The sequence below is a fragment of the Geodermatophilus normandii genome (assembly GCF_003182485.1).
GTDB lineage: Bacteria > Actinomycetota > Actinomycetes > Mycobacteriales > Geodermatophilaceae > Geodermatophilus > Geodermatophilus normandii.
Map to the genome: position 1 here is coordinate 3,705,190 of NZ_QGTX01000001.1, position 115,077 is coordinate 3,820,266.

General features: G+C 75.9%; 104 protein-coding genes, 3 rRNA genes and 2 pseudogenes (1 of these 109 only partly in view). 35 read left to right on the plus strand and 74 right to left on the minus strand.

Going from position 1 to position 115,077, the window contains the following annotated elements; genetic code table 11:
* Positions 1 to 133: 133 nt before the first annotated feature.
* Both JD79_RS17910 and ald read right to left on the minus strand, forming a co-directional pair.
* Positions 134 to 1,126: a site-specific tyrosine recombinase XerD gene (locus JD79_RS17910; protein ID WP_245900187.1), complete on the minus strand. Its 993-nt coding sequence runs from the start codon at positions 1,124 to 1,126 to the stop codon at positions 134 to 136.
* Between the two features lie 2 nt (positions 1,127 to 1,128).
* A complete protein-coding gene (gene ald / locus JD79_RS17915; protein ID WP_110007827.1) occupies positions 1,129 to 2,253 on the minus strand; it encodes an alanine dehydrogenase in 1,125 nt (374 codons plus the stop codon).
* A gap of 164 nt (positions 2,254 to 2,417) precedes the next feature.
* Between ald and JD79_RS17920 the strand changes: the two genes are divergently transcribed.
* Together JD79_RS17920 and JD79_RS17925 are read left to right on the plus strand one after the other, a co-directional pair.
* On the plus strand, positions 2,418 to 3,071 hold the full coding sequence (locus tag JD79_RS17920; RefSeq protein WP_110006634.1) for a hypothetical protein: 654 nt from the start codon (positions 2,418 to 2,420) through the stop codon (positions 3,069 to 3,071).
* Positions 3,072 to 3,173: 102 nt separating this feature from the next.
* The gene (locus JD79_RS17925) at positions 3,174 to 3,812 is read left to right on the plus strand and encodes a hypothetical protein (protein WP_110006635.1); all 639 of its coding nucleotides are present in this window, start codon (positions 3,174 to 3,176) and stop codon (positions 3,810 to 3,812) included.
* A 79-nt stretch (positions 3,813 to 3,891) separates the two neighbouring features.
* Here JD79_RS17925 and JD79_RS17930 read toward each other — a convergent pair whose 3' ends face one another.
* From JD79_RS17930 to steA, 8 genes are all read right to left on the minus strand, one after another.
* Positions 3,892 to 4,491 (minus strand): NUDIX domain-containing protein, encoded by a 600-nt coding sequence (locus tag JD79_RS17930; protein WP_110006636.1) that lies wholly within the window; start codon positions 4,489 to 4,491, stop codon positions 3,892 to 3,894.
* On the minus strand, positions 4,491 to 6,791 hold the full coding sequence (locus JD79_RS17935; RefSeq protein ID WP_425454193.1) for a CTP synthase: 2,301 nt from the start codon (positions 6,789 to 6,791) through the stop codon (positions 4,491 to 4,493). Before JD79_RS17935 ends, JD79_RS17930 begins: the two co-directional genes overlap by 1 nt.
* Positions 6,792 to 7,816: 1,025 nt before the next feature.
* Entirely contained in the window at positions 7,817 to 8,590 is a 774-nt protein-coding gene (locus tag JD79_RS23945) for a hypothetical protein (RefSeq protein WP_245900188.1), read from the minus strand.
* Positions 8,587 to 9,705 (minus strand): glycosyltransferase family 4 protein, encoded by a 1,119-nt coding sequence (locus JD79_RS17945; RefSeq protein WP_110006638.1) that lies wholly within the window; start codon positions 9,703 to 9,705, stop codon positions 8,587 to 8,589. The genes JD79_RS23945 and JD79_RS17945 overlap by 4 nt, the downstream gene beginning before the upstream one ends.
* Positions 9,698 to 11,305, minus strand: coding sequence for a murein biosynthesis integral membrane protein MurJ (gene murJ, locus JD79_RS17950; protein ID WP_245900189.1), 1,608 nt, complete (start codon positions 11,303 to 11,305; stop codon positions 9,698 to 9,700). The genes JD79_RS17945 and murJ overlap by 8 nt, the downstream gene beginning before the upstream one ends.
* A gap of 32 nt (positions 11,306 to 11,337) precedes the next feature.
* Positions 11,338 to 12,222, minus strand: a complete 885-nt coding sequence (locus JD79_RS17955; RefSeq protein WP_110006639.1) for a hypothetical protein — start codon at positions 12,220 to 12,222, stop codon at positions 11,338 to 11,340.
* A complete protein-coding gene (locus JD79_RS17960; protein WP_110006640.1) occupies positions 12,219 to 13,172 on the minus strand; it encodes a copper transporter in 954 nt (317 codons plus the stop codon). The genes JD79_RS17955 and JD79_RS17960 overlap by 4 nt, the downstream gene beginning before the upstream one ends.
* Positions 13,169 to 14,305 (minus strand): putative cytokinetic ring protein SteA, encoded by a 1,137-nt coding sequence (gene steA, locus JD79_RS17965; protein WP_245900190.1) that lies wholly within the window; start codon positions 14,303 to 14,305, stop codon positions 13,169 to 13,171. Before steA ends, JD79_RS17960 begins: the two co-directional genes overlap by 4 nt.
* A 342-nt stretch (positions 14,306 to 14,647) precedes the next feature.
* Between steA and JD79_RS17970 the strand changes: the two genes are divergently transcribed.
* Positions 14,648 to 15,364 carry a TetR/AcrR family transcriptional regulator gene (locus tag JD79_RS17970; protein ID WP_245900191.1) on the plus strand — a complete coding sequence of 239 codons (717 nt, stop codon included), beginning with the start codon at positions 14,648 to 14,650 and terminating at the stop codon, positions 15,362 to 15,364.
* Between the two features lie 31 nt (positions 15,365 to 15,395).
* Here JD79_RS17970 and JD79_RS17975 read toward each other — a convergent pair whose 3' ends face one another.
* The 7 genes from JD79_RS17975 to JD79_RS23155 form a co-directional block, all read right to left on the minus strand.
* Positions 15,396 to 16,112: a class I SAM-dependent methyltransferase gene (locus tag JD79_RS17975; RefSeq protein WP_110006643.1), complete on the minus strand. Its 717-nt coding sequence runs from the start codon at positions 16,110 to 16,112 to the stop codon at positions 15,396 to 15,398.
* Positions 16,113 to 16,273: 161 nt separating this feature from the next.
* Positions 16,274 to 18,175: a DNA repair protein RecN gene (recN, locus tag JD79_RS17980; RefSeq protein ID WP_211308041.1), complete on the minus strand. Its 1,902-nt coding sequence runs from the start codon at positions 18,173 to 18,175 to the stop codon at positions 16,274 to 16,276.
* Positions 18,150 to 19,199 carry an NAD kinase gene (locus tag JD79_RS17985; protein WP_110006644.1) on the minus strand — a complete coding sequence of 350 codons (1,050 nt, stop codon included), beginning with the start codon at positions 19,197 to 19,199 and terminating at the stop codon, positions 18,150 to 18,152. Before JD79_RS17985 ends, recN begins: the two co-directional genes overlap by 26 nt.
* Positions 19,200 to 19,293: 94 nt before the next feature.
* On the minus strand, positions 19,294 to 20,091 hold the full coding sequence (locus JD79_RS17990; RefSeq protein WP_110006645.1) for a TlyA family RNA methyltransferase: 798 nt from the start codon (positions 20,089 to 20,091) through the stop codon (positions 19,294 to 19,296).
* Positions 20,091 to 20,372 carry a hypothetical protein gene (locus tag JD79_RS17995; protein WP_110006646.1) on the minus strand — a complete coding sequence of 94 codons (282 nt, stop codon included), beginning with the start codon at positions 20,370 to 20,372 and terminating at the stop codon, positions 20,091 to 20,093. Before JD79_RS17995 ends, JD79_RS17990 begins: the two co-directional genes overlap by 1 nt.
* A gap of 172 nt (positions 20,373 to 20,544) precedes the next feature.
* A complete protein-coding gene (locus tag JD79_RS18000) occupies positions 20,545 to 21,648 on the minus strand; it encodes an HAD-IIA family hydrolase (RefSeq protein WP_110006647.1) in 1,104 nt (367 codons plus the stop codon).
* On the minus strand, positions 21,645 to 22,076 hold the full coding sequence (locus JD79_RS23155) for a tetratricopeptide repeat protein (protein ID WP_245900192.1): 432 nt from the start codon (positions 22,074 to 22,076) through the stop codon (positions 21,645 to 21,647). Before JD79_RS23155 ends, JD79_RS18000 begins: the two co-directional genes overlap by 4 nt.
* Positions 22,077 to 22,178: 102 nt before the next feature.
* Between JD79_RS23155 and JD79_RS23160 the strand changes: the two genes are divergently transcribed.
* Positions 22,179 to 23,522: a DUF1015 domain-containing protein gene (locus tag JD79_RS23160; protein WP_211308042.1), complete on the plus strand. Its 1,344-nt coding sequence runs from the start codon at positions 22,179 to 22,181 to the stop codon at positions 23,520 to 23,522.
* Positions 23,523 to 23,527: 5 nt separating this feature from the next.
* Here the strand turns inward: JD79_RS23160 and JD79_RS18015 are convergent, their stop codons facing one another.
* The 14 genes and pseudogenes from JD79_RS18015 to argC form a co-directional block, all read right to left on the minus strand.
* Positions 23,528 to 23,884: a single-stranded DNA-binding protein gene (locus JD79_RS18015; RefSeq protein WP_110007831.1), complete on the minus strand. Its 357-nt coding sequence runs from the start codon at positions 23,882 to 23,884 to the stop codon at positions 23,528 to 23,530.
* A gap of 99 nt (positions 23,885 to 23,983) precedes the next feature.
* Positions 23,984 to 25,045, minus strand: a complete 1,062-nt coding sequence (locus tag JD79_RS18020; protein ID WP_110006649.1) for a hypothetical protein — start codon at positions 25,043 to 25,045, stop codon at positions 23,984 to 23,986.
* Positions 25,046 to 25,979: 934 nt separating this feature from the next.
* Positions 25,980 to 26,096: ribosomal RNA gene (rrf, locus tag JD79_RS18025) — 5S ribosomal RNA — on the minus strand.
* A 142-nt stretch (positions 26,097 to 26,238) separates the two neighbouring features.
* Positions 26,239 to 29,384: ribosomal RNA gene (locus JD79_RS18030) — 23S ribosomal RNA — on the minus strand.
* 475 nt (positions 29,385 to 29,859) lie between these two features.
* Positions 29,860 to 31,379 (minus strand): 16S ribosomal RNA (locus JD79_RS18035).
* The 16S, 23S and 5S rRNA genes sit together here, the layout of an rRNA operon.
* A 372-nt stretch (positions 31,380 to 31,751) precedes the next feature.
* Positions 31,752 to 33,131 carry a tyrosine--tRNA ligase gene (gene tyrS, locus JD79_RS18040; protein WP_281270356.1) on the minus strand — a complete coding sequence of 460 codons (1,380 nt, stop codon included), beginning with the start codon at positions 33,129 to 33,131 and terminating at the stop codon, positions 31,752 to 31,754.
* On the minus strand, positions 33,035 to 33,715 hold the full coding sequence (locus JD79_RS18045) for a DNA-3-methyladenine glycosylase (RefSeq protein ID WP_342767680.1): 681 nt from the start codon (positions 33,713 to 33,715) through the stop codon (positions 33,035 to 33,037). The genes tyrS and JD79_RS18045 overlap by 97 nt, the downstream gene beginning before the upstream one ends.
* A gap of 118 nt (positions 33,716 to 33,833) precedes the next feature.
* Positions 33,834 to 35,048 (minus strand): annotated as a pseudogene (argH, locus tag JD79_RS18050) (argininosuccinate lyase); the annotation flags it as partial.
* A 71-nt stretch (positions 35,049 to 35,119) separates the two neighbouring features.
* A complete protein-coding gene (locus JD79_RS18055) occupies positions 35,120 to 35,671 on the minus strand; it encodes an arginine repressor (RefSeq protein WP_110006651.1) in 552 nt (183 codons plus the stop codon).
* The gene (gene argF, locus JD79_RS18060) at positions 35,668 to 36,615 is read right to left on the minus strand and encodes an ornithine carbamoyltransferase (protein WP_110006652.1); all 948 of its coding nucleotides are present in this window, start codon (positions 36,613 to 36,615) and stop codon (positions 35,668 to 35,670) included. Before argF ends, JD79_RS18055 begins: the two co-directional genes overlap by 4 nt.
* A complete protein-coding gene (locus JD79_RS18065) occupies positions 36,612 to 37,799 on the minus strand; it encodes an acetylornithine transaminase (RefSeq protein WP_110006653.1) in 1,188 nt (395 codons plus the stop codon). Before JD79_RS18065 ends, argF begins: the two co-directional genes overlap by 4 nt.
* Positions 37,796 to 38,806 (minus strand): acetylglutamate kinase, encoded by a 1,011-nt coding sequence (gene argB, locus JD79_RS18070; RefSeq protein WP_211308043.1) that lies wholly within the window; start codon positions 38,804 to 38,806, stop codon positions 37,796 to 37,798. The genes JD79_RS18065 and argB overlap by 4 nt, the downstream gene beginning before the upstream one ends.
* The gene (gene argJ / locus JD79_RS18075; protein WP_110006654.1) at positions 38,803 to 39,954 is read right to left on the minus strand and encodes a bifunctional glutamate N-acetyltransferase/amino-acid acetyltransferase ArgJ; all 1,152 of its coding nucleotides are present in this window, start codon (positions 39,952 to 39,954) and stop codon (positions 38,803 to 38,805) included. The genes argB and argJ overlap by 4 nt, the downstream gene beginning before the upstream one ends.
* A complete protein-coding gene (argC, locus tag JD79_RS18080; RefSeq protein ID WP_245900193.1) occupies positions 39,951 to 41,006 on the minus strand; it encodes an N-acetyl-gamma-glutamyl-phosphate reductase in 1,056 nt (351 codons plus the stop codon). Before argC ends, argJ begins: the two co-directional genes overlap by 4 nt.
* 191 nt (positions 41,007 to 41,197) lie before the next feature.
* On the opposite strand from argC, the gene JD79_RS18085 reads away from it, so the two are divergent.
* Complete coding sequence (locus JD79_RS18085) at positions 41,198 to 41,941, plus strand: 3-keto-5-aminohexanoate cleavage protein (protein WP_110006656.1); 744 nt, start codon at positions 41,198 to 41,200, stop codon at positions 41,939 to 41,941.
* Here JD79_RS18085 and JD79_RS18090 read toward each other — a convergent pair.
* From JD79_RS18090 to pheS, 4 genes and pseudogenes are all read right to left on the minus strand, one after another.
* Positions 41,914 to 42,720, minus strand: coding sequence for an SDR family NAD(P)-dependent oxidoreductase (locus JD79_RS18090; RefSeq protein WP_110006657.1), 807 nt, complete (start codon positions 42,718 to 42,720; stop codon positions 41,914 to 41,916). The two genes, JD79_RS18085 and JD79_RS18090, sit on opposite strands and share 28 nt — an antisense overlap.
* Positions 42,720 to 43,067 (minus strand): phenylalanine--tRNA ligase subunit beta-related protein, encoded by a 348-nt coding sequence (locus JD79_RS24570; RefSeq protein WP_425454194.1) that lies wholly within the window; start codon positions 43,065 to 43,067, stop codon positions 42,720 to 42,722. The genes JD79_RS18090 and JD79_RS24570 overlap by 1 nt, the downstream gene beginning before the upstream one ends.
* Positions 43,068 to 43,112: 45 nt before the next feature.
* Positions 43,113 to 45,193, minus strand: a pseudogene (gene pheT / locus JD79_RS18095) (phenylalanine--tRNA ligase subunit beta); the annotation flags it as partial.
* Entirely contained in the window at positions 45,194 to 46,261 is a 1,068-nt protein-coding gene (gene pheS / locus JD79_RS18100; protein WP_110006658.1) for a phenylalanine--tRNA ligase subunit alpha, read from the minus strand.
* A gap of 116 nt (positions 46,262 to 46,377) precedes the next feature.
* On the opposite strand from pheS, the gene JD79_RS18105 reads away from it, so the two are divergent.
* Positions 46,378 to 47,220: an EamA family transporter gene (locus JD79_RS18105; protein ID WP_110006659.1), complete on the plus strand. Its 843-nt coding sequence runs from the start codon at positions 46,378 to 46,380 to the stop codon at positions 47,218 to 47,220.
* A 73-nt stretch (positions 47,221 to 47,293) separates the two neighbouring features.
* A complete protein-coding gene (locus JD79_RS18110; protein WP_245900195.1) occupies positions 47,294 to 49,645 on the plus strand; it encodes a diguanylate cyclase domain-containing protein in 2,352 nt (783 codons plus the stop codon).
* 48 nt (positions 49,646 to 49,693) lie between these two features.
* Here JD79_RS18110 and JD79_RS18115 read toward each other — a convergent pair whose 3' ends face one another.
* The 6 genes from JD79_RS18115 to JD79_RS18140 form a co-directional block, all read right to left on the minus strand.
* A complete protein-coding gene (locus tag JD79_RS18115) occupies positions 49,694 to 50,278 on the minus strand; it encodes a DinB family protein (protein WP_110007834.1) in 585 nt (194 codons plus the stop codon).
* 13 nt (positions 50,279 to 50,291) lie between these two features.
* Positions 50,292 to 51,083, minus strand: coding sequence for a TrmH family RNA methyltransferase (locus tag JD79_RS18120; protein ID WP_110006661.1), 792 nt, complete (start codon positions 51,081 to 51,083; stop codon positions 50,292 to 50,294).
* 230 nt (positions 51,084 to 51,313) lie between these two features.
* Positions 51,314 to 51,700: a 50S ribosomal protein L20 gene (gene rplT, locus JD79_RS18125; RefSeq protein WP_093579784.1), complete on the minus strand. Its 387-nt coding sequence runs from the start codon at positions 51,698 to 51,700 to the stop codon at positions 51,314 to 51,316.
* A 34-nt stretch (positions 51,701 to 51,734) separates the two neighbouring features.
* Entirely contained in the window at positions 51,735 to 51,929 is a 195-nt protein-coding gene (gene rpmI / locus JD79_RS18130; RefSeq protein WP_110007835.1) for a 50S ribosomal protein L35, read from the minus strand.
* A 110-nt stretch (positions 51,930 to 52,039) separates the two neighbouring features.
* Positions 52,040 to 52,570, minus strand: a complete 531-nt coding sequence (gene infC, locus JD79_RS18135) for a translation initiation factor IF-3 (protein WP_245900196.1) — start codon at positions 52,568 to 52,570, stop codon at positions 52,040 to 52,042.
* Positions 52,571 to 53,019: 449 nt separating this feature from the next.
* The gene (locus tag JD79_RS18140; protein WP_245900197.1) at positions 53,020 to 53,511 is read right to left on the minus strand and encodes a PH domain-containing protein; all 492 of its coding nucleotides are present in this window, start codon (positions 53,509 to 53,511) and stop codon (positions 53,020 to 53,022) included.
* Between the two features lie 88 nt (positions 53,512 to 53,599).
* Here JD79_RS18140 and JD79_RS18145 point away from each other — a divergent pair, with 88 nt between their 5' ends.
* The 4 genes from JD79_RS18145 to JD79_RS18160 all read left to right on the plus strand — a co-directional run bounded on the left by JD79_RS18145 (position 53,600) and on the right by JD79_RS18160 (position 58,164).
* Positions 53,600 to 54,664, plus strand: coding sequence for an MBL fold metallo-hydrolase (locus JD79_RS18145; protein ID WP_211308044.1), 1,065 nt, complete (start codon positions 53,600 to 53,602; stop codon positions 54,662 to 54,664).
* 83 nt (positions 54,665 to 54,747) lie between these two features.
* The gene (locus JD79_RS18150; protein ID WP_110006664.1) at positions 54,748 to 55,479 is read left to right on the plus strand and encodes a GAF and ANTAR domain-containing protein; all 732 of its coding nucleotides are present in this window, start codon (positions 54,748 to 54,750) and stop codon (positions 55,477 to 55,479) included.
* Positions 55,479 to 56,930 (plus strand): PP2C family protein-serine/threonine phosphatase, encoded by a 1,452-nt coding sequence (locus tag JD79_RS18155; protein ID WP_110006665.1) that lies wholly within the window; start codon positions 55,479 to 55,481, stop codon positions 56,928 to 56,930. The genes JD79_RS18150 and JD79_RS18155 overlap by 1 nt, the downstream gene beginning before the upstream one ends.
* Before the next feature lie 103 nt (positions 56,931 to 57,033).
* Positions 57,034 to 58,164 (plus strand): uroporphyrinogen-III synthase, encoded by a 1,131-nt coding sequence (locus JD79_RS18160; RefSeq protein ID WP_110006666.1) that lies wholly within the window; start codon positions 57,034 to 57,036, stop codon positions 58,162 to 58,164.
* 68 nt (positions 58,165 to 58,232) lie between these two features.
* Here JD79_RS18160 and JD79_RS18165 read toward each other — a convergent pair whose 3' ends face one another.
* On the minus strand, positions 58,233 to 59,621 hold the full coding sequence (locus JD79_RS18165) for an MFS transporter (protein ID WP_110006667.1): 1,389 nt from the start codon (positions 59,619 to 59,621) through the stop codon (positions 58,233 to 58,235).
* A gap of 148 nt (positions 59,622 to 59,769) precedes the next feature.
* On the opposite strand from JD79_RS18165, the gene JD79_RS18170 reads away from it, so the two are divergent.
* Both JD79_RS18170 and JD79_RS18175 read left to right on the plus strand, forming a co-directional pair.
* The gene (locus tag JD79_RS18170) at positions 59,770 to 60,561 is read left to right on the plus strand and encodes a hypothetical protein (protein ID WP_245900198.1); all 792 of its coding nucleotides are present in this window, start codon (positions 59,770 to 59,772) and stop codon (positions 60,559 to 60,561) included.
* A gap of 84 nt (positions 60,562 to 60,645) precedes the next feature.
* The gene (locus JD79_RS18175; RefSeq protein WP_110006669.1) at positions 60,646 to 61,068 is read left to right on the plus strand and encodes a hypothetical protein; all 423 of its coding nucleotides are present in this window, start codon (positions 60,646 to 60,648) and stop codon (positions 61,066 to 61,068) included.
* 4 nt (positions 61,069 to 61,072) lie between these two features.
* On the opposite strand, the gene JD79_RS18180 is transcribed toward JD79_RS18175, so the two are convergent.
* Positions 61,073 to 61,861, minus strand: coding sequence for an AraC family transcriptional regulator (locus JD79_RS18180; protein WP_110006670.1), 789 nt, complete (start codon positions 61,859 to 61,861; stop codon positions 61,073 to 61,075).
* A 50-nt stretch (positions 61,862 to 61,911) separates the two neighbouring features.
* Between JD79_RS18180 and JD79_RS18185 the strand changes: the two genes are divergently transcribed.
* Entirely contained in the window at positions 61,912 to 62,361 is a 450-nt protein-coding gene (locus JD79_RS18185) for a DUF2000 domain-containing protein (protein ID WP_110006671.1), read from the plus strand.
* Positions 62,362 to 62,531: 170 nt separating this feature from the next.
* Here the strand turns inward: JD79_RS18185 and JD79_RS18190 are convergent, their stop codons facing one another.
* From JD79_RS18190 to JD79_RS18200, 3 genes are read right to left on the minus strand one after another with little or no spacing between them, the layout of a single operon-like run.
* Positions 62,532 to 62,942, minus strand: a complete 411-nt coding sequence (locus tag JD79_RS18190; RefSeq protein ID WP_211308045.1) for a Rieske (2Fe-2S) protein — start codon at positions 62,940 to 62,942, stop codon at positions 62,532 to 62,534.
* The gene (gene nirB, locus JD79_RS18195; protein WP_245900199.1) at positions 62,939 to 65,488 is read right to left on the minus strand and encodes a nitrite reductase large subunit NirB; all 2,550 of its coding nucleotides are present in this window, start codon (positions 65,486 to 65,488) and stop codon (positions 62,939 to 62,941) included. Before nirB ends, JD79_RS18190 begins: the two co-directional genes overlap by 4 nt.
* Positions 65,488 to 68,088: a molybdopterin oxidoreductase family protein gene (locus JD79_RS18200; RefSeq protein WP_245900200.1), complete on the minus strand. Its 2,601-nt coding sequence runs from the start codon at positions 68,086 to 68,088 to the stop codon at positions 65,488 to 65,490. The genes nirB and JD79_RS18200 overlap by 1 nt, the downstream gene beginning before the upstream one ends.
* 135 nt (positions 68,089 to 68,223) lie before the next feature.
* Here JD79_RS18200 and JD79_RS18205 point away from each other — a divergent pair, with 135 nt between their 5' ends.
* The 3 genes from JD79_RS18205 to JD79_RS23955 all read left to right on the plus strand — a co-directional run bounded on the left by JD79_RS18205 (position 68,224) and on the right by JD79_RS23955 (position 70,808).
* Positions 68,224 to 69,012 carry a TetR/AcrR family transcriptional regulator C-terminal domain-containing protein gene (locus JD79_RS18205; protein WP_245900201.1) on the plus strand — a complete coding sequence of 263 codons (789 nt, stop codon included), beginning with the start codon at positions 68,224 to 68,226 and terminating at the stop codon, positions 69,010 to 69,012.
* Between the two features lie 117 nt (positions 69,013 to 69,129).
* Positions 69,130 to 69,978, plus strand: coding sequence for a DUF2382 domain-containing protein (locus tag JD79_RS18210; RefSeq protein WP_110006672.1), 849 nt, complete (start codon positions 69,130 to 69,132; stop codon positions 69,976 to 69,978).
* Positions 69,979 to 70,406: 428 nt separating this feature from the next.
* Positions 70,407 to 70,808, plus strand: a complete 402-nt coding sequence (locus tag JD79_RS23955) for an N-acetyltransferase (protein WP_245900202.1) — start codon at positions 70,407 to 70,409, stop codon at positions 70,806 to 70,808.
* Here the strand turns inward: JD79_RS23955 and arfB are convergent.
* Positions 70,805 to 71,245 (minus strand): alternative ribosome rescue aminoacyl-tRNA hydrolase ArfB, encoded by a 441-nt coding sequence (gene arfB, locus JD79_RS18220; protein ID WP_110007841.1) that lies wholly within the window; start codon positions 71,243 to 71,245, stop codon positions 70,805 to 70,807. The two genes, JD79_RS23955 and arfB, sit on opposite strands and share 4 nt — an antisense overlap.
* 301 nt (positions 71,246 to 71,546) lie before the next feature.
* Between arfB and JD79_RS18225 the strand changes: the two genes are divergently transcribed.
* A complete protein-coding gene (locus JD79_RS18225; protein ID WP_245900203.1) occupies positions 71,547 to 73,817 on the plus strand; it encodes an immune inhibitor A domain-containing protein in 2,271 nt (756 codons plus the stop codon).
* A 65-nt stretch (positions 73,818 to 73,882) separates the two neighbouring features.
* Here the strand turns inward: JD79_RS18225 and JD79_RS18230 are convergent, their stop codons facing one another.
* The gene (locus tag JD79_RS18230) at positions 73,883 to 74,548 is read right to left on the minus strand and encodes a winged helix-turn-helix transcriptional regulator (protein ID WP_110007843.1); all 666 of its coding nucleotides are present in this window, start codon (positions 74,546 to 74,548) and stop codon (positions 73,883 to 73,885) included.
* A 78-nt stretch (positions 74,549 to 74,626) separates the two neighbouring features.
* On the opposite strand from JD79_RS18230, the gene JD79_RS18235 reads away from it, so the two are divergent.
* A complete protein-coding gene (locus JD79_RS18235; protein ID WP_110006673.1) occupies positions 74,627 to 75,208 on the plus strand; it encodes a dihydrofolate reductase family protein in 582 nt (193 codons plus the stop codon).
* 39 nt (positions 75,209 to 75,247) lie between these two features.
* Positions 75,248 to 75,709 (plus strand): group II truncated hemoglobin, encoded by a 462-nt coding sequence (locus tag JD79_RS18240; RefSeq protein WP_110006674.1) that lies wholly within the window; start codon positions 75,248 to 75,250, stop codon positions 75,707 to 75,709.
* Between the two features lie 4 nt (positions 75,710 to 75,713).
* Here the strand turns inward: JD79_RS18240 and yidD are convergent, their stop codons facing one another.
* Entirely contained in the window at positions 75,714 to 76,229 is a 516-nt protein-coding gene (yidD, locus tag JD79_RS23960) for a membrane protein insertion efficiency factor YidD (RefSeq protein ID WP_245900204.1), read from the minus strand.
* Between the two features lie 52 nt (positions 76,230 to 76,281).
* Here yidD and mmuM point away from each other — a divergent pair, with 52 nt between their 5' ends.
* Positions 76,282 to 77,181, plus strand: a complete 900-nt coding sequence (gene mmuM / locus JD79_RS18250; RefSeq protein WP_110006675.1) for a homocysteine S-methyltransferase — start codon at positions 76,282 to 76,284, stop codon at positions 77,179 to 77,181.
* Between the two features lie 82 nt (positions 77,182 to 77,263).
* Here mmuM and JD79_RS18255 read toward each other — a convergent pair whose 3' ends face one another.
* Positions 77,264 to 78,121 (minus strand): SDR family oxidoreductase, encoded by an 858-nt coding sequence (locus JD79_RS18255; RefSeq protein ID WP_245900205.1) that lies wholly within the window; start codon positions 78,119 to 78,121, stop codon positions 77,264 to 77,266.
* Between the two features lie 120 nt (positions 78,122 to 78,241).
* Complete coding sequence (locus JD79_RS24320; RefSeq protein ID WP_281270326.1) at positions 78,242 to 78,367, minus strand: hypothetical protein; 126 nt, start codon at positions 78,365 to 78,367, stop codon at positions 78,242 to 78,244.
* 145 nt (positions 78,368 to 78,512) lie between these two features.
* On the opposite strand from JD79_RS24320, the gene JD79_RS18260 reads away from it, so the two are divergent.
* From JD79_RS18260 to JD79_RS18275, 4 genes are all read left to right on the plus strand, one after another.
* Positions 78,513 to 81,098, plus strand: coding sequence for a DEAD/DEAH box helicase (locus JD79_RS18260; RefSeq protein ID WP_110007846.1), 2,586 nt, complete (start codon positions 78,513 to 78,515; stop codon positions 81,096 to 81,098).
* 13 nt (positions 81,099 to 81,111) lie between these two features.
* Complete coding sequence (locus JD79_RS18265) at positions 81,112 to 81,885, plus strand: sulfite exporter TauE/SafE family protein (protein WP_110006676.1); 774 nt, start codon at positions 81,112 to 81,114, stop codon at positions 81,883 to 81,885.
* Positions 81,882 to 82,646, plus strand: a complete 765-nt coding sequence (locus tag JD79_RS18270; protein ID WP_110006677.1) for a sulfite exporter TauE/SafE family protein — start codon at positions 81,882 to 81,884, stop codon at positions 82,644 to 82,646. Before JD79_RS18265 ends, JD79_RS18270 begins: the two co-directional genes overlap by 4 nt.
* Before the next feature lie 82 nt (positions 82,647 to 82,728).
* The gene (locus JD79_RS18275; RefSeq protein ID WP_110006678.1) at positions 82,729 to 83,469 is read left to right on the plus strand and encodes a hypothetical protein; all 741 of its coding nucleotides are present in this window, start codon (positions 82,729 to 82,731) and stop codon (positions 83,467 to 83,469) included.
* 90 nt (positions 83,470 to 83,559) lie between these two features.
* On the opposite strand, the gene JD79_RS18280 is transcribed toward JD79_RS18275, so the two are convergent.
* The 4 genes from JD79_RS18280 to JD79_RS18295 all read right to left on the minus strand — a co-directional run bounded on the left by JD79_RS18280 (position 83,560) and on the right by JD79_RS18295 (position 87,880).
* Positions 83,560 to 83,865: a hypothetical protein gene (locus JD79_RS18280; RefSeq protein ID WP_211308046.1), complete on the minus strand. Its 306-nt coding sequence runs from the start codon at positions 83,863 to 83,865 to the stop codon at positions 83,560 to 83,562.
* A 432-nt stretch (positions 83,866 to 84,297) separates the two neighbouring features.
* On the minus strand, positions 84,298 to 85,971 hold the full coding sequence (locus tag JD79_RS18285; RefSeq protein ID WP_110006679.1) for an alpha-amylase family protein: 1,674 nt from the start codon (positions 85,969 to 85,971) through the stop codon (positions 84,298 to 84,300).
* 153 nt (positions 85,972 to 86,124) lie between these two features.
* The gene (locus JD79_RS18290) at positions 86,125 to 87,156 is read right to left on the minus strand and encodes a TIGR03885 family FMN-dependent LLM class oxidoreductase (RefSeq protein WP_110006680.1); all 1,032 of its coding nucleotides are present in this window, start codon (positions 87,154 to 87,156) and stop codon (positions 86,125 to 86,127) included.
* Positions 87,157 to 87,217: 61 nt separating this feature from the next.
* Entirely contained in the window at positions 87,218 to 87,880 is a 663-nt protein-coding gene (locus tag JD79_RS18295) for a hypothetical protein (RefSeq protein ID WP_146220487.1), read from the minus strand.
* A 172-nt stretch (positions 87,881 to 88,052) separates the two neighbouring features.
* On the opposite strand from JD79_RS18295, the gene malQ reads away from it, so the two are divergent.
* Positions 88,053 to 89,942, plus strand: coding sequence for a 4-alpha-glucanotransferase (gene malQ, locus JD79_RS18300; RefSeq protein ID WP_110006682.1), 1,890 nt, complete (start codon positions 88,053 to 88,055; stop codon positions 89,940 to 89,942).
* A gap of 70 nt (positions 89,943 to 90,012) precedes the next feature.
* Here the strand turns inward: malQ and JD79_RS24325 are convergent, their stop codons facing one another.
* A complete protein-coding gene (locus tag JD79_RS24325; protein WP_281270327.1) occupies positions 90,013 to 92,637 on the minus strand; it encodes an ExeM/NucH family extracellular endonuclease in 2,625 nt (874 codons plus the stop codon).
* 231 nt (positions 92,638 to 92,868) lie between these two features.
* Between JD79_RS24325 and JD79_RS18310 the strand changes: the two genes are divergently transcribed.
* On the plus strand, positions 92,869 to 93,159 hold the full coding sequence (locus tag JD79_RS18310; protein ID WP_110007848.1) for a hypothetical protein: 291 nt from the start codon (positions 92,869 to 92,871) through the stop codon (positions 93,157 to 93,159).
* Between the two features lie 75 nt (positions 93,160 to 93,234).
* Positions 93,235 to 93,438 (plus strand): hypothetical protein, encoded by a 204-nt coding sequence (locus tag JD79_RS18315; RefSeq protein ID WP_110006683.1) that lies wholly within the window; start codon positions 93,235 to 93,237, stop codon positions 93,436 to 93,438.
* Positions 93,439 to 93,471: 33 nt separating this feature from the next.
* Here the strand turns inward: JD79_RS18315 and JD79_RS18320 are convergent, their stop codons facing one another.
* A complete protein-coding gene (locus tag JD79_RS18320) occupies positions 93,472 to 94,707 on the minus strand; it encodes an MFS transporter (RefSeq protein WP_245900206.1) in 1,236 nt (411 codons plus the stop codon).
* A gap of 33 nt (positions 94,708 to 94,740) precedes the next feature.
* On the opposite strand from JD79_RS18320, the gene JD79_RS18325 reads away from it, so the two are divergent.
* Both JD79_RS18325 and JD79_RS18330 read left to right on the plus strand, forming a co-directional pair.
* On the plus strand, positions 94,741 to 95,154 hold the full coding sequence (locus JD79_RS18325; RefSeq protein ID WP_110006684.1) for a hypothetical protein: 414 nt from the start codon (positions 94,741 to 94,743) through the stop codon (positions 95,152 to 95,154).
* A 12-nt stretch (positions 95,155 to 95,166) separates the two neighbouring features.
* On the plus strand, positions 95,167 to 96,030 hold the full coding sequence (locus JD79_RS18330; RefSeq protein WP_110006685.1) for a DUF998 domain-containing protein: 864 nt from the start codon (positions 95,167 to 95,169) through the stop codon (positions 96,028 to 96,030).
* Between the two features lie 43 nt (positions 96,031 to 96,073).
* Here the strand turns inward: JD79_RS18330 and JD79_RS18335 are convergent, their stop codons facing one another.
* Positions 96,074 to 96,979, minus strand: coding sequence for a DMT family transporter (locus tag JD79_RS18335; RefSeq protein ID WP_245900208.1), 906 nt, complete (start codon positions 96,977 to 96,979; stop codon positions 96,074 to 96,076).
* Positions 96,980 to 97,067: 88 nt separating this feature from the next.
* Positions 97,068 to 97,817, minus strand: coding sequence for an SDR family oxidoreductase (locus JD79_RS18340; protein ID WP_110006687.1), 750 nt, complete (start codon positions 97,815 to 97,817; stop codon positions 97,068 to 97,070).
* A gap of 86 nt (positions 97,818 to 97,903) precedes the next feature.
* Here JD79_RS18340 and JD79_RS18345 point away from each other — a divergent pair, with 86 nt between their 5' ends.
* Positions 97,904 to 99,475 (plus strand): helix-turn-helix domain-containing protein, encoded by a 1,572-nt coding sequence (locus JD79_RS18345; RefSeq protein WP_245900209.1) that lies wholly within the window; start codon positions 97,904 to 97,906, stop codon positions 99,473 to 99,475.
* Between the two features lie 88 nt (positions 99,476 to 99,563).
* Here the strand turns inward: JD79_RS18345 and JD79_RS18350 are convergent, their stop codons facing one another.
* The 3 genes from JD79_RS18350 to JD79_RS18360 form a co-directional block, all read right to left on the minus strand.
* On the minus strand, positions 99,564 to 100,322 hold the full coding sequence (locus tag JD79_RS18350) for an SDR family NAD(P)-dependent oxidoreductase (protein WP_110007851.1): 759 nt from the start codon (positions 100,320 to 100,322) through the stop codon (positions 99,564 to 99,566).
* Between the two features lie 128 nt (positions 100,323 to 100,450).
* Positions 100,451 to 101,194 (minus strand): DUF5995 family protein, encoded by a 744-nt coding sequence (locus tag JD79_RS18355; RefSeq protein WP_110006688.1) that lies wholly within the window; start codon positions 101,192 to 101,194, stop codon positions 100,451 to 100,453.
* Positions 101,195 to 101,297: 103 nt separating this feature from the next.
* On the minus strand, positions 101,298 to 101,876 hold the full coding sequence (locus JD79_RS18360; RefSeq protein ID WP_170149265.1) for a TetR/AcrR family transcriptional regulator: 579 nt from the start codon (positions 101,874 to 101,876) through the stop codon (positions 101,298 to 101,300).
* A gap of 93 nt (positions 101,877 to 101,969) precedes the next feature.
* Between JD79_RS18360 and JD79_RS18365 the strand changes: the two genes are divergently transcribed.
* Entirely contained in the window at positions 101,970 to 102,833 is an 864-nt protein-coding gene (locus JD79_RS18365; RefSeq protein WP_110006690.1) for an SDR family NAD(P)-dependent oxidoreductase, read from the plus strand.
* Here the strand turns inward: JD79_RS18365 and JD79_RS18370 are convergent.
* Positions 102,830 to 104,437, minus strand: a complete 1,608-nt coding sequence (locus JD79_RS18370; protein ID WP_245900210.1) for a helix-turn-helix domain-containing protein — start codon at positions 104,435 to 104,437, stop codon at positions 102,830 to 102,832. The genes JD79_RS18365 and JD79_RS18370 overlap by 4 nt on opposite strands.
* 592 nt (positions 104,438 to 105,029) lie before the next feature.
* Between JD79_RS18370 and JD79_RS18375 the strand changes: the two genes are divergently transcribed.
* Both JD79_RS18375 and JD79_RS23975 read left to right on the plus strand, forming a co-directional pair.
* Positions 105,030 to 105,677, plus strand: a complete 648-nt coding sequence (locus JD79_RS18375) for a hypothetical protein (protein WP_245900211.1) — start codon at positions 105,030 to 105,032, stop codon at positions 105,675 to 105,677.
* 41 nt (positions 105,678 to 105,718) lie between these two features.
* On the plus strand, positions 105,719 to 106,018 hold the full coding sequence (locus tag JD79_RS23975) for an oxamate carbamoyltransferase subunit AllH family protein (protein ID WP_245900212.1): 300 nt from the start codon (positions 105,719 to 105,721) through the stop codon (positions 106,016 to 106,018).
* Positions 106,019 to 106,129: 111 nt separating this feature from the next.
* Here the strand turns inward: JD79_RS23975 and hisG are convergent, their stop codons facing one another.
* The 7 genes from hisG to rpe all read right to left on the minus strand — a co-directional run bounded on the left by hisG (position 106,130) and on the right by rpe (position 111,526).
* Entirely contained in the window at positions 106,130 to 106,996 is an 867-nt protein-coding gene (hisG, locus tag JD79_RS18380; RefSeq protein ID WP_110006691.1) for an ATP phosphoribosyltransferase, read from the minus strand.
* 90 nt (positions 106,997 to 107,086) lie between these two features.
* Entirely contained in the window at positions 107,087 to 107,350 is a 264-nt protein-coding gene (locus JD79_RS18385) for a phosphoribosyl-ATP diphosphatase (RefSeq protein ID WP_110006692.1), read from the minus strand.
* Positions 107,347 to 107,874 carry a 6,7-dimethyl-8-ribityllumazine synthase gene (gene ribH, locus JD79_RS18390; protein WP_110006693.1) on the minus strand — a complete coding sequence of 176 codons (528 nt, stop codon included), beginning with the start codon at positions 107,872 to 107,874 and terminating at the stop codon, positions 107,347 to 107,349. Before ribH ends, JD79_RS18385 begins: the two co-directional genes overlap by 4 nt.
* Positions 107,871 to 109,193, minus strand: a complete 1,323-nt coding sequence (locus JD79_RS18395; RefSeq protein ID WP_110006694.1) for a bifunctional 3,4-dihydroxy-2-butanone-4-phosphate synthase/GTP cyclohydrolase II — start codon at positions 109,191 to 109,193, stop codon at positions 107,871 to 107,873. Before JD79_RS18395 ends, ribH begins: the two co-directional genes overlap by 4 nt.
* Positions 109,190 to 109,813: a riboflavin synthase gene (locus JD79_RS18400; RefSeq protein ID WP_110006695.1), complete on the minus strand. Its 624-nt coding sequence runs from the start codon at positions 109,811 to 109,813 to the stop codon at positions 109,190 to 109,192. Before JD79_RS18400 ends, JD79_RS18395 begins: the two co-directional genes overlap by 4 nt.
* A gap of 1 nt (position 109,814) precedes the next feature.
* On the minus strand, positions 109,815 to 110,876 hold the full coding sequence (ribD, locus tag JD79_RS18405) for a bifunctional diaminohydroxyphosphoribosylaminopyrimidine deaminase/5-amino-6-(5-phosphoribosylamino)uracil reductase RibD (RefSeq protein ID WP_110006696.1): 1,062 nt from the start codon (positions 110,874 to 110,876) through the stop codon (positions 109,815 to 109,817).
* The gene (gene rpe, locus JD79_RS18410) at positions 110,873 to 111,526 is read right to left on the minus strand and encodes a ribulose-phosphate 3-epimerase (protein ID WP_110007852.1); all 654 of its coding nucleotides are present in this window, start codon (positions 111,524 to 111,526) and stop codon (positions 110,873 to 110,875) included. Before rpe ends, ribD begins: the two co-directional genes overlap by 4 nt.
* A 75-nt stretch (positions 111,527 to 111,601) precedes the next feature.
* On the opposite strand from rpe, the gene JD79_RS18415 reads away from it, so the two are divergent.
* On the plus strand, positions 111,602 to 112,111 hold the full coding sequence (locus JD79_RS18415) for an SRPBCC family protein (RefSeq protein ID WP_281270328.1): 510 nt from the start codon (positions 111,602 to 111,604) through the stop codon (positions 112,109 to 112,111).
* 4 nt (positions 112,112 to 112,115) lie between these two features.
* Here the strand turns inward: JD79_RS18415 and JD79_RS18420 are convergent, their stop codons facing one another.
* The 4 genes from JD79_RS18420 to def all read right to left on the minus strand — a co-directional run.
* Positions 112,116 to 112,613 (minus strand): GNAT family N-acetyltransferase, encoded by a 498-nt coding sequence (locus tag JD79_RS18420; RefSeq protein WP_110006697.1) that lies wholly within the window; start codon positions 112,611 to 112,613, stop codon positions 112,116 to 112,118.
* A gap of 80 nt (positions 112,614 to 112,693) precedes the next feature.
* Positions 112,694 to 114,085: an RsmB/NOP family class I SAM-dependent RNA methyltransferase gene (locus JD79_RS18425; protein ID WP_110006698.1), complete on the minus strand. Its 1,392-nt coding sequence runs from the start codon at positions 114,083 to 114,085 to the stop codon at positions 112,694 to 112,696.
* Positions 114,082 to 115,041 carry a methionyl-tRNA formyltransferase gene (fmt, locus tag JD79_RS18430; protein WP_110006699.1) on the minus strand — a complete coding sequence of 320 codons (960 nt, stop codon included), beginning with the start codon at positions 115,039 to 115,041 and terminating at the stop codon, positions 114,082 to 114,084. The genes JD79_RS18425 and fmt overlap by 4 nt, the downstream gene beginning before the upstream one ends.
* Positions 115,008 to 115,077 carry the final stretch of a peptide deformylase gene (gene def / locus JD79_RS18435; protein ID WP_110006700.1) on the minus strand. 464 nt of this gene lie beyond the right edge of the window, so the window shows 70 of its 534 coding nt (coding positions 465–534); its start codon lies off the right edge, out of view — the gene reads right to left on this strand; it ends in the stop codon at positions 115,008 to 115,010. The genes fmt and def overlap by 34 nt, the downstream gene beginning before the upstream one ends.

The window sequence follows — 115,077 nt, forward strand, 5'->3', positions numbered from 1 at the left end:
TCCCCTGGAACGGTAGGGAGATCACCAGCGACGATCCACGGGACACGCCGTCGCTGGCGGATGTTGCCGTGGCGCCGCGGCTACCCGTCGGTACCCATGGGCAAGAGGTGCCAGCCGAGTGGCCGGCCGGTCGTCAGGACAGCGCCCGGGGGTGGCTGCTGGCGTACACCTCGCGCAGCTTGTCCACGGTCACCAGCGTGTAGACCTGCGTGGTCGTCACCGACGCGTGCCCGAGCAGCTCCTGCACCACGCGGACGTCGGCCCCGCCGTCGAGCAGGTGGGTGGCGAAGGAGTGCCGCAGCGTGTGCGGGGAGACGTGCTCCACCGACGGGCCCGCGCGCTCGGCCGCCGCCTGCAGGATCGCCCAGGCGCTCTGCCGCGACAGCGGCCCGCCCCGGGCGTTGAGGAACAGCCGCCCCCCGCGCACGCCGTCTCGCCCGGCCCTCGTCCCCGCCGTGGCCAGCGCGGGGCGGGCACGCACCAGGTAGTCCTCGACGGCGCGCAGCGCGTAGCTGCCCACCGGGACGATCCGCTCCTTGCCGCCCTTGCCGGCCAGCCGCACGACCGCCTGCCCGCGGTCGAGGTCGTCGACGGCGAGGCCGACGGCCTCGGAGATGCGGGCGCCGGTGCCGTAGAGCACCTCGAGCAGCGCGCGGTCGCGCAGCCCGCGCGGGCCCTCGAGCGAGCCCGCGGCCTCGATGAGCGCGACGACGGACTCGACCGGGATCGCCTTGGGCAGCCGCCGGGCCGGTGCGGGCGGGCGGACCTCGGCGGCGACGTCGCCGGGGACCAGGCCGTCGAGCAGCGCGAAGCGGTGCAGCCCGCGGACGGCGACCACCGCGCGCGCCGCTGACGTCGCCGACAGCGGCGGGTGCCCGTCACCCCCCTGCCGGAGCGCGGCGAGGAAGCCGGAGACGTCGCTCTCGGCCACCTCGCCCAGCCCGCGGACGCCGGCAGCGGCGAGGAACTCCACGTACCGGCGCAGGTCGCGCCGGTAGGAGGCGATGGTGTTGGCGGCCAGGCCCCGCTCGACGGCGAGGTGGTCGAGGTAGCCGCCCACCACCCGCTCGACGTCGGGACCGGCGGTCGCGGGCAGGGCCCCGCTCAGCGCCCCGCTCAGGGTCACGGTCAGGGCAGGTCTCCCTCCACCTTCTCCAGGCCGACGGCGCTCATCCCGTGCGCCTCGGCCACCTCCGGCAGCACGACCTGCCCGGCGACGACGTTGACGCCGTGCGCCAGCGCCGGGTCAGCGGCGACCGCGGCGCGCGTCCCCTTCTCGGCCAGGGCCATGACGTAGGGCAGCGTCACGTTGGTCAGCGCGTGCGTGGAGGTGTTCGGGACCGCGCCGGGCATGTTCGCCACGCAGTAGAACACCGACTCGTGCACGCGGAAGGTCGGCTCGTCGTGTGTCGTGGGCCGGCTGTCCTCGAAGCACCCGCCCTGGTCGACGGCGATGTCGACGAGCACCGAGCCCGGCTTCATCCGCGACACCAGCTCGTTGCTCACCAGCGTGGGCGCCTTCGCGCCGGGCACCAGCACCGCACCGATGACCAGGTCGGCGTCGAGGACGGCCCGCTCGACCTCGTAGGCGTTGGAGGCGACCGTCTGCAGGTGCCCGCGGTAGACGTTGTCCGCGGCGCGCAGCTTGTCGACGTCGCGGTCGAGGACGACGACCTCGGCCTGCATGCCCAGGGCGATGGTGGCGGCGTTCATCCCCGACACCCCGGCCCCGATGACGACGACCTTGGCCGCGTAGACGCCCGACACCCCGCCGAGCAGCACGCCGCGGCCGCCGTGCGCGCGCTCGAGGCTGTGCGCCCCGACCTGCGGCGCCATCCGGCCGGCGACCTCGCTCATCGGCGCCAGCAGCGGCAGCGCGCCGTTCGCCGTCTGCACGGTCTCGTAGGCGATCGCGGTGGTGCCGGAGGCGACCAGGGCCTCGGTGCAGGCCCGCGAGGCGGCCAGGTGCAGGTAGGTGAACAGCGTCTGCCCCGCGCGCAGCCGGCCGTACTCCTCCTCGATCGGCTCCTTGACCTTGAGCAGCAGGTCGGCGTCGGCCCAGACGTCGTCGGCGGACCCGACGATCCGGGCGCCGGCGGCGGTGAAGTCGGCGTCGGGGATCGAGCTGCCCTCCCCCGCGCCCCGCTCGACGAGGACGGTGTGCCCCGCCCGGGTCAGCTCCGTGACCCCGGCCGGGGTCAGCGCGACCCGGTACTCCCTGTTCTTGACCTCACGCGGCACCCCGACGTGCATGACCACTCCCGCTCCCGGCCGGGCCGAGGTCGTCGGCCCGCACCTGATCTCGTCGCTCCCGGGTGAGGGAGCCCACACCCGCCGACCCTAACGACCGCCCGCGCTGCCGCACCCGGGCCCAGCGCCCACGATGGCCCGGTCGTCCCCCTGGAGGAGGAACCCCGATGCGCCTCTACGCCACCCGGCCCGACCGCCGCCTGGGTCAGGTGCTCGCCGACGTCGGCCTGCTGGCGTGGATCGTGCTGTGGGTCGTCGTGGCGCGGGTCGTGCACGGCGCGGTGCTCGTGCTGGCCGAGCCGGGGCAGGCGGTGGAGGACCTCGGCTCGTCGGTGGCCGACAGCATGGGCTCGGCGGCGTCGGCGGCCGACGACGTGCCGGTGGTCGGCGACGAGCTGTCCGCGCCGTTCGACGCGCTGGGCGACGCCGCGGGGTCGGTGACCGGGGCCGGGCAGGCCGCGCAGGACGCCGTCGGCACGCTGGCCACGGTGCTCGCCGTCGTCCTGGTCGTGCTGCCGGTGGGCTGGCTGCTCGCGCGCTGGCTGCCGTGGCGCGTGGCGTGGGTGCGCGAGGCGAGCGCGGTGTCCCGGCTGGCCGGCCGCGCCGAGCCGGACCTGGACCTGCTGGCCGCGCGCGCCGTCGCCACCGCCCCGCTGCCCCGGCTGGCCGACCTGCCGCCCGGGACCGGCGCGGCCTGGCGGGCCGGGGACCCCGCCGCCGTGCGGGCGCTCGCGGCGCTGGAGGCGGGCCGGCTCGGGCTGCGGCTGCCCGCGCCCGACGCCGCGGGCTCCGGGGCCACCGCGCCGCCGCGCTCGGGTTGAGTCGGCCCCCGCCGGTGCCGATGTCCCCTCCTGATCCGGGAGGTGGGCGTGGGACGGACGGGACGCACGCGGTCGCGTCGGCGGGGCCGTCGCGGGCCGTCGGTGGGCGGGGTCGCCACGCGCGTCGCGGCGGCGGCCGCGGTCGGGCTGGTGGCCCTGTCGGCACCGGCCACGGACCTCGCCGCGCAGGTGACCGCCTCGTGGGCACCGTTCGGCGACGCCGGCACCGCCGACCGCCCCGGGCCCGCCCGCGTCGCCGACGCCCCGCGGCCGGTCACCGCCGTCCCCGACCCGGTCGTGGAGACGCCGGTCCTCGCGCTGCCCGTGCCGCGGCGGCTGCAGGTCGAGGTCCCGACGCCGATGGTCCCGTACGGCGTGCCGCTGGAGACCACGCCGCCGCCCGCGCAGTGCGGTGGCTACGGCGGCCTGCGGCAGGTCCCGCCGGGGGTCGTGCCCGGCCCGGGCTCGGCGACGGTGAGCTGGCAGGCCGACGGCCGCGACGCCGTCCAGGGGTACCGGGTGACCGCGGTCAGCCAGCAGCTCGTGGCCGGCGTGCAGCCCGCGCCGCCGCAGGTGACCGTCGGCCAGCGCGCGGACTGCGGCGAGGTGACCGCGAGCATCGGCGGGCTCACCAGCGGCGTCGCCTACGTCTTCTGGCTCGAGGAGCTCGTCCTCGACGCCGACACCCGGGTGACCGAGTACGAGCAGGTCGGCTCGTCGCCCGCGGTCGTCATCGGGTGACCCGCCGAGATCCCGTGATCCCGCACGCGACACGCCGGTCCGACCGCCGAGGTCACGCGATCTCGACGGGAGTGGGGCGCTACGTGGCGTCGACGGGGCGCAGCGTCGTCCCCGCGGCGCGGTGCTGGGCGGCGGCGAGCAGGCCGATGACGGCGGCGGAGTTGCGGATCGCCCCGTCGAAGACGCGCTGCACCGCCTCGTCCAGCGGCACCAGCTCGACGGTCATGTCCAGCTCCTCGTGCTCCACCGTGAAGCCCTCGGGCCGGTCGACGTCGGACAGTCCCTCGGCCAGGTAGACCAGCACCAGCTCGTCGCAGAAGCCGGGGGTGCTGAACGTGGTGGTGAGCAGCGACCACCGCTCGGCGGCCATCCGCACCTCCTCGGCCAGCTCCCGCTTCGCCGTCTCCAGCGGCGGCTCGCCGTCGGCGTCGCGCAGGCCGGCGGGCAGCTCCCACAGGTAGCCGCCGACCGGGTGCCGGTACTGCCGCAGCAGCACGGCCTCACCGGCGTCGGTGAGCGCCACGACGGCCACCGCGCCGGGGTGGCGGACCACCTCGCGGACGCTGTCGCCGCCGCCGGGCATCGCCACGGTGTCCTTGACCAGCGTGATGACCCGGCCGTCGTAGACCGTCTCGGTGCCGAGGACGCGGTAGTCGCCCTCGGCGGCCGGCTCGGTCACTAGATGCCCACCTTCTCGGCTTCCTCGAACGGCACCGGCAGCCGGGCGGACTCGGCCCGGTCGATGGCGGCGGCGACGAACGCGGCGAACAGGGGGTGCGGGCGGGTGGGCCGGCTCTTGAGCTCCGGGTGCGCCTGCGTGCCGACGAAGAACGGGTGCACCTCGCGCGGCAGCTCGGCGAACTCGACGAGCAGCCCGTCGGGCGAGGTGCCGCTGAACACCAGGCCGGCCTCGGACAGCCGGTCGCGGTAGGCGTTGGCCACCTCGTAGCGGTGGCGGTGCCGCTCGGTGACCTCCGTCGAGCCGTACGCCGCGGCGGCCTGCGAGCCCTTCTGCAGGTGCGCGGGGTAGCTGCCCAGCCGCATCGTCCCGCCGAGGCCGCGCTCGCCGGCGAGGACGTCGACCTGGCTGGCCATGGTGGCGATCACCGCGTCGGGGGTGTCGGGGTCGAACTCGGCGGAGTTGGCCTGCTCGATCCCGGCGACGTCGCGGGCGTACTCGATGACCATGCACTGCAGGCCGAGGCACAGCCCGAGGGTCGGGATGCCGTTGGTGCGGCTGTAGCGGATGGCGCCGAGCTTGCCCTCGATGCCGCGCACGCCGAACCCGCCGGGGATGCACACGCCGTCGACGTCGCCGAGCGCGGCCGCCGCCCCCTCGGGGGTCTGGCAGTCGTCGGAGGGCACCCAGCGGATCTGCACGCGGCTGCGGTGGGCGAACCCGCCGGCGCGCAGCGCCTCGGTGACCGACAGGTAGGCGTCGGGCAGGTCGACGTACTTGCCGACCAGCGCGATCGTCACCGTCTGCTTGGGCCGGTGCACCCGCTCGAGCAGGTCGCCCCACACGGTCCAGTCGACGTCGCGGAAGGGCAGGCCGAGCCGGCGGACGACGTAGGCGTCGAGGCCCTCGCGGTGCAGCACCTTCGGGATGTCGTAGATCGACGGCGCGTCGGGGCAGGAGATGACGCCCTCGGCGTCGACGTCGCACATCAGGCTGATCTTGCGCTTGAGGCCCGTGCCGATCTCGCGGTCGGCGCGGCAGACCAGCGCGTCGGGCTGGATGCCGATGTTGCGCAGCGCGGCCACCGAGTGCTGCGTCGGCTTGGTCTTCAGCTCCCCCGACGGCGCGATGTAGGGCACCAGGGAGATGTGCAGGAAGAAGCAGTTGTCACGGCCGATCTCGTGGCGCACCTGCCGGGCGGCCTCGAGGAAGGGCAGCGACTCGATGTCGCCGACGGTGCCGCCGATCTCGGTGATGACGACGTCCACCCCGGAGTCGACGCCGTCCTCGTCGACGACCGGCGACTCGGCCGCCGCCAGGATCCGCGACTTGATCTCGTTGGTGATGTGCGGGATGACCTGCACGGTGTCGCCCAGGTACTCCCCGCGCCGCTCCTTGGCGATGACGTCGGAGTAGACCTGCCCGGTGGTGACGTTCGAGCGGGCGCCCAGGTCGGTGTCGAGGAAGCGCTCGTAGTGCCCGACGTCGAGGTCGGTCTCGGCGCCGTCCTCCGTCACGAACACCTCGCCGTGCTGGAACGGGTTCATCGTCCCCGGGTCGACGTTGAGGTACGGGTCCAGCTTCTGCATGGTGACCCGCAGCCCGCGGGCGGACAGCAGCGCGCCGAGCGAGCTGGCCGTCAGGCCCTTGCCGAGAGAGGACACGACCCCGCCGGTGACGAAGACGAACTTCGTCGGCTGGGAGTTGGAGAAGAGGCGACGCGATGCGGACTGCTCAGGAGTTCCAGGTCGACCCACGGGAACCCACCGTAACACGGTCGTCCCCCTCGCCCCGGTCGCCGCCGGGGGCTCCGCGCGCCCGCCGCGGGCGGTGGCGGCGAGGTCGACCAGGAGGGGCACCAGCAGCGCCGCGGCGGTCGCCGGGAGCGCCACCCCGGAGTCGTTGACCGCGGCGCCCAGGGCCAGGCTGAGGGCCGCGGCGACCAGGCCGGCGCGCAGCACGGCGGCGTCGGCGAGCCGCAGTCCCGAGCCGCCCTCGCGCAGCAGCCCCGGCCCGCGCGGCCGGCGCCGCCGCACCAGCCAGATCGCGGCGACCAGCGCCACGGGCAGCATCCAGGCCAGCGCGGAGCCGAGCAGGATGCCGAGGTTGGCCGAGGCCTTGCGGCTGACCACCGTCCACGCCTCGCCGGTGAGCAGCTGCTCGACGAAGCGGCCCAGGTGGCTGCGCTCGGCGGCCGGGCGCAGCCAGTCGAGGAAGGCCAGCGTGCCGACGGCGACCACCCCGGCGCCCAGCACCGCGGTCAGCCGCACGACGGTCAGGCGCACGCCGGTGAGCAGCATCGCCAGCAGCAGGAAGCCGGGCAGCACCGCCAGCACGCCGCCGAAGTCCCGGCCCAGCCCGGGCGCCCCGACGATGGCCACGGTGACCAGCCCGGCGCCCAGCACGACGGCGCCGGTGACCCGCCGCGCCCGCCGCCCGCCGTCGTCACGCCCGGCGCCGGCCCACCGGCCGGCGAGCGCGGCCACCACGGCGGTGCTCACCAGGGCGGCCGACGACAGCAGGCCGGAGCTGAGGTTGCCGTAGCCGGTGAACCGCCCGGCGACGATCGCGTCGTAGCCGAGCAGTGCGTCCAGCTCCAGCGTCGAGCCGGTGAGCACGTCGCCGACCAGCGTGGCCACGGTGATGGCGAGCACGGTCAGCGGCGGCCCGAGCCGGCGGCGTCGCCGGGGGCCGAGCGCGGCGAGGGCCACCACGACCGCGTCGGCCAGCAGCAGCGCCCCCGCCAGCGCCCACCGCGGCGAGCCGGCCCGCTCCCAGGGCACCAGCCCGGCGAGGTAGGTGGCCACCGGCAGGGCCGCGGCCGCCAGCGCCGCGAGGCGCAGCGCCGGCCGCCAGCGGGCCCGGGAGGGCCGCACGCCGGCGTCGCGGGTCAGGCCCAGCACGAGCACCCCCAGCACGACGACGGCGGCCTGCACCGCGACCAGCCCGAGGAAGAACGTGCCGGTGCTGCGGTGGTGGGTCACCGCGGCGGTGTTCGCCCGCGTCAGCTCCGTGACCGCCTGCGCGGTGCCGGGGCGGCCCTCGGTGACGGTGAGCGGCTGACCGTTGACCGAGGCCGGCTGCTCGAGGTCCAGGGCGCGCAGCACGGTCGGGGCGACGTCGATGAGCTGGGTGAACGGCGCCCGCCCCGTGCTCGCCGACGACAGCCAGCCGGGGTCGGTGAACCCGGGGCCCGACGCGATCCCCACGTGCAGCTGCGGGCGCCCGTCGTTGACCTCCGAGACGCCCTGCACCAGCAGCAGCGTCTCCCCCGGCAGGGCGGCGACGGCGGCGCGCAGCTGCGCGACCTGCGCGTCGATGGCGGTCAGCGCCGCCTCGCGGCTGACGGGGTCGGTGCCGGTCTCGCTGCCCTCGGGCGCCGGGACGCCGGCGTCGACCAGGCCGTCGAGGGAGACGAGGGTGAGCGGGCAGGGCTCGAGCAGCGCGGCGAGCGCGGCGCCGTCGGCCGGCAGGCCGTCCTCGCGGGTGAGCCCGACGCCCGGTGCGGCGACGGCCAGCGCCGCCGCCCGGCCGACGACCGTCGCGCACCCCACGGCGGCCCCAGCGCCCCCGGCTCGGCGCCGAAGCGGGCGGTGGCGCCGTCCTCGGCCACGGCGCGCACGGCGCTGAGCGGATCGGCCAGCCCGGCCTGCGCCAGCCGCTCCTGCAGCCCGCAGTGCGACAGCTCGGGGCTGGCCGGCGGCCCGGCCGGGGTCGGCGCCTCCGACGGGCCCGCCTCCCCCGCGGTGCCCGGGGTGCCGCCGGGCAGCGGCACGGTGGGCAGCGGGACCATCGGCAGCAGCTCGTCGGGCGCCGGGAAGCGGGCACGGTTGCCCGCGCCGAGGGTGGCCCAGCCGTCGAGCAGGCAGGTGGTGGAGCGGGCGGCGCGCACCGAGACCGCGCCGACCGGCGAGGTGTCGGCCAGCTCCCACAGCGCCGGGGTGCGGCCGGGGTCGACGTCGTCCCACACCAGGCCGGGCACGCCGACGACGAGCACCCGGTCGGCCGACCAGCCGTCCTCCGCCGCACCCGCCACCCCGGGCGCCCCGGCGAGGAGCACGGCGAGCAGCGCGAGGACCAGGACGGCGGCGCGCCTCACCGCGGTGGCCCCAGCAGCTCGCGGTAGACGGCGGCCAGCGTGCGGGCGGTGGCGGCCTCGTCGGGCCAGCCCGCCGCCTGCTCCCGCCCCGCCTCGGCCAGCGCCGCGGCGCGGGCGGGGTCGGCGAGCAGGTCCCGGACGGCGCCGGCGAGGGCGGCGGCGTCGCCGGGCGGGACCAGCAGCGCGCCGTCGCCGAGCAGCTCGGGCAGCCCGCCGGTGCGCGTGGCCACCAGCGGCGTGCCCGCCCGCAGCGCCTCCTGCGCGGTCAGCGAGCGCGCCTCCCAGCGCGAGGGCAGCACGACGAGGTCGGCGGCGGCCAGCAGGTCGGCGACGTCGTCGCGGCGGCCCAGCAGGCGCACCGGCAGCCGCTGTGCCGCGATCCGCGCGGCGAGCCCGGCCTGCAGCGGCCCGTCCCCGGCGACGGCGACCAGGGGCTGCGGGTCCCCGGTCCACGCCGCGGCGGCGTCGAGCAGGACGTCGTAGCCCTTCTGCGGGTGCAGCCGCCCGACGGCGAGCACGAGCGGGCGCCCGTCGGCCAGCCCGAGGTCGGCGCGGACCTCCTCGCGGGACCGGCGCGCCGGGAGCAGCGCGGGGGCCGACACCGGAGCCACCCGCACGTCGCGGGCGCCGAGGCGGCGGGCGTTGGCGGCGAGGTCACCGGAGGCGGCCAGGACGACGTCGGCGGCGCGGACGGTGGCGCGCTCGGCCGAGGCCAGCACCCGGCCCAGCGGCCCGCCGCGCTCGGGCAGCGCGTTGTGCAGGGTCACCACCAGCGGCCGGCGGGCCCCGCTGCGCACCGCCGCGGCCGCGACCAGGCCGGCCCGCAGGCCGTGGGCGTGCACGAGGTCGCTCCCGGCCGCGGCGCGGCGCAGGGCGAGGACCGCGCGGGTGTCGGCGACCGGGTCGAGCCCGGCGGAGATCTCCACGGGGCGGAAGGCGGCGGCTGCGGAGAAGCCGAACAGCGCGTCGGTGGCCGCGGGCCCGCACACGGTGACGTCGGCGCCGGCGTCGGCGAGCGCGGGCAGCACCGAGCGCAGGTGGGTGCCGACGCCACCGGTGCTGGTGGCCAGCACCTCGGCGACCCGGCGGCCGTCGAGCGGTCGCGAGTCAGCCACCGTGCACCTCCGTCCCGCCGGGCGTCCGCAGTGCGCGCACCGCCGCGAGCAGGGGCCGGCGCGCCGTGCCCATCATGACCGCCGCGGCCACCACGGTCACCGCCGCCGCCATGAGCACCCCGGCACCGACGGCGCCGGCCGGCGACGTCCCCGGCACCGGGTCGGCACCGAGCGCGCCGGCCAGCGCGAGGCCGGCGGCCGCGCCCGCGCCGCCGGCGAGCAGGGCGGGCAGCCCGCAGCGTCCCAGCCCGGCGAGCCCGCCGGGCCCGGCCGTCCGCGCGGTCGCGAGCAGCAGGGCGGCGCCGGCGGCGGTGACGCCGATGCTGTGCCCGGCGGCCAGCGCCAGCGCGCGGTCGGCGTCCGGCAGGGCGGCGGAGAGGACCACGTCGGCGGCCACCGCGAGCAACCAGCCGCCGAGCACGCAGGCGGTGGGCGCGCGCCACAGCCCGCGGGCGTACAGCGCCCGGGTGAGCACCGCGACCAGGCCGTAGCCGACCAGGCCGGGGGCGAAGGCCACGACGGTGTCGCGCAGCGCGGCCACCCGGTCGGGGCCGCCGTCGAGGAGGAACACCCGCGCCATCGGGCCGGACACGGCGGCGAGCACCGCCGCGGCGACCGCGCTGGCCACCACGACGAGGGCGGTCACCGGGGCCAGCGCGCGTCGGTAGCCCGCCAGGTCCCCGGCGGCGGCCCGCTCGGCCATCAGCGGATAGGCCGACGTGGCCAGCGGCACCGCGACCGCGGCCCACGGCACGAGGAAGAGCGTGAGCCCGGCGGTGTAGGCGACCTGCGTGCCGTCGGGGCCGTCGCCGGCCAGCCGGATCGCGACCGCGGCCACCAGCTGCTGCCCGGCGAGGGTGAGCACGCCGGCGACCGCGAGCCGGCGCACCTGCGGCGCGGCGCCCACCGGGAAGCGCAGCGAGGGCCGCAGCCCCAGCCGCAGCCGCCGCACCGGTACGAGGACGGCGAGGGCGAGCGCGACCACGCCGAGCGTCGTCCCGACGCCGAGGACCAGCTCGGCCGGCGTCGTCAGGTCCCCGACGTCCCGGGCACCGCCCAGCCAGGCGAAGGCGGCGTAGGCCGCCGCGACGACGACGCTGGACAGCAGCGGCGCGATCGCCGGGCCGGCGAAGCGGCGGTGCGCCTGCAGCACGCCGGTCCCCACGACGGCCAGGCCGTAGAGCACGACCTGCGGCGCGAAGACCAGCAGGAAGCGGGCGGCCAGGTCGACCTCGGCCGCCGTGCCGCCGCCGAGCAGCAGCGCGGCGATCGGGTGCGCCAGGACGGCGAGCAGGGCGGCCAGCGGCACGAGGACCAGCAGCGTCCAGCCCAGCAGCGCCGAGGCGGTCCGGCGCACCTGCTCGCGGTCGCCGGCGGCGATGCCCCCCGCCAGCATCGGCACGACGAGGGAGGCCAGCGCCCCGCCGGCGACCACCTCGAAGACGATGTTCGGGACGGTGTTGGCCGCGGTGTAGGTGTCGCCGGTGCTGTCGGCGCCGACGGCGTTGGTGAACACCAGCGTGCGCCCGAACCCGGCGAGCCGGGCCAGCACGGTGAGGACCGCGATCAGCGCGGCGGCGCCGGCGACGCCCTGCGCCACGCGCCGCCCCGACACCGTCGGCCCCGCGGACGTCACGCCGGGCGGCGGCCGAGCCGGTCGAGCTCGCGCAGGCCCGGCGTGGCCTCGATGACCCGGGTGAAGCTGACCCGCTCGCTGGCGAGGGTGAGCGCGGTGACCGCGGCCAGCAGCGCCGCCCGCGCCGGGCGCGAGGGGACCGCGGCCAGCCGCAGGCCGAGGAGCGCGCCGACGGCGTTGGCGCCGGCGTCGCCGAGCATCACCTGCTCGCCGAGGTCGGCGGGCAGCACGGCCAGCGCCGCACCGAGCGGCGCCGCCACCAGGTCGCCCGCGGGCCCGCGCAGCGTGGCAGCGGCGGCGAGGGTCGCGGCCTTCGCCGCGCGGCCGGGGCGGAGGTCCAGGAGGTTCACCAGGTTGGCGGTGCCGGCCACGAGGCCGGTGGTGAGGACGACGTCCGCCGCGCCGGTGAGGTGACGGAGCGGCCCCGCCGCGGGGGCCCGGGCCGAGCGGAGCGGGGTCCGGGGGGCAGCGGGGTCCTCGTGGAGCACCGCGGCGACCGCGGCGGCCGCGCCGATGCCGGCGACCTTCACCGCACCGGCCGACACCCGCCCGGCCCGCAGCGCCGCGAGGTGCCCGGCCAGGCCCTTGTCACGGGCCTGCTCCGGGCGGGCGCCGGCGAGGTCGTCGTAGCCGCCGACCAGCCCGGACACCGCGCCGGCCACCGCGGCCGCACCGCGCGTGCCGGCCGGCGCGCCGAGGACGGCGCCGGCGGTGGCGGCCGCGGCCAGCGCCGGCCCGCCGAGCAGGGTCACCGGGCGGCCGGCGTAGTTGGTGCGCCGCCACGGGGCCCCGGCCGGGCGGGCGTCGAGCGCGCGCGCCGCGGCCAGGCCGGCCCGGGCGGCCGCCGCCCCGGCGAGGACGAGGAGCGGGCGCGCGGTCACGGGGTGGCGGCGGGCACCGGCGGGACCGGCTGGGCGTCCTCCCCGGTGCCGTACTTGCCGGAGGTGCCCTCGCGCTCGCGGCCCAGCGCCAGCACGGTGCTGATCTGGCCCGACGGGCTGGTCACGTTGTCCACGGTGGAGACCGCCGCGGAGACCTCCGGGTCGGCCCGGACCACGCCGACCAGGCCGGCCTCGCCCGCCGAGGCGGCGTCGCCGGCCACCACGGCGCCGGAGCCCGCGGCGTCGAGGGCGGTGGCCAGGTCCAGCAGGACGTCGTTGCGGTCCGCGGCGTCCTTGCCGTCCAGCGCGCCGCCGGTGAGGACGACGGCGAAGTCGGCGGGCGTGACGGTCGTGGAGTCCTGGGACAGGACGTCGAGGGCGGACAGGCCCGCGAGCACGGTGGAGACCGCCGCGGTGTCGGGGGCGGGCGCGCCCTCGGTGGCCGGGACCATGAGCACCTGGGCGAGCAGCGCGCCGACGAGCTGGCCGGTGTCGTCGGTCTCGGGCAGCTCCACGCCGGCCGGGCGGCCGGGGCCCGTCACGTAGCTCTGCAGGCCCGGCTCGCTGGCCGGGTCGCTGTACTCCGGCGCCAGGGAGACCTGCCCGGCGACCGTGCCGCCGGCCTCGGTCACCAGCGCGGTGACCTCCTCGACGGTGTCGGTCGTGACGTCCTCGGACGCGAGCACCAGCAGCACGCTGCGGCCGGTCAGGGCGCCGCGCACCAGGGCCGGGGCGACGGCGGACTCGAAGGCCTGGCTGCTGTCGACCTGCGTCTGCAGCCCCTGGGTGGTGTCCTCCAGCTCGCGCTTGTCCTCCTGCAGCGAGGTGACCTGCCCCTGCAGGTTGTCCAGCAGCGGTCCCGACAGCTGGGTCGCGCCGATCACCAGCCCCAGGGCGATCGCGAGGAACACCGCGATCAGGGAGACCAGGTGGTAGCGGAAGTCGATCACGAGAAGAGGTTCTCCAACCAGAACACGAAGCTGTCCCACTGGTCGACCAGCAGGTCGAGGTAGATCCGCCCGGCGGTGGTGACGGCCAGGGCGGCGACGATCGCGAGCAGCGCGGCGAGCACGAGCACGACGAGCGCGCCGGTCGAGATGCGGCTGCGGTAGAGCCGGCTCACGCCCTTGGCGTCGACCAGCTTGCCGCCCAGCCGCAGCCGGGTGAGGAAGGTCGAGGCCATGCCGCCGCGGCCCTTGTCGAGGAACTCCACGAGCGTGGCGTGCGTGCCGACGGCGACGATGAGCTTGGCGCCCTTCTCGTCGGCCAGCAGCATGGCGATGTCCTCGCTGGTCGCCGCGGCCGGGAAGGTGATCGCCGGGACCCCGAGGTCCTGGACCCGCTTGAGGCCGGGCGCGCGGCCGTCGACGTAGGCGTGCACGACGACCTCCGCCCCGCTGCGCAGGACGTGGTCGCTGACCGAGTCCATGTCGCCGATGATCATGTCCGGCTGGTAGCCGGCCTCGATGAGGGCGTCCGCGCCGCCGTCGACCCCGACCAGCACCGGCCGGTAGTCGCGGATGTAGGACCGCAGCGCCTGCAGGTCCTCCTTGTAGTCGTACCCGCGGACGACGACGAGCACGTGCCGGCCCTCGATCGCCGTCTTCACGTCCGGGACGCCGACGCCGTCGAGCAGCAGCGCGCGCTCGCGCTTCATGTACTCCATCGTGTTGGTGGCGAACGCCTCCAACTGCGTGGACAGCCCGGCCTTGGCCTCGGCCATCGCGGTGGCGACGGTCTCGGGGGTCTGCTCGGTGCCCTCCGCGACGGCGGTGCCGTCGGGCCCGTAGAGCGTGGCGCCCTCGACGCGGACCTGCGCACCCTCCTTGAGCGCGGCGAACACGTCCTTGCCGACGCCGTCGACGAGGGGGATGCCGGCCGCGGTGAGGATCTCGGGGCCGAGGTTGGGATAGCGGCCGGAGATGCTCGGCGCGGCGTTGACCACGGCGCCGACCTTCGCGGCGACCAGCGAGTCCGCGCTCACGCGGTCGATGTCGACGTGGTCGATGACGGCGACGTCGCCGGGCCGCAGGCGCTTGGTGAGGTTCTTGGTGCGACGGTCCAGCCGGACGGTGCCGCTCACCCCGGGTGCCGTCTCCTGGGCCCGGCTCCGTCGCAGGGTGCCGATGCGCATTCGGCCATGGTCCCACGGAGGCTCCCGGGGGCCGTCGTCCGACGCGCTCCCGCAACTGCCTGGTCACGCAGGGTGTCCGACACCACGGGCGGCGCGACACGCCCGGCGCGTGCGCCCCACCGGCACCCCCGGTGCTGCCAGCCGCGCTGTCTAGCGTTGGCCGATGTGACTCGTGGGGCTCCTGCTGCCATCGTCCCGGCGACCCGTCCCGGGGCCGCGGACGAAGGCTCCCGGCCGCTGCCCGGGCCGGACTCCGCCCCGGCGCCCGCGCCGCCGCCGGTGATCCGGGCCGTGCCGCAGGAGCCGGCCGCCGCGCCGGCGCCCGCCCCCGCGCCGCCCGCCGAGGGCCGGCGGTCGGGCCGCCGCCGCGACCGCCGGGGCTCCGGCGTCCGCGAGCGCCGCCGGCTGGAGACGCACGACCGGATCGTCGACGCCGCCGCCGAGCTGTTCGCCGAGCGCGGCTTCGACGCCGTCAGCGTCGTGGAGATCGCGCAGCGGGCGGGTGTGGTGGAGAAGACGGTGTTCAACCACTTCCCGGTCAAGGAGGGGCTGGTCCTCTCCGCCGACCCGCCGATGCGGGCGGCGCTGCTGCACGCGGTGGCCACCCGCCCGGCCGGGGAGTCGGTGGCCGCGGCGGCCGGCACCTTCGTGGTCCGCGCGATGACGATGCTCGGGGCGCCCGAGGCCGCCGAGGGGGTGGCCGCGATGGCCCGGGTGGTGCGCGGCTCCCGCACGCTGCAGGCCCGCGAGCGGGAGATCCTCGGCGAGATCACCGCCGCGCTGGCGGCGCAGATCCGCGCGGAGACCGGCGCCGACGACGGCGCGGTGGAGCCCGAGCTCACCGCCTCGGCGGTGACCGCGCTCTACGGCCGGCTCCTGGAGCTGGCCCGCGACCGCGCGCTGGCCGGTGTCACGGGGCCGGCGCTCGCCGACGAGCTGCGCACGGCCGGGCGGCGCGGCCTGTCGCTGCTGCAGTTCGGGCTGGCGGGGTACGCGAAGCGCCGCTGAACGGCCGGGCTCGTGCCGCCGGGCCGGGCCCTCAGGCGGGCAGCTGCAGGGCCCGCAGCAGCTGGTCGCCGCGGTCGCCCGGGATGCCGGGGTCCCGCGTGAACAGCGCGACGGCGACCATGTACTCGTCGTCGCCGGCCCAGCCGCGCCCCTCGGCGACGATCCTCGCGATCTGCGCGCGGACCTTCGGCTCGCTGCTGTAGGGCCCGTAGTCCAGCCCCATGGCGAGGAAGTTGACCACCCGGTAGCCGAGGTCGGCGGCGGTGCTCACGGTGGTGACCGGGTCGGCGTAGCTGGCGACCGCGGTGACCACGTGGTCGTAGCCGGCCTTGAGCAGCTGCAGCGTGAGGTCGTTGCCGCGCTCGCCGCCCCACAGCTCGGGCATGAGGATGTCGCGGTCGGGGGCGGGGATGTAGGGCGGGTTGGACAGCGCGGTGGTCACCGGCTCCCCGCCGGAGGCGTCGGCCTGGTCGAAGAAGTCGCCGAGCTCGACGGTGTAGCGGTCGGCGAGGCCGCGCGCGGCGATGTTGGCCCGCGCCGCCTCCACCGAGTCGGCGCTGATGTCGTAGCTGCGGACGCGCAGCCCGGGCAGGCCCGCGACGACGTCGGCGATCGCGGAGGCGTCACCGGTCCCCAGCTCGACGACGGGGGCGTCCTCCCAGCCCAGCTGCTCGCGGTACTGCTGGAGCAGCATGCAGACGGAGAAGCCGTAGTGCGCGGACTCGTCGGCGGAGCTGAAGCAGCTCACCGGTCCCCTCCGGGGACCCGGGCGGCGGGAGCCGGGACGAGCGGGCTTCGGGCGGGGGCATCGTCGCGCACGGGATCGACCTACCCCCGTCGTCGGTCCGACATTCCTGCGTGCCGCCACCCGGTCGTGTGCCACCCGACGGCGCCCGCCCGTCCGCCCGCTCAGCCCTCCCGGGCGGCGGCCGCGACGGCGAGCAGCTCGCGCGCGTGCGCCTGCCCGGTGTCGCTGTCGGACAGCCCCGAGAGCATGCGCGCCAGCTCCCGCACGCGGTCCTCGCCGTCGACGGCGCGGATGTCGGTGGCGGTGACGCCGGCCGCGGTGTCCGGCGACTTGTCCACCACCAGGTGGGTGTCGGCGAAGGCGGCCACCTGCGCGAGGTGGGTGACGACGACGACCTGGTGGTCACGGGCCAGCCGCGCCAGCCGTCGGCCGATCTCGCCCGCGGCCTGCCCGCCGACGCCGGCGTCCACCTCGTCGAAGACCATGACCGGCACCGGGTCGGCACCGGCGAAGACCACCTCGATGGCCAGCATGACCCGCGAGAGCTCACCGCCGGACGCGCCGCGGTGCACCGGCCGCGGCGGGGCGCCGGGGTGCGCGGCCATGAGCAGCGCGACCTCGTCGATCCCCTCGGGTCCCGGCTGGTCCGGGTGGCTCTCGACCGAGAAGGACACCCGCGCGCTCTTCATCGCCAGGCCCGCGAGCTCCGCGCCGACCTCGGCGGCGAAGCCGTCGGCGGCGGCGCGGCGGCCGGCGGAGATCCGGGCGGCGAGGTCGTCGACCTCGGCGCGGGCGGTGTCACGGGCGGCCGCCAGCGCCTCGAGCGCCTCGTCGGAGACGTCGAGCGCCGAGAGCTTGCCGCGCGCGTCCTCGGCCCAGGCCAGCACGCCGGCCAGCCCCTCCCCCGGGTCGGCGTACTTGCGGACCAGCGCGGTGATCGCCGCGCGCCGGTCGAGCACCTCGGCGAGGCGGGCGGGGTCGGCGTCGAGGTCGGCGACGTAGCCGGCCAGCTGCACGCTGACGTCGGACACCACGGCGACGGCGTCGGCGAGGTCGCGGGCCAGGAGCACCAGCGCGGGGTCGTCGGTGCCGGCCAGCGCCCGCTCGGCGGTGGCCAGGGCGGCGGTGGCGTCCTGCGGCAGGCCCTCGGCGCCGAGGTCGCCGGTCACGTCGCCGACCAGCGCCATCCGGGCCTCGTCGACCGCGGCCCGCAGCGCGTCGGCGTCCCCCAGCCGCTTGGCCTGGGCGTCGAGCGCCTCGTCCTCGCCCGGCTCGGGTGCCAGCGCCTCGATCTCCTCCAGGCCGTGCCGCAGCACCTCGGCGGTCTGGGCCAGCTCGCGGGCCTGGCCGCGGCGGCGGTCGAGGTCGGCGGCGAGCTCCCGCCAGCGGGTGTGGGCGGCGCGGTAGGTCTCCAGCAACTGCAGGTGCGCAGGCCCGGCGTAGCGGTCGAGGGCGTTGCGCTGCTCGGCCGGGCGGGACAGCCGCAGCTGGTCGCTCTGCCCGTGCACGGCCAGCAGCCCCTCGGCCAGCTCCGCGACGACGCCCACCGGCACGCTGCGCCCGCCGAGGTGCGCCCGCGAGCGGCCCTCGGCGCTGACCGTGCGGGCGAGGATCAGGCTGCCGTCGTCGTCGGGCTCGGCGCCGGCGTCGGCGGCCCGCGCCCACACCGGGGACTCCGCCGGCAGCTCGAGGCGCCCCTCGACGCCGGCGCGGCCGGTCGCGCGCACCCGGCCGGGGTCCGCGCGGCCGCCGAAGAGGAGCGTCAGGCCGGTCACGACCATCGTCTTGCCGGCGCCGGTCTCGCCGGTGACCACGGTCAGCCCGCGGCCCAGCTCGAGGGTCACGTCGTCGATGGCGCCGAGGCCGCGGATGCGCAGCTCGGTCAGCCGGCCCAGCCGCTGGGCGGCGCCGTCCCGGCGTGCCGGCGTCCGGCCGCCGTCGGGCTCCTGCGCCGCCGTCCCCGGGCCGTCGGCGGCAGGGGTCGCGGGGGTGTCTGCGGCCGGGGTGGCCGGCGCGGTCCGGGCGCGGCCGGCGCGCTCACGCGTGGGGGTCCGCGGTGCCACCGCGCACCTCCTCCCCTGCCGCGCCGTTGCCGTCGGCGAGGGTCACGACGTCGCGGGCGAGGACGTTGCGCGAGGGCCGCAGCTCGTGGCCGGGGTCGTGCCGGCGGGCGTCGCGGAAGCCGCGCACGGGCAGCCCGAACTTGGCGACCAGGCGGTCGCCGAAGGTCGCCGGGTGCACGCGGGCGATGCGCACCGGGCGGGCGGCGCGCCGGACGTCGACCCGGCCGCCGTCGGGGACGTCGAGGGCGCGCCGGCCGTCGGCCGAGACGCGGGCACGGTTGCCGTCGGGCGGGATGGCCACCGACAGCACCGCGTCCGGCGAGGTGACCAGGGGCCGGGAGAAGAGGGCGTGCGCGTTGGTGGGCACCAGCAGCAGCGCCTCGACGTCGGGCCACACCACCGGGCCGCCGGCGGAGAAGGCGTAGGCCGTGGAGCCGGTCGGGGTGGCGAACAGGACGCCGTCGCAGCCGAAGCTGGTCAGCGGCCGGCCGTCGATGGAGATGACGACGTCGAGCACCCGCGAGCGCTGCGCCTTCTCCACCGACACCTCGTTGAGCGCCCAGGTGCCGCCGACGACGTTGCCCGCGGCGTCGAGGACGTCGACCTCGATGGCCAGCCGCTTCTCCACCGAGTACGTGCACTGCTCGATCGCCGTCAGCGTCTCCTCGACCGCCTCGGGCTCGGTCTCGGCGAGGAAGCCGACCCGGCCGAGGTTGACGCCCATCAGCGCGGCGTGGCTGTAGCGGGCCAGCTCGGCGGCGCGCAGGAAGGTGCCGTCGCCACCGAAGACCATGACGATCTCGGCGCCGCGGGCGGCCTCGGCGTCGGCGGGGACCACCTCGGCGCCGTCGATGCCGAGCGCGTCGGCCTCGTCGTCGAGGACGCGCACGGTGATGCCGGCGCGCGCCAGCCGCGCGGCGGAGCTGCGGGCCAGCTCGGTGATGTCCTGCCGCCCGGTGTGGACGGCCAGCAGCACGTGCCGACCGCCTCCGGGACGCCAACCGCCCTGGCCGGCCTCGCTCATCGGTCCTCCTCGCTCTGCCCTGCGGTGGTCGCGTTTCTGGTGCGGGGCGCCCCGTCCCCAGCGTCCCCCGGCGCGGGCGTCCGTGCCCACCCGCTCACGGCGGTCCCTCCTCGACGGCGCGGCGCACGGCGGCCTCGTCGGGGCGCCCGGCGTCGCGGCGCAGCCACAGGAAGAACTCCACGTTGCCCGCCGGGCCGGGCAGCGGGCTGGCGACGACGCCGGCGGTGCCCCAGCCGAGGTCGGCCGCGGCCGTGGCGACCTCGAGGACGGCGGCCGCGCGGGCCGCGGGGTCGCGGACGACGCCGCCGGAGCCCAGCCGCTCGCGGCCGACCTCGAACTGCGGCTTGACCATCGGGAGCAGGTCGGCCTCCCCGGTGGCGCAGGCGGTCAGCGCCGGCAGCACCAGCCGCAGCGAGATGAACGACAGGTCGGCGACCACGAGGTCGACCGGGCCCTCGATCTGCTCCGGGGTCAGCGTGCGGACGTTGGTGCGCTCCAGTACCCGGACGCGGTCGTCGGTGCGCAGCGACCAGGCCAGCTCGCCGTAGCCGACGTCGACGGCGACCACCTCGCGGGCACCGCGGGTGAGCAGCACCTCGGTGAAGCCCCCGGTCGAGGCGCCGGCGTCCAGGGCGCGGCGCCCCTCCACGGGGACGGCGAAGGCGTCCAGGGCGCCCAGCAGCTTGTGCGCGCCGCGCGAGACCCAGCGGTGCTCGTCGGGGTCGGTGCGCACCACGACCGGCGTGCCCGCCTCGACGCCGGTGGCCGGCTTGGTGGCGGCACGCCCGGCGACGGCGACCCGTCCCTCGCTGATCAGCTCGACGGCGTGCTCGCGGGAGCGGGCCAGGCCCCGGCGGACCAGTTCGGCGTCGAGTCGGCTGCGGCGGGCCATCAGAGCTGGTCGATCGTGCCGAGCTCGCGCCGCAGGCGGTCGTGCTCGGCCTCGAAGACGGCGACGTGCTCGCTCACCGGCCGCTGGGCGAGGTCGGTGAACCGCGCGGCGGTCCCGTCGACAGCGGTGCCGTCTCCAGCGGTGCCGTCTCCAGCGGTGCCGTCGGCCGGCGTGCGGCCTCCGGCGGGGTCCGCGGGCCGCGCCGGGACCGGGGCCGCGACGCGGCCGGGACCGGGCCGCGGCGGGCCCGGCACCGGGTGCGGCCGGCTCGACTCGGTCATGGCGCTGGCCTCTCGGACGGGTGCGGGAAGGGGCCGCCGGACGGCGGGCGCGGGCGGCGGACAGCTGCGCCCCCGGCTGGCGAGGGTACCGGCCGGGGACGACGGCGAGGCTCGCGCCGACCGGGCCCGGACCCGTCCCGCCGGCGGCCCGCGCAGCCGGTCCCCGACGGTCTCACCGCCCTGCCAGGCCCCACTCGGCGAGCACCCGGCGGGCCTCCCCGTCGGCGGCCCGCACCTGCGTCGGCGCACCTTCGGGAGCGCGCGCCCACGCGGCCAGGCACAGGGCGCGCAGCCCGTCGAGACCGTCCCCGCGGTCCCCGTCCTCCCCGGTGGTCCGCAGCTCGAGCGGACCGCCGTCCGCGGCGGTGACGGCCCAGCGACCGCAGCTCCAGGGTCCTCCGGCCCCGCCGGTGACCGGGGGGTGTGGCACCAGCAGCCCGCCCGCGTCGGCGGCGATCAGGTCGGGCCGGTGCAGCGGACCGGCGGCCAGCAGCAGCGCCGGGTCGGTCACGCCGCTGAACACCAGCAGGCTCGCGGCGCCGGCCCGGTGGGCGCCCTCGATGTCGGTGTCGAGCCGGTCGCCGACCACCAGCGGACGCTCGGCTGCGGTGCGGCGGACGCACTCGGCGTGCATCGCCGGGTCGGGCTTCCCGGTGACGAGAGGCTCGCGGCCGGTGACCTCCCGGACGACGCGGACCATCGCCCCGTTGCCGGGCAGCGGCCCGCGCGGTGAGGGGATGGTGGCGTCGGTGTTGGTGGCCACGTGCCGGGCGCCGTTGCGGACGGCGACGACGGCCTCGGCCAGCTGCGCCCAGCCGACCTCCCGGCCGTAGCCCTGCACCACCGCGGCGGGGTCCTCCTCGGCGGTCCCGACCACGGTCAGCCCGGCCGCCCGCAACGCCGCCGCGACCCCGGGGCCGCCCACGGGCAGCACCCGGGCGCCCGCGCCGAGCATCCCGGCCACGACCGAGGCGGCCGCCTGCGAGCTGGTGATGACCTCGGCGGGCGTGGCCGGGACGCCGAGGTCGGACAGGTGCCCGGCCACCTCCTCCGGTGGACGGGCCGCGTTGTTGGTGACGAAGCCCAGCCGCATGCCGCGCTCCCGTGCCCGCGCCAGCGCCTCCGGGACACCGGGCACCGCGTCCGGCCCGACGTAGACGACGCCGTCGAGGTCGAGCAGCGCGACGTCGTGGACCAGGGCCGGGGCCCGCGTGCTGCCGGCGGCGAGACCCGGCCGCCCGCCCGCGCCGTCGCCGGCCGGGAGCGGGCCGGTCACGCGGACCCCCGCTGCGACGCCCTCCGGGCCCGCACGCCGCGCAGGGCGCGGGCGTAGTGGGCCAGGTCCGGGCGCATCGCCACGGCCAGAGCGAGGTGCTCGGCTGCCAGCCCGAGGTCGCCGGCCCGGCTGGCGGCCAGGCCCAGCCCGAAGTGCGCGTAGTCGTCGGTGGGGTTTCCCGCGGCGAGCTGCGCGAAGCTGTCGATCGCATCGGCATAGCGACCGGCGTCGTACTGGGCACGCGCGAGCGCCTCGAGGATGCTGCGCGAGCCGGGCTCGGCCTCGGCCGCCCGGCCGAGCAGGGTCGCCGCGGCCGCCGGGTCGCCACTGGCCAGCAGGTCCAGCCCCCGCCGGTACCACTCGTAGACCCCGCCCCCCGGGATCCCCTCCCCGGGCAGCTCGTCGTCGGGTGAGCCTGCTGTCGACACCGTCGTCCTCCCGCTCGTGCGGATCGCGTGCCCGCCGTCGGCCGGACAGCGAGGACCGGGCCGCCGGCGCAGCGCGCGACGGGCGGCTCCTACGATCCCGTCGTGCACTCGTCGTCGGCGGACTCCCCGTCCCTCACCGCGACGGGACTCGACGTCCGGCCCTTCCGGGCACTGACCTACCAGCGGCACGACCCCGGCCACCTGGCCCGGGTGAGCTCGCCAGCCTACGACCTGGTGACGCCGGACGGCCGGGAACGACTGGCCGCCGCCGATCCGCACAACATCGTCCGTCTGATCCTGCCGGGCGGCACGTCTGGACCGGGCACCGCCGGCGCGACCGGGCCCGGCGGCGGCCGTCCGGGCGAGGACACCGCGGCCCGTGCGGCGCGCACGCTGCGCGAGTGGGAGGACGCCGGCGTGCTCGTCCGGGACGGCACCCCTGCCCTGTGGCTCTACGAGATGCAGCCCGCCGAGGGAGCGGCGACGGTCGGCTGGCTGGGGGCGGTGGCCGTCGCCGCCGCCGGCGGGCGGGCGGTGCTGCCGCACGAGGACACCTTCCCGCCGGCCGTCGAGGGCCGGCGGGCACTGCTGGAGGCAACGGCCACCGACCTCGAGCCGATCGTGCTCGCCCACGACCCGGATCCGGAGGTCGCCGCCCTCACCCGCACCGCACTGTCCGGCCCGTCCGGCATGGAGCTCACCGACACCGACGGCGTCCGCCACCGCCTCTGGCGGATCGCCGACGAGGAGGTGCTCCGCAGGCTGACCGCGGCCCTGGCGCGCACCGGGGCGGTCATCGCCGACGGTCACCACCGCTTCGCCGCGGCGCGGGCGCTGCACCGCACCCATCCCGCCGGCGACTGCCGCGTGCTGGCGCTGCTGACGCCGATGGGGTCCGGTGGGCTGCGGGTGCAGGCGATCCACCGGGTCGTCCCCGACCTGTCCCTCGAGGCGGCCGGGGAGGCCGCCGCCCGTGGCTTCACCGTCACGGAGATCCCGGCCGGCCCGGATCCCGACGCGCTCGCCGACGCCGTCCGCGCCACGGGAACCGGTGCGGAGCAGGACGGTCGGGAGGGGGCGCTCTTCCTGCTCAGCGACGGCCGCCGGCTCCTCGCGCTGTCGGAGCCGTCCGCGGAGGTCCGGGCCACGGTGCCGGTCGAGGCGCCCTCGGCCTGGCGCGGCCTGGACGTCGTCCTGGCCACCACCGGTCTCGTCGGGCACCTGTGGCACCGGCCGGACGACCCGGGGTCGGTCCTCGTGGCCCACGACGTCCCGGAGGCCCTCGGCCTGGCGTCCCGGCGCAACGGGGTGGCCCTGCTGCTGCGGGCGCCCTCCCCCACCGACGTCGCCGCGGTCGCCCGCGCCGGGGCGCGGATGCCGCGCAAGTCGACGCTGTTCGTCCCCAAGCCGCGGACCGGGCTGGTCCTCCGCCCGCACGCCGGCTGAGCCGCTCACGCCGTCCGGACCGTCCCCCCGGCGGTGCGGGGCACCTTGCGGCCGCGCCGGCAGTTCACCTCGCACACCGAGGCCGTGCCGCCGGGCGTCCGCCAGAACCGCCGCTGCAGCGCGCCCTCGACCTCGACGACGTCCCCGGCCTCCCAGGCCGCGATGCGTCGCTGCAGGGCCCGGTCGTAGGTGATGCAGGTCAGCACGTCCACCGACTGGCCTCGGGCCCGGGGCTCGGGCCGGCGCACCACCAGGCGGAAGGTCACCAGGGTGTCCCCGCTCGGGAGGGACCTCAGCTCCGCGGGTGCCGAGACGCGCCCGCGGAGCACGACGTCGTTCCGGTCGATCACTGCCACGCTCATGACGGCAGCCTCGCCCGGCCACGGCACCCCGGGAGCCCGACGTCGGCTGCTGTGGACCGTCGGCCGGCGTGTGGACGGCGGTCGCGCAGTCGTCGGAGGTCAGTGCTCCGGCTCGTCCTCCGCGGGCGCCTCGACCTCGCCCAGCAGCTCGGCGACCTCCCGCTCGACGTCCTCGTCGAAGTCGAGGTCGGCCCCGGTCCCGTACTCCGCGCCGGCGTCGGCCGCGTCGCCCTCCCCGGGGCCGACCTCGCCGGCGTCCGGCCCGTCGGCGACGGCGTCGGTCGTGGGCGCGTTGTCGGCGGTGTCCGCAGCCAGTGCGTCGACCGGCAGCTCCTCCCCGCCGAGCTCGACCTCGCCGAACTCGACCCCGCCGAACTCGGCCTCGCCGAACTCGACGTCGTGGTCCTCCTCCGGCGAGGCGGCGGACACGGCGTCCTGCCACGCCGCGGCGGCCGGGTCCTCGACGGCGGTGAGCAGGTCGGCGTAGGCCGATGCGAGCCGCCGGGTGCCCTCGTCGGTGAGGTCCACGCCGGTGGGCTGGGGCCGACCGCCGAGCGCGCCCTCGAGCACGAGGCGGGCCGCCGGCACCTCGCCGAGGTCCTGACGGACGCCGGCCTCGACCAGCTGCAGCTCCACGACCTCGGCCCGGTCCGGGTGCTCCGCGAGCGCCTCGCGGACGAGCCGCAGCGCCACCTCGGGGCGGCCCTGCGCCCGCTCACAGTCGGCCAGCACGGCGCGGTAGCTCTCGTCGCCGCTCATCCGGCGGTAGGCCCGCAGCTCGCGTGAGGCCTCGGCGTAGTCGCCCGCGTGGTACGCGGCGACGCCGACGGCCTCCCGGACCACGGCGATGCGGGACGCGCGGTCACGAGCCGCCCGCGCGTGCGCCAGGGCGAGCTCGGGGTCCTCGTCGAGCAGGTTGCCCGCGACGACGAGGTGCCGGGCCACGGTCTCGGCGTTGCGGGAGTCGAGCCCCCGCAGGGCCGCCCGGACGCCCGCGTCGAGCTCGCGGGGGTCGGCCCACTCGGGCAGGACGGGACCCGGTGGGACGGGTGGCGTGCGGTCGACGCGGGCCGGGGCGGCGGGGCGTCCCCTGCGGTCGTCGCTCGGACGGCGGTCGCGCCAGGTGCCGCCGCCCGCGCGGTCGGGACGGCCGGTACCCACTGGGCGACCCGTGCCCCGGCTGCGCTCGTCGGGTCGGTGCGCGTCGGCGCGGCCGGGACGACCGCTCGAGCGGTCGCGGTCGCCGCTCGGCGGCGCGGGACGCCGGTCCTGCCAGGACCGGTTGCCGCTCTGCGGGCCCGCATCGCGTCCGCTGCGCGCGCGGTCCCCGCCCGGGCGGTCGCCCGTCGGCCGGCGGTCACGCCACGAGCCCTGCGGACGGTCGCCCCCGGCGGGCCGGCGGTCCCGCCAGGCCCCTTCCGTGCGCTCCCCGCCGGGACGACGCTCGCGCCAGCCACCCGCCCGCTCGCCGCCGGCCGGGCGGCGGTCGCTGCCGGGCCTGTCCCCGGCGACCGGACGGCGGTCACGGCCGGCGCCCTCTCCACGGTCCGTCCCGGACCGTCGCTCCCGGGCCGCTCCGTCGGGGCGGTCCGCACCCGGTCGACGGTCCCGCCAGGAGCCCTGTCCACGGTCGGCACCCGGTCGCCGGTCCTGCCAGCTCCCGTCCGGCCGGCCGCCGGCCACCGGACGGCGGTACTGCCAGGAGCCCTCGGAGCGCTGGGTGCCCGGACGGCGGTCCTGTCGCTCTCCGCCTCGCCGGTCCCCCGCCACCGGACGGCCACCCGGATCGCCGCGGAACCGATCCGTCCCTCCTCCGGCGCCTGACCCGGGGTCGCGGCCGGAGCCGGATCCGCGGTCGGTGCTGCCCCCACGACCGGAGTAGCCGGTGGCCCGGTCGTCGCGCCGCGGCCGTGCTCCGCCACGGGAGTCCTGACCGTCGGGACGGCCACGCCCGGTGGAACCACGTCGGGGAGAAGTCATGTCGTCGTCAGTACCTCAGTCGGGAGAAGGCCACTCGTGCGAGTGCTGGAACGGGTGCCGGACACACGAGAACGGGGGCCGGAGCCAATGGCTCCGACCCCCGTCTCGAATGGTTGTCCGGCGGCGTCCTACTCTCCCACCCCGTCTCCAGGGCAGTACCATCGGCGCTGAGAGGCTTAGCTTCCGGGTTCGGAATGGGACCGGGCGTTTCCCTCTCGCCATGACCGCCGTAACACTGTGAACACGACAACCCCGGAATCGACATCGAGTCGATCGACATCGAGTCGATACGGGTTGGTGCGTTCAGAACCGCACAGTGGACGCGAGAACACCTCTTGTTGCTCGACAGGCCCCCCGCGAAACGAAGGGGGTGTGTGGTCAAGCCCTCGGCCTGTTAGTACCGGTCAGCTCCACACCTCACGGTGCTTCCACTTCCGGCCTATCAACCCGCTGGTCTGGGCGGGGGCCTTACCCGGTTGACCCGGTGAGAGACCTCATCTCGAAGCGAGCTTCCCGCTTAGATGCTTTCAGCGGTTATCCCTGCCGAACGTAGCCAACCAGCAGTGCACCTGGCGGTACAACTGGCACACCAGAGGTTCGTCCGTCCCGGTCCTCTCGTACTAGGGACAGCTCTTCTCAAGTCTCTTACGCGCACGGCGGATAGGGACCGAACTGTCTCACGACGTTCTAAACCCAGCTCGCGTACCGCTTTAATGGGCGAACAGCCCAACCCTTGGGACCTACTCCAGCCCCAGGATGCGACGAGCCGACATCGAGGTGCCAAACCATCCCGTCGATATGGACTCTTGGGGAAGATCAGCCTGTTATCCCCGGGGTACCTTTTATCCGTTGAGCGACACCGCTTCCACATGCCGGTGCCGGGTCACTAGTCCCAGCTTTCGCTCCTGCTCGACCCGTCAGTCTCACAGTCAAGCTCCCTTGTGCACTTGCACTCGACACCTGATTGCCAACCAGGCTGAGGGAACCTTTGGGCGCCTCCGTTACATTTTGGGAGGCAACCGCCCCAGTTAAACTACCCACCTGACACTGTTCCTGATCCGGATCACGGACCGAGGTTAGACATCCAATTCGACCAGAGTGGTATTTCAACGGCGACTCCACCGACACTGGCGTGCCGGCTTCCCAGTCTCCCACCTATCCTACACAAGCCGAACCGAACACCAATATCAAGCTGTAGTGAAGGTCCCGGGGTCTTTCCGTCCTGCCGCGCGTAACGAGCATCTTTACTCGTAGTGCAATTTCGCCGAGCCTGTGGTTGAGACAGCTGAGAAGTCGTTACGCCATTCGTGCAGGTCGGAACTTACCCGACAAGGAATTTCGCTACCTTAGGATGGTTATAGTTACCACCGCCGTTTACTGGCGCTTGAGTTCTGAGCTTCGCGCACACGAGGTGCACTAACCCGTCCCCTTAACGTTCCAGCACCGGGCAGGCGTCAGTCCGTATACATCGTCTTACGACTTCGCACGGACCTGTGTTTTTAGTAAACAGTCGCTTCTCACTGGTCTCTGCGACCCCCCTCCGCTGCCCCGCGCGAGGCGGTTCACGGGCGAGGGTCCCCCTTCTCCCGAAGTTACGGGGGCATTTTGCCGAGTTCCTTAACCACAGTTCGCTCGATCGCCTTGGTATTCTCTACCTGACCACCTGAGTTGGTTTGGGGTACGGGCCGCTCGGAACTCGCTAGAGGCTTTTCTCGGCAGCATAGGATCATCGGATTCGCCTCATTCGGCTATGCGTCAGGCCTCACCCTGCATGCGGCGCGGATTTGCCTACGCCACGGGCCACACCCTTGCACCGGTACTACCACTCACCGGCCCGACTACCTTCCTGCGTCACCCCATCGCTTGCCTACTACCAGTTCGGGTCCCCAGCTACTCCCACCCGACACCCCGAAGGGCGACGAGCGGTTTCGGTGGGTCAGCATCGCTGGGTTCAGCATGGGCGTTCCTTCGCGGGTACGGGAATATCAACCCGTTGTCCATCGACTACGCCTGTCGGCCTCGCCTTAGGTCCCGACTCACCCTGGGCGGATTAGCCTGGCCCAGGAACCCTTGGTCTTCCGGCGGGGGAGTTTCTCACTCCCCTCTCGCTACTCATGCCTGCATTCTCACTCGCGTGGCGTCCACGGCTGGATTCCTCCGCCGCTTCACCCGCCACACGACGCTCCCCTACCCACCCACACACCTGGCCGGCCTCCACGAGTGGAGAACCGGCGGGCTACATGTGTGAGTGCCACGGCTTCGGCGGTGTGCTTGAGCCCCGCTACATTGTCGGCGCGGAACCACTTGACCAGTGAGCTATTACGCACTCTTTCAAGGGTGGCTGCTTCTAAGCCAACCTCCTGGTTGTCTCTGCGATCCCACATCCTTTTCCACTTAGCACACGCTTAGGGGCCTTAGCCGATGATCTGGGCTGTTTCCCTCTCGACTACGAACCTTATCGCCCGCAGTCTCACTGCCGCGCTCTCACTTACCGGCATTCGGAGTTTGGTTGACGTCAGTAACCTTGTGGGGCCCATCGGCCATCCAGTGCTCTACCTCCGGCAAGAAACACGCGACGCTGCACCTAAATGCATTTCGGGGAGAACCAGCTATCACCGGGTTTGATTGGCCTTTCACCCCTACCCACAGCTCATCCCCCAGGTTTTCAACCCTGGTGGGTTCGGTCCTCCACGCGGTCTTACCCGCGCTTCAACCTGGCCATGGGTAGATCACCCGGCTTCGGGTCTAGAGCACGCGACTACCACGCCCTGTTCGGACTCGCTCTCGCTACGGCTACCCCCCACGGGTTAACCTCGCCACGTACCGCTAACTCGCAGGCTCATTCTTCAAAAGGCACGCCATCACCGCCGCGCACGAGGCGCGATTCACGGCTCTGACGGCTTGTAGGCACACGGTTTCAGGAACTATTTCACTCCCCTCCCGGGGTACTTTTCACCTTTCCCTCACGGTACTCGTCCGCTATCGGTCACCAGGAAGTATTCAGGCTTAGCGGGTGGTCCCGCCAGATTCACACCGAATTCCACGGGCTCGGTGCTACTTGGGAACACGTGAACAAGGAGAGACCAGGTTTTCGTGTACGGGGCTCTCACCCTCTCCGGCGACCCCTTCCAGAGGCCTTCCACTAACCACGGTCTTTTCTGACTCCCCGCTGCTCCGGCAGAAACAGCACGCACGGTCCCACGACCCCGCTTCCACAACCCCTGCCGGGTATCACATGGAAACGGTTTAGCCTCATCCGCTTTCGCTCGCCACTACTCACGGAATCACGGTTGTTTTCTCTTCCTGTGGGTACTGAGATGTTTCACTTCCCCACGTTCCCTCCACACGCCCTATGTGTTCAGGCGCGGGTCACACCACATGACTGGTGCGGGGTTTCCCCATTCGGACACCCTCGGATCAACGCTCGGTTGGCAGCTCCCCGAGGCTTATCGCAGCCTCCCACGTCCTTCATCGGCTCCTGGTGCCCAGGCATCCACCGTGTGCCCTCAACATCTTGGCCACACAACAATTCCTACAAGCAACCCTGCAAAAAACAGAGATAAAAGATGCTCGCGTCCACTGTGCAGTTCTCAACGACCAACCAGTCACCTTCCCGCACCACCCCACCAGCCCGCGACCACACGGAACACTCCGCGCGCACGACGATGTGAGATCAGGAAAGCCCCGGACGAGGCGAACCAGACCCACCACCCCCCACCGGCGACGCCGGCGGCGATGACAGGGCCCGCTCCCTCAGGACCCAACAGCGTGCCTACGACCACCCATCCCCACCGGCTCACTTCCCCACCCCGCCCTTCCGAAGAAGAACCGAGGCCGTACTACGAGCCGGCAACCAGACCGGCGGCCGAACTGGTCAGCGTTCCACCCTCGAGCACTGTCACGAACACACTGTGGCCACCCGGAAGTGGGCGACCATCACGGCCCGAGCACAGCTCTGGACCACCACACACGGTGTGGCGGCCAGTGCTCCTTAGAAAGGAGGTGATCCAGCCGCACCTTCCGGTACGGCTACCTTGTTACGACTTCGTCCCAATCGCCGATCCCGCCTTCGACGGCTCCCTCCCACGAGGGGTTGGGCCACCGGCTTCGGGCGTTACCAACTTTCGTGACGTGACGGGCGGTGTGTACAAGGCCCGGGAACGTATTCACCGCAGCGTTGCTGATCTGCGATTACTAGCGACTCCAACTTCATGGGGTCGAGTTGCAGACCCCAATCCGAACTGAGACCGGCTTTTTGGGATTCGCTCCACCTCACGGTATCGCAGCCCTTTGTACCGGCCATTGTAGCATGTTTGCAGCCCTAGACATAAGGGGCATGATGATTTGACGTCATCCCCACCTTCCTCCGAGTTGACCCCGGCAGTCTCCCATGAGTCCCCACCATCACGTGCTGGCAACATGGAACGAGGGTTGCGCTCGTTGCGGGACTTAACCCAACATCTCACGACACGAGCTGACGACAACCATGCACCACCTGTGCACGACGCCAAAGGCACCCCGCATCTCTGCGAGATTTCCGTGCATGTCAAGCCTAGGTAAGGTTCTTCGCGTTGCATCGAATTAAGCAACATGCTCCGCCGCTTGTGCGGGCCCCCGTCAATTCCTTTGAGTTTTAGCCTTGCGGCCGTACTCCCCAGGCGGGGCGCTTAATGCGTTAGCTGCGGCACGGAGACCGTGGAATGGCCCCCACACCTAGCGCCCAACGTTTACGGCGTGGACTACCAGGGTATCTAATCCTGTTCGCTCCCCACGCTTTCGCTCCTCAGCGTCAGTATCGGCCCAGAGACCCGCCTTCGCCACCGGTGTTCCTCCTGATATCTGCGCATTTCACCGCTACACCAGGAATTCCAGTCTCCCCTGCCGAACTCAAGTCCGCCCGTATCGACTGCAGGCCCGGAGTTGAGCTCCGGGTTTTCACAGCCGACGCGACGAACCGCCTACGAGCTCTTTACGCCCAATAATTCCGGACAACGCTTGCACCCTACGTATTACCGCGGCTGCTGGCACGTAGTTGGCCGGTGCTTCTTCTGCAGGTACCGTCACTTGCGCTTCGTCCCTGCTGAAAGAGGTTTACAACCCGAAGGCCGTCATCCCCCACGCGGCGTCGCTGCGTCAGGCTTCCGCCCATTGCGCAATATTCCCCACTGCTGCCTCCCGTAGGAGTCTGGGCCGTGTCTCAGTCCCAGTGTGGCCGGTCACCCTCTCAGGCCGGCTACCCGTCGTCGCCTTGGTAGGCCACTACCCCACCAACAAGCTGATAGGCCGCGGGCCCATCCCCAGCCGGAAACCCTTTCCACCACCCACCATGCGGTGCGCGGTGACCATCCGGTATTAGCCCCAATTTCTTGGAGTTATCCCAGAGCCGGGGGCAGGTTGCCCACGTGTTACTCACCCGTTCGCCACTGATCCCCTCCGAAGAGGTTCACCGTTCGACTTGCATGTGTTAAGCACGCCGCCAGCGTTCGTCCTGAGCCAGGATCAAACTCTCCGTAGATGCTTGAAACCAGGCCGAGAACCGAGACCTGACAGATCTCGATCAATCAACCAAAGGAACCCACCCGAAACCCACAGGGCCCCGGGACGGGGTAAAACTTGGCACTGACTTTCGGCACGCTGTTGAGTTCTCAAGGAGCGGACGCACACCCATTCGACCCTCTCGGGCTTCCTCGGTGGCTTTGTTGTCCATCTCTGCGCCCGCAACGGGCGGCTCCTGCTGGGGCCTCCCCGCTCGCCCTCCCGGGCCGTGCGGCGCGCAGAGAGAAAGTTACGTGGCTGTCGGGACCGTGTCAAACCGTCCCGGCCGTGACGACGGACACCGTTCCGGAACCGGCGTGTCACGTGGCGTTCACGCGGCCGGACCGTCGGCTCAGCGGCCGGCGGGCACCCGCTGCACCCCGGCGACCGACCGCTTGCCGCGGCGCAGCACCAGCCATCCCCCGGGCAGCCACGCGTCCTCGCCCGGGACCGCGTCGGCGTCGGTGACCCGCTCGTTGTTGAGGTAGGCGCCGCCCTCCTTCACGGTCCGGCGGGCCTCGGACAGGCTCGAGACGAGCCCGGTCTGCTGCAGCAGGGCGGCGAGCGTGGGCGTCGCGCCGTCGACGGTGACGCTGCCGGCCTCGCGGAGCGCCGCGCCCAGGGTCTCGGCGCCCAGCGTCGTCAGGTCCTCCCGGCCGAAGAGCGCACGACCGGCCGCCTCGGCCTGGCGCAGTTCCTCGGGTCCGTGCACCAGCGACGTCAGCTCCTCGGCCAGCGCCCGCTGCGCCGCCCGCGACGCCGGGCGCTCGGTGCTCTCGGCGACGAGCGCGGCCACCTCCTCGGCGGGCAGCTCGGAGAACTGCGGCAGCCAGGTGAGCGCGTCGGCGTCGTCGGCGTTGAGCCAGAACTGGAAGAAGGCGTAGGGCGACGTGAGCGCGGGGTCGAGCCAGACGGTGCCGCCCTCGCTCTTGCCGAACTTCTGCCCGTCGGACTTGGTGACCAGCTGGGTGGACAGGGCGTGCACCGTGGCGCCCTCCACCCGGCGGACCAGGTCGATGCCCGCCGTCAGGTTCCCCCACTGGTCGGAGCCACCGGTCTGCAGCGTGACGCCGTGACGGCGGAACAGCTGCAGGAAGTCGTGCGCCTGCAGGATCTGGTAGCTGAACTCGGTGTAGCTGATGCCGGCCTCGGAGTTCAGCCGCGCGCTCACCGCCTCCTTGGCCAGCATCCGGCCGACGCGGAAGTGCTTGCCGAGGTCGCGCAGCAGGTCGATGGCCGACAGCGGCTCGGTCCAGGTCAGGTTGTCGACGTAGACGGGGGCCGCCAGCCCGTCGGTCTCTGCGGGCAGGTCGAGGAAGGGCGCCACCTGCCGGCGGATGCTGTCCACCCAGGCCGCGACGGTGGCGCGGTCGTTGAGCTGCCGCTCCGCGGTGGGCCGCGGGTCCCCGATCAGCCCGGTGGCCCCGCCGACGAGGACGACGGGCCGGTGACCGGCCCGCTGCAGCGCCCGCAGCACCATGAACTGCACGAGGTGGCCGACGTGCAGGCTCGGCGCGGTGGGGTCGAAGCCGCAGTAGTAGGTGACCGGTCCGGCCGCGAGGTGCGCACGCAGCGCCTCCTCGTCGGTGGTCTGGGCGATGAGCCCGCGGCGCTGCAGTTCGTCGAGGACGGAGGTCACGGGGACCCAGTCTGCCCGGCGGCACGGCGGCGCGGCCCGCCACCCGGGCGGAAGGCGCTGACCGACGCCGCCCCCGTCTCCCAGAAGCGCCACGGCAGCTCGGTCGCGCGGCTGATCCCCACCCGCGGCCCGGCCGACACCGCGGCCGGCGGCTCCCCCGCGTGCAGCCGCACGGACGACGACGGGTCGAGGACGTCGGCGCCGCCGTCGTCCGGGCCGATGCCGAGCGCCGCGGTGAGCCGCGCCGGGCCGCGGGCCAGGTCGCGCGCCACGCGGGCCGACCGGCGGCGGGCGGCGGCCAGGTCCTCCCCCACCACCACCTCGCCGGCGCGCAGCAGCACCGCCGAGGCGCGGCCCGCCGGACCGACGACGACGTTGGCGCACCAGTGCACGCCGTAGCTGAAGTAGACGTAGAGCCGCCCGGGCGGGCCGAACATGACCGCCGTGCGCGGGGTCGGGCCGCGGTGGGCGTGCGAGGCGGGGTCCTCCCCCTCCCCGGAGTACGCCTCGACCTCGGTCAGGCGCACGGCGACGGTGCCCTCGGGCCGGTCGGTCACCACCCAGCAGCCCAGCAGCGCCGGGGCGACGACGTCGACCGGCCCGAGCAGCTCGTCGGCGGTGAGCAGGCGGCCCGGCGGGGTCAGAGCGCGGCCGCCACGGGCGAGTCGGCCGACCAGCGGCCGTGGGCGGCGGCGACGTCCTCCAGCGCCGCGAGCTGGGCGGCGACCCGCTCGGGCGCCGTCCCCCGCGGGTGCTGCGGGCGGCCAGCGCGCCCGGCACCGACAGCACCGCGCGCACGTCCGGGGTGAGCCGCTCGTCGATGCCGGCCAGCTGGTCGTCGTCGAGCTGGTCGAGCTCGAGCCCGGCCTCCTCGCAGAAGGACACCATCGCGCCGGAGATCTCGTGCGCCGAGCGGAACGGGACGCCGTTCGAGACGAGCCACTCGGCGACGTCGGTGGCCAGCGCGAAGCCCTGCGGCGCGGCGGCCTCGAGGACGTCGGGGCGCAGCGTGAGCGTGGCGACCATGCCGGTGACCGCGGGCAGCAGGAGCAGCAGCTGCTCGAGGGAGTCGAAGACCGGCTCCTTGTCCTCCTGCAGGTCGCGGTCGTAGGCCAGCGGCAGGCCCTTGAGCATCGTCAGCAGCCCGGTGAGGTTGCCGACGAACCGGCCGGACTTGCCCCGCGCCAGCTCGGCGATGTCGGGGTTCTTCTTCTGCGGCATGATCGACGACCCCGTGGCCCAGGCGTCGTCGAGGCGGGCCCAGCCGAACTCCGTCGACGTCCAGAGCACGACCTCCTCGCCCAGCCGGGACAGGTGGACGCCGATCAGCGCGGCGGCGAAGCAGAACTCCGCGGCGAAGTCGCGGTCGCTGACCGCGTCGATGGAGTTCTCCGCGGCGCGGTCGAAGCCGAGCTCGGCGGCGACGGCGTCGGGGTCCAGCGGCAGCGAGGAGCCGGCCAGCGCGCCCGAGCCCAGCGGGCTGACGGCGGCGCGGCGGTCCCAGTCCTGCAGCCGGTCGACGTCGCGGGCGAACGCGTGGGCGTGGGCGAGCAGCTGGTGGCTGATGAGCACCGGCTGGGCGTGCTGCAGGTGCGTCATGCCGGGCGCGGGGACGTCGAGGTACCGCTCGGCCAGGCCCAGCAGCGCGTACTCCAGGGAGGACAGCTCGCCGACCAGCGCGCGCACGTTGTGCCGCAGGTACAGGCGCAGGTCGGTGGCGACCTGGTCGTTGCGGGAGCGCCCGGCGCGCAGCTTCCCCCCGAGGGCGCCGAGCTTGTCGAGCAGGCCGCGCTCGAGGGCCTCGTGCACGTCCTCGTCGGCCTCGACCGGCGCGAACGTGCCCGCGGCGACCTCCGCCGACAGCTCGGTGAGCGCGCCCAGCATCCGGGGCAGCTCGTCGTCGGTGAGCAGGCCGGCGCGGTGCAGCACCCGGGCGTGCGCGCGGGAGCCGGCCAGGTCGTAGGGGGCCAGCCGCCAGTCGACGTCGGTCGACTTCGACAGCGCCGCCATCGCCGGCGACGGCCCGCCGCCGAAGCGGCCGCCCCAGAGCCGGGTCTGCGAGGCGGGGGCGGTCGGGTCGGTCACGGGGCGGATCCTCCGGGAGGTTCGTCGGACAGGTCGGCGTGCAGCTCCGGGTAGACCGCCGGCGTGCGGGCGGCCAGGGCGCGCAGCCGCTCGGCCAGCGCCGGTCCGCCGTCGGGGTCGCGGGAGACGACGAGGAGAGTGTCGTCGCCGGCGATGGTGCCCAGCACGTCGGGCAGGCCGACCTTGTCCAGCGCCGAGGCGAGGAACTGCGCGGCCCCGGGCGGGGTGCGCAGGACGGCGAGGTTGGCGCTGCCGTCGGCACTGGTGAGCAGGTCGGCCAGGAGCCGGGTGAGGCGCGCGGGCGCGGCCTGCGCGGGGCGGAGCGGGGCGTTCTCCGGCGGCAGCACGTAGGACGCCGGCGCGCCGTCGGTGCCGCGCAGCTTGACCGCGCCGAGCTCCTCGAGGTCGCGCGAGAGCGTCGCCTGGGTGACCTCGATGCCGCCGGCGGACAGCAGCGCCGCCAGCTGGGTCTGCGAGGTGACGGGCTGGGCGGTGATCAGCTCGGCGATGCGGGCCTGCCGCGCCGAGCGGGTCAGCGCAGAGGTCACGCCGATCGCTCCAGGAGCCAGGTGAGGAGCGCCTTCTGGGCGTGCAGCCGGTTCTCCGCCTCGTCCCAGACCACGCTCTGCGGGCCGTCGATCACCTCGGCGGCGATCTCCTTGCCGCGGTAGGCCGGCAGGCAGTGCAGGACGACGGCGTCGTCGGCGGCCCGCTCCAGCGCCGCCTCGTCGACGGCGTAGGGCAGGAACGGCGCGACGCGGGTGTCGTACTCGTCCTCCTGGCCCATCGAGACCCACGTGTCGGTGGCGAGGACGTCGGCGCCGTCCGCGGCGGCTGCGGCGTCGGCCGTCCACAGCACCGACCCGCCGGTCCCCGCGGCGATCTCCGCGGCCCGCTCCAGCACCTCCTTGGAGGGCCGGAAGCCCTCCGGCGAGCCGATCCGCACGTGCATGCCGGCGGTGGCGCCGCCCAGCAGGTAGGAGTGGGCCATGTTGTTGGCGCCGTCGCCGAGGTAGGTCAGCGACCGGCCGGCCAGCGACCCCTTGTGCTCGACCACCGTCTGCAGGTCCGCCAGGACCTGGCAGGGGTGGAAGTCGTCGGTGAGCGCGTTGACCACCGGCACCCGGCTGGTGGCGGCCATGGTCTCCAGCCGGTCCTGGCCGAAGGTCCGCCACACGATCGCCGCCACCTGCCGGTCGAGCACGCGGGTGGTGTCGTCGACCGGCTCGCCGCGGCCGAGCTGGCTGGCGCCGGCGTCGACGACCAGCGGGTACCCGCCGAGCTCGGCGACGCCGACGGAGAACGACACCCGGGTGCGGGTCGAGGGCTTGTCGAACAGCACCGCCACGGCCCGCGGCACGCCGTTCGCCGCCCGCAGCGGGGTGGGCGCCGCGTCGGTGTGCCGGGTGCGCTTGAGCTCGGCGGCCAGCGCGAGGACCTCGGCCTGCTCGTCGGGGGTCAGGTCGTCGTCGCGGGTGAGGTGCCGGGTCACGGTGCCGTCTCCTGGGCGGTGTCGAGGGCCGCCGGGAGGGCGGCGACGAAGGCGTCGACCTGGGCGTCGGTGAGCACCAGGGACGGCGCGAGCCGCAGCACGTCGGGGGCCACGGCGTTGGCGAGGAAGCCGGCGTCGCGCAGGGCGGCCTCGAGCGCGCCGGCGACGGGCGCGGTGAGGACCACGCCGAGCAGCGCGCCCCTCCCCCGCACCCCGGCGACGCCGCCGTGCCCCAGACCCTCGATGCCGGCGGTGAACCGGTGCTCGAGCTCCTTGGCGCGCTCGAGCAGGCCCTCGTCGCGCATCGTGTCGAGGACGGCGAGCGCGGCCGCGCAGGCGATCGGGTTGCCGCCGAACGTCGACCCGTGCGAGCCGGCGGTCATGAGCTCCGCGGCGTCGCCGAAGGCCAAGGTGGCGCCCATCGGCAGGCCGCCGCCGAGGGCCTTGGCCAGGGTGATCACGTCGGGCTGCAGTCCGTCGGCCTGGTGCGCGAACCAGTGGCCGGTGCGGCCGGTGCCGGTCTGCACCTCGTCGACGGCGAACAGCGCGCCGGCGCCCGCGGCCGTGCGGGCCGCGGCGGCCAGGTAGCCCGGCGGCGGGGGCTGCACGCCGCCCTCGCCGAGGAGCGGCTCGAGCAGCACCATCGCGGTCCGCTCGCCCACGACGCCGGACAGCGCGCCGGCGTCGCCGTAGGGCACGTACCGCACGCCGCCGGGCAGCGGGGCGAACGCGGCGGCCTTCGACGGCTGCCCGGTGAGCGCGAGCGCGCCCATCGTGCGGCCGTGGAAGGCGCCCTCGGCGGTGACCACCTCGGGCCGCCCGGTCAGTCGGCTGATCTTGAACGCGGCCTCGTTGGCCTCGGCGCCGGAGTTGCAGAAGAACACCCGCCCCGGCCGGCCGGCCAGCTCCAGCAGCCGCTCGGCGAGGGTGACGCCGGGCTCGTGCATCGCCAGGTTGGAGACGTGCCCGAGGGTCCGCGCCTGCCGGCTGATCGCCTCGACCACCCTCGGGTGCGCGTGGCCGAGGATCGTCGTCGCGATGCCGCCGAGCAGGTCGGTGTACTCGCGGCCGTCGACGTCCCAGACGACCGAGCCCTCGCCGCGCGCGAGCGCGACGGGCGGGGTGCGGTAGTTGCCCATCATCACGGCCGACCAGCGGGTGGCCAGCTCCTCCGTGTGGGTCATGCCGGCTCCTTCCCGTCCAGTGCGTGCGCGGGGACGACCATCGTCCCGGTGCCCTCGGTGGTGAACATCTCCAGCAGCAGGGCGTGCGGGGTCCGGCCGTCGACGACGGTCGCCCGCTTCACCCCGCCCTCGACCGCCCGCAGGCAGGCGGCCATCTTCGGGACCATCCCGGCGTCCAGGGTCGGCAGGATCTCGGCCAGCTCGGCGGCGTCGATCTGCTGCACGAGCGAGTCGCGGTCGGGCCAGTCGGCGTAGAGGCCCTCGACGTCGGTGAGGACGACGAGCTTGACCGCGCCGAGCGCCACGGCGAGCGCGGCGGCGGCGGTGTCGGCGTTGACGTTGTGCACCACGCCGTCGCGGTCCGGCGCGACCGTCGCGACGACGGGGATCTTGCCGGCGGCCAGCAGCGCGGTGACCGGCGCGGGGTCGACGGCGACGACGTCGCCGACCCGGCCGACGTCGACCGGCTGCCCGTCGACGACCGCCGTCGTCCGCTCGGCGGTGAAGAGGCCGCCGTCCTCCCCGGACAGGCCGACGGCCAGCGGCCCGTGCTGGTTGACCAGCCCGACCACCTCGGGCGTGACCTGTCCGGTCAGGACCATGCGCACGACCTCGACGGTCTCGTCGGTGGTCACCCGCAGGCCGCCGCGGAACTCGCTCTCGATGCCGAGACGGCCGAGCATCTCGGTGATCTGCGGGCCGCCGCCGTGCACGACGACGGGCAGGATGCCGCAGGTCCGGAGGAAGACCATGTCCTCGGCGAACGCCCGGCGGCACTCCTCGTCGACCATGGCGTGCCCGCCGTACTTGACCACCACGACGTTGCCGTGGAACTCCCGCAACCACGGCAGCGCCCCGGTGAGGACGGCGACCTTGCGCGCGTCGCCCTCGGGGTCGTACGTCCGCATGACCCGGGTCGTGCCGATCCGGCGGCGCGGCGGGGCCGGCTCGTCGACCCGGACGTCGGGCGGGGTGGGGTCCTCGTGCGTGTTCTCGGAGGTGCTCACGTCGAGTACGCCGAGTTCTCGTGCACGTAGGCGAGGGACAGGTCGTTGGTCCAGATCGTCGCCTGCTCGGTGCCGGCGGCCAGGTCGACGTCGATGGTGACGGCCCGGCCGGTGAGGTCGACGCCCTCGCGCGGGTCGCCGATCGCGCCGCCCCGGCAGACGGTGACGCCGTTGATGGTGACGTCGACCCGGTCGGGCTCGAAGGCGGCGTCGGTGGTGCCGATCGCGGCCAGCACCCGGCCCCAGTTCGGGTCGTTGCCGAACAGCGCCGTCTTGAGCAGGTTGTTGCGGGCGCACGCCCGGCCGGCGGTGAGCGCGTCGCCGACGGTGGCCGCGTTGCGCACGGTGACGGCGATGTCCTTGGTCGAGCCCTCGGCGTCGGCGAGCAGCTGCATCGCCAGGTCGGTGGCCGCCTCGGTGAGCGCCTCGGCGACCTCCTCGGCGGTCGGCGTGACCCCGGCGGCGCCGTTGGCCATCGCGACCACGGTGTCGTTGGTGGACAGGCAGCCGTCGGAGTCGACCCGCTCGAGGCTGACGCCGGTGGCGCTCGCCAGCGCGGCGTGCAGGACGCCGGCCGGCACGGAGGCGTCTGTGGTGAGGACGACGAGCATCGTGGCCAGGCTCGGCGCGAGCATGCCGGCGCCCTTGGCCATCCCGCCGACGCTCCACCCGTCGCGCTGCACGACCGTCGTCTTGGGGACGCTGTCGGTGGTCATGATCGCCCGGGCGGCGTCGGGACCGCCGTCGGCGGCGAGCGCCTTGGCCGCCTCGGTGACGCCGGGCAGCAGCTTGTCCATGGGCAGCCGGACGCCGATCAGCCCGGTGGAGGCGACCGCGACGTCGACCGCACCCAGCCCCAGCTCGGCGGCGGCGTGCTCGGCGGTGGCGTGCGTGTCGCCGAAGCCCTCGGCGCCGGTGCAGGCGTTGGCGCCGCCGGAGTTGAGGACGACCGCCCGCAACCGGCCGGTGGCGAGGACCTGGCGGCTCCACTGCACCGGCGCGGCCGGGAAGCGGTTGGTGGTGAAGACGGCCGCGGCGCTGTCCTGCGGGCCGTCGTTGACCACCAGCGCGACGTCAGGGGCGCCGCTGCTCTTGAGCCCGGCGGCGACGCCGGCGGCCCGGAAGCCCTGGGGTGCGGTGACGCTCACGGGGCCACCCCCACCAGCGGCAGGCCCGCGGTCTCGGGCAGGCCGAGGGCGATGTTGGCGCTCTGGATCGCGCCGCCCGCGGTGCCCTTGGTGAGGTTGTCGACCGCGGCGACGACGACCAGCCGGCCGGCGTCGGGGTCGACGGCGACCTGCACCGCGACGGTGTTGGCGCCGAGCACCTGCGCGGTGGTGGGCCACTGGCCCTCGGGCAGCAGGTGCACGAACGGCTCGTCGGCGTAGGCCCGGCCGTAGGCGTCACGGGCGGCCGCCGCGTCGACGCCGCTCCTCAGCGGCGCCGAGCAGGTGGCGAGGATGCCCCGGCTCATCGGCACCAGCGTGGGCGTGAAGCTGATCCTGACCGGCTCGCCCGCGGCCGCGGCGAGGCTCTGCGCCATCTCCGGGGTGTGCCGGTGCCCGCCGCCGACGCCGTAGGCGCTCACCGAGCCCATGACCTCGCTGCCGAGCAGGTGCGGCTTCGCCGCCTTGCCCGCGCCGGAGGTGCCGGAGGCGGCGACCACGACGACGTCGGGCTCGACCAGCCCGGCGGCCAGGGCCGGGACCATCGCGAGCGCGACCGACGTCGGGTAGCAGCCGGGGACGGCGATCCGTCGCGCGCCGGCCAGCTTCTCCCGCTGGCCAGGGAGCTCCGGCAGGCCGTAGGGCCATGCTCCTGGGTGCGGCGCGCCGGCGTGCTCGCCGCCGTACCAGCGCGCCCAGGCCGCCGGGTCCTCGAGCCGGTGGTCGGCGCCGCAGTCGACGACCAGCGTGTCCTGGGACAGCTGCGCGGCGATGGCGGCGGACTCCCCGTGCGGCAGCGCGAGGACGACGACGTCGTAGCCGGCGAGGTCCTCCGGCGCGCTGGGGCGGACCTCGAGGTCGGCGAAGGGCAGCAGGTGCGGCTGCAGCTCACCCAGGCGTCGGCCGGCGCTGCTGTTGGCGTGCACCCCGGCCAGGCGGAGGTGCGGGTGCCCGGCCAGCAGCCGGCACACCTCTCCCCCCGCGTAGCCGGTGGCGCCGGTGACCCCGACCGTCCACGTCTGCCCTGTACTCACGATGCATGACCATACAGGGTCGTGCATGACCTTCCACCAGCGGGGCGGGTGGACTCCTGCAGGCGGTCGTGCTCTGCCCCCGTCGAGGGGGCAGAGCACGAGCGTGCGCAGCGTCCCTCCCGGCCTCGCCTTCGTGCTCTGCCCCCCGTGCGTGGGCAGAGCACGAGCGGCGGCGGGGACAGGATGTCCGGGTGCTGACCGCGTGCGTGAACGGCGCCCGCCGTCCCGCCGAGCACGCGGCGCTGCCGGTCGGCCCGGCCCGGCTGGCCGCGGACGCCGCGGCGGTGGCCGCGGCGGGAGCCGCCGACGTGCACCTGCACGTCAAGGACGCGACCGGAGCCGACACCCTCGCCGCCGGTCCTCTGGCCGAGGTGCTCTCCGCCGTGCGGATCCGCGCGCCGGGCCTGCCGGTCGGCGTCACCACCGGCGCGTGGGCCGCTCCCGACCCGGCCGACCGGCTCGCCGCGCTGCGTTCCTGGACCGTCCTGCCCGACTCCGCCTCGGTCAACTGGCACGAGCCGGGCGCCGAGGAGGTCGCCGAGCTGCTGCTCCGTCGCGGTGTCGGCGTCGAGGCGGGGCTGTGGACCCCCGGCGCGGTCCGGGACTGGCGCGCGTCCCGCCTGCGGGACCGCTGCACCCGCGTGCTGCTCGAGCTGCCCGACGGGCCCGGCGACGCGGCGTCCGCGGAGCTGGCCCGGGAGATGCTGGCCGCGCTCGGCGCGGCGGGCGTCCCGGTGCAGCTGCACGGCGAGGGCACGAGCACCTGGCCGGCGCTGCGGGAGGCCGTCCGGCTCGGGCTGGACGCCCGGATCGGACTGGAGGACACGCTGCTGCTCCCCGACGGCAGCCCGGCCGCCGGCAACGCCGCGCTCGTGGCCGCGGCCCGGGCGGTCGGCGCCCGAGCGGCTCAGCCCAGCGGGTCGCCGTCGCCGTAGGGGACGAGCCGCAGCTTCCGGGCGCTGCCGGACGGCGCCGTGGTCCGCAGGGTGTCGAGCGAGTCGACGCCGGCGCGGAAGAACCGGCCCGACCACTGGTCGAGCTCGCCGGCGGCGATGGCCACCACCAGGTCGACGACGTCCTCGGGCCGGGTCCAGTCGGTGCGGCCCTCGTGCATCGGCATCGCGCGGGTCATGGCGGTGTCGACGACGCCCGGCGCCAGGTCGAACGCCCGGACGCCGTGGGGTGCGCCGGCCAGGTCGATGGACTCGGTGATCCGCATCTGCGCGGTCTTGCCGGCCGAGTAGGCGCTGTAGTGCGGGTTGGCGCGGGTGCTGATCCCGCTGGCCAGGTCGACCACCCGCCCGCTGCCGACGGCCACCATCCCGGGCAGCACGGCGCGGGCGAGGAGGAACGGCCCGCGGACCTGGCTCTCCACCACCTGCCACCACTGGTCGGGGTCGGCCTCCCACAGCGGCACCTCGGCGGCGTCGATCAGGCCGGCGTTGTTGACCAGCAGCCCGATCGGGCCCAGCTCCCGGGTGACCTCGGCGACGGCGGCGTCGACCGCGACCCGGTCGGTCACGTCGGCGGCCAGGGCGAGCGTGCGCGCGCCGGTGGCCGCGGCGACCTCCGCCATCGCCGTCCGCAGCCGGTCCCCGCCGCGCGCGAGCCCGGCGACGGCGGCGCCGCGGGCGGCCAGGCCCTCGGCGAGGTGCCGGCCGATGCCCGCCGACGCCCCGGTGACCAGCGCGACGGTGCCGGTGAGGTCGGTCATCAGTCGCCGCTGCGCAGGGTGATGCCCTGCATCTCGACGACGGCGAGGATGCCCTCGCGCACCCGCGCGACGTCGGCGGCGGTGAGCGTCCGGTCCGGCGCCCGCAGCACCAGCGAGTACGCCAGCGACCGCGACCCGGCGGGGACCGGCGGGCCGGCGTAGACGTCGAAGAGGCGCACCGCCTCGAACAGCTCGCCCGCTCCCCCGCGCACCAGCGACTCGACGTGCGACGCGGTGACGTCGTCGGGCACGACGAAGGCCAGGTCGAGGAAGACCGGCGGGAAGGTCGAGATCCGCGGCCCGACCGGCACGGGGGCGGCCGGGAGCGCGTCGACGTCGAGCTCCATGACCGAGGTGCGCGGGGGCAGCTCGAGCGCGGCGCACACCCGCGGGTGGAGCTCGCCGGCGTACCCGACGATCCGTTCCCCGCCCACCCCGTCGACCACCAGCTCGGCGCAGCGGCCCGGGTGCCAGGGCGCGGCCGCGCCGGGGCGCACGAACAGCTGCACGCCCGCCGCGGCGGCCACCACCCGGGCGGCCTGGACGGCGTCGGCCCAGCCCGCGGCCCGGCCAGGCCCCACCAGCCGCGCGGCTCGCGCTGGCCGGTCAGGGCGACCGCCACGTGCCACGGCTGGACGGGCACCGCGCCGAGGAGGGCGGCGAGGGTGTCGTCGTCGGGACGGCCGTCGACGCCGGGCAGCGGCGCCGGGGTGCCCACGCCGCCGAGGAAGACCGCGCCGTGCTCGTAGAGGGCGACGTCGCGCAGGCCGCGGGAGAGGTTGCGGGCCAGCGTGGCGAGCAGGCCCGGCACCAGCGTGGTGCGCAGGGCCGGCTCCTCCTCCGACAGCGGGTTGCGCACCAGGACCACCCGGCGGCGCTCGTCGTCCTCGGGCAGGCCGAGGGCGTCCAGGGCCGGGGTGCCGACGAAGGGATAGGACGGCGCCTCGACGTAGCCGGCCCCGGCCAGCGCCCGGCCGATCGCGCGGCGGCGGCGCTGGGTCTCGGTCAGCCCGCGCCCGGGCGGCGCGGTGGGCAGCACGGAGGGGACGTCGTCGTAGCCGGCCAGCCGGACGACCTCCTCCACCAGGTCGGCGGGGTCGGTGAGGTCCGGGCGCCACGACGGCGGGGTGACGGTGAGTGCGCCGCCCTCGGCCTCGACGGCGCAGCCGACCGCGCCGAGCAGCCCGACGACCTGCGCCGCGGAGTACGGGACGCCGGCGACCCGGCCGGGCCGCCCCGCGTCGAGCGGGATCGACGGCCGGGGACCCCGGGTGTCGACGTCGACGGCCGCGCCCACCACGCGGGCGCCCCCGTACTCGGCCAGCAGCTCCGCGGCCCGGGCGAGCGCGACGACGGTCATCTCCGGGTCGACGCCGCGCTCGAAGCGCTTGGCGGCCTCGCTGGGCAGCCGGTGGCGGCGCGCGGTGCGGGCCACCCCGGTGGGCTCCCAGTGCGCGGCCTCGAGCAGCACGGCGGTCGTGCCGTCCCCGATCTCGGTGGACGCGCCGCCCATGACCGCGGCCAGGCCGATCGGCCCGGTGTCGTCGGTGATGAGCAGGTCGTCGCCGTCCAGGGTGCGGACGGTGCCGTCGAGGGTGGTCAGCCGCTCACCCTCGCGGGCGCGGCGGACGACGATCGGGCCGGTCACCGCGTCGCGGTCGAAGGCGTGCATCGGCTGGCCGAGCTCGAGCATCACGTAGTTGGTCACGTCGACGGCCAGCGAGATCGACCGGACGCCGGACTGGGCCAGCCGGCGCCGCATCCACCACGGGCTCGGCGCGGTCGGGTCCAGGCCCTCCATCGCGACCATCGAGAACCGGTCGCAGCGGTCGGCGTCGGCGACCGTGACCTGCCACGCCGGCTCTCCGGACCAGGCGGGCACACCGGCCGCGCCCGGGTCGCGCCAGCCGACGGCCAGGCCCGTGCCCATCTCGCGGGCGATGCCGCGCATGGCGAGGCAGTAGCCGCGGTCGGGGGTGACCGCGAGCTCGATGACGACGTCGTCGAGGCCGACGACCGGGCGGGCGTCGGCACCGGGCTCGAACCCGTCCCCGAGCACGAGGATCCCGGCGTGGTCCTCGCCGACGCCGAGCTCGCGGACCGAGCAGATCATCCCGTCGGACACGTGGTCGTAGGTCTTCCGGGCGGCGATCTCGAAGCCGCCCGGCAGCACCGCGCCGGGCAGCGCGACGACGACGGTGTCGCCCACGGCGAAGTTCCGCGCGCCGCAGACGATGCCCCGCGGCTCCGCCTCGCCGACGTCGACCCGGCAGTACCGGATCGGCTTCTTGAAGCCGGTGAGCTCCTCGATCCCCAGCACCCGGCCGACCACCAGCGGGCCGGTGACCTCGGCCGGGCGGTGGACCTCCTCGACCTCCAGGCCCAGGCGGACGAAGGCGCTGTCGAGGTCCTCGACGGAGGTCCCGCTGGGGACGTCGACGTACTCGGCCAGCCAGCCGACGGGGACCCGCATCTACAGCTCCACTCCGAACGCACTCGTGAACCGGACGTCGCCCTCGACGATGTCGCGCATGTCGCCGACGCCGGAGCGGAACTGCAGCGCCCGCTCGATGCCGACGCCGAAGGCGAAGCCGCTGAACTCCTCGGGGTCGACGCCGCAGGCGACGAGCACCCGCGGGTTGACCATCCCGCAGCCGCCCCACTCGACCCAGCGCGGGCCGTCGCGGTGCTCGGCGAACCAGACGTCGAACTCCGCCGAGGGCTCGGTGAACGGGAAGTACGACGGCCGCCAGCGGGTGACCGCCTCGGGGCCGAACAGCGACCGGGCGAGGTGGTCGAGCGTGCCGCGCAGGTGGGCCATGGTCAGCCCGCGGTCGACGGCCAGGCCCTCGACCTGGTGGAAGACCGGGGTGTGCGTCGCGTCGAGCTCGTCGGTGCGGTACACCCGCCCCGGGGCGACGACGTAGACCGGCGGCGTCCGGGACAGCAGCGTGCGGGCCTGCACCGGGCTGGTGTGCGTGCGCAGCACCAGGCCGGAGTCCTCCGGCGCCACGAAGAAGGTGTCCATCATCGTGCGCGCCGGGTGGTCGCGGCCGATGTTCAGGGCGTCGAAGTTCAGCCACTCGGCCTCGAGCTCGGGGCCGTCGGCGACCTCGTAGCCCATGCCGACGAAGACGTCGGCGATCCGCTCGGTCAGCGTGGTGAGCGGGTGCCGGGCGCCGGGCGGGGTGCGGTCCCACGGCAGGGTGACGTCGACCCGCTCCTCGGCCAGCACGCGGGCGTCGCGCTCGGCCTCGAGCTCGGCCTTCCGCCCCTCGTACGCCTCGGTGACGGCGACCCGGGCGGCGTTGACCCGCTTGCCGGCGTCGGCGCGGGCGGCCGGCGGCAGCGCCCCGAGCTCGCGGCGGGCCAGCGGCACGGGCGCGCGGTCACCGAGGTGGGCCGGGCGGACGGCGGCCAGCGCCTCGAGGTCGGCGGCACCCGCGAAGGCCTCGCGGGCCGCGGCGACGGCGGCGTCGAGGGCCTCGGCGGAGAGGGCCGCGACCTGCTTGGGGTCGTAGGGGTCGTTGGCGCCGGACACGGGAGGCCATTCTGCCCGCCGCCCCCTCCCCGCCGCCCCCGGGTTCCCGGGCCGGCGTCGGCACCGGCTGCCAGGATCGCCCGGGACGGCGGGACGGACTCGGGAGGGCGCACCGGATGGCGATGCTGCTGGCGCTGGCCTCCGCCGTCGTCTACGGGATGGCCGACTTCGCCGGGGGCCTGGCCAGCCGGCGCGCCACCGCGGCCGCCGTCGTCGCGCTCTCCCAGGCGGCGGGGCTGGTCGCCGTCGTGCTGCTGCTGCCGTGGCTGGGCGGGGACCCCGCACCGGCCGACCTGGCCTGGGGCGCGGCGGCCGGCGTCGCGGGCGGGGCCGGGCTGCTGCTGTTCTACCGCTCCCTGGCCGACGGGGTGATGAGCGTGGTCGCCCCGGTGACGGCCGTGGCGGCCGCGGCGCTGCCGGTGCTCGGCGGCCTGCTGCTCGGGGAGCGGATCGGGCCGCTGGCCGCCGGCGGCATCGTCCTGGCCCTGGCCGCGGTGGTGCTCGTGGCCGCCGAGGGCGGGCTGGCCTCGCTGCGCAGCGCCCGGCTGGGCACCGTCGCCCCGGCGCTCGCCGCAGGCGCGGGGTTCGGGCTGTTCTTCGTCGTCCTCGACCGCACCGGCGAGGACTCGGGCCTGAGCCCGCTCGTGGCCGCCCGCGTCGTGTCGGTGCTGGTGATCGGCGGGCTGGCCCTGGCCTCGGGCCGCGCGCTGCGGGTGTCCCGGCGGGTCCTGCCGGTCGTGGTGCTGGCCGGGGTGGGCGACATGACGGCCAACGCCCTGTTCCTCGTCGCCACGCAGGTCGGCGGGCAGCTGGCGATCACCGGGGTGCTGGCCTCGCTCTACCCGGCGAGCACGGTGCTCCTGGCGCAGGTGGTGCTGCGCGAGCGGCTGGCCGGCGCCCAGCGCGCCGGGCTGGCCGTGGCGGCCGCCGCCGTCGTCCTCATCGCCCTCCCGTCGTGACCCGCTGCCCCGTCCGGGTGACCGCCGCGCGTGCCGGGGTGGCGCCGGGGTCGTCGCTGCCGACAACCAGGGGGTGACCACCCGCTCCCAGGAGGCACCGGTGCAGCCCGGTGGCGACCCCGTCCTCGCCGAGGCCCTGCGCGGCGTGCGCAGCGTCTTCCAGCCCATCGTCGAGATGGACACCGGTCGGGTGGTGGCCTACGAGGCGCTGGCCCGCGGCCCGGTGGGCCCGCTGGAGCGGCCCGACGCGCTGTTCGCCGCCGCCCGCGGCGCCGGCCGCCTGGCCGAGCTCGACGAGGCCTGCCGCGCCGCCGCCTTCCGCGGTGCCGTCGACGCCGGGCTCGTCGCGCCGCTGACCGTCTTCGTCAACGTCGAGCCCGAGGTGCTCGACACCGCGCCGCTGGCCGACCTCGTCGCCATCGCCGAGAACGCCCCCGGTGCCGTGCGGGTGGTCATGGAGATCACCGAGCGGGCGATCGCCGCCCGCCCGGCCGAGCTGCTGCGCACCGTCGAGCGGGTCCGCGAGCTCGGCTGGGCCATCGCCGTCGACGACGTCGGCGCCGAGTCCATGTCCCTGGCCTTCCTGCCGCTGCTGTGCCCCGACGTCGTCAAGCTCGACCTGCGCCTGGTGCAGGAGCGGCCCGGCCCCGCGATCGCCGAGATCATGAACGCGGTGAACGCCTACGCCGAGCGCAGCGGCGCCGTCGTGCTCGCCGAGGGCATCGAGACCGGGCAGCACCTCGCCTACGCCCGCGGGCTGGGCGCCACCCTCGGCCAGGGCTGGCTGTTCGGCCGCCCCGGCCCGGGCGCCGACCCGCGCCTCCCGGTCGGCGAGCTCGTGCTCCCCGGCGCCGGCCGGACCACCGGCGCGATCGGCGCGGTGTCCCCCTTCGCCTGCCTGCCCGACGACGTCCCGCTGCGCCGCGCCCCCAAGGCGCTGCTCATCGAGCTGTCCAAGCAGCTGGAGCGCGAGGCGATGCGCCTCGGCGAGACGTGCGTGGTGGCCGCGACCTTCCAGGAGGCCCGCCACTTCACCGTCTCCACCACCCAGCGCTACCGCGACCTGGTCGAGCGCACCGGCTTCGTCTGCGCGCTCGGCGAGGACCTGCCGGTGGAGCCGCTGCCGGGCGTGCGCGGCGCCCACCTCGACGCCGGCGACCCGGTGCGCGGCGAGTGGGACGTCACCGTCCTCTCCCCCCACTTCAGCGCCGCGCTGCTGGCCCGCGACCTCGGCGACGAGGGTCCCGACCTCGAGCGCACCTTCGAGTACGCGCTGACCTACGAGCGGACGACGGTGTCCCGCGCCGCGCAGTCGCTGCTGTCCCGGGTGGCCCCGCGCAGCGGGCAGGCGACGCCCGCCGGTACCGCCGAACCGCGCCCCGCCGCGACGGCGAGCCCGGCGGCCACCGGCCTCGCCGTGGGCACGACGACGGCGGAGGTGCTGCTGCGCCGGGCGCTGGAGGCGACGCCGAGCGGGGTGACCATCGTCGACATGCGGCTGCCCGACCAGCCGATCGTGTACGCGAACGAGGCCTTCCGGGAGCTCGCCGGCCTGCCGTCGGAGGCGATCCTCGGCCGCAACTGCCGGCTGCTGCAGAGCCCGGACACCGACCCCGGCGCCGTCGCGCGGATCCGGGCGGCCGTCGCGGCCGGGCAGTCGTGCCGGGAGACGGTGCTCAACCTGCGCGGGCCGGACCGGACGCCGTGGTGGAACGAGCTGCACCTCGCCCCGGTGCACGACGCCGACGGCACGGTCGTGCAGTACATCGGCGTGCAGGTGGACGTGACCGCGCGGGTGGAGGCCGAGCGGGCGCTGGTCCGCGAGCGCGACCGCACGTCGGCGGCGCTGGCCCGCATCCAGGAGCTGGCCTACACCGACCCGCTCACCGGGCTGCTCAACCGGCGCCGGCTGGAGGAGCAGGTGGAGGCCGCGATCTGGGAGGCCCGCGCCCGCGGCGACTCCCTGGGCCTGCTGTTCGTCGACCTCGACGGGTTCAAGACGGTCAACGACCGGTTCGGCCACGCCGCCGGCGACGAGCTGCTGCAGGTGGTGGCCCGCCGGCTGCGCGAGCGGGTCCGCCGCCGCGACCTGCTGGCGCGCCTGGGCGGCGACGAGTTCCTCGTCGCGCTGCCCGACCTCACGCCGGAGACGGCACGGGCGGAGGCGACGCGGGTGGCCGACGAGCTGACCGCCTCGATCCGTCGCGCGGTGCCGCTGTCGGGCACCGAGGTGCACGTGGGCGCCAGCATCGGCGTCAGCGTCTGCCCGGAGGACGGCGTCGTGTTCGCCGACCTGCTGCACCGCGCCGACCTGCGGATGTACGACCGCAAGTCCGCCACCCGCGGCGTCGCCGTCCGGGCGGCCACGGCCCGCGCGGCGGCGGGCTCGGCACCGGTCCCCCGGCGCGAGCCGGTCCTGCCCTGAGCGGGTCCTCGCGGGGGGCGGCGCCGCGGCGCCGTCCCCCGCTCCGCCTCAGCGGAACGCGGCCGCGGCCCGCTCGACCTGCTCCCGGTAGGCGGCCCGGTCGTCCTCGCCGTCCCGGGTGAGGTTGTCGTGGTCCCGGCGCAGGCCGGCGGCGCCGTCGAGGCCCTCGCGCAGCACGTCGGCGTGCCCGGCGTGCCGGCCCACCTCGGCCAGGACGTGCACCAGCAGCGTGTGCAGCGTCGGGTGCCGCCGCTCCTCCGGCCACCACGCCACCTCGCCGACGGCGTCCAGCGGCAGCGCCGCGACCGTCGCCTCGACGTGCGCGACGACCCGCTCGTAACGCCCCAGGACGTCGGCGCGGGACTCGTCGGCGCGGACCCACAGGTCGTCGTCGTCGCCCGCGTCGGGATCGTCCCACGGCATCGGCTCCGGGAACGGCCGGCCCAGGACGGTGCCGAGGTAGCCGGCCTCGACGCAGGCCAGGTGCTTGACCAGGCCGAGGAGGTTGGTGCCCGTGGGCGTCAGCGGGCGGCGGGCGTCGTACTCCGACAGGCCCTCGAGCTTCCACAGCAGCGCCTGGCGGGAGGTCGTCAGGTAGCGCAGCAGCACGGCCTTCGCGGCGTCGTCGTCCACGCCGGCCACCCTCTCAGCCCTGGGCGAGCTGGGTGGCGTAGAGGCAGATCGCCGCGGCCGCGGCCAGGTTGAGGCTCTCCGCGCGGCCGCGCATCGGGATCCGCACGCGGGCGTCGGCGGCACCGGCCAGCTCCGGCGGGACGCCGCGCGCCTCGTTGCCGAACAGCCACAGCACCGGCCCGGCCAGGGCGGGCCCCAGCGCGTCGAGGGCGGTCTCGCCGCCGCCGTCGGCGGCCAGCACGGTGACCCCGCGCGCCTGCAGGTCGCCCACGAGCGGGCCGAGCGGCGCCCCGCGGACGACGTCGACGTGGAAGAGGCTGCCGGCGCTGGCGCGCACCGCCTTGCCGCCGTACGGGTCGGCCGACCCGGCGCCGAAGACGACCGCGCCGGCGCCGCACGCGTCGGCGGTGCGCAGCACGGTGCCGGCGTTGCCGGGGTCGGCGAGGCCCGCCAGGCCGACGGCCAGCCGCGGCGGCTCGGCGGTCAGCCGCCCGGCGGGCAGGTCGCGCAGCGCGCAGACGGCGACCAGGCCCTGCGGCGTGACCGTCTCCGACAGCCCCGCGGCCGCCCTCTCGGTGACCAGCCGGACGGGGACGGCCGTGCCCGCCAGCAGGTCGCGGTGCGCCTCGGCGGCGGCCTCGGTGGCGAAGACCTCACGGACGTCGCCGGGCGCGGTGGCCAGCGCCTCCGACACCGCCTGGCGGCCCTCGGCGAGGAAGGCGCCCGCGGCGTCGCGGCCGGCGCGCCGGGTCAGCTTGCGGGCGGCGGCCACCCGCCCGGAGCGCTCGGTCAGCAGCTCGCTCACGTCGTCGTCCTCCCGATCCGGTCGAGATCGCGCGTCCTCGACGTCACCGGGGCGCTGGTACGCCGAGATCGGCGGTCTCGGCGGAGCAGACGGGCCCCGGACGCACCGACGCCGCCGGTGCCGGCCCTGGTGGACCGGTCACCGGCGGCGCCGCGTGGTCGTGCACCTGTCGGCCCTCCCGCAGGGTCCCGCCGCGAGCTCGCGAGCGGTGGGGGCAGGAGGGTCCTTCGTCAGGCGGCCTGCTCGCCGCCGGCCGGGGCCGCGGCGACGGCGGCCCGGGCGGTCTCCACCAGCGCGGCGAAGGCGGCGGGCTCGTTGACCGCCAGCTCGGCCAGCACGCGGCGGTCGAGCTCGATGCCGGCCAGCTTGAGGCCCTGCATGAACCGGTTGTAGGTCATGTCGTTCTGGCGCGCGGCGGCGTTGATGCGGGTGATCCACAGCTTGCGGAAGTCACCCTTGCGCACCTTGCGGTCGCGGTAGTTGTAGGTGGCCGAGTGGAGGATCTGCTCCTTGGCCTTGCGGTACAGGCGCGAACGCTGACCGCGGTACCCGCTGGCGGCCTCGAGGGTCGTCCGGCGCTTCTTCTGGGCGTTGACCGCCCGCTTCACGCGTGCCACGTGAGAACTCCTTGCTCTTCCGGGAGGCGGGGGCTCAGATGCCCAGCAGCTTCTTGAGGGTCTTGGTGTCGCCCGGGGACATGACCTGGTCCTTCTCCAGCCGGCGCTTCTGCCGCGAGCTCTTGTGCTCGAACTTGTGCTGGTTGCCGGCCTGCTCGCGCATGAGCTTGCCGGTGCCCGTCACGCGCACCCGCTTCGCGGTGCCCTTGTGGGTCTTCTGCTTCGGCATGTCCTCGTCGTCCTGTTCGTCCGTCGCTCGTCCGGCGCGGTGCGGTGCGGCAGCACGGAGCTGCCGCACGGCACCGTCGGTCTGTGGTGGTGCGGTCCTGCGGTGCCCGGTCAGGCCGTGGGGGCGGAGCCCTCCGCGGCCCGGTCGGCCTTCGCCTGACGGCGGGCGCCGTCGGTCGCGGCCTGGTTCCGGTGCGGTGCGATCACCATGACCATGTTCCGGCCGTCCTGCTTGGGGTTGGACTCGATGACGCCCAGCTCGGAGACGTCAGCGGCCAGCCGCTGCAGCAGGCGGTAGCCCATCTCGGGCCGCGACTGCTCGCGACCGCGGAACATGACCGTGATCTTGACCTTGTCGCCGCTCTTGAGGAAGCGCTCGACGTGGCCCTTCTTGGTCTCGTAGTCGTGCGGGTCGATCTTCAGGCGCAGCCGCATCTCCTTGATGACGGTGAGCGCCTGGTTCCGCCGGGCCTCGCGGGCCTTCTGGGCGGACTCGTACTTGAACTTCCCGTAGTCCATCAGCTTGACGACCGGGGGCCGGGCCATGGGCGCGACCTCGACGAGGTCGAGCTCGGAGTCCTGCGCCAGACGCAGCGCCTCGCCGATCGGCACGATGCCGACCTGCTCGCCCTCCGGGCCCACCAGGCGGACCTCGGGGACGCGGATACGGTCGTTGATACGGGGCTCGGTGATGGCCTCTCCTCTGCTCTGTCACACGGGAGGAGGCCGCGCCCACCCGGGCACCGGAGACGACGAGGGCCCCGTGAGCTGCTGCTCACAGGGCCCGTCTCGCCGGTGCGGCACCGGCCCGTCGCCGGGCCGGGCACGTCGTGGGAGCCGGCCGGGCAGGCCGGGCTCCCGCGAACCGGGGACCTGGGCACCTCGACGGCGCCAGGTGGGAGCGGGCTCCTCTTGGGTCAGCGGCCCGGGGCGGGGCCGCTGGAGTGGTTCACGCGCCTCGTGTAGCGGGGAGGCACGCCCATGCTACAGCGTCGCGGCGAGGTGGGACATTCCGGTCGACTCCACCCGTGGGCAGGGCCCGCCGCGAGCGTGCGGGTGGTGGGGGCACGGGGGTCCTCCCCCGTCGCCGGTCAGTCCCAGAGCAGGGGGCCGCGCACCGGCGTGGGCCGGGCGGCGCGGTCGGCCTCCAGCAGCGCCCGGAGCCCCTCGACGGCGGTGGCCGCCCGCTCGCCGTCGACGGCCTGCAGCGCCGTGATCGAGATCGCGTCGCCGTTGGCCAGCTCCAGCGTCGCCCACCACGCCTTGCGGTCGAAGCGCACCGCGCGGACGGCCTGCCAGGGCAGCGTCCGGCCGCCGACGACGTTGCGCACCCGGATCCCCGAGGCGTCGGCGTCGACCCGGGACCGGCCCAGCGCCAGGATCGCGGCCCCGACGAACACCCCCACGCCACCGATCGCCACGCGGTCGGCGGCGTCGAAGGGGTTCAGCGCGTACGAGGGCTGCGTGTGCAGCGCGACCACGACCATGACGGCGACCACCGCGAGGGCGAGCAGCGCGCAGGCTCCGCGCAGCAGGCGGGGGACGGCGGACACGCGGGCGGGGACGGCGGACGGCGCGGGCACGTCCCCATCGTCCCAGCCCGCCGGGACCGCCCGCTGCCGGCGGGACGCGGCGGGTGACCGGGAGACGTGGCTGGCAGAGTGCCGGGACGTGGAGGCGAGCGCCGTCGAGGTGACCGGGCACGCCCAGCGCGACGCCTGGCGCGAGCGTGCGGTGCCCGGGGTCGAGCGGGTGCGGCCGGGCCTGTGGTCGGTGCCGGTCCCGATGGGCGGCCCGCTGCGCTGGGTGAACGCCTACGTCCTCGAGCTGGCCGGCGGCGGGCTGGGGCTGGTCGACACCGGCTGGGACGCCGACGACAGCTGGGCGGCGCTGTGCGCGGGCCTGACCGCGATCGGCGGCGACGTCTCCGACGTGCGCGGCGTGCTGGTCACCCACCTGCACCTGGACCACGTCGGGCTGGCGGCCCGGGTGCGTGCGGCCTCCGGCGCGTGGGTGGCGATGCACCCCGCCGACGCGGCCGGGATCACGTCCTTCACCAGCCGGACCCCCGAGGAGATGGTCGAGGCCGAGGTCGCCTTCCTCGTCTCCCTGGGCGCCCCGCCGGAGGACGCGCGCGCCGACGCCGGCACCGCCGAGCAGCGGGTCGGCCTGCTGCGGGTGGCCCGCCCCGACCGGCTGCTGGAGGACGGCGACCGCGCCGACCTGCCCGGCTGGTCGCTGCGCGCCGTGCACACCCCGGGCCACACCGAGGGGCACCTGTGCTTCGCCGACGAGGCCACCGGCCTGTTCTTCTCCGGCGACCACGTGCTGCCGCGGATCAGCCCCAACGTCTCCACGCACGCCGGCGGCGCGGCCGACCCGCTGCGCGACTACCTGGGCGCCCTCGGGTCGGTGTCCGGCGAGGAGGCCGACGAGGTGCTCCCCGGCCACGAGTGGCGCTTCCGCGGCCTGGCCGCGCGGACCGCGGAGCTGCGGGCCCACCACGAGCACCGGTTGGCCGAGCTGCTGGCCGCCGTCCGCGAGCACCCGGGCAGCACGCCGTGGGAGCTGGCCGCGCACCTGACCTGGTCGCGGCCGTGGTCGCAGTACGAGCGGCGGATGCGGATCTTCGCCGTCACCGAGACCGACGCCCACGTCCGGCTGCTCGCCGGCCGCGGGCTGGTCACCGGCGACGGCGCCGCGGTACGCGGCTGGACGGCGGCACCCCTGCGCTGAGCCCGGCAGGACTAGCGTGTGACGTCCAGGCCGCAGCACCTCGAGGAAACGGGAGCGCCGCGGCCGGTCCTGCGAGGTGCCCCGTGCGTCCCGACGCCGCCCGCTCCCTGCCCCTGGCCGACGAGCTGTCGGTCGTCTTCGCCCGCATGTCGGGCCTGCTGCTGTCCGAGGAGACGGTCGCCACCGCCCTCGGCCTGGTCGGCTCCCTGGTCCAGGAGACCGTGCCGGGCGCCGTCGGTGCCGGCGCCTCGATCGTCGACGACGCCGGGCGGCGCTCGTCGGGGTCGACCGACCCGCGCGTGGAGCGGGCCGACGAGCTCCAGTACGAGCTGGACGAGGGCCCGTGCCTGGCGGCGACCGCCGGCCGCACGCTCGTGCGCGTCGACGACCTGTCGGCCGATCCGCGCTGGCCGCGCTGGGCGGCGGTGGCCCGGGAGCTGGGGCTGCTGTCGGTCATGAGCGCACCCCTGGTGGCCGGGGACCGGACGCTGGGCGCGCTGAAGGTCTACGGCGCGGCCGCCGGCGCCTTCACCCCCCACGACGCCCAGGTGCTCACCCTGTCCGCGGCCCAGGCGGCCCTCCTGGTCACCCACGTCACCGCCCGGGAGAAGGCGCGCCGCGCCAGCGACGAGCTGCGGCAGGCGATGGCCGCCCGGGACGTGGTGAGCACGGCCAAGGGCGTCCTCATGGGCCGGCACGGCATCGGCGAGGAGACCGCGCTGGCGATGCTGCTGTCCCGGTCCGGCGGGGACGCCGGCACGCTGCGGCAGGCGGCCCGGGCGGTGGTCGACTCCGCCGTCCGCCGGCTCCGCTGATGACCACGTCCCCCCGCGGGCCGGCCGACGGACAGCGGGCCGGGCTGCAGGCCGCGTTCCGGCACGCCGACCTCACCCTGGAGCAGCTCTGGCTGCGGTACTTCCAGCTCGGCGGGAACGCCGACCTGCTCGACGTCGAGGCGCACCTCGACGGGCTGGTGCGCCTCCCCGACCCCGACGGTGACCTGCTCGCCGTCGCCCTCAACGAGCGCCTCGACGAGCTGACCGCGGCCCGCCGGGTGCCCTACTCGCGAGCGCTGCGCCCGCCGCGCCCCACCAGCGGTCCGCTGGCCGCGCTGCTGCACCTGCTGGAGGCCGCCCGCCACGCCCCGCCGGACCGGATCGTCCCGCTCGCCGTGCGGGCCGGCCGGATCCTCGGCGTCGACGTCGCGGTGCATGTCGTGGACCACGAGCAGCGGCACCTGATCCGGCTGCCCGGCGACGGCCTGCCCCCCACCGAGCCGCTCGCCGTCGACGGGACCCTGCCCGGCCGCGTCTACCAGACCACGGACCTGCTGCCCTCGGAGGCCGGCGGCGTGCCGCGCCTGTGGGTGCCCCTGCTCGACGGCGCCGACCGGCTCGGCGTCCTCGAGGCGAGGGTGGCCGGAGCCCACGACCTGGAGGACCCCGTCCTGCGGGAGCAGTGCGGGTGGCTGGCGTCGCTGGTCGCGCACCTGCTGTCCTCGATGGGGGTCTACGGCGACGTGCTGGAGCGCACCCGGCGCAGCGTGCCGCGGTCGCCGTCGGCCGAGCTGGTGTGGGAGCAGCTGCCGCCGCTCACCGCCGCCACCGACAGCTTCGTCCTGGCCGGGCTGCTCGAGCCCAGTGCCCACGTCGGCGGTGACGCGTTCGACTACGCCCTGTCCGCGGACACCGTCTCGATGAGCGTGCTCGACGCCATGGGGCACGGCCTGGGCGCCGGGCTGATGGTCGCCGCGGCCCTGGCCGCCGCCCGCAGCGCCCGGCGCGACGGTCGCGGCATCCACGACCAGGCCCGCGCGGTCGACGAGGTGGTCGCCGGGACGTTCCCGGGCAGCGCCTTCGTCACCGGCGTGCTGGCCGAGCTCGACGTCGCCTCGGGGCGGCTGCGCTACGTCCGCGCCGGGCACCCCCCGCCGCTGCTGCTGCGGGACGGCCGGGTGGTCAAGGAGCTGTCCGGGGCGGGCCGGGTGCCCTTCGGGATCGAGACGACGGGGTTCGCCGTGGCCGAGGAGGTACTGGAGCCCGGGGACTGGCTGGTGCTCTACACCGACGGCGTCACGGAGGCGCGGGACGCCTCGGGGCGGTGGTTCGGCGAGCACCGCCTGGCCGAGTTCCTCGCCCGGGCCGCGGCCGCCGGACAGCCCCCGCCGGAGACGGTCCGCCGGCTGATGCGCGCCGTCCTCGACCACCAGGGCGGGGTGCTGCAGGACGACGCCAGCATCCTGATGGCCTGCTGGGCGGCGCGCTGACCGGACGCATCCGGGCGCATCCGGACCCCTGGCGCACCCGGACGACGCGGGGCGGTGCCGGGGCCGACACACGCCCGCAACGCCCACCGGCCACCATGGTGGGGTGACCACCCCACCCGACACCGCACCGGAGCCGCTGACCGCCCCGGCGCCGTTGGCCGGGTACACGGTGGCCGTCACCGCCGCCCGCCGGCGCGAGGAGCTCGGCGCGCTGCTCGACCGCCGCGGCGCCCGCGTCGTCTACGCGCCGGCCATCCGGATCGTGCCGCTGTCCGACGACGCCGAGCTGGTCGCCGCCACCGAGCAGGTGCTCGCCGCACCGGTCGACCTCGTCGTCGCCACCACCGGCGTCGGCTTCCGCGGGTGGCTGGAGGCGGCCGACGCCTGGGACCTGCCCCTGGTCGAGCACCTGCGCACCGCCCGGGTGCTCGCCCGCGGGCCCAAGGCGCGCGGCGCCATCCGCGGCGGCGGGCTGGTCGACGCCTGGTCGCCGGCGTCGGAGTCCTCGGCCGAGGTGCTCGAGCACCTGCTGTCGGGGGCGGAGGGCCCGCTGGCCGGCCGCCGGGTCGCCGTCCAGCTGCACGGCGACCCGCTGCCGGACTTCGTCGACGCGCTGCGCGCCGCGGGCGCCGAGGTGCTCACCGTGCCGGTGTACCGGTGGGTGCTGCCCGCGGACGTCGCACCGCTGCGCCGGCTGGTCGGCATGGTCGTGGCCCGCACCGTCGACGCGGTCACCTTCACCAGCGCGCCGGCCGCGGCCAGCCTGCTGTCGGTGGCCGCCGAGCTCGGCCAGCGCGAGGACCTGGTGGCCGCCCTGAACGGCGGGGTGCTGCCGATCGCGGTCGGGCCGGTGACCGCCGGCCCGCTGACCGCCGCCGGGATCGAGACCCTGCAGCCGGAGCGCTCGCGGCTGGGCGCCCTGGCCCGCGAGGTGGTCGCGCGGCTGCCCGAGCGCGACCCGGTGCTGCGGATCGGCACCGCGGAGCTGCAGGTGCGCGGCCACGCCGCCGTCCTCGACGGCCGCCTGGTCGAGCTGCCGCCGGGGCCGGTGGCGGTGCTGCGCGCGCTCGCGGTGCGCCCCGGGGCCGTCGTCGTCAAGGCCGACCTGGTGCGCGGGCTGCCCGGCGGCGGGGACGGGCACGCCGTCGAGATGGCCGTGACCCGGCTGCGTGCCGCGCTCGGGCCGGGCCTGGTCGAGACCGTCGTCAAGCGCGGCTACCGCCTGGCGCTCTAGGCGCCGAGATCGGCGGTCTCGCACGCATCCGGGCGCCGAGGCGTGCGAGACCGCCGATCTCGGCGCGGTCAGACGCCGGCCGTGCGGGCCGCCGGGCGCAGGTAGACCGCCCAGGTGACCACGACGCAGACGGCGTAGAAGGCGATGAACACCAGGTAGGCCGCGTCGCCGCTGCCGGTGGTGAGGAAGGACTGGCGGAAGGCCAGGTTGACCAGCACGCCGCCGGAGGCGCCGACCGCGCCGGCGATGCCGATGAGCGCACCGGACATGCGCAGCGCGTGCCGCTCGGCCGCGGCGGGGTCTCCCCCGGCGGCCACCTGCTGCCGCGCCCGGGTGCGGAAGATCGCCGGGATCATCTTGTAGGTCGAGCCGTTGCCCATGCCGCTGAGCACGAACAGCAGCACGAACCCGACGACGAACAGCGGCAGCGACCCCACCTGGCTGGCGGCGAACACCACCGCCGCGCCCAGCGCCATCGCCACGAAGTTCCAGAAGGTGATCCGCGCGCCGCCGAAGCGGTCGGCCAGCGAGCCGCCGAGCGGGCGGACGAGGCTGCCGAGCAGCGGGCCGAGCCAGGTCAGCGACGCGGCGGCCAGCGGCGTGGCGAAGTCCTGCGCGAACTGGTTCTGCAACACCTGGCCGAAGGCGAACCCGAAGCCGATGAACGAGCCGAACGTGCCGATGTAGAGGAACGACACGATCCAGGTGTGCGGCTCGCGGGCCGCCTCGCGCATGGCCCGCGGCTGGTTGCGCGCCGTCGTCAGGTTGTCCATGAGCAGCGCCGCGCCGACGGCCGCGACGACGACGAGCGGGACGTAGACGAGCAGCACGATCCGCGGGTGCTCGACACCGGCGGTGGCCAGCACGAGCAGGCCGACGAGCTGGACGACCGGGACGCCGAGGTTGCCGCCGCCGGCGTTGAGACCCAGCGCCCAGCCCTTGAGCCGGTCGGGGTAGAAGGCGTTGATGTTGGCCATCGAGCTGGCGAAGTTGCCGCCGCCGACGCCGGCGAGGCAGGAGACGACGAGCAGGGTGGTGTAGGAGACGCCGGGCTCGAGGACGACCGCGGTGGCGATCGTGGGCACCAGCAGCAGCGCGGCGCTGACGACCGTCCAGTTGCGCCCGCCGAACTTCGCGACGGCGAAGGTGTAGGGCAGCCGCACGAAGGCCCCGAGCGCGGTCGGCAGCGTGGTGAGCAGGAACTTCCCGGCCGGGTCGATGCCGAACACCGGTTCGGGCAGGAAGAGGACGACGACCGACCACAGGCTCCACACCGAGAAGCCCACGTGCTCGGAGAACACCGAGAAGAACAGGTTGCGGCGGGCGACGCGCCTGCCGGTGGACTCCCAGAACCGCGGGTCCTCGGGGCGCCAGTCGTCGATCCACCGCCCGCCGCGGGGCGGGCCCGGGGGTGCGGCGGGGACGGTGGACGGCGCGGTGCGGGTGGGGGCGGCCATGGTCGGGAAGGGTCGCGGGCCGCCGTTTCCCCGCCGTCGCCACCGGGCTCGACTCGTGTTCCGTTCTCCTCACCGGCCCTGCCCCGCTGTGGTGAGGGCGCCGCTCCCCGTCCGACGGCGGGCGGCGCGGCGGGCCATGATCGGCGTCGTGGCGGAGTACACGGAGGCGGCACCGGGGCGCGCGCTGGTCGAGTCCGGTGAGCTGGTGGCCGGGTCGATGGCCCGCACGGCGGCCGGTCTGCTGTTCGACGACGGGTCGGCGAAGGTGCGCCTGGACGACGGGCTGGCGCGGTGGCTGCGGCGCACCGCCACGACCGCGGACGCCGACCCGGCCGCCCCGGTCTCCTCGCGCGCCCGCTGCCGGGCCGGCGCCGCCCTGGCCTTCGCCGCCGAGCTGTCGGTGACCCGGGCGCACCAGGGCCGCACGGTGCGGACCGACGGTTTCCTCGCCCCCGGCCCCGGCGAGCGGGCGCCCGCCGACGAGGTCGCCGAGGCCGCCGTCCTCGCCGCCCGGGCCACCACCGAGGAGTGGCGGGTGCGCCACCTGGGCTACCTGCTCGCCGAGGCCGCCGTCTCCCCCGACCTCGACGCCGCCGTCGTCCTGCGCGGCCTGCGGCTGGCCACCGACCTCACCGGCCGCCAGTGGGTGCTGCTCGCCGCGGTCGGCCGGCGGGAGCGAGCGCCGCTGCCGATGGCGCCGGTGCCGCAGGACCCGCGCGGCTGGGCGGCGTGGGGCGCGCTGGAGGACCTCTCCGACCTGCAGCGGCGCGGCCTGCTCGACCCCCCGCCGGCCACGCCCCGTCCCGGCGGCGCGGCGCTGCCGCGGCTGCGCCCGGTCGACCTGCGGCTCACCCGCCGCGGCGTGCTCGTGCACCGGCTGCTGGCGCTGGACTTCGTCCGCGACCCCGCCGTCGCCGCCGCGCTGGCCGACCTGGCCTGACCCTCCGCCGTGCACGTCCGCGGAACCGCACGGACCTCGCGGATCGGGACGACCGCGGCCGGCCGTGCCGCCCGAGGAGGGACGGTGAGGGCCCTGACCCCGCTCGCCGTCGTCCTCCTGGCCGGGTGCGCGGGCGGCGCGGGCGGCTCCGGCGAGCCGGTCTGCCCGGCCGTCGCGTGGACCAGCGCGCTGCGGGTCGAGGTCACCGGCACCTGGGAGGGGCCGGCCCCGGCCTCGGTCCGCGTCGAGTGCGCACCCTCCTGCGGGACGTCCGTCCGCCTGGAGCAGGACCCCGGGCCGGTGCGCGCGGTCACCGCCCCGCTGACCGGGACGACGGCCTCCGTGACGGTCGGCACGCAGGCCGCGGAGTCGGCCGTGGTCACCGTCCTGGCCGCCGACGGCAGCGCCCTCGCGTCGGCGGACACCGGGCTCCGGTGGGCCCGCACCGGGGGCAGCGCGGAGTGCGGCGGGCCGATGACCGCGACGGTCGCCGTCCCGGCGCCGTGAGGCGTCAGGCCGAGCGGGCGTAGGCCCCCGGGGTCGTCGCCAGCATCCGGCGGAAGTGCCGGGTCAGGTGGGCCTGGTCGTGGAAGCCGACCGCCGTCGCCACCTCCGCCGGGGACAGCCCGTCGAGCAGCAGCCGCCGGGCCCGGTCCACCCGCCGCCCCGTGAGGTAGCGGTGCGGCGGCAGCCCGTGCCGGCGGGTGAACGCCCGGACCAGGTGCGTGGGGTGCACCGCCCACGCGGCCGCCGTCGCCTCCAGCGACACGCCCTCGGCCAGCCGGGCGTCGAGCAGGTCGCGCAGCCGGTCGGCGAGCGGGTCGTCGCGCACGGCGGGGGCCGGGACGACGGCGCGATCGAGGTGCTGCCGCAACCGCTCCAGCACGAGGGCCAGCCGGCTCTCGGCCTCCAGCCCCTCGGGGTGCGGCGCGAGCGCGGCGTGCAGCCGGGACACCCGGTCGCGCAGCACACGGTCGGCGAACGCGGGCCGGTCGACGGCGGTGCCGATCCGCTGCTCCCCCAGCGTCGCCGGCTCCAGGTACAGCACCCGCTTGCGGAAGCCGCCGGGGAACTGCGAGCGCCCGTCGTGCGGCACCCCGGGCGGCAGCAGCGTGACCGCGGCCGGCGAGGCGCCGTGGGCGTGCCGGTCGAGGTCGTAGCGGACGGCGCCGTCGTCGACCAGCAGCAGCGTCCACGCGTCGTGGGTGTGCGGCGGGTAGACGTGGTCGGTGAACCGGGCGTGGAACACCTCGGTCAGGCCCGGCACCGCGGGGCGCCAGGCGACCACGTCGGCTGCCACGTCAGGAACGTACAAGACCCGGCGGTGCGGTCCGGCCGACGCTGGCGGGCATGGAGACCCTCCTCGCCGACGAGTCCCCCGATGTCGGGCCGCCGTGGCCCATCAAGATCGCCGTCCTGCTCCGGGAGGACCTGCTGCCCTGGCAGGCGCTCAACGTGACCGCCTTCCTGGCCGGCGCCGTCGCCGCGGCGGTGCCCGAGCTGATCGGCCGGCCGTACGAGGACGGCGACGGCACGCGGTACCTGGCGACGATCCGCCAGCCGGTGCTCGTGCTCACCGGCCCGGCCGAGGTGCTCGCCCGGGCCCGCGCGCGGGCGCTCGAGCGCGGCCTGCCGACGTCGGTGTTCACCGCCGACCTGTTCGCCACCGGCGGGGACGCCGAGAACCGGGCCGCCGTCCGGGCCGTGCGCGGCGCCGACCTCGACCTGGTCGGGATCGCGGTGCACGGGCCGAGGAACGTCGTCGACAAGGTCACCAAGGGCGCCCGCATGCACCCGTGAGGGCGCCTCCGCAGTTCCCCCCGTGCACGTAGCGCGGTCTGGGCGGGCCGCGGGCCGCGCTGCGCGCACACCGCGCGCCCACGGTGTGCTGCAGGGGATGCTCGACCGCCCGGCGCGGCTGCGCGAGCAGGGCCTGGACGTCATCGAGGACCAGGCCGGGCACACGGCGCTCACACGTCGACGACGAGCATCCCGTCGACCTCGCGCACCGGGTACACGCGCACCGGGCCGACGCCGCCGGTCGAGGAGCCGTCGCGCCACCGGAACCCGTAGAGGTGCAGCGGGCAGACCAGCACGTCGGCGTCGGTCTGCCCGTCCGCGAGCGGACCGCCGGCGTGGGGGCAGGCTGCCTGGGTGGCGTGCAGCGACCCGTCGCGCAGCCGGAAGACGGCGACCTGCGCGTCCCCGGCCACGAACGCCCGTCCCTCCCCCGGCGGCACGTCCCCGACCCGCGCGACGGCGTGGGCCCGGCCGGCCGGCGGCGCGGCGGTGCCGGGGACCGCGACCCCGGTAGCCGGCGAGCCGAGCTCGGTCCCGGGAGTGGTCGGGGCCTCGGCGACCTCCAGGTGCGGCGCGGTCACCGGACCGGCACCTGCGGCAGCGGGACCAGCGGCAGGGACGAGGCGAACTGACCCGGCGACGCCGGCTGCTTCCCGTCCTGGCCCCACGGGTCGGTGTAGGCGTCGATCGAGCGCTGCAGCGCCGCGTCGAGGTCGGCGCCGATGCCGTCGGCGTCCTCGACCACCACGCGCCGGAGGTGCTCGAGGCCCACGCGCGGCACGAAGTCGTAGGTCCGCTCCAGCCAGTTGGCGTGCTCGCGGTAGTACTGGACGAACCGGCCGGCCAGCGCGATCACCGCCCCCGGCGAGTCGACGGTGGCCAGCAGGTCGCCCTTGCGCACCGTGGCGCCGGCCGCGCCGCCGACGTACACCTCCCAGCGCCCGTTGCCGACCGCCACCACGCCGACGTCCTTCACGTAGGCCTCGGCGCAGTTCCGCGGGCAGCCGACGACGGCCATCTTGATCTTCGCCGGGCTCTCGATGCCCTGGAAGCGGGTCTCCAGGTCGATGCCGAGCTGCGTGGAGTCGCCGAGGCCGAAGCGGCAGAAGTCGCTGCCCACGCAGGTCTTCACCGTGCGCATGGTCTTGCCGTAGGCGTACCCCGAGGGCATCCCGAGGTCCTCCCACATCGCGGGCAGGTCCTCCTTGCGGACGCCGAGCAGGTCGATCCGCTGGCCGCCGGTCACCTTGACCATCGGCACCTCGTACTTCTCGGCGACGTCGGCGATCCGCCGCAGCTGGGCCGGCGTCGTCACCCCGCCCTTCATCTGGGGGACGACGGAGAACGTGCCGTCGCGCTGGATGTTGGCGTGCACCCGGTCGTTGACGAACTCGGCGTCCTTCTCCCGGACGAAGCCGGTGCCCCAGATCGTCTTGAGCAGCGAGGTCAGGCCCATCTTCGAGCGGGCGTCCTCCGCGCCGCCGGGGGCGAGCGCGGCGAACACGGCCGAGACGCTGCGCAGGTCCTGCTCCCGGATGGCCGCGATCAGCGCCGGCTTGGCCAGCGGGACCCCCGGCACGTAGTACGAGGCGGCCGGGTCCTCGGTCACGTCGCCGTCGGCGGCCCACTCCACGACCTGCCTGACCAGCGACCTGCAGGACCCGCAGCCCCTGCCGGCGCGGGTGCGGTCCATGACGGCGCCGACGCTGCCGCAGCCGTCGGCGACCGCGCCGCAGATCGCGCCCTTGGTGACGCCGTTGCAGGTGCAGACCTGCGAGTCGGCCGGCATCTCGGCGACACCGACCTCCTCCTTGCCGTCGGTGAGGTCGACGAGCAGCCGGATGCGCTCCCCGGGCAGCGCGCTGCCGCGGTCGAACGCCTGGGTGAGCGCCGCGACCTTGCGGGTGTCGCCGAGCAGGGTGGCCCCCACGAGCCGGTCGTCGCGGATGACCACCGACAGGTGCACGCCGCGCCTCGGCTCGGAGATGACCAGGAACTCGTCGGAGTCCCGCTCCGGGGTGCTCGCGCCCATCGTGGCGACGTCGACCCCGGCGACCTTGAGCTTCGTCGCCGTCCGGCTGCCGTGGTACTCCGCCGTCGGGTCGGTCCCGGTGAGGACGTCGGCGAGCACCCGGGCGTGCTCCCACGCCGGCGCGACCAGGCCGTACACCGAGCCGCGGTGCTGGGCGCACTCGCCGATGGCGTAGACGTCGGGGTCGTCGGTGCGCAGCTGGTCGTCGACGACGATGCCGCGCTCGACCTCCAGTCCCGAGCGGACGGCGACGTCGGTGTGCGGCCGCACCCCGGTGGCGACGACGAGCAGGTCGCAGTCCAGCCGCCGCCCGTCCCTCAGCAGCACGCCCTCGACGTGCTCGTCGCCGAGCACCTCGCCGGCCAGCGCGTCGAGGTGCACGGTGATGCCGAGGGCCTCGACGCTGCGCTTGAGGATGGCGCCGGCCTCGGCATCGAGCTGGGCGTTCATCAGGTGCGGCATCGCGTGCACCAGGTCGACCTGCATCCCGTGGCCCTGCAGTGCTCGGGCGGCCTCGAGCCCGAGCAGCCCGCCGCCCATGACCACGGCCCGCGTGCAGCGGGTGGTGGCGGCGAGCAGGTCGCGGGTCTCGTCGATGGTGCGGAAGCCGTACACGCCGGGCAGCAGGCCGCCGTCCTCGCGCCGCACGCCGGTCATCGGCGGGATGAAGCTGTAGCTGCCCGTGGCGAGCACCAGGTGGTCGTAGGCGGCGGTGGTCCCGTCGGAGGCGGCGACGACCTTCGCCGCGGTGTCGATCCGCTCGACCCGGACGCCGGCGCGCAGCGTGACCCCGTTGTCGGCGTACCAGTCGTGGCTGTTGAGGACGATGTCGTCCTCGTGCGTCTCCCCCGCCAGGACCGGCGAGAGCAGGATCCGGTTGTAGTTGCCGTGCGGCTCGTCGCCGAAGACGGTGATCCGGAACTGCTCCCCGCCGCCGCGCTCGAGCACCTCCTCGACCAGCCGCGCGCCGGCCATGCCGTTGCCCACGACGACGAGGCGGGCCCGGGTGTCGAGGTCGTCGTCCACCGCGATCGTGGTCAGCCCCTCGGGCCGGCCACCCAGGACCCGGTTCTCCACCACTCCCGGCCCGCCCACTAGACCTCCACCAGACCCAGGTCGACGACGAGCTCGCCGGTGACGCCCTCGGGCGCGGCGGCGTGCAGCTCGACGACGCAGCCGCCGGGCAGGTCCTCGACCACCCGCAGCGGCACGTGCACGTCGCCCTTCGCGCCGATGGGGAACCAGCGCACGGGCTCGCCGTCGCGCACCAGGAGCACGTAGACCAGCTCGCCGGTGGAGTTGCCGCCGCGGAAGTACAGCGCCTGGGCGGTGGCGCCGGCCGGCACCTGGTAGCGCAGCGCCGGGTCGACGGGGCCGGGCTTGGCCAGCCCCTCCCCGGTGAGCGGGAAGACGCCTTGCAGGAACGTCGGGGTGCTCTTCACGCGGGAGGTCCTCCTCCGGGTCGGGGAACGTGGTGCGGGCGGTGCGGCGAGGGCGTGCGGCCGGGGCGCGGGCTGGTCCCCGGCCTCGGGTGCGGGGATGCGCTCCTCGGGGCCGCCGACGCGGGTGACGGCGACGGCGCAGACCTTGAAGGCCGGCATCCGGCTGACCGGGTCGAGCGCGGGGTCGGTGAGCGCGTTGGCGCTGGACCCGCCGCCCCAGTGGAAGGGCACGAAGACCGTGTCGGGGCGGATGGTGTCGGTGACCGCTGCCGTGAAGCGGGCCCGGCCGCGGCGGGTGGCCAGCTCGACGACGTCGTCGTGGGCGATGCCGAGACGGGCGGCGAGGTCGGGGTGCAGCTCCGCCCGCGGGACCGGCGCGACCACCTGCAGGCTGCGGGACCGGCGGGTCTGCGTGCCCGACTGGTAGTGGGCGAGCACCCGGCCGGTGGTGAGCACGTGCGGGTACTCGGCGTCGGGCTGCTCGTGCGCGCCGACGTGGTGCACCGGCACGAACCGCGCCCGGCCGTCCGGGGTGGCGAACCGCTCGGCGAACAGCCGCGGCGTGCCCGGGTGGCCGGGGCCCCCGTCCTCGGCAGCAGGGCAGGGCCAGAAGACGCCCTGCTCGGCGTCGATGCGCGCGTAGGTGATCCCGGAGTAGTCGGCCGGTCCCCCGGCGCTGGCCCGGCCGAGCTCGGCGAAGACGGTCTCGGGGTCGGCGGAGAACAGGTGCCCGGTCCCGAGCCGGCCGGCCAGCTCGGCGAGCAGCGCGAGGTCGTCGCGGACGCCGTCGGGCGGGTCCATCGCGCGGCGCCGGCGGATCACCCGGCCCTCGAGGTTGGTCATCGTCCCGGACTCCTCGGCCCACATGGCGCTGGGCAGCACGACGTCGGCCAGCGCCGCGGTCTCGGAGAGGAAGAAGTCGCTGACGGCGAGGAAGTCGAGGTCGCCGAGCCGGCTGATCACCCGCCGGGCGTCGGGCGCGGAGACGGCGACGTTCGAGGCGAGCACCAGCAGCGTGCGCACGCCGCCGTCGGTGCCGAGGGCGTCGAGCAGCTCGAAGGCGCTGGGGCCGGGCGAGGGCAGGTCGCCGGGGTCCACGCCCCAGACGGCGGCGACGTGCGCGCGGTCGGCCGGGTCGGCGAGCCTCCGGTAGCCGGGCAGCTGGTCGGCCTTCTGTCCGTGCTCGCGGCCGCCCTGACCGTTGCCCTGCCCGGTGAGCGTGCCCCAGCCGCTGCCGGGCCGGCCGGGCAGGCCGAGCGCGAGGGCCAGGTTCAGCCAGGCGGTGGCGGTGTCGGTGCCCGAGCTGTGCTGCTCCGCGCCGCGCGCGGTCAGCACCATGGCGTTGCGCGCGTGGGCCAGGGCGAAGACGGCGCGCCGCTGCTGCTCCACGGGCACCCCGGTGATCCGCTCGACCCGGTCGGTCCAGTAGCTGCGCACCGCGTCGCGGACGGCCGCGAAGCCGGTCGTGCGCGCGGCGACGTAGGCCTCGTCGACGAGCCCCTCGGTGACGGCGATGTGCAGCAGGCCGTTGGCCAGCGCGAGGTCGGTGCCCGGCAGCGGTTGCAGGTGCAGCCCGGCGTTGCGCGCGGTCGCCGTCCGCCGGGGGTCGACGACGACGTGCAGGGCGCCGCGCGCCCGGCCGGCGTCGAGGTGCCGCACCGCCGGCGGCATGGTGTCGGCCGGGTTGCTGCCCACCAGCACGACGACGTCGGCCTCGGCGACGTCGGCCAGCGGGAACGGCAGCCCGCGGTCGACGCCGAACGCGCGGATGGCCGCCCCGACCGCCGAGGACATGCAGAACCGGCCGTTGTAGTCGATGGCGCTGGTGCGCAGCGCGACCCGGGCGAACTTCCCGAACTGGTACGCCTGCTCGTTGGTCAGCGACCCGCCCCCGAAGCAGCCGACGGCGTCGCGGCCGTGCTCGGCCTGCGTCCGCTCGACCGCCGCGACCACCCGGCCCAGCGCCTCGTCCCATGTCGACTCGACCAGCGGGCTGCTGCGGTCGCCGGGCACCGCGCGCACCAGCGGGCGGGTCAGCCGCTCGGGGTGGTCGAGCAGCTCCGCGGCCGACCAGCCCTTCGAGCACAGCCCGCCCCGGTTGGTCGGGAAGTCGAGGGGTACCAGGGTCGCGGGACGGTCCCCCGCGGTGACCGCCATGCCGCACTGCAGCGAGCAGTACGGGCAGTGGGTGTCGGTGGTCCGCGTGCGGGGGCCGGCCGGCGCGGTCGCACCGGGTGAGAGGGCTGCGGGCACGCGGTCGAGCCTCGGGGGCGGCGGTTTCCCCGCGGCCACGACGACGTCAAGGCTGCGTTCCGGGGACCTCACGACCCGCGGGTGCGTCCCGTGCGGCGCGGGGAGGCAGGATCGGTGGGGACGAGGGGAGGGCACGTGGTCCGCGACGAGCAGACGGTCCCGATGCGCCGTCCCGACCCCGACTCCCCCGAGGCGCGGGGTGGCGCGGCCGCCGTCCTGCCCGCGGGGCCGCCCGTCACCGGGCGGGTGACGCTGGACCGCCGTCGCATCCTCGGCGCGGCCGTCGAGTTCATCGACCGCAACGGCCTGTCGGCCCTGACGATGCGCCGGCTCGGCGCCTCCCTCGGGGTGGAGGCGATGGCGCTCTACCGGTACGTGCCCGGCCGCGAGCAGCTGCTCGACGGGGTCGTCGAGACCGTCATCGACGAGCTCTACGGCGATCCCGACGTGCACATGCGCGCGGCCGGCGGCTGGCAGGACTTCCTCCAGCGGCTCGCCCACGGCGTCCGGCGGATCGCCCTCGCCCACCCCGAGGTCTTCCCGCTGGTGGCGACCCGCCCACCCGAGGCCCCCTGGATCCGGCCCCCCCTGCGCAGCCTGCGGTGGGTCGAGTCCTTCCTCGCCGCGATGACCGGCAGCGGCTTCAGCGCCGAGGCGGCGGTCGCCGCGTACCGCGCCTACTCGAGCTTCCTGCTCGGGCACCTGCTCCTGGAGGTGTCGCAGAAGGGCGTGAAGATCAGCCCCGAGGACGCTCCGGAGGGTGTGCCGGGCACCGGCACCGACCTCTCGCAGTACCCGCTCGTCGTCGAGCTGGAGGAGCTGCTGTCCCGGGACGAGTCGGCCGCGGAGTTCGAGGAGGCCCTCGAGAACCTGCTGGGCCGGCTGGAGGGCCTGCGGCGGGAGGGCCGCGTCCCCGGCGAGTAGGACCGGTTCGGGTTTACGGCGTAAACGAGCGGGCACTCCCGGAGTGGCCCGCTGACCCCCGGCACTCCGCCGCGTGAGGGAGCAGGCCGGTCCCCCACCCCTTCGCGAGGAGCCCCCGTGATCACCGACCAGCAGATCAACGACGTCATCGGCAGCACCGCCGTCGGCCCCGACGGCAAGCACGGCAGCGTCGGCGAGGTCTTCCTCGACGACGAGACCGGCCGCCCGGAGTGGGCAACCGTCCGCACCGGCCTGTTCGGCACCAAGGAGGCCTTCGTGCCCCTGGCCGACGCCACCGTCTCCGGCGGCGAGCTGCGCCTGCCCTACGACAAGGCGAAGGTCAAGGGCGCCCCGCACGTCGACGTCTCCGCCGGCCACCTGTCGCCGCAGGAGGAGCAGGAGCTCTACCGCTACTACGGCCTGGGCACCTCGGGCACCGCGCAGACCACCCAGACCACCCAGACCACGACCGGGACGGCCGGCGTGGCCGGGACCGCAGCTCGGGGGGACCGCGACGGCGACGGCGTCTTCGACGACGTCCGGGACCGCGCGGTCGGCCACGACACCTCCGGCCCGACGACGGACAGCGCGATGACCCGCTCCGAGGAGCACCTCAACGTGGGCACCCAGCGCGTCGAGGCCGGCCGGGCGCGGCTGCGCAAGTACGTCGTGTCGGAGAACGTGACCCAGACGGTGCCGGTCTCCCACGAGGAGGTCCGGGTCGAGCGCGAGCCGATCACCGACGCCAACATCGGCAACGCCCTGGACGGGCCGGCCATCTCCGAGGAGGAGCACGAGGTCGTCCTGCACGCCGAGCGCCCCGTGGTGGAGAAGGAGGCCGTGCCGGTCGAGCGCGTCCGCCTGGACACCGAGACGGTGACCGAGCAGCAGCAGGTCTCCGACACCGTGCGCAAGGAGCAGATCGAGGTGGACGGCGACGTCGACCCGACGACCCGTCGTCGCTGACCCCGCCGTGGACCGGCCGGCCCCGCGCCGGCCGGTCCGCACCGGCACTCCCCCGTCCGGGAAGGCACCGTGAGCCCCACCCCCGGCGGCGACGCCACCTCCGGCTCGGACGGCGCACCGGCCACCCGCGGCCCCGCTGCCGTGTCCGGGCCCGCCGGCGGCGACCGTGGTGTCATGGCGGGCATGAGCGAACCCGGGCGGACGGTCCACATCGGCGTCCCGCTCGTCCGGCCGGCCGAGCCGCGCGACGTGCCCCGGATCGCCGCCACCGTCACCGTGGCGCTGGCCGAGTCGCGGTGGGTGCGCTGGGCGCTCCCCCTCGACGGGCGCACGCAACGGCTCACCCGCCTCGCCGAGCTCGACGCCGGGCACCGCGGCGTCACCACCGGGACGACCTGGGTCAGCGAGGACGTCGACGCCGTCGCCTCGTGGGACGCCCCGCCGGCGCGGCGACGCCCGTGCCCGCCGACGTCGCGGCCGCGCTCGAGCGCGAGGTCCCGCGGCTGCACGCCGACCGCGCCGACGCCGTCGCCCGGACCGAGGCCGAGCTCGCCGCGGCACTCCCCGACGGGCCGTACTGGCGGCTGCGCGCCCTGGGCACCCGGCCGCGCTCCCGCCGTCGCGGGCTGGGCGGGGCGGTGCTCTCACCCGTGCTGGCCCGCTGCGACGCCGAGGGCGTGCCCGCCGCGCTGGTCGCGCCGGCCTGGGCGATCGTGCGCTTCGCCCGCGGCCTGGGCTTCGAGGTGACGCAGGCGACCCGCTCGGCCGACGGGCAGCTGCCGCTGTGGGTGGCCGTCCGGCCGCCCGGCGTCCCGATGCCCGAGCTCTAGTCCCAGCTGCCCCGGCGGCGCTTGATCTCCCCGCGCCGCTTCTTCGCCGCGATGCGCCGCTCCTGCGAGCCGCGGGTCGGCTTCGTGCGCCGGCGGGACGCGGGCGGCGCGGCGAGCGCCGCGCGCAGGACCGCGGCCATCCGTTCCCGAGCCGCCGCCCGGTTGCGCAGCTGCTGGCGGTGCTCGCTGGCCGCGACGGTCAGGACGCCGTCGACCAGCCGCGGACCCAGCCGTTCGGCCAGCCGCCCGCGCTGGACGTCGGTGAGGCCGCGCAGCTCCAGCGGGGCCAGCGACAGCTCGACGCGGGAGTCGGCGGTGTTGACCCCCTGCCCGCCGGGGCCCGACGACCGGGAGAACCGCCACGACAGTGCCGCGGCCGGGACGACGAGCGAGCCGGTGACCGGGAGGTCACCGGCGGCGTCGTCACCGGGGGGCACCGCTGCAGTCTCGCCGACCTGCGCACCGGCCGCGCCCACAGGGCCCGGCAGCGACCCTCCACCGGCCCCGTCGGCGTGTCGACACGCCGGTCCCCCGTCCCGTCCGGCGCGTCGCCGGCTCCCCCGGTCGCGTGTGACCTGCGATGACGCGGACCGGTCCGTATCGTTTGTCACCGATCGGTGACTGGGGGTGGACGTCGTTACTTCGGCTACCTAACGTCAGGCCGGGCTGCCTCAGAGTGACCCCGGTGGAACCCCGCCGGTGGTCGGCGGCCCCCGTCCGACGATCGGGAGACGATCCTTGAAGAAGAGAGCTCTTCCCCTCGTCGTGGGTGCCGCGCTGGTGATGGCGGTGCCCGCGACGACGGCGAACGCGGCACCACCCCCGGAGGACGCCGCCGAGGCTCCGGCCCGGGCGCACGACCTGCCCAACCCGCTCGCCGACAAGCAGCGCGAGCTGCGTCAGCAGGGCCTCGAGCAGGTCCTGCAGGGTGAGTCGACGCCGCAGGGGGCCAACAGGGTCGTCGAGGTGGCGCAGGGCCAGTACGTCGAGCTGGCCCAGGAGGACAGTGACGCGATCTGGACCGTCCTCGGCGAGTTCGGCGACCTGCAGCACAACCAGATCGAGCCGCCGGACCGCACGGTGGACAACACCACCATCTGGGCCGAGGACTTCTCCCAGCCCTACTTCGACCAGCTGCTCTACGGCACCGAGGCCGGGGTGAACTCGGTCGCCAACTTCTACGAGGAGCTGTCCTCGGGCCGCTACACCGTCACCGGTGAGGTCGAGGACTGGGTGCAGGTGCCGGGCACCGGCGCGTCCTACGGCGAGGGCGACGACGGCCAGCGCCCGTGGGCGTTCGTGAACGACACGGTCGACACCTGGTACGCCGAGCAGCTGGCGTCCGGGAAGACGGCCGCGCAGATCGACGAGTACCTCTCGCAGTTCGACGTCTGGGACCGCTACGACCACGACGGCGACGCGGACTTCGACGAGGCCGACGGCTACATCGACCACTTCCAGGCCGTGCACGCCGGCATGGGCGAGGAGGTCGGCGGCGGCGTCCTCGGCGAGGACGCCATCTGGAGCCACCGCTGGTACACCCAGCAGACCCGCATCGGCGCCGGCGGCCCGACCCTGGCCGACGGGACGCAGGTCCTCAACGGCGGCACGAGGGTCGGTGAGTCGCGCTACTGGATCGGCGACTACACCGTCGAGCCCGAGAACGGCGGCGTCGGCGTCTTCGCCCACGAGTTCGGCCACGACCTCGGCCTGCCCGACCTCTACGACACCTCCGGCAACAGCGGCGGCGCGGAGAACAGCACCGCGTTCTGGTCGCTCATGTCGTCGGGCTCCTACGGCAACAGCGGTGAGCCGGCCGACGGCATCGGCACCCGGCCGATCCACATGGGCGCCTGGGAGAAGCTCCAGCTGGGCTGGCTCGACTACGAGGTGGTCCAGCCCGGGGCCCGCGCCAACACCCGGCTCGGCCCGGCGTCGGCGAACACCAGGCAGGCCCAGGCGCTGATCGTCCTGCTGCCCGACCGCGAGGTCACCACGACCGTCGGCACGCCGTTCGAGGGCCCGGACTTCTGGTACTCGGGCTCGGGTGACGACCTCGACACCACGATGCTGACCGTCAAGCCGGCCGGCGCGACCACGCTGACGGCCCAGGTCAGCTACCAGATCGAGCAGGACTGGGACTACGCCTACGCCGCCTACACGACCGACGGCGGCCGTACCTTCACGTCGCTGCCGACCAACCGGTCGACGGCCACCGACCCCAACGGCCAGAACTTCGGCCACGGGATCACCGGCACCACCGGTGGCCGGTGGGTCGACCTGACCGCCGACCTCAGCGGCGTCCCGGACGGCGCGCAGGTGGGCTTCCGGTACTGGACCGACGGTGCCGCGAGCGAGCCCGGCCTGCTGGTGGACGCCGTCTCCTTCGGCGGCGCCCCGGTGACGAACTGGACGCTCGACGGGTTCACCCTCACCACGGGCACGGCGACGGAGTCCTTCTTCAACGCCTACATCGCCGAGAACCGGACCTACACCGGCTACGACGCGGGCCTGCGCACCGGCCCGTACAACTTCGGCGACCCGGCGCGTCCGGACTGGGCCGAGCGGCTGCCGTACCAGGACGGCCTGCTCATCAACTACTGGAACGAGCAGTACACCGACAACAACGTCGGCGCCCACCCCGGCGCGGGCCTGATCCTGCCGATCGACGCGCACCCCGGGCTGCTCTACGAGCCCACGGACGACGAGGGCACCGACCGGACCAACGGCGAGAGCTGGCGGCCGCGGGTCCAGTCCTACGACTCCACCTTCGGGCGGCAGGCGACGGACCGGATCACGCTGCACGACCCGGACACCGGCGTGGCCGGCACCTACGGCGGCCTCGCCGCCGTGCCGACCTTCGACGACACGCAGGACTGGTACGTGGCCCCGGGTGAGCAGCCTGACGCCAACGGCTGGACCGGCGTCGACGTGCCGAAGACGGGCACCCGGATCACCGTGGTGAGCAGCAGCGCGCAGGACACCTTCATGCAGGTGCGGGTGAACTGACCCGCTCCTCGTGAGGACGGCCCCCCGGCACCCGCCGGGGGGCCGTTCTGCGTCTCCGGCCGGGCTCAGGCCGGGACGGGCGGGACCAGGGCACCCAGCAGCCGGCGCACGACGTCGGCGTCGCCCTCGACGCGCAGGTCCCCGGCGGCCAGGGCGTCCTCGAGCGGCCGGCGGCCGAACGCGACCGGGCGCAGGACCGCCGGCGGGCCGGCCACCACGGCGTCGGGCCGGTCGGCGGTGCCGCGGACGGCGGACAGCCGCCCGTCGGCGACGCCGAGGGTGATCCGGTCCGGCGCGTCGGGGTCCTCGACCACCAGCTCCACCCGCGCCGACCAGCCGCCCAGCCGGGCGGGGTCGGCGACCGTGCGCAGCGCCAGGACGAAGGCGTCGGCGGTGAGGTCGCCGGCCGAGGTCTGGACCGTGCGCGAGCCCCAGCGGCCGAGCGCGAGCAGCACGTCCTCGAGCTCCCGACCCCGCGGCGTGAGCCCGTAGACGCGGCCGCCTCCCGGCGGCCCGGCCACCGAGCGGGCGACGATCCCGGCGGCCTCCAGGTCACGCAGCCGCTGGCTGAGCACGGTGGGGCTGCTGCCGGGCAGGCCGCGGGCCAGGTCGGTGTAGCGCTTCGGGCCGAGCAGGAGCTCGCGGACGACGAGCAGCGCCCACCGCTCCCCCACGACGTCGAGGGCACGCGCGACCCCACACGGGTCGTCGTAGCTGCGCCGGTCGGACACGCCCACGACGGTACCCCTTGCGCTACGTTCCTGATAGCCACTACTACTGATTCCGTAGCAGTCGAGCGAGGAGGGGTCATGGGCAGCATCACCATCGTCGAGAACGTCAGCCTGGACGGCGTCGTCCAGGCACCGGGCCGGCCGGACGAGGACACCCGCGACGGGTTCTCCCACGGCGGCTGGTTCGGGCCCTATCCCGACGCCGTCCTCGGCGAGGTCATGGGCCGCGGGATGGCCGGCCCGGGCGCCATGCTCTTCGGGCGGCGCACCTTCGAGTCGATGCAGGCCTCGTGGGCGGGCACCACGGACAACCCGTTCGGCCCGGTGCTCGACGCCAAGCAGAAGTACGTCGTCACCCGGGATCCGGACTGGTCCCCCACCTGGGCCAACACCACGGTGCTGGCCGGGGACGCCGCCGAGACCGTCGCCGACCTCAAGGGGTCGACCGACCTCGACCTCACCGTCCTGGGCAGCCCCGACCTGCTGGCCACCCTCCTCCCGGCGGGCCTGGTCGACCACGCGTGGCTCGCCGTCGCGCCGGTCGTCCTCGGCAGCGGCCGGACCCTCTTCCCCGCCGGTGCGCACCTGCGGTGGGAGCTGGTCGAGTCGGTGGCCACGACCACCGGCGTGGTCCTCACCCACTACCGCGCGGTGCCCTGACCTCTTCCCCGTCCGCCGGGACCGTGGTGCGGTGACCGCATGCCCCCCACGCTCTACGAGTGGGCCGGCGGTGCTCCGGCCTTCCGGCGCCTGATCGACGCCTTCTACGACCGGGTCGAGCGCGACGACCTGCTCGGCCCCCTGTTCCCCGGCGGCGTGCACGAGGCGCACCGCGCCCACGTGACGCTGTGGTGGTGCGAGGTGTTCGGCGGGCCGGCGCGGTACACCGAGGAGCTCGGCGGCTACGAGCGGATGCTGGCCCACCACCGCCGGCTGGGGCTGGTGCCCGAGCAGCGCTTCCGCTTCGCCACGCTCATGAGCCGCGCCGCCGACGACGCCGGCCTGCCCGACGACCCCGAGTTCCGGGCGGCCTTCGTCGGCTACGTCGAGTGGGGCACCCGCCTGGCGCTGGCCAACTCCCAGCCCGGCGCCGCCGTCGCCGAGCACGCCCCGGTGCCGCGGTGGGGCTGGGGCGTGGCCCCGCCCTACCAGCCCGGCTGAGCCCTCAGGCGGCCGCGGGCACCGGGTCTGCACCGCCCGCCGCGCCCGGGCGGCAGCGCGTGAGCCGCCGCAGGGTCAGCCACGTCCCGCGCCGGGCACCGTGGCGCTCGAGCGCCTCGACGGCGTACGCCGAGCAGGTCGGGCTGAACGAGCAGCACGGCGGCCGCGCCGGGCTGATCTCGCGCTGGTAGACCCGGACGGCGGCGACGAGCCGGTCGGCGACCCGTCCGCGGCCGGTGCCGGCCCGGTGCACGTGCCGCACCGTCGTCGGCACGAGGAACAGCCCGTCGACGCCGCAGCCGATGGCGTTGGCCAGGCAGCAGCCGGTGTTGAGGAACAGCAGGTCACGCAGGCAGGAGTCGTTGCGGCGGTAGCCGTAGCCGGGCGGCGGGCCGTAGGCCCGGCCGTACCCGGGGCCGTACCCGGGGCCGTACCCGGGGCCGTGGCCGTAGCCCGGCGGCGGGCCGTACCCGCGGCGTCGGCGGCGCGGGCGCCAGTTGCTGCTCCAGATGAAGACCATCCGCTGATCCTGCGGGCCGACCGCGTCCCGCGCAGACCGGGACGATGGGCCGGTGACCTCCTCGCTGCGCGCCGCGCTCGCCGCCGGCCCCGTCGTGCTCGACGGCGGCCTGTCGACCGAACTGGAGGCCCGTGGGCACGACGTCGCCTCGGCGCTGTGGTCGGCGCGGCTGCTGCGGGACGACCCGCGCGCCGTCGTCGCGGCGCACGCGGCCTTCGCCGCCGCGGGCGCGCAGGTGGCGACGACGGTCAGCTACCAGGCGACCGTCGAGGGCTTCGCCTCCGTGGGCGTGGACCGGGCCGAGGCGCTGGCGCTCGTGGCCCGCTCGGTGGACCTGGCCCGCGAGGGTGCGCCGGACTCGTGGGTGGCGGGATCGGTCGGCCCGTACGGCGCCGCGCTGGCCGACGGGTCGGAGTACACCGGGGCGTACGTGGCCGAGGTCGGCGTCGGCGCGCTGCGCGCCTTCCACCGGCCGCGGATGGCCGCGCTGGCCGAGGCGGGCGCCGACGTGCTGGCCTGCGAGACGCTGCCGGCCGCCGCCGAGGTGGAGGCGGTGCTGGCCGAGGCGACGTCGCTGGGCGTGCCGGTGTGGCTGTCGCTGACCACCGTCGTGGGCGCGGACGGCGGGGCGCTCACGCGGCGGGGCGAGCCGGCGGCGGAGGTGTTCGCGATGGCGCGCGGCGTGGCCGAGGTGGTCGCCGTCGGCGTCAACTGCACCGACCCGGCCGGGGTGCGGCCGGCGCTGGAGGCCGCGGCCGCCGCGGAGCTGCCGCTGGTGGCCTATCCGAACAGCGGCGAGGCCTGGGACGCCGTCGCCCGGCGCTGGACCGGCACCGGGGAGCTCCCCGCCGACGCCGCCGCGGCCTGGGTGGCCGCCGGCGCCCGGCTGGTGGGCGGCTGCTGCCGGGTGGGCCCGGCCGGCATCGCGGCGTTGGCCCGCACGATCAGGTGACCTGGTCGTGCGGCGTCCTGGCTCACCGTGGGAGGTGAGCCAGGACGCGCGAGGCCGAGCTCAGCTGATCGTCCGGGGAACGTCAGAGGATCGGGTTGCCGCCCGTGACGGCCACGCGGGCGCCCGACACGTAGGACGCCTCGTCGCTGGCGAGCAGCACGTACACCGGCGCGAGCTCGGCCGGCTGACCGGCGCGGCCCATCGGCACCTGCTTGCCGAAGCTGGCCACCTTCTCCTCGGGCATGGTCGCCGGGATCAGCGGCGTCCAGACCGGCCCGGGCGCCACGCTGTTGGCCCGGATGCCCTTGTCCGCGTACATCTGGGCCAGGCTCGCGGTGAAGTTGGCGATGCCGGCCTTGGTCATCGCGTAGGGCGCGAGGTCCGGGGACGGCATGTCGGAGTTCACCGACGACGAGTTGATGATCGCCGCGCCCGGCTGCATGTGCGGGATCGCGTCCTTGCACAGGATGAACATCGCGGTGAGGTTGGTGGCGAGGGTGTGGTCCCACTCCTCGTCCGGCACCTCCTCCAGCGTCGGGTGCGTCATCTGGAAGGCGGCGTTGTTCACCAGGACGTCGACCCGGCCGAACTCCTCGACGGCCTTGGGGATGATCGTCTTGGCGTGTGCGCGGTCGGAGAGGTCACCGGGCACCAGCACGCACCTGCGGCCGGCCTCGCGCACGTACTTGGCGGTGTCCTCGGCGTCCTCGTGCTCGCTCAGGTACGAGATCAGGACGTCGGCACCCTCGCGGGCGAAGGCGATGGCGACCGCGCGGCCGATGCCGCTGTCGCCACCGGTGATGACGGCCGCCTTGCCGGTGAGCCTGCCCGACCCCTGGTAGCTCTCCTCACCGTGGTCGGGCTTCGGGTCCATCTCGCCCAGCGTCCCGGGCGGGGTCTGCTGCTGCTCGGGCTGGGACTCGGGACGGGGTGACGACACGGGGGTCTCCTCGGTGCGCTGGGCGGACGGCGCACGACGGCGAGGGTGGTCTCCCCCCACGTCGCGCCGCCGTCCCGCCTACCCGCGCACCCCGATCCGAACCCGCCGGGCCGGGCGGCGTCAGGCCGCGCCGACCACCTGCACCGGCGCGGCCGAGGGCAGCTCCCAGCGCATCTCCAGGTGCCGGCGGCCGTCCCGGCCGACGACGGGGACCCAGCGGACCAACGGCCGTTCCTCCACGCGCATGCTTCCATCCACCTCTCGTTCACTCGTTGTTCACCTTTCTACCCGATCGGCACGAGGAGTGCGGGGACGGAGAGGTCGTTGCCGTCTCGTGACCACCGGGCGGTCCGCGGGAAGCAAGAGGCCGTCGGGCACGCTGGTGCCCACGATGACGACCTCCAGGACGACGGGGACCGCGCCCCTCCCCCTGCTCGACGACCCCGGCGACCTCACCGCCCTGCGGGCGCGCGGCAGCGACCCCGACGACCTCTTCACCTCCTTCGCCGCCTGGGCCGACGAGGGCGGCACGCCGCTGTACCCGCACCAGGAGGAGGCGCTGATCGAGCTGGTCAGCGGGGCGAACGTGGTCCTCGCGACGCCCACCGGCTCCGGCAAGTCGCTGGTGGCCACCGGCGCGCAGTACGCGGCGCTGGCGGCCGGGCGGCGCAGCTACTACACCGCGCCGATCAAGGCCCTGGTCAGCGAGAAGTTCTTCGCGCTGTGCGGGGTCTTCGGCGCGGCCAACGTCGGCATGCTGACCGGCGACGCGAGCGTCAACGCCGGCGCGCCGGTCATCGCCTGCACCGCGGAGATCCTCGCCAACGTGGCGCTGCGCGAGGGCGCCGACGCCGACGTCGGCCTGGTCGTCATGGACGAGTTCCACTTCTACGGCGACCCCGACCGCGGCTGGGCCTGGCAGGTGCCGCTGCTGGAGCTCCCGCGCGCGCAGTTCCTGCTGATGAGCGCCACCCTCGGCAACACCGACCGGCTGCGCGAGGACCTCACCCGCCGCACCGGCCGCCCGACGGCGCTCGTGGCCGGCGCCGAGCGCCCGGTCCCGCTGCACCACTACTACGCGACGACGCCGGCGCACGAGACGATCCAGGAGCTGCTCGACACGCGGCAGGCGCCGGTCTACGTCGTCCACTTCACGCAGGCCCAGGCCCTCGAACGCGCCCAGGCGCTGATGAGCGTCAACGTGTGCACCAAGGAGGAGAAGGCCGCGATCGCCGAGGCCGTCGGCGGGTTCCGGTTCACCTCGGCCTTCGGGACGACGCTCTCGCGGCTGGTGCGCCACGGCATCGGCGTCCACCACGCCGGGATGCTGCCCAAGTACCGCCGGCTGGTGGAGCAGCTGGCCCAGGCGGGCCTGCTCAAGGTCATCTGCGGCACCGACACCCTCGGCGTCGGCATCAACGTGCCGATCCGCACCGTCGTGTTCTCCGCGCTGTCGAAGTACGACGGCACCCGCACCCGGCTGCTCAACGCCCGCGAGTTCCACCAGATCGCCGGGCGGGCCGGGCGCGCGGGCTACGACACCGCCGGCACCGTCGTCGTCCAGGCGCCCGAGCACGAGGTGGAGAACCTCCGGCAGTTCGCCAAGGTCGCCGAGGACCCGAAGAAGCGCCGCAAGCTGGTCCGCAAGAAGGCGCCCGAGGGGATGGTGCCGTGGTCGCAGGCGACGATGGACCGCCTGGTGGCCGCCGAGCCCGAGCCGCTGTCGAGCTCCATGCGGGTGACGACGGCGATGCTGCTCGACGTCGTCGACCGGCCCGGCGACCCGGTCGCGGCGCTGCGGCACCTGCTCACCGACAACCACGAGCCGCGCAGGCGGCAGCTCCGGCTCATCCGCGACGCGATCGGCATCGCCCGCTCGCTGCTGCAGGCCGGCGTGCTCGAGCGGCTGCCGGAGCCCGGCCCCGACGGCCGCCGGTACCGGCTGACGGTCGACCTGCCGCCGGACTTCGCGCTCAACCAGCCGCTGTCGACCTTCGCGCTGGCCGCGATCGAGCTGCTCGACCCGGCGTCGGACACCTTCGCCCTCGACGTCGTCAGCGTCGTCGAGGCCACCCTCGACGACCCCCGCCAGATCCTGGCCGCGCAGCTGAACAAGGCGCGCGGTGAGGCGGTGGCGCAGATGAAGGCCGAGGGCATCGAGTACGACGAGCGCATCGAGCTGCTCGAGGACGTCACCTACCCCCGGCCGCTGGAGGAGCTGCTCGAGCACGCCTTCGAGGTCTACGTGCGCAGCAACCCGTGGGCCGCCGACGCGCACCCCTCGCCCAAGTCGGTCGTCCGCGAGACGTGGGAACGGGCGATGACGTTCAAGGAGCTGGTCGGCACCTACGGCCTGACCCGCGCGGAGGGCGCGGTGCTGCGCTACCTCTCCGACGCGGTCAAGGCGCTGCGGTCGGGCGTGCCGGCGGCGGCGCGCACCGAGGAGGTCACCGACGTCGTCGAGTGGCTCGGCGAGCTGGTGCGCCAGGTCGACTCCAGCCTGCTCGACGAGTGGGAGCAGCTGACCAGCCCGGACGCGCCGCTGGAGGCGCCGGTCGCCGTCCCGGCCCGGGCCCGGCCGCTGACCGGCAACGAGCGGGCGTTCACCGCGATGGTCCGCAACGCGCTGTTCGCCCGCGTGCAGCTGTGGGCGCGGCGGCGCTGGTACGACCTCGGCGAGCTCGACGCCGGCTCCGGCTGGGACGCCGAGCGGTGGGGCGAGGTGGTCCGCGGCTACTTCGCCGACCACGGCGAGGTCCGCACCGGCGCCGACGCCCGCGGCCCGGCGCTGCTGGTGTGGGACAGGTCGACGCCGGGCGTGTGGCGGGTGCGCCAGATCGTCGACGACCCCGCCGGCGACCACGACTGGGGCATCGACGCCGAGGTCGACCTCGCCGCCTCCGACGAGGCCGGCGAACTGGTGCTGCGCGTGGTCGACGCCGGTCGCAGGGACGACGCGTGGACCTCCGGCACCTGACCACCGCGCTGCCGTGACCGGCTGGGAGGCGGTCGCCGTCGCGGCGGCCGGGTGCGCGGCGGGCGCGATCAACGCCGTCGTCGGGTCGGGGACGCTGGTGACCTTCCCCGTGCTGCTGGCCACCGGGCTGCCGCCGGTGACGGCGAGCGTGTCCAACACCCTGGGCCTGGTCCCGGGCAACGTCAGCGGCGCGGTCGGCTACCGCCGCGAACTGGCCGGGCAGCGCGCCCTGGTGCTGCGCCTGCTGCCGGCGTCCGCGCTGGGGGCGCTGACCGGCGCGGTCCTGCTGCTGCACCTGCCGGCCGCGGCCTTCGAGGCGGTGGTGCCCGCGCTGGTGGGGCTGGCGGTCGTGCTGGTCGCCACGCAGCCGCTGCTGACCCGGCGGCTGGCCGCCCGCTCCGGCGCACCGGGCACGACCCCGCGCGGCTGGCGGCTGGCCGGTCTCGTCGCCGGCGCGTACGCGACCGGCAGCTACGGCGGCTACTTCGCGGCCAGCCAGGGCGTGCTGCAGGTCGGGGTGTTCGGGCTGCTCCTGGCCGAGCCGCTGCAGCGCCTCAACGCGCTCAAGAACGTGCTCAGCGCCGCGGTGAACGCCGTCGCGGCGCTGGCCTACGTCGTCGTCGCCACCGACCGGGTCGACTGGGCCGCCGCGGGGCTGGTCGCCGGTGGCTCGGTGGTGGGCGGCGTGGTGGGCGCCCGCTACGGCCGGCGGCTGCCCGCGGCGGTCCTGCGGACGGCGATCGTCGTGCTCGGTTGCGTGGCCATCGGCGTGCTGGTGGCCCGGTGAACGTCGTCGAGGCGCTGCTGCTGGTGCTCGCCGGGGTGGGCGCGGGTCTGTCGGGCAGCATCGCCGGGCTGGCCTCGCTGGTGAGCTACCCGGCGCTGCTGGCGACCGGGCTGCCGCCGGTGACCGCCAACGTCACCAACACCGTGGCGCTGGTGCTCACCAGCGTGGGGTCGGTGAGCGCGTCACGGCCCGAGCTGGCCGGGCAGGGCCGCCGGCTGGTGCCGCTGGCCCTCGGCGGGGTCCTCGGCGGGTCGGCGGGGGCCGCGCTGCTGCTGGTCACCCCGGCGGAGGCGTTCGAGCGGCTGGTGCCGGTGCTCATCGCCGCCGCGGCGCTGGCGATCCTGCTGCAGCGCCCGCCGCGGGAGCTGGCCGCCGAGGGGCGTCGGGCGCACGGCGCCCGGGACCCGTGGTGGCTGGTCGCCGGCACCGCCGCGGTGGCCGTCTACGGCGGGTACTTCGGCGCCGCGGCCGGTGTCCTGCTGCTCGCCCTGGTCCTGCTGGGCACCGGCGAGGGCCTGCCGCGCAGCAACGCGGTGAAGAACGTCGTCCTGGGCGCGGCCAACGCGACGGCCGCCGTCGGGTTCGTGCTGCTGTCCCCGGTGGCCTGGAGCGCCGCCCTCCCACTGGCGCTCGGGTGCCTGCTCGGCGGCCGGCTGGGCCCGCGGGTGGTGCGCCGGGCGCCGCAGGCCGCGCTGCGGCGGCTGATCGGGCTGGCCGGTCTGGGACTGGCCGCCGTCCTGGCGGTCGACGCCTACCGGTGAGGCCGCCGCGGCACCCGGTGTGGTGCGCGGGGCCCGCTGCCGGGCAGGCTGAGCGGGCGATCGGGACGACGGGAGGCAGACGGTGGCGGAGACGGATGCGGCAGGGCGGTTCCTCCGGGCGCTGAGCGAGCCGGCGGAGCCCGGCGAGGACGGCCTCGAGATGGTGCCCTCGCGGCTGGCCCGCGCGGCGGCGGAGGCGGTCGGTGTCGACGGCGCGGCCCTGAGCATCCACGAGGGCGCCGGGCTGCGGACGCCGATCGGCGCGAGCGACGGCACCACCTCGCACGCCGAGCAGCTCCAGTTCACCACCGGTGACGGTCCCTGCCTGCGCGCCCACGACACCGGCCGCGCGATCGTCTTCGACCTCGAGGACATCCACCGCAACTGGCCCGACCTGCACACCGCACTGCTCGGCGAGACGCCCTTCCGGGCGGTGTTCTCGGTGCCCCTGGCCCCGCCGCTGGGACCCACCGTCATCGTCGACCTCTACGCGCGGGACCTCGTCACGCTCACCCAGGTCCCGCGCGACGACGTCGAGGCGGTCGTGCTCTGCCTGACCGAGGAGCTCGTGCGCACCTCGGGCGGGATGAGCGCCGACGAGGGCGGGGCCCGGTGGTGGGACTCCCCCGCCGCCCGCCGCCGCAGCCGCGTGTGGCAGGCGACGGGCCAGGCCACGGTGGCGCTCGGCCTCGACGTGGTCGACACGCTCACCGTGCTGCGCGCGCACGCCTTCGCCACCGGCCGCGTGGTCGACGACGTCGCCGAGGACATCGTCGAGGGCCGGCTCGACCCCGCCGACCTGCGCGACGAGAGCAACCGCTGAGGCGCGGCGCTCAGCGGGCGACGTAGGCGGCGAGGAACAGCACGAAGGCGCTCGACCCGAGCAGCAGCCGGGCCGGGGTGAGGCCGTTGATCAGCCCGCGGTGGCCTCCACCCAGGCCGGGCGGACGGCGGCCTCCCGCGCGCCGCGGCGGACGAGGCGGACCTCGTCGGCCAGCAGCGCCCCCGCCGCGCCGAGCATGGTGAGCCCGACGACGAGGAACACCAGCGCGAGGCCCTCGCCGAACGCGTCGGCCCGGCTCCGCAGGAGGAACAGGGCGACCAGCCCGGCGGCGAGGCCCAGGACCGCACCGGCGACCGGCGCCCACGGGCCCATGCGGGTCAGCGGGTCGGTCCGGCGCGGCCGCACCACCGGCGGCGCCGGCGGCCGCCCGGACACCGGCCCGGTCGCGTACGGGCCGACCTCGACGCCGGCCGCGGACGGCCCGCCCGGGGAGCCGCCGGGGGCAGGGGCGGCGGTACCGGGGACGCCGGGCCCGCCCCGAGGGCGGTCGCGCCGGCCCGCCGGGACCGCTGCCCGGGACCGTCACGGGGCGGTGGGCGGGGCGGTTGGCGGGCGGCGGGCGGGCGGCGGCGGGCGGCGGCGGGGCGGCGGGCGGGCGGCGGCGGGCGGCGGCGGGGCGGCGGGCGCGGGACGGCGGGCGCGGGACGGCGGGCTCGGTCATCCCCCGCGACGCTAGGGCGCACCCCTGACAGGTCCGGGCAGGTCAGCCGGGCGCGGCGGCCGCGGGCGCGACCGCCGCCGGGGCGTCGCGGCGCGCGGCCACCGCCCGTCGACCGGGCGTGACCGCGCGTGCGGCCACGCCCGCACTCAGGGCAGCCGGCGGCTGTCCTCCGACACGACCCGCAGCCACCGGTACCCGTAGCCGTCGAGGGTGAGCTCGACCGCGCCGTCCTCGCCGATCGCCGTCGTCCGGGTGACCAGCAGGTCCTCCAGCCGGTGGGAGGCGTCGCAGCCGTCCAGGTTCACCGGCACGGTGCACGGCTCGGGTCCGAGGTTGTGGACGGCGAGCAGCGTGCCGTCGTCCCACTCGCACACGTGCGCCAGGACCTGCGCGTGCGGCTGGTCGAGCACCCGGAACGACCCCCACCCCAGCTCGGGCGACTCGCGGTAGCGGCGGACGAGCAGCTTGGTGAACGACAGCATCGAGTCCTCGTCGCGGCGCTGGTCGGCGACGTTGACGAACTCCGGCGCGAAGCCGCCGCTGACCACCGGGCCGGGCAGCGCGTCGGCGTCGGCGGTCGAGAAGCCGCCGTTGACGCCCGAGGTCCACTGCATGGGGGTGCGGACGGCGAGCCGGCCCTCGGCGGAGAGGTCCTCGCCCATCCCGATCTCCTCGCCGTAGAAGAGCACCGGCGTGCCCGGCAGCGAGAACAGCAGGCTGTAGACCATGCGCACCCGTCGCGGGTCGCCGTCGAGCATCGGCGGCAGCCGCCGCCGCAGGCCGCGGCCGTAGACCTGCATGCGCTCCTCGGGGCCGAAGGCCGCGAACACCTCCTGGCGCTCGTCCTCGGAGAGCTTGTCGAGGGTGAGCTCGTCGTGGTTGCGGACGAAGGTCGCCCACTGGCTGTCCGGGTCGACGAACGGCCGCCCGGTCAGCGCCGTCACCAGCGGGCCGGCGTCGGCACGGGCCAGCGACAGGTACATGGCCTGCATGCCGACGAAGTCGAAGAGCATGGTCAGCTCGTCGCCGTCGTCACCGCCGAAGAAGTCGCGCTGCTGCTCGTGCGGCAGGTTGACCTCGCCGAGCAGGACGCCGCTGCCGGAGCGCCGGCCGAGGAAGGACCGCAGCGCGCGCAGGTACTCGTGCGGGTCGGGGAACCGGTCGCTGTCGGCGCCGCCCTCTGTCTCGAGGAAGAACGGGACGGCGTCGACGCGGAAGCCCGACAGCCCCAGCTGCAGCCAGAAACCCATGATCTTGGCGACCTCGTCACGGACCCGCGGGTTGGTGACGTCGAGGTCGGGCTGCTCCTTGTAGAAGCGGTGCAGGTACCACTCCCCCGTCGGCTCGTTGAACGTCCAGGTCGAGCTCTCCTGGTCGGGGAAGACCACCTGGTCGGAGGTGTCCGGCGGCTCGTCGTCGCGCCACACGTAGAAGTCGTGGAAGGGGTCGTCCCTGCTCTGGCGGGCGCGCTGGAACCAGGGGTGCTGGACGGAGGTGTGGTTGACGACGAGGTCGGCGATGACCCGGATGCCGCGGTCGTTGGCGGTGCGGATGACCTCGACCAGGTCGCCGTGGGTGCCCAGCCGCGGGTCGACGCCGTAGAAGTCGGTGATGTCGTAGCCGTCGTCGCGCTCGGCGGTCGGGTAGAAGGGCATCAGCCACAGGCAGGTGACGCCGAGGTCGGCCAGGTGGTCGATGCGCTGCGCGAGCCCGGCGAGGTCACCGCAGCCGTCGCCGTTCCAGTCCAGGTAGGTCTCGACGTCGAGGCAGTAGACGACCGCCGTCTTCCACCAGACGTCGGCCGTGTCGGTGATCTTCATGGCCAGCGACCCTGTCGGCCCGGGGTCCCGGGGGCAACAGGACGGGGCAGGGCCGATTGACGGCCCCTCCTGTCGATCACCGGGTCGTCGCCGCCGACACGCGCGGACACGCCGCCGCGGACGGCGGGAACGCGGTGATCGACAGACGGGGCGCTACTTCAGCAGGGCGGGCTGCGGCTCCTGCTCCGGGCGCAGCGGCCGCGTCGCCACCGCGGGCGCGGGACGGGTGACGCCGAGCCGGGGCAGCACGTGCTCGCCGAAGGCGTCGAGGAAGGGCCGCTGCTCCTTGCCCACGTGGTGCAGGTAGACCTGGTCGAACCCGAGGTCGACGTACTCGGCGATCCACTGCGCGTGCTGCCCCAGGTCGGAGGACACCCGGACGGCGGCGCGGACGTCGTCGGGCCGCACGTGGGCGCTGGCCTGCTCGAAGGCGGTGGTCGTGTCGAGGTCCCAGCACAGCGGCGGCGGGAAGACGTTGCTGCGCCACTGGTCGTGCGCCATCGCCAGCGCGCGGTCCTCGTCGGGGTCCCAGGAGACGTGCACCTGGATGGTGAGCGTCCCCTGCCCGCCGGCGTCGCGGTAGGCGCCGACCACCTCGCGCAGCACGTCGTGCGGCTGGTTGATGGTGACCAGGCCGTCGGCCCACTCGGCGTGCCGGGCGGCGGTGCGCGCGGTGACGGCGGGGCCGATGAGCGCCGGCTGCTGCTCGGGCAGCGTCCAGATCCGCGCCCGGTCGACGACGACGAGCCCGTCGTGGCTGACCTCCTCGCCGGCCAGCAGCGCGCGGATGACGTCGATGCACTCCCGCAGCCGGGCGTCGCGGATGTCCTTGTTCGGCCACACGTGCCCCGTGACGTGCTCGTTCATCGCCTCGCCGGAGCCCAGCGCCGCCCAGAACCGGCCGGGGAACATCGCGCCGAGGGTGGCGATCGCCTGCGCCACGATCACCGGGTGGTAGCGCTGCCCGGGCGCGTTGACGACGCCGAAGGGCAGCGAGGTGGTGGCCAGCGCGGCGCCGAGCCACGACCACGCGAACCCCGACTGCCCCTGGCGGGGGTTCCACGGCTCCAGGTGGTCGGAGCACATCGCCGCGGTGAAGCCCACCTCCTCCGCGTGGTGGACGGCGGTGAGCAGGTCGGCCGGGTGGACCTGCTCGTGGGAGTTGTGGAAGCCGATCACGGTCACCCGTCGTGCCTACCGCAGCGGCGGGCGCCGCGCCGGGCGGACCGCGGGGGGCCGCAACCGGTCAGGCCAGCAGCGCGGCCACCCGCGCGGGCCCGGTGGCGACGTCGAGGTGGGCGCCCCGGCCGTCGCCCGCGACCTCCCAGCCCCGCGCCCGGGCCACTGCCGCGTCGGCGTCGTAGGCCGGCGAGAGGTGCACGTACCGGGGCTCGGCGGTCAGCGGGGGCACGGCCACGTCCTCCGCCCACAGGCCCGCCGGCAGCCGGTGCCCCTCGGCGAGGACCGCGGCCCGCACCCGCTCGTCGGGCAGCAGTCCGGCCATGGCGTCGGGACCCCACCACGTCGTCCAGTCGGCCACCCGGCCGTCGTCGGCGGTCAGCGGCGCGACCAGCCCGCGGACCTCCGCCGGCCACCGCGCGGGCCCGGACACCGGCGGCAGGACGGCGTCGAGCCACACCGCCCGCCGCGCCGCGCAGGCCGCCGCCACGGCGGGCAGCACCATGCCGGCGCCGGAGAACGCGACGACGACGTCGGCCGGGCCGACGGCGCCCGCCCACCGCCGGTCCCAGCCGGCCGCCGACGGCAGGGCGGACGCCGGGTCCTGCACCAGCCCGCGGAGGTCCGGGACGGCGACCGCCGCACCGCTCTCCCGCAGCCGCGCGGCCAGGGGCCCGAGGACGGCGGGCCCGAGCAGTGGCGGGTGCACCAGCAGCCAGCGGTCGGTCACGGCGGTCAGTCTGCCGCCCGGCACGCGGTGGTCCACCCGTCCGCACGGCGTGCGGACCAGGTCCGGGCGAGCGCCGGCAGCAGCCTCCCGCCGGTGGCGGGTCGAGCGACGGAGACCGGCACCACGCCGCTCCTGCGCTGCGATCACCCCGGACCACCGTGAGGATCGAGGGGTGACACGCACCAGCAGCACCGACCGCTGGGGCATCGACGCCACCTGGCTCGATGCCCTCGACGAGGAACACGAGGTCGCGCAGGCCACCATCGAGCGCCTGCGGGAGGTGATCGGCGAGCCGCCGGAGGACCTGGAGCACCGGGCGCCCATCGTGGCCCGGCCCGGCGACGTCCTGGAGGTCGACGAGGCGGAGGTGACCCTCGAGGACGGGTCCACCCGGCACGTCGACGGCGAGCTGCCGGCCGACTTCCCCCTCGGCTACCACTGGCTGCAGGAGCCCGGCGGACCGCGGCGCCGGCTCGTCGTGTCCCCCGGCCGCTGCTGGCTGCCCGAGGACCGCGCCTGGGGCTGGGCGGTGCAGCTCTACGCCACGCGCAGCCGCGGCAGCTGGGGCATCGGTGACCTCGCCGACCTGCGCGCCGTCCGCGAGATGGCCGCCGGCCAGGGCGCCGGCTTCGTGCTCATCAACCCGCTGCACGCCGTCGCGCCGACGCCGCAGCAGGAGGCGAGTCCCTACCTCCCGGCCACCCGCCGCTTCCGCAACCCGGTCTACCTGCGGGTCGAGGAGGTGCCCGGCGCCGACCGGGTCGACCTCGACGGCGACGCCGGCCGGGCGCTGTCCGACGGCGAGCTCATCGACCGCGACGCGGTCTGGGCGCGCAAGCGGGAGGTGCTGCGCCGGGTCTTCGACGCCGCGGGCCGCGACGACCCCGCGTTCCCCGACTGGTGGTGGCACCAGGGGCAGAAGCTGCAGGACTGGGCCACCTGGTGCGCGCTGGCCGACGTCCACGGCCCCGACTGGCACACCTGGCCCGAGGAGCTGCGCGACCCGCGCAGCGCCGCCGTGGGCTCGTTCGTCGCCGAGCACGAGCGCGAGGTCGCCTTCCACGCCTGGCTGCAGTGGTGCCTGTCGCTGCAGCTCGACCGCGCCACCGAGGGCATGACCGTGATCCAGGACCTGCCGATCGGCGTGGCCGGCGGCGGCGCCGACGCGTGGACCTGGCAGGGCGTGCTGGCGCAGGGCGCGACGGTGGGCGCGCCGCCGGACGAGTTCAACGCCCAGGGTCAGGACTGGGGCTCCCCGCCGCTGGTGCCCTGGCGGCTGCAGGAGTGGGACTACGAGCCGTTCGTCGAGTCGATCCGCGCCACGATGGCCGGTGCGGGCGGACTGCGCATCGACCACGTGATGGGCCTGTTCCGGCTGTGGTGGGTGCCCTCCGGGGGCAGCGCCGCCGACGGCGCCTACGTCCGCTACCCGGCCGAGGACCTGTTGGACATCGTCGCGCTGGAGAGCCACCGCGCGCAGGCCGTCGTCGTCGGGGAGGACCTCGGCACGGTGGAGGACGGCGTCCGGGAGGCCATGGCCGAGCACGGCGTGCTGTCCTACCGCCTGCTCTGGTTCGAGGACGACGACCCCGCCGAGTGGCCCGAGGAGGCGATGGCCGCCATCACCACCCACGACCTGCCGACGGTCGCGGGGCTGTGGAGCGGCGCCGACCTCGAGGAGCAGCGCGAGCACGGGACCGGCACCGACGAGGAGCTCGAGCGGGGCCGCTCGACGCTGCTGGAGCGGCTGCCGGGGCTGCGGAGGAACGCGCGGCCGGAGACGGCGGTCAAGCGGGCGCACGAGCTGCTCGCCCGGGCGCCCTCGCTGCTGCTGTCGGCCACCCTCGACGACGCGCTGGCCGAGCGGCGCCGGCCGAACATGCCCGGCACCACCGACCGGCCCAACTGGTCGCTGCCCCTGCCGGTGGCCGTCGAGGACCTGCCGTCACACCCGCTGCTGCAGGAGGTCGCGCGGACCCTCGCCGAGGGGGTCGCGGCGACGACCGACCCGGAGGAGGACGCGATCGGCGAGCAGGCCGGCGGGGAGGCCCGCGCCGACTGACCCGGCCCCCGGGACGAGTCCGGCGCGGCACACCTCGGGGTGCCGCGCCGGACTCGTGGTCAGCTGCCGGTCAGGACTCGCGGCCGTCCTGCTCGCCGCTGCCGGTGCCGCGTCCCTGGTCCAGGCGGTCGGTGCCGGGGCCGCCGACGAGGGTGTCGTCGCCGTTGCCGCCGCCGAGGACGTCGTCGCCGAAGCCGCCGAGCAGCCGGTCGTCGCCGTTCCCACCGCTCAGGGTGTCGTTCCCGGCGCCACCGCAGACCACGTCGTCGGCGTTGCCGCCGCTGATCGTGTCGTCGCCACCGAGACCCATGACCACGTCGACGCCGGTGGTGCCGCTGACCGTGTCGTCGCCCGGGGTGCCGGTGATCGTCGGGACGAGGCCGTTGCAGCGCTCCTCCAGGTCGATCCCGACCAGCAGCGGGTCGTGGTCGCTGGACCGGTACGGGTCCGGCGCGTACAGGGCCGGGTCGCCGGTGTACTGGTAGGCGAACGACTCCACCGAGTTGATGTTCCAGTGCGCGACGTCGGTGACCTTGGCCGTCAGCTCCGCCGTGGCCAGCGCGTGGTCCAGCGAGCCCGACAGGTTGTCGAACACGTAGCTGTACCGGCCCTCGTCGAACTCCTCGCCGAGGTCGGTGTAGCCGGCCCCGCGGAGCGCCTCGATCGGGTCCTCCTGGCTGTAGGCGTTGAAGTCGCCCATGAGGATCACGTCGTCGTCGCCGGTGCTCTGCACCAGCCCGGCGGCGAACTCCGCCAGTGACTCCGCCTGGCGCACGCGGTCGCCGTTCCACTGCCCCTGGCCGTCGCCGGTGTCGACGTTGTCGCCCGTGGCGGCACCCGTGCTCTTCGACTTGAGGTGGTTGGCCACCACCGTGAAGGCGTCCCCGTCCTTGACGAACGTCTGCGCCTGCGGCTCGCGGGCGTTGGACCAGACCGTCTCGTCGACCAGCCCGACCGGGTCGCCGACCGGCTGGACGACGTCGCTGCGGTAGATGATCCCGTTGCGGATCACGTCCCGGTCGACGGCGTAGAGCTCGTCCGGCATCGGCACGTAGCTCCACACCTGCCCGCCCGCGGCGGTGTTCAGGCGGTTCACCAGGTCGGCGAGCGCCAGGTCGGCGTTGCCGGGGTCGCGGCCGGTGGAGTCGGTGTCCTCGATCTCCAGCAGGGTGACCACGTCGGCGTCGAGCTCGGTGATCGCGGCGACCTCCTTGGCGGCCTGCCGCTCGAACTGGGCCTGGCTCGTGGCGCCGCGGGCGTCCGAGCCGGTCCAGGTCAGGAAGTAGTTCAGCACGTTGAACGTGGCCAGCTGCACGTCACCGCCGACGTCCTCGGGCTCGGTCGTGCGGGTGTCCTGACCGGCGAAGACACCGTTGGCGGTGCCGTCGGCCGGCTGCAGCCGCCAGGCGTCGAAGCCGTACCCGAGGACGAGCGGCTCGGTGAACTCGACCTCGTCACCGACGCGGACCGGCGTGGTCGGCGACAGGTACGGCCGGGTCGTGACCGTCACCCTGGCGCTGACGCCGTCGTCGAGGGTGATGCGGCGGAGCGCGTTGTCCGTCGCCACCTCGGCCGCCTCGGCGGTGCCGGGGCGGGCCAGCTCGGTCGGCTGCACCAGCACGCCGCCCTCGGACAGGACGAGCTCGCCGAAGCTCGTGAGGTCGAAGACCTCGCTGACGGTGAGCGTGTCGGCGGGCGCGACGCGCATGCCCTCGAGCCGCTCGCGGGCGGCGTCGTCGGCGGGCAGGTCGAGCGGGGCGGCCGCCGGCAGGTCAGCGGCGGTGCCGTCGGCACAGACGGCGGCGCCGGAACGTGCGCTGATCTGCGTCTGGCCGCCGAACTCCTGCGCCTGGCCGGTGACGGCGACGGTGTCGCCGAGGTCGACCGCGACCGGGCTGAAGACGAAGACGCCGTCGGACGTGGCGGCGTCGCCGTCACCGTCGGGGTCCTGCAGGTAGAAGCCGGACAGGCCCGGCACGTCGCCGACGACCACGCCACGGACGGTCACCCGCTGCCCCTCGAGGCGGGTGGTCGCCGCGGCGCCCTGGACGGCGCCGATCTCGTGCGTCGGCGTGACGTCGCAGACCGCGAACGGCTCCGGCTCCGTGGTGCCGCCACCTGGGTTGACCGCGCCCTTGGTCGCAGCCGCCGGCCCGCTCCACACGGATGCGCCGGCGGTGTCGAACGTCCGCGACAGCGATTGCCCGGCCGGCTCGGTCCCCACCTCGGACCGGCCGATGTCGGTGCTCGTCAGGCCGGAGGCCGGACCGTTGGCGGCCGTGAAGGACCCCTCGTACGAGAGGAACTCGAGGAGCTCGGTGCCGCGCACCAGGGCGATGCCGTCCGGGGCGCCGTTCTGGATCCCGTTGGCCGGGTAGTCGACCACGGCCACGGCAGGTGCATCGGCCGGTGCCGTCACCACCGGCAGGGCGTCCGTGTCGTAGGTGGAGCGGTCGTTGCCGTTGTAGAGGACCACCGACAGGCCGGCCGAGCTGGTACCGGCCGGGATCTGGACCTCGACGAACTCACCGGCGTCGCCACCGTCGTTGTCGTAGTGGATCTCGGAGATGAAGGGCGTGGTGGGCGCAGCGGCGGAGGCGGTCGCCGGGAGGCCCACGACGGCGGCCGACACGGCGGTCGCGCCGAGTACGGCGCGGCGCGCGAGCAGGCGCCGGGAACCGGGTGATGAGAGCACGGAGGACCCTTCGGGCAGGTGCGGGGACGTGAGCGAGGCTAAGGACGCTCCGTGCACACACCAACAACGGGACGTGACGGCGGAGTGACCGCCCGCACGGGATGTGACCCGGATCACGGCCGCGACGGCGTGTCACCGTGTCGACCCGCCGACTCGAGGACCCGGCCTCCGGCGCCCCGGTCTCGAACGGGTGTTCGACCGCCGTGCGAGACTGCACGGGTGGCCGGCGGGATGCGCGGGGACAGGTCGCGGCCGTCGCTGGGTGAGCGCGCCGCCGACTCCGGCGTCGCGCCTCCGGCCCCACCGGACGCGCCGCCGCCTGCTCCGCGCGCGGCCGGTGCGGGCCGCCACTGCTGGGTGCACGCCCCGCCGGGCGCCGACGGCACCGTCCCCGGGCTGCTCGTGGAGTGGCGCCAGCACTCCGGCGGCTGGCAGGGCCGGGTGGCCTACGCCGTCCCCGGCCCGCACGGCGCGGTGCTCGTCGAGGCGTGGCTGCCGGCGGGGTCCCTCCGACAGCGCTGAGGTGTTTCCCCGTCCGCCCGGCGGCTATGGCCTCCCGTCGAGACCGATCGACGACGACGCAGCGGAGGTACCGCGATGACCACCCCACCCGACCGCCCCACCCTCGACGACGTCATGGACACCGAGGAGTCGGCGCCGCGCGACCGCCAGGAGCACGGCAAGACCGACCCGCGGCCCAACGACGACGCGCTGCAGCACCGCACCGAGCAGGAGCGGCAGGCCGTCGGCTCCGACGACGCCGACCCGGCCGGCGCGGAGTTCCACGCCGCCACCGACTGACCGCTCGCGGGGTGGGCGCCCCGGCGCCCACCCCTACCGGTGGTCGGGTCCGGTGCTGCGGCCGAGCAGCAGGGCCAGCAGCAGCGCCCCGCCGATGCCGGTGCCCGCCACCGCGACCGCGCCCGGCCACCCGGCGGCCGCCCAGGCCCGCCCGGCCAGCGTGCCGCCCACCGAGGACCCGACGTAGTACCAGAACGAGTACAGCGAGGCGGCCTGCCCGACCGGCCGCTCCCCCAGCGCGGCGCGCGCCGCCACCCAGCCGCTGGCGACGCCGTGCGCGGCGAAGAACCCGACCGTGAGGACCGCGAGGCCGGCGACGAACAGGGCCAGCGGCGCGGCCAGCGTCAGCACCAGGCCGGCCGCGGTGAGCACCAGGGCCACCGGGACGACCACCCGCCGACCGGCCCGCTCGGCCAGGCCCCCGGCCACCGGTGCGGCCACCGACCCGAGCAGGTAGGTGAGGAAGACCAGCCCGGCCAGCGCGGGCGACAGGCCGTAGGGCTCGCTCTCCAGCCGGAAGGTGCCGGCGTTGTAGACGGCCACGAAGCCGCCCATGAGCAGCGCCGCCAGCGCGTAGAGCCCGAGCAGCACCGGGTCGCCGAGGCCGCGCGCGAGCCGGCGCAGCACCGGCGTGTGCCGCGGCACCGGCAGGAAGCGGCGGGAGGCCGGAAGCAGCGCCCGGACGGCGACCGTGCACCCGACGGCCAGCGCCGCGATGCCGCCGAGGGCGGTCCGCCAGCCGCCGAGGTCGGCCAGCGCGCCGGCGACGACCCGGCCGGCCAGCCCGCCGATCGCCGTCCCGCCCACGAACAGCCCGATCGCCCGGGAGCTCACCGAGGCGTCGAGCTCCTCCCGGAGGTAGGCCACGCCGACGGCGGGCAGCCCGGCCAGCGCGAACCCCTGCAGGCCGCGCAGCCCGAGGAGCACCTCCCACGCCGGCGCGGCCGCCGTGAGCACCGCGAGGCCGCTCGAGCCGGCCAGCGCCACCCGCAGCACCCGCGTGCGGCCGATGCGGTCCGACAGCGGTCCGAGGACGAGCAGCCCGAGGGCCAGCCCGGCCGTCGCCGCGGAGACCGACAGCGTCGCCGCCGCCGGCGAGACGGCAAAGGCACGCGCCAGCTCGGGGAGCAGCGCCTGCGGCGCGTAGAGGACGGCGAACACCGCGAGCCCGGCGAGGAACACCGCCAGCGACGCGCGGCGCAGCGCCGCCTCCCCCGCCCGGTGGCCGCGGGGCAGCGGCCCGCTCCCGGGGTCGGACGGGGACGGCACGCGCCCATCGTGCCGGGCTGCTGGGATGGGCCCGTGGCCCGCCTCCAGCCCGACGACGTCGCCTGCTGGGTGGTCAAGACCGCGCGGCCGGCGGAGGCGACCGTCCCCGGGTGGCGGCCCGGGCAGGCGGCGACCGTCAGCCGGTGCCTGCGCCGCTCCTACCGGCTGGCGCTGATGCGGCCCGGCGCGCCGTGCCTGCTGTGGCGCAGCGGCCCCGACCGGCCGGGCGTGCACGCCCTCGGGGAGCTGGCCGGGGAGGTCGGCGAGGACGCCGGCGGCCCGGTCGTCGCCGTCCGGCTCACCCTCCTGGCCGCGCCGGTGCCGCGCGCCGAGCTGCTGGCCGACCCGGTCGCCCGCGACGCCGAGGTGCTGCGGATGCCGGCCGGCAGCAACCCCTCGTACCTCACGCCCGCCCAGTACGCCGCCGTCCTCGGCTCGCTGCACTGACCGGCTGGGACCATGGGGAGCGTGCCGAGCAAGCGGATCCCCTGGGGCGCGGTCGCCTGGCTGCTGACCCTGCAGTTCTTCGTCGTCGAGACGATCGTCCAGCTGCGGTCGGTCCTGCCGTACTCGCGGTCGGCCGACGTCATCAGCGCCCTCGGCGACGCCGTCCGGCCGGGGCACTCGCTGATGAACGCCTCCTTCGTGGTGCAGGCCGGCCTGATCGGCGCGGGCGCGGTGGCGCTGCTGCCGGTCCTGCGCGGGCGCGCGGCGCGGCCCGCGGTGGGGCTGCTCGGGGTCGCCGCGCTCGGGGTGCTGCTGGTCGGCGTCTTCCCCCGGCTGACCTCGCCGACGCTGCACACCACCGGCGCCGTCCTCTACCTCGTCGGCGGCGGGCTCGGGGTGCTGGCACTGGCCTACGCCGTGCGGCCCTGGTCGGAGGCGCTGGGCACCACGCTGGCGCTGCTGGGCCTGTTGGCCACGGCGATGACCGTCTTCTACGGCGCCGGCGTGGTGGAGTTCCTCGGCGAGGGCGGCACCGAGCGGGCGGCGGCCTACGTGCTGCCGATCGCGCTGGCCCTGACCGGCCCCTCGCTGTGGTGGCTCAGCCGCACCCGGGCCGAGCCGGACACCGGCCGCCCGACCCGGCGCCAGCGGAGGGCGCAGGAGCGCGACCGCGAACGCCTCGAGCGGGCCCGGCGCGCCGCCGAGCGGGACGACGCCCTGGAGGCCGCCGCCCGCCGCGCCAGGAGCGCGCCGGCGGCCACCGATGCCGACCTGCACGACGACGACCTGCACGACGACCTGCACGACGACCTGCACGACGACGACCTGGACCCCGACGACCCCTGGGCCGGCCCCCGCCGGCGCCGCGAGCGCTGACCCGGTCGCGGCCGTCCCGGGCCTCGGCCCCGCGGATCCGCGGCTACCCCCGAGCCGCCGCGACGGGCGCCGGAGACCGGCCCGGATCCCGCCGCCGGGAGACGGCGACCCCGGCGAGGCAGACCACCCCGCCCACCACGGCCAGCGCGGGCGGCACCTCGTCGAGCAGCAGCCACGACAGCAGGACCACCAGCGGCGGCACCAGGTAGGTGGTGACGCCGAGCCGGCCGGCCTCGGTGCGCGCCAGCGCGTAGGCCCAGGTGCTGAACGCCAGCGCCGTCGGCACGACGCCGAGGTAGACCATCCCGAGCACCGACGCCGCGGGCGCGCTCGCCAGGTCCGACACGAGCGACCCCGCCCACGGCAGGCAGCACACCGTGCCGATGGCGCAGGCGGTCGCGGTCACCTGCAGCGGCGGCAGCCGGCGCAGCACCGGCTTCTGCGCCACCACACCGACCGCGTAGGTGACGGCGGCGACCACGCACAGCAGCACACCGAGCAGGTCACCGCCGCTCCCCCGGCCGGCCAGCCCGATGAGCAGCACGCCCGCGAAGGCGACGGCGAGGCCGGTCACCAGCCGGCGCGGGAAGCCCTCGCGCAGCCACACCCCGGCCAGGACGGCGATGAGGATCGGCCCGACGTTCACCAGCATCGCCGTCGTCCCGGCGTCGAGGTGCCGCTCGGCGGCGTTGAGCGCCACGTTGTAGACGGCGAACCAGCCGATCCCGCACAGCGCCAGCAGCCGCCACTCCTGCCGGGTCGGTGCCACCCAGCCGCGGCCGAGCGACAGCAGCGCCAGCACCACCGTCCCGACCAGCAGCCGGCCGAGCGCCAGGGCGCCGGGCGACAGGTCGGCGCCGACCGCCCGGATGGCGATGAAGGCCGAGGCCCAGGCGAGGACGGTGACGACGACGGCGGCGAGGACCGGAGGGGACATCGGGCGGGGCACGGACGGACCCTAGGTCGCCCCCGGGGCCCGGGACCGGCGCTTTCCGGACCTGGCGCTCGCCTTGCGGAGAACGGCAGCCCGCTTGCCCTCAGCCCCGCAGGTGCTCGGCGTAGGTGCGCCGGCCGCGCGCGGCCCGCGGGCCGGGCAGCACCCCACCCTCGCGGAACGCCGCGGACAGCTTGCCCGGCAGCGGCGTGGCCACCACGCGCACGTTCGGCTCGCGGGCGGCCGCCCAGGTGCGGGCGAGGTCGGCCGCGGCGAGGTCCTCGGGCCCGCCGAACTCGACGACGCCGGAGGTGGCCGGGCCCGCGGCGACCTCGGTGAGGAACCCCGCCGCCTCCGCGACGTCGACCGGCGCGGCGCTCCACCCCATCGGCACGATCAGCACCGGCCCGCGCCGGGCGGTCGTCATCATCTCGTCGATGAAGTGGTGGTACTGGGTGATCCGCACCAGCGTCACCGGCAGCCCGGAGGCCAGCAGCACCTGCTCGGCGGCGTACTTGGCGCGGTAGTAGTTCCAGGGGACCCGGTCGACGCCGACGATCGAGACGTAGACCAGGTGCTGCAGCCGGTCGCGGTCGAGCGCCTGCACCAGCCGCCGGGTGCCGGCGACGTCGACCTCCCACGGGTTGCCGCGGGGGTCGCTGGCCGCGTGCACGACCACCCCGGCACCGCGGACCGCCGTCGCCAGGTCCCGGCCGGTGGCCAGGTCGCCGCGCACGCCGCCCGGTCCCGCCCCCCGCCGCGACATCTGCCGCACCTGGTGCCCGGCCGCCTGCAGCGACGGGACCAGGACCCGGCCGAGTGGACCACTGCCTCCGGTGACCACGACGTCCATGGGGGCAGTCTGGCCGGACCGGTCCCTCCCGTTCCACCGGCGTGCCGTGCCGGCGGTATCTCATCTACGAGATACCGTCCTGACCCGTGACGGCGACCGAGCTCCCGGCCGAGACCACGACCATCCCCCTCCCCACGACCAGCGCGACCGAGCGCATCGGCCTGCTGGTCCGCGACGCCCGGCGGCACCGCGGGCTGACGCAGCAGCAGCTCGCCGAACGGCTGGGCACCAGCCAGAGCGCGATCGCCCGCATCGAGCAGGGCGGGCAGAACCTCACCCTCGAGCTGCTCGGGCGGCTGTCCGAGGCGCTGGAGAGCGAGCTGATCAGCGTCGGGCCGGCCGGCCCCACCCACCTGCGGGTCACCGGCGGCACGCCGCTGCGCGGCAGCGTGACGGTGAAGTCGTCGAAGAACGCCGCCGTCGCGCTGCTCTGCGCCGCGCTGCTCAACCGCGGCCGGACGACGCTGCGCAACGTGGCCCGCATCGTCGAGGTGGACCGGATCCTCGACGTGCTGCGCTCCATCGGCGTCTCGGCCACCTGGGACGCCGCGGGCCGCGACCTGACCCTGCAGGTGCCCGACGAGCTCGACCTGGCCGGCATCGACGCCGACGCCGCCCGCCGCACCCGCAGCATCATCATGTTCCTCGGCCCGCTGCTGCACCGGGCCGGCTCGTTCCGGCTCCCCTACGCCGGCGGCTGCGACCTCGGCACCCGGACGGTGGAGCCGCACATGATCGCGCTGCGCCCCTTCGGCCTGGACATCGAGGCGCACGCCGGCGAGTACCACGCCACGGTCGACCGGCGGACCGACGACCGGCGCACCATCGTGCTGACCGAGCGCGGCGACACCGTGACCGAGAACGCGCTGCTGGCCGCCGCCCGCGCCGAGGGCACCACGGTCATCCGCAACGCCAGCTCCAACTACATGGTCCAGGACCTGTGCCTGTACCTGCAGCTGCTCGGCGTCGGCGTCGAGGGCCTCGGCACGACGACGCTCACCGTGACCGGCCGGGCGGTGCTCGACGCCGACGTCGACTACACCATCAGCGAGGACCCGGTCGAGGCGATGAGCCTGCTGACCGCGGGCATCGTCACCGGCTCCGAGCTGACCGTGCGCCGCGCGCCGGTGGAGTTCCTGGAGATCGAGCTGGCGGTGCTGGCCGAGATGGGGCTGCGCCACTCCCTGTCGGAGGAGTACGTCGCCGCCAACGGCCACACCCGGCTGGCCGACGTCACCATCCACCCGTCGCAGCTCAAGGCCCCGATCGACAAGATCCACCCGATGCCGTTCCCGGGGCTCAACATCGACAACCTGCCGTTCTTCGCGGTCATCGCCGCCTCGGCCACGGGCTCGACGCTCATCCACGACTGGGTCTACGACAACCGCGCCATCCACCTGTCGGACCTGACCCGCCTGGGCGCCGACGTCCGGCTCATGGACCCCCACCGCGTGCTGGTCACCGGCCCGACCCGCTGGCGCAGCGCCGAGGTGGTCTGCCCGCCGGCGCTGCGCCCGGCCGTGTGCATCCTGCTGGCGATGCTGGCCTCGCGCGGCACGTCGGTGCTGCGCAACGTGGACATCATCGCCCGCGGCTACGAGCACCTCTACGAGCGACTCGTCGAGATGGGGGCCTCGATCGAGGTCTTCTCCGACTAGCCGGTCGTCCTGGCTCACCGCGACGCGTCCTGGCTCGACGTCGGCGGTGAGCCAGGTAGCAGCACGATCAGGTCACCTGATCGTGCTGCTACCGCTCCTGGGCGGTGGGGCGGACGAGGACCTCGTTGACCGCCACGTGCGCGGGCTGGCTGACGACGTAGACGATCGCCCGGGCGACGTCCTCGGCCTGCAGCGGCGTCATGTCGGTGTACATGCGCTGGGAGGCGGCCTTCGCGTCGGGCTGGGTGATGTGGTCGGTGAGCTCGGTGGCCACCGCGCCCGGCTCGACCAGCGAGATCCGCACGCCCCTCGTCGTCACCTCCTGGCGCAGCGACTCGCTGAAGGCGTTCACCGCCCACTTGCTCGCGTTGTAGACGCCGGCGCCCTTGCGCGCCGTGCGTCCCGCGACGCTGGAGATGTTGACGACGTCGCCGGAGCCCTGCTCGAGCATGCCGTCGATCGCGGCGTGGGTCAGGTACATGAGGCCGAGCACGTTGGTCGACAGCATCCGGCGCCAGTCCTCGACGTCGGCGCCGACGATCGTGCCGAGGAGCATCACCCCGGCGTTGTTGACGAGGACGTCGAGGCCGCCGAGCTCGGCGCGCGTGCGGGCGACGGCGTCGCGGCAGGACGCCTCGTCGGTCACGTCCAGGTCGAGGGTCAGCACGCGGGCGCCCCCGCCCTCCAGCTCCCCGGCCAGCGCGGCCAGCCGGTCGGCGCGGCGGGCGCCGATGGCCACCGCGGCCCCGGCCCGCGCCAGCGCGACGGCGGTGGCCTCGCCGATCCCCGACGACGCCCCGGTGACCAGGGCGACCCTCCCGGACAGTGGTCGGCCGGCGTCGGTCATGCGGTCCTCCTCCCGGGCCGCCCGGTGCGGCACCCCGGACAGCCTGCGCCCGCCCACGGCATCCGGCAGCACGGCGTCCGGCAGCACGGGCCCCGGAGCACGGGACCCCGAGCACGGGACCGGCGGGCTCAGTCCGGCGGCAGGCGGACGCCGAAGCCGCGGACGGCCAGGCGCAGCAGCACCGGACCCCCGCGCTGCAGGTCGGCCACCCGGGCCGCGGCGGCCGCCTCGAGCTGCGCCCTGCGGCGGGCGAGCTCCTCCGGCCCGCGCAGGCGGGCGGCGTGCAGGACCGTCGTGTTCGCCCACACCCGGCGCCGCGACTCGCGCAGCAGCACCCGGGTCGCCGTCCGGTTGAGCCCTCCGGTGAGCCGGTCCAGCGGCGTCCGCGGGCTGCCGGCGGCCTGCAGCTCCCGGTCCTCGGCCGGCACCCGGGCGGCCAGCACCTCGTCGATCGCCTCGTGGTCGCGGCGGCGGGAGTCCAGCAGCGGCGGGTCGGCGAAGTCGGCCACGCCGATCACCCGCACCAGCGACAGCGGCAGGTCGTAGTTGATGTGCGCGTTCATGCCGAGCAGCACGTGCGCCTCGGGCCGAGCGGCCGGGTCGGTGCGGAACGCGGCGCGCCACGGCGCCGGCGGGGTGGCCGGATCGCGGCGGTGGGCGTCGAGGGCGTCGAGGTAGAGGCCGGCGAAGTCGACGTCCCAGGCGGTCACCCAGTCCGGGTCCTCGAACCGGCCGGCGTCGATGGCCGCGTTCACGGCCTGCGTGGTCCGCAGGTAGGTGCCCAGGAAGTGGCGGGCCGGGTCGCCGGCGGCGGTCACGGCGTCGAGCAGCTCCTGCATGCGGGCGACGAGCTCGTCCACCGGTGCGGTCACGCCGCGATCGTGCCCCGGAACGCCTCCGTTCCGCAGGGTGAGGCCCCCCGCCCCCCACCATCCGCGAGCGCCCGGCGGGTCCCTGCCGGGCCACCCGACCGGGTCACGGGTGCAGCAGTCCCGGCAGCCGGTCCATCGCCGCCGTCAGCAGGTCCGGCAGGTCGCCGGGCTCCCCCGCCAGCCACCCGGCCAGGGCGACCTCGAAGCACGCGACGACGAGCTTGGCGAGCAGCTGCGCGTCCTGCGCCGGGACCCCGCGCCCGGTGACCAGCCCGTCGGCGAGCGCGGCCTCCCAGCGGCGCAGCTTGGCCGCCGCCCGCGACTGCAGGGCGGGCACGCCGGCCACCACCCGCTCGCGGGTGAGCAACAGGTCCCGCAGCGGGGCGACCTGCCCGGCGACGGCGGCGGCGGCCGAGCGCACCGCCGCCCAGGGCGGCAGGCCGGCCGGCGCCCCGGCCACGGCGGCGGAGGCGGCGGCGAGCAGGCCGTCCTCGAGGCCGAAGAGCAGGTCCTCCTTGTCGGCGAACAGCCGGAAGAGCGTGCTGCGCGAGACGTCGGCGGCCGCCGCGACCTGCTCGGTGCTCGTGGCCGCATAGCCCTGCTCGGCGAACAGCGCGACGGCGCGGCGGGTCACCTCGGCCCGCAGCCGGCGGCGGCGCCGCTGCGCGGCGGTCTCCTCCACCCGTCCTCCAGTTGACACGTCGTCCCGATCTGGCACAGAGTCCCACATCGGGACGACGTCCCGGAAGCCACGTGCGAGGACGCGGGAGACGCGATGGACGGCAGGCGGACGGTGCTGGTCACCGGGGCGACGTCGGGGCTCGGGCGCGCCGCCGCCGGGCGCCTCGCAGCGACCGGCGGGTGGTCGGTGCTCCTCGGCGCCCGCGACCCCGGCCGCGGCGCGCAGGTGGCCGCCGGGCTGGGCCCCACGGCTGACGTCGTCGCGCTCGACCTGGCCTCCCTCGACGGCGTCCGGGACGCCGCCGCCCGCATCGCCGCCCGGGGTCGCCTCGACGCGCTGGTGCTCAATGCCGGCGTCCAGCTGCCCGTCGCCGACCGGGCGAGCGCCGACGGCTACGAGCTGACCTTCGCGGTCAACCACCTCGCCCACTTCCTGCTCACCGTCGAGCTCCTGCCGCACCTGGCGCCGGGAGCACGGGTGGTCGTGGTCAGCAGCGGCACGCACTGGGGCACGTGGCGGAAGTCCGGCCCGTTCCCGGCGCCGCGCTGGGCCGACCCGCGCGAGCTGGCCCGCCCGCGCCGGGAGTCCGGGCAGCGCGCCTACGCGACGTCCAAGCTGGCCAACGTCCTCTTCGCCACCGAGCTCGCCCGCCGGCACCCAGAGGTCGACGTCGCCGTCGTCGACCCCGGCCTGGTGCCCGGCACCGGGCTGCACCGCGGCTACCCCGCCCCGGCCCGCGCGGTCTACACCGGGCTGGCGCCGCTGCTGGCCCGGTTGCCGTTCGCGTCGGGCGTCGGGCAGGCGGCCGACGTGCTCGCCGCCGCGGTGACCGGTCCGCCCGGCACGAGCGGGCGCTACCTCGAGCGCGGCGTCGAGGTGCCGTCGTCGCCGGACAGCCGCGACCCGGCCCGCGCCCGCGAGCTCTGGGAGGCCAGCCGCGAGCTCACCGGCTCCTAGACGAGCGCGTCGTACCCGTCGTCGGGCGGCAGCAGCCCCGAGTCGACCGGCGGGCGGTGCGGCTGGTCCAGTCCCCGCATGCGGGCGGCGTGCAGCGCGAGCAGCAGGTTCAGCCGGAGCGTCGGGTCGGTGGTGAAGGGCCCGAGCAGCCGCTCGAGCTTGCCGATGCGGTAGCGCATCGTGTTGTAGTGGAAGTGCAGCCGGCGGGCGGACTCCGCGACGTTGAGGTTGGTCTCCAGCAGCACCCGCAGCGTCTCGCGCAGGTCGGCGGAGTCGGGGTCGGCGGCGTCGGCCAGCGACCCGAGCACCTCGTCGACGTAGGAGCGCAGCTCCGTGCTGTCGGGGATGAGCGAGAGCAGCCGGAACACCCCCAGCTGGTCGAAGTGGGTGACGGCGGCCGTCCCGTGGATCTCCTGGCCGACGCCCAGCGCCCGCTGCGCCTGCTGATGGGCCTCCCCCAGCGCCGAGATCGACTCGGCGGGGCGGCCGATGCCGGTGCCCAGCACGCGGCCGACGCGGCGCACCCGGGCGTTGACCCGCGAGGTGACCGCGGTGACCAGCGAGGTGATCTCCTCCGGCGTCCGCCCGTCCAGCGGCAGCACGGTGACGATCTCGGTGGACAGCCCCGCGACGGCCGCGCCGCTCACCTCGGTCTCCAGGGCCGCCCGCCAGCCGTCGGCCAGCCGGTCGAGGACGTCGAGGGCGCGGGTCGGGTCGGCCTGGGGGTCGGCGGCGGTCTCGGTGGCGGTCACCAGCACGACGACGGGGCCGTCGAGCCGCCAGCCGAAGGAGCGGGTCTGGGCCAGCGCGCGCTCGGTGTGCCGCAGCGACCCGCCGACCAGCCGGCGCACCAGGTCGCCCTGGAAGCGCAGCTCGACGGAGTGCACCGCCTGCTGGCGGATGACCGACAGCGCCGAGACGACGGCGGCCCGCTCGAGGACACCGCCGGCGCCCACCACCATCTGCCCGGTGCGGTGGACGGCGACCAGCCAGCCGTGCCGCTGATCGCCGGCCATGATCGGCGCGACCGCGTACTCCCCCACCCCGCCGGGCAGCTCGTGGTGCCCGGGGACGAGCAGGATGCCGTCGGCCGGCGAGAGGTCGGCGTCGGCCAGGACGTCGGCCGGGGTGACGACCGTCTGGTCGGCGCGCACGCCCGAGAGCCGGCTCGACGGCGCCATCATCGCCAGCTCGTCCTCGGCCTCGGCGTCGAGCAGCCAGAGCCAGTCGCTGATCTCGGCGACGTCGTCGGCCGGGCCGGCGCTGGTGGTGATCTCGCGGTCGGAGCCCAGCCCGAGGACGGCGGCGCCCTCGAGGAAGGTGGCCAGCTGCTCGGTGACCTCGGCCAGCCCCCCGCCGCTGAGCGCGACGTCGATGAACTGGTCGTGCATGCGGGCGGAGAGGGCGAGCGCCTCGCTCTGCTTGCGCACGACGGCCCCGAGGACCTCGGAGACCGCCTCGTCCATGCGGACGGCGGCCGGCAGCGCGACCACGGGGAAGCCGTGGCGGTCGGCCTCGGCCAGGACCTCCGCGGGCACCGGCGGCGGGCCCTCGCCGCGACGGAAGGCGAGCGCGGCGGCGCCGGCCTGCACCAGGCGCTCCACCAGCGCCCGGCACGCGGCGGGGTCGGCCGGGGCAGCCGGGCCCCGAGGACGACGAGGACCTCGGGCCCCGCGCTCCGGAGGGGGGCCGACGGGTCGTCGACGACCATGTGCCGCACGGTGCGGTCCGCGCCCGACCGGCCGGCGACCACCTCGGAGCCCGCGAGGCGGGGCAGCCGCAGGGCCTCCTCCACCCGCAGGCCGACCCGGTCACGCCACTCGGCGCGGTCGTCCCGGGCCGGGGCCGAGCGGGCATGGTCCTGCCATCCCTGTGGCAACTGGAGCGGCGCGGTGGGATAGGAGCCAGAGGTCATCGAGGCCTCACTGTAGGTCACGACTCGCCCTCCTCGTCGCCCCATGTCCATCTCGGGTTGCAGCCACCTGGCAGGTGTGCCTGGACGGGCACACCCATTCTTGGCCACATTCGCCATACGAGGACGTGCGACGCGCCGCCTAGCTTCGAGCCAGTCGGCCCGTCCGCTGGATGGTAGGCGCTCACCGCACGCGGTGCGTCGCCCCCTCCGGAGGGCGGTACGGCTCGGCTGGAGCCGAGTGGAAGGTCGCTCCCGCTGTCCTACGGGGAAGGGCTGAGCAGATGCGCACCATCGACCACACGACCACCGCTCCCACCACCGGCGCCCCGGGCCGCGCCGCCCGCGCCGGCGTCCCGACGATCCCGCTGCCGCGCGCCTCGGCGCAGGAGACGGTGCGGACGGCCTCGCCGGCGCGCGCGGCGTCCGCCGTCCCCTCCTCGGCCAGCACCGGGGTCGCCGACCTGCTGCGCGGACCGGTCCGCCCGGCCCGGGTCCTCATGAGCGGCCCGGCCGCCGTCTACCTGCAGGTGTCCACCGAGCGCGGGAGCGACGTCGTCGGGGTGCTGACCAGCGACGCCGCCCGGCTGCCGCTGGGCTGCGTCCTCTTCCGGCCGAGCAACGGCCGCCCCCTCGTCGCGCTGCCCAGCGGCGCGCCCGCGGAGGTCGGCGGCGGCCGGATCGTCGTCGGCGACCTGGTCGTGCGGGCCGCGGCCTGGTGGGACCCGCAGCCGCGGCTGCCCAGCCCGCACCCGGCCCTGCTGCCCGAGGGCGTGCGCCAGCTGCGCACCACCCTCTACGGCGAGGGCGTCCCGCACAGCGCGTTCACCCTCCCCGGCCTGCCGGCCGGCCCGGTGGCCCGCTGGCCGCGCTCCGCGGTGCCGTCCGCCGGGCCGACCTCGACGCCGCGCTGCGCACCGCCGCCCGGCTGATCGGCCTGGGCCCCGGCCTCACCCCGGCCGGTGACGACGTCATGGCCGGCACGATGGCCGGGCTGGTGCTGCTGCGGCACCCGGCCGCCGAGCGCTTCGCCGCCGGCGTCTACTCGCTGGCCGCCGGCCGCACCACCGAGCTGTCCCGGGCGCTGCTGCGGCACGCCGCGGCCGGCCGGGTCAGCGGCGAGTACGCCGCGGTGCTGCAGGGCCTGGTCGGCGAGCGTCCGCTCGGCCCGGCGATCGAGGGCCTGCTGGCGACCGGCTCCACCAGCGGCCGGGCGATGGCGCTGGGCCTGTGCACCGCGATCGACCTGGTGGACCGCACCACGCGGCGCTGACCGCACGAGCACACGGCGGCGGCCCCCTCCCCACCCGGGGAGGGGGCCGCCGCCGTGTGGTCGTGGTGACGTGCCGGGACGGCCCTGCCGCACGGAGGACGGCGGGGGTCCTCAGATGCGGCAGGCGTGGATGCTCGTGACGAGGATGGCGCGGGCGCCGAGCTCCCAGAGCTCGTCCATGACCCGGTTGGTGTCGCTCTGGCGCACCATCGCCCGCACCGCCGACCAGCCCTCGGTCTGCAGCGGGCTGACCGTCGGGCCCTCGAGGCCGGGGGTCAGCGCGGTGGCCCGCGCCAGCAGCTCGTTGGGGCAGTCGTAGTCGAGCATCACGTACTGCCGGGCCACGAGGACCCCGCGCAGCCGGCGCCGGAGCTGGGCCACGGCGGGGATCTCCTCGGCGCCCTCGCGGCGGACGAGCACGGCCTCGCTGGTGAGCACGGGCTCGCCGATGATCCGCAGCCCCGCCGCGCGCAGCGTCGTCCCGGTCTCGACGACGTCGCACACCGCGTCGGCCACCCCGAGCCGGCAGGCGGTCTCCACCGCGCCGTCGAGCCTGACCACGCCGGCCTTGATGCCGGACTCCTCGAGGTACCGCTGCAGCAGCACCGGGTAGGCGGTCGCGATCCGCCTGCCGGCCAGCTGCCCGACCGAGTCGATGACGGACTCCACGGGGCTGGCGAACCGGAAGGACGAGCGGCCGAACCCCAGCGGCATGACCTCGGTGGCGTGCGGGCCCTCGCCGTCGGCCGGCGCGGTCTCCAGCAGCATGTCGCGGCCGGTGATGCCGACGTCGAGGGTGCCGGAGGCGACGTACACGGCGATGTCACGGGGACGCAGGTAGAAGAACTCGGTGTCGCTGTCGGGGTCGTACACCGCGAGGTCCTTGGTGCTGCGCCGCTGCCGATAGCCGCTCTCGCTGAGCATCTCGGCCGCGGGCTCGCTGAGGACGCCCTTGTTGGGCACGGCGACACGCAGCACGGTCTGTCTCCTTCGGAAGCGGATGGAACGGCCCTCGGGCAGGGGCCCGCGGTGCGCGGAGCGTGCCGTGGGGGGCGCGAGTGTCCTTGCTCAGAGGTGGGTGTAGACGTCGTCGAGGGTCAGCCCGCGGGCGAGCATGAGGACCTGCACCCGGTAGAGGAGCTGGCTGATCTCCTCGGCGGTGCGCTCGGGACCCTCGTGCTCGGCGGCCATCCACGACTCGGCGGCCTCCTCGACCACCTTCTTGCCCGCCGCGTGCACGCCGTCGCGGACGGCGGTCACGGTGCCCGAGGCGGGGTCGTTCGCGGCGACCTTGGCCGAGAGCTCGGCGAACAGGGCGTCGAAGGTCTTCACGCCAGCCCCTGCCCGACGGCGGGGGTGGCCTGGAAGCCGGTGGCCCGCGGCGGGGGGCGCAGCGAGCGGAGGGTGAGGGCGGTGGCGAGCGCGGCGACCGCGGCCTCCCAGCCCTTGTCCTCGGCCGAGCCGGGCAGCCCGGCGCGGTCGCGGGCCTGCTCCTCGGTGTCGCAGGTGAGCACGCCGTTGCCCACCGGCTTGCCGGCGTCGAGCGCCACCCGGGTCAGGCCCGCGGTGACGGCGTCGCAGACGTACTCGAAGTGCGGGGTGCCGCCGCGGATGACCACGCCGAGCGCGACGACGGCGTCGTGCCGCTCGGCCAGCGCCTGCGCGACCACCGGCAGCTCCACCGCGCCCGGCGCGCGCACGACGGTCGGCGACGGGACGCCGCTGGCGCGGGCGGCCTCGACGGCGCGGGCGAGCAGCGCGTCGGTGATCTCGGCGTGCCAGGTGGTGGCCACGATGCCCAGCGACAGCCCCGCGGCGTCGACCGCCCCGGCCTCCGGACGCCCCTGTCCGCTCACAGCTGCTGCTCCTGCTGCCGCAGCGGGACGTCGGTCCCGGGGACGGTGGCGGGCGCGCCGGTGGGGACGTCGGCCGGGCCGGACTCGGTCTCGGGCTCGATGATGTCGAGCAGGTGGCCCATCCGGTCGCGCTTGGTGCGCAGGTAGGACAGGTTCTCGACGGTCACGTGGCTGGGCAGCGGCACGCGGCCGGTGACCTTGAGGCCGTAGCCCTCCAGGCCCGCGCGCTTGGCCGGGTTGTTGGTCAGCAGCCGCATGGTGTGCACGCCGAGGTCGACGAGGATCTGCGCGCCGGTGCCGTAGTCGCGGGCGTCGGCGGGCAGGCCGAGGTCGAGGTTGGCGTCGACGGTGTCCACGCCGGCGTCCTGCAGCTGGTAGGCCTGCAGCTTGTGCAGCAGGCCGATCCCCCGGCCCTCGTGCCCGCGGATGTAGAGCACGATGCCGCGGCCCTCGTGCGCGACGGCGGCCAGCGCGGCCTGCAGCTGCGGGCCGCAGTCGCAGCGCAGCGAGCCGAAGACGTCGCCGGTGAGGCACTCGGAGTGCACGCGCACGAGCACGTCCTCGCCGTCGCCGATGTCGCCGTAGACGAAGGCGACGTGCTCGCGCTCGTCGTAGGAGCTGCGGTAGCCGACCGCGGTGAACGTGCCCGGGGCCAGCGGCACGGTGGCCTCGGCCACCCGCTCGACCAGCTTGTCGAAGCGCTTGCGGTAGGCGATGAGGTCGGCGATCGAGATCAGGCAGAGGTCGTGCTCGTCGGCGAAGACGCGGAGCTCCTCGGCGCGCGCCATGCCCGTCGGGTCCTTCTCGCTGACCAGCTCGCACAGCGTGCCCGAGGGCCGCAGGCCGGCGAGGACGGCGAGGTCGACGGCGGCCTCGGTGTGCCCGGGCCGGCGCAGCACGCCGCCGTCCTTGGCGCGCAGCGGCACGATGTGGCCGGGGCGGGCGAGGTCGGCCGAGGTGGTGTCGGCACCGGCCAGCAGCCGGATGGTGTGCGCCCGGTCGTGGGCCGAGATGCCGGTGGTCACGCCCTCGCGGGCGTCGACGGTGACCGTGTAGGCGGTGCCGCGGCGGTCCTGGTTGACCCGGAACATCGGCGGCAGGTCCAGCCGGTCGGCGTCGGCCTCGGTGACCGAGACGCAGATGTAGCCCGAGGTGTAGCGGACCATGAAGGCCACGAGCTCCGGCGTCGCGAGCTCGGAGGCGAAGATCAGGTCGCCCTCGTTCTCGCGGTCCTCGTCGTCGATGACGACGACGGGGCGGCCGTCCTTGACCGCCGCGATGGCGGTCTCGACGGAGTCCAGGCGGACGGTGCCGCTCATGCGCGTGCTCCCAGCAGGCGTTCCACGTACTTGGCGATCACGTCGACCTCCAGGTTGACCGGGTCCCCCGGGGCGCGGCGGCCCAGCGTGGTCTCGCGGAGGGTGGCGGGGATGAGACTGACCTCGAACCAGGGCGCGGGGTCGTCGACGGCGCTCAGCGCGCTGACCGTGAGCGAGACGCCGTCGACGGTGATGGAGCCCTTCTCGACGACGTAGCGCGCGAGCTGCGGCGGCAGGGCGACGCGGACGACGTCCCAGTGCTCGCTCGGCGTGCGGCTCACGACCGTGCCGACGCCGTCGACGTGGCCCTGCACGACGTGCCCGCCGAGACGGCCACCGGCGGCGACGGCGCGCTCGAGGTTGACCGGGTCGCCGCCGGCGAGGGCGCCGAGGCTGCTGCGGCGCAGCGTCTCGGCCATGACGTCGGTGGACCACACCGCGGTGCCGTCGCCGTCGGGCTCGACGCCGGTGACGGTGAGGCACACGCCGTTGACCGAGATCGAGTCGCCGAGCGAGACGTCCTCGAGGACGCGGCGGGCGCGGATGCGCAGCACGGCCGCGTCGGCCGAGTCCTCGCGTGCGGCGAGCGCGCCGACCTCCTCGACGATGCCGGTGAACACGTCAGCCCCTCTCGTCGGCGTGCGGTCGGTCTCCAGTGTGCCGGGTGGGCCGCAGGCGGAGCTGCACGTCCCCGCCCAGCGGGGTGACCTCCCGCAGTTCCAGGGACAGCGCCGCGCCGATCGTGCTGATTCCCAGGTCCCCCACCAGGGAGGGGCCCGCGCCGAGCAGCTTGGGCGCGAGGTGGACGACGGCCTCGTCGACCAGCCCGGCCCGCAGGAACGCCGCGGCCAGCGTCGGGCCGCCCTCGAGCAGCACCCGGCGCACGTCGCGGTCGAACAGCTCGGCGAGCAGCCCGGCGGGGCCCTCGGCGCGGCTGACGTGGGTGGGCGCGGCGCCGTCGAGGACGCGGGCGGTGGCCGGCAGCCGGCCGCGCCGGTCGTGCACCACGCGCAGCGGCTGGCGGGCGGCGTCGCGGCCGTCGGCGTCGCGGACGGTGAGCCGGGGGTCGTCGGCCAGCGCGGTGCCCGACCCGACGACGACGGCGTCGCAGGTGGCGCGCAGCGCGTGCACGGCCGCGCGCGCGACCGGGCCGGTGATCCAGCGGCTGGTGCCGTCGGCGGCGGCGACCCGCCCGTCGAGGGTGGCGCCGACCTTCCACACGACGAACGGGCGGTGCTCGCGCACGCCGGTGAGCCACGCGGCCAGGGCGCCCTCCTCGGCGGCCTCCTGCTCGACGCCCACCTCGACGTCGACCCCGGCGGCGCGCAGCCGCTCGGCGCCGCCGACCGCGAGCTCCGTCGGCTCGGGCACCGCGACGACGACCCGCGCCACCCCGGCGGCCAGCAGCGCGTCGGCGCACGGGCCGGTGCGGCCGGTGTGCGCGCACGGCTCGAGGGTGACGACGGCGGTGCCGCCGCGGGCGCGCTCGCCGGCCCGGCGCAGCGCCTGCACCTCGGCGTGCGGCCCGCCGGGCGGGGAGGTGGCACCCTCCCCGACGACCGCACCGGCGGCGTCGAGGACGACCGCGCCGACGGCGGGGTTGGGGCTGGTGGTGCCGAGGACGCCCTGCCCGAGATCCCGCGCCCGGGCCATCGCCGCGAGCTCGACCGGGGTGGCGGTCACGCGGCTCCGGTCGCCTGCGCCCGGAGGGCGGCGATGGCGCGGGCGGGGTCGTCGGCGCCGTAGACCGCGGAGCCCGCCACGAAGACGTCGGCGCCGGCCTCGGCGGCCTGCTCGATCGTGTCGGCGTTGATGCCGCCGTCGACCTCGACCAGCAGCCGCAGGTGCCCGGTGTCGACCAGCTCGCGGGCCCGGCGGACCTTGGGCAGGACGTCGGCCATGAACGCCTGGCCACCGAAGCCGGGCTCGACGGTCATGACCAGCAGCGTGTCGAAGTCGCGGAGGACCTCCTCGTACTCCTCGAGCGGGGTGCCCGGCTTGATCGCCAGCCCGGCGAGGGCGCCGGCGGCACGGATGTCGCGGGCGACGGCGCGGGGGTCGCCGGTGCAGGCCTCGGCGTGCACCGTGACGTTGCGGGCGCCGACCTCGGCGTAGCCGGGAGCCCAGCGCTCGGGCGCCTCGATCATGAGGTGGCAGTCCAGCGGGACCGGGCTCACCGCCTGGATCGCCTCGACCACCGGCCGGCCCAGGGTCAGGTTGGGGACGAAGTGGGCGTCCATGACGTCGACGTGCAGCCAGTCGGCGTCGGCGACGCGGGCCACCTCGTCGGCCAGCCGGGCGAAGTCCGCCGAGAGCAGGCTGGGGGCGATCATCGGGGTCCGGGGCCCGTCGTTCGAGTGCACGGCGTCCGAGTCTAGGTGCGGGGTGATCACACCCCGCCCGGCCGGGTGGGGCGGGCGCATGGCACAGGTCGAGGCGACGGTCGAGGTCCCGGTGGAGCCCGCGCTGGCGCCGTCTCGCAGACCACCGGGACGACCCGCTACCGGTGGGACCCGTTCGTGCGCGAGCAGTCCCTGCTCGACGGCCGCACCCGCCCGGGCCGGGGCGTGCGGACGGCGACCCGGTCCCGGCACGGGCTGGCGATGGTCAGCGAGTACGTGTCCTACGTGCCGCCGTCGCAGGTGGGCATGCGGATGGTGACCGGCCCGTGGTTCTTCGCCGTCTTCGCCGGCAGCTGGCGGTTCACGCCGCTGCCCGGGGGCGGCACGCGGGCGGTGTGGCGCTGCGTCTTCCGCTGCCGGCCGGCGCGGCTGGCGCCGCTCGCCGAGCGGATCGGCACGGCGCTGCTGGGCCGCGACGTCCGGCGGCGGATCGCCGGCTTCGCCCGCGGGTGCGCCGACCCCGCCGTGCTGGCGGTGGCCCGCCGGGAGCTCGAGGAGGACGCCGCCGGCCGGTGAGCGGTCAGGTGCGGTCGGGCAGGGCGGTCCACTCGGCCCAGGAGAGGTCGCGGCCGACGTAGCGGGGGGCGCGCAGCGGCCAGTCCTCGGCCAGCCAGCGCGGCACGAAGGCGTCCAGCGCGGCCTCGACCTCGGTGCCGACCAGCCGGTCGACCACCCACCAGGACACCTCGGCGTCGGCGTCGCCTGCCTTCTCCGGCGGGTCGACGTAGACGCAGCCGAGCAGCTCGGTCTCGTCCTCGTCGAACAGCGCGTAGTTGAAGCTCTCGTGCGCCTCGATCTCGCGCTCGTGGCGGGCGAGGTCCTCGCGGTCCTGCTCCTCGGTCATCGTGGCCGGCGGCCAGCCCCACGCCTCGCCGTAGATGCCCCACAGCCGCTCGCGGGAGCCCATGACGGCGGGGAGGTCGATCGCGGTGTCGGCCGCGCGGATCGGGCGCAGGTGCTGCCCGGTGGGCAGGTCGGCGCGGGTCGGGTGGACGAAGTCGTCGGGGAGCCAGGGCACGGGCGGGCAGGGTAGGCGACTCGCGGCGGTCCGTGGGGGCGTGCACGCACCGCGCTCGCCCGGGCGCGCCGGGCGCGGACTCAGCGGGTGCGGCGCAGCAGGGCCATGAACATCGCGTCGGTGCCGTGCCGGTGCGGCCACAGCTGCCCGTACGGCCCACGCCCGATCCCGGGCACCTCGGCGAACAGCGGCGCCACCGGCAGCACCTCGACGTCGTCCCGGGCGGCCGCGGCGTCGGCGACGGCGACCGTCTCCGCGGCGTGCGGCGAGCAGGTCACGTAGGCGACGACGCCGCCGGGGCGCACCGAGGACAGCGCGCTGTCGAGCAGCGCCGTCTGCAGGTCCACCAGCGGGCCGACGTCCTCGGGCGTGCGGCGCCAGCGCACCTCCGGCCGCCGGCGCAGCGCGCCCAGCCCGGTGCACGGCGCGTCGAGCAGCACCCGGTCGAACGAGCCGGGTGCCCAGGGCGGCCGGCGGCCGTCGGCGACGACCACCTCGACGTCGTCCTCCCCGGACAGCGCGCCCCGCACGAGCTCGGCGCGGTGCGGCGCGCGGTCGGCGGCGGTCAGGTGCACCCCGGCCGGGCGGACGGCGGCCAGCAGCCCGGCCTTGCCGCCGGGGCCGGCGCAGACGTCGAGCCAGCGGGCGTCCGGGCCCTCGAGCGGCGCGCGGGCGAGCAGCAGCGCGGCGAGCTGGCTGCCCTCGTCCTGCACCGCGGCCGCGCCCGAGCGCACCGACGGCAGCCGGCCCGGGTCTCCCCCGCCCAGGCGCACCGCGTACGGCGACCACGGTCCCGGCGTCCCCCCGGACTCCTCGGCGAGCGCCGCGCGGTCCACGTGCCGGGCGACCAGGTGGACCTCCGGCGCGGCGTCGTCGGCCAGCAGCGCGGGCTCGAGTTCCTCGGCCGGGGAGTCCCCGCCGAGCGCCTCCCGCCACGCGGACACGATCCACTCGGGGTGGTCGGTGGCCAGCGCCAGCCGCCGGTCCCCGTCGGCGCCGAGCCGCTCGAGCCAGGCGGCCCGGTCCCCGCCCGCGGCCACCTTGCGCAGGACGGCGTTGACCAGGCCGGAGGCGCCGGTCCCGACGATCGCGCGGGTGAGGTCGACCGTGGTGGCGACGGCGGCGTGCGCGGGCACCCGCAGGTCCAGCACCTGGTAGGCGCCCAGCCGCAGCAGGTCCAGCACCCGCCGGTCGAGGTCGGCCAGCGGGCGGTCGACCAGCCGGGCCAGCACCGCGTCGAGGGTGCCCTGCGCGCGCAGCGCCCCGTAGGCCAGCTGGGTGGCGAAGGCGGCGTCGCGGGGGTCGAGGTCGCGCTCGCGCAGCAGCTGGGGCAGCAGCAGGTTGGCGTAGGCCTCGCGCGCGGAGACGCCGTCGAGGACGTCGTAGGCGGTCAGCCGGGCGCCGTCGAGGGGTGCCCGCCGGGGTGACCGCTGCGGCCGCCGCTGGGCCGGGCGCCGCGGTGGCCGGCTCACGCGCCCAGCCGCTCGCCGGGCGCCGGGCGGGCGCCGCGGGCCCAGTCGGCCGCCGGCAGCACCCGCTTGCCGGCCGGCTGCACCTCGCCCAGCCGCACCGAGCCCCGCCCGGTGCCGACGACGACACCGCTCGGGCCCACCGACACCTCGCCGGGCTCCAGCCCGAGCGCGGTCGGCAGCGGCTCGACCGGGCCCAGCCGCAGCCGGTCCCCGCGCCAGGTGGTCCACGCGCCCGGTGCCGGGGTCACGCCGCGCACCCGCCGGTCCACGACGTGCGCCGGCAGCGCCCAGTCGACCCGCGCGTCGGCGGTCTCGATCCGCGGCGCGAGGCTGACGCCGTCGGCCGGCTGCGGCCGGGGGACGAGGGTGCCGGCGGCGATGCCGTCGAGGGTGGCCACCAGCAGGCGGGCGCCGCTCACCGCGAGGCGGCCCAGCAGGTCGCCGGCGGTGTCGCGCGGGCCGATCGGCTCGGTGACCACGCCGAACACCGGCCCGGTGTCCAGGCCCTGCTCGAGCCGGAAGGTGCAGGCGCCGGTGACCTCGTCGCCGGCCATGAGCGCGTGCTGCACCGGGGCGGCGCCGCGCCAGGCCGGCAGCAGCGAGAAGTGCAGGTTGACCCAGCCGTGCGCCGGCAGGTCGAGCGCGGCCGGCGGGACCAGCGCGCCGTAGGCGACCACGGGCGCGCAGTCGACGGCGAGGTCGGCGAGCTGTGCGAGGAACTCCGGCTCGCGCGGCGAGCGGGGCTGCAGCACGGGCAGGCCGGCGGCGTCGGCGCGCTCGGCCACCGGGGAGCGGCTCACCTTCCGGCCGCGGCCAGAGCGGGCGTCGGGCCGGGTGAGGACGGCGACCACCTCGTGGCCGGAGCCCAGCAGCGCCTCCAGCGAGGGGACGGCGGCCTCGGGCGTCCCGGCGAACAGGAGCCTCAGTGGGGGCTCACCTCCACGCGCGGGACCCATGCCTGCACGCCCCGCCACTCGGCCTCGGCGAGCGCG

Bases quoted from the DNA above. Each gene is read 5' to 3' on its own strand.
- yidD (WP_245900204.1), bottom strand. From the start codon at position 76,229: ATGGTCTTCATCTGGAGCAGCAACTGGCGCCCGCGCCGCCGACGCCGC.
- JD79_RS18310 (WP_110007848.1), top strand. From the start codon at position 92,869: ATGCGCGGGGACAGGTCGCGGCCGTCGCTGGGTGAGCGCGCCGCCGAC.
- JD79_RS18105 (WP_110006659.1), top strand. From the start codon at position 46,378: ATGGCGATGCTGCTGGCGCTGGCCTCCGCCGTCGTCTACGGGATGGCC.
- JD79_RS17935 (WP_425454193.1), bottom strand. From the start codon at position 6,791: ATGCTGCTCACCGGCGTGCGCCTGACCGTCGTGCGGCTGACCGCGGTG.
- JD79_RS18375 (WP_245900211.1), top strand. From the start codon at position 105,030: ATGCGCACCATCGACCACACGACCACCGCTCCCACCACCGGCGCCCCG.
- JD79_RS18015 (WP_110007831.1), bottom strand. From the start codon at position 23,884: ATGAGCGTGGCAGTGATCGACCGGAACGACGTCGTGCTCCGCGGGCGC.
- JD79_RS17990 (WP_110006645.1), bottom strand. From the start codon at position 20,091: ATGGCCCGCCGCAGCCGACTCGACGCCGAACTGGTCCGCCGGGGCCTG.
- JD79_RS18065 (WP_110006653.1), bottom strand. From the start codon at position 37,799: ATGACCCACACGGAGGAGCTGGCCACCCGCTGGTCGGCCGTGATGATG.
- JD79_RS18365 (WP_110006690.1), top strand. From the start codon at position 101,970: ATGGACGGCAGGCGGACGGTGCTGGTCACCGGGGCGACGTCGGGGCTC.
- JD79_RS18090 (WP_110006657.1), bottom strand. From the start codon at position 42,720: ATGACCGACCTCACCGGCACCGTCGCGCTGGTCACCGGGGCGTCGGCG.
- JD79_RS17985 (WP_110006644.1), bottom strand. From the start codon at position 19,199: ATGAGCGAGGCCGGCCAGGGCGGTTGGCGTCCCGGAGGCGGTCGGCAC.
- JD79_RS17920 (WP_110006634.1), top strand. From the start codon at position 2,418: ATGCGCCTCTACGCCACCCGGCCCGACCGCCGCCTGGGTCAGGTGCTC.
- rpe (WP_110007852.1), bottom strand. From the start codon at position 111,526: ATGATCGCCCCCAGCCTGCTCTCGGCGGACTTCGCCCGGCTGGCCGAC.
- JD79_RS18165 (WP_110006667.1), bottom strand. From the start codon at position 59,621: ATGGCCGCCCCCACCCGCACCGCGCCGTCCACCGTCCCCGCCGCACCC.
- JD79_RS18315 (WP_110006683.1), top strand. From the start codon at position 93,235: ATGACCACCCCACCCGACCGCCCCACCCTCGACGACGTCATGGACACC.
- JD79_RS18185 (WP_110006671.1), top strand. From the start codon at position 61,912: ATGGAGACCCTCCTCGCCGACGAGTCCCCCGATGTCGGGCCGCCGTGG.
- ald (WP_110007827.1), bottom strand. From the start codon at position 2,253: ATGCACGTCGGGGTGCCGCGTGAGGTCAAGAACAGGGAGTACCGGGTC.
- JD79_RS18330 (WP_110006685.1), top strand. From the start codon at position 95,167: ATGGGGAGCGTGCCGAGCAAGCGGATCCCCTGGGGCGCGGTCGCCTGG.
- fmt (WP_110006699.1), bottom strand. From the start codon at position 115,041: ATGGGTCCCGCGCGTGGAGGTGAGCCCCCACTGAGGCTCCTGTTCGCC.
- JD79_RS18235 (WP_110006673.1), top strand. From the start codon at position 74,627: ATGGGCAGCATCACCATCGTCGAGAACGTCAGCCTGGACGGCGTCGTC.
- JD79_RS18340 (WP_110006687.1), bottom strand. From the start codon at position 97,817: ATGGACGTCGTGGTCACCGGAGGCAGTGGTCCACTCGGCCGGGTCCTG.
- JD79_RS18155 (WP_110006665.1), top strand. From the start codon at position 55,479: ATGACCACGTCCCCCCGCGGGCCGGCCGACGGACAGCGGGCCGGGCTG.
- JD79_RS23975 (WP_245900212.1), top strand. From the start codon at position 105,719: ATGGCCGGCACGATGGCCGGGCTGGTGCTGCTGCGGCACCCGGCCGCC.
- JD79_RS18260 (WP_110007846.1), top strand. From the start codon at position 78,513: ATGACGACCTCCAGGACGACGGGGACCGCGCCCCTCCCCCTGCTCGAC.
- JD79_RS17995 (WP_110006646.1), bottom strand. From the start codon at position 20,372: ATGACCGAGTCGAGCCGGCCGCACCCGGTGCCGGGCCCGCCGCGGCCC.
- rpmI (WP_110007835.1), bottom strand. From the start codon at position 51,929: ATGCCGAAGCAGAAGACCCACAAGGGCACCGCGAAGCGGGTGCGCGTG.
- JD79_RS24570 (WP_425454194.1), bottom strand. From the start codon at position 43,067: ATGGAGCTCGACGTCGACGCGCTCCCGGCCGCCCCCGTGCCGGTCGGG.
- JD79_RS18240 (WP_110006674.1), top strand. From the start codon at position 75,248: ATGCCCCCCACGCTCTACGAGTGGGCCGGCGGTGCTCCGGCCTTCCGG.
- JD79_RS18285 (WP_110006679.1), bottom strand. From the start codon at position 85,971: ATGAAGATCACCGACACGGCCGACGTCTGGTGGAAGACGGCGGTCGTC.
- JD79_RS18395 (WP_110006694.1), bottom strand. From the start codon at position 109,193: ATGAGCGGCACCGTCCGCCTGGACTCCGTCGAGACCGCCATCGCGGCG.
- JD79_RS18350 (WP_110007851.1), bottom strand. From the start codon at position 100,322: ATGACCGACGCCGGCCGACCACTGTCCGGGAGGGTCGCCCTGGTCACC.
- JD79_RS24320 (WP_281270326.1), bottom strand. From the start codon at position 78,367: ATGCGCGTGGAGGAACGGCCGTTGGTCCGCTGGGTCCCCGTCGTCGGC.